Source organism: Achromobacter xylosoxidans (assembly GCF_014490035.1).
Lineage (GTDB): Bacteria > Pseudomonadota > Gammaproteobacteria > Burkholderiales > Burkholderiaceae_B > Achromobacter > Achromobacter bronchisepticus_A.
The window spans coordinates 168,831-282,146 of sequence record NZ_CP061008.1 but is presented as its reverse complement, the minus strand read 5'-3'; the positions used below and the strand labels follow the sequence as shown (position 1 = coordinate 282,146).

Sequence of the window (113,316 nt, the reverse complement as noted above, 5' to 3'; positions counted from 1 at the left end):
CGCGTTTTCGATATCGATGGTCAAGAGCTCGCCATTGCGCACCAGCTGTTCGCCGTCGACATAGACATCGCGTATGGCCCGGTCCCCGGCCGAGTAGATCAGGCTGCGCAGCGGCTCGCGGCACGGGCGCATGTATGGATGCGACAGGTCGACCAGGGAAAAGTCTGCCTTGGCGCCCACGGCCAGCCGGCCGATATCGTCGCGCCCCAGCATCCTGGCGCCATTGACCGTGGCGGCATTGAAGACTTCTTGCGTGGACGCTGCGCGGAAGTTTCCCGCCTGCAGCCGCGCCACATAGCAGGCCAGCCGCATTTCATCCAGCATGTTGTGCGGGAAGGTATCGGTGCCGATGCCCACGTTGATGCCGGCGCGCAGGTAGCGGCCCAGGAAACTCAGCGCAATGCCGCGTCGCACGAACACGGTCGGACAATGCGCCACGTGGGCGCCGGAACGCTGCAACAGGCCGAAGTCGTCGGCATGGGGCCAATAGAGCGTGCGGTGATCGTTCAGGAAAATGCCATGTCCGATGATCAGGTCGCTGTTCAGCAGGCCCTGGTCGTCCAGCCATTCGATGGGCGTGCGGCCATGCCGGCGCGTCATCTCTGAAAATTCCACCACGCTCTGCGCGGCGTGTATCTGCATCGGCACGCCCAGGCGGCGGGCGGCTTGCTGCGCCTGCTTCAGCAGGCCGGGCGAGCAGGTATCGACTTGCGAGGGGCACAGCATGGCGCTCAGGCGTCCGCTGGGATGATTGATGGCGCTGTCCGCCACGGCCAGCGCCGCCTCGAACGATTTTTCCGCCCCGTCCTCGTCCCAGGTGTATTCGACCGAATGGCCGTCCGTGGTGCGCCATGCGGCGGACCGGAACATGGGTCCCAGTACGCCGCGGATGCCGGTGGCCGCCACCACGTCGGCCCAGCCCGGACGCGGCAGGGACATGTCGACGAAGGTTGTCACTCCGCTCAGCAACATCTCCGACACCGCCACCTGATTGGCATATGGCGCAGTCTCTATGCCCATGCGGAACACAGGCATGTATTCGTACAGCGAGCTTTGGCCCAGCTTATCGCTGCCCAGTTCTTCCAGCAGGCCGCGGTTTCCAGGCTCGGAGGAGGGATGGGTGTGGACGTTGACCAGCCCCGGCATCGCCATCAGGCCGCTGCCGGACACCACCTCATCGGCCGGACCCGCGTAGCCGGAGCCTGCGTGGATGATGGTGTTGCCGCGCATCACCAGATCGGCGTTTTCGATATAGACGTGCGAGCCCAGTTCGGCGTCCCACGCCACCAGCGTGGACAGGTTCTTGAAATGAGTGATACGGGATTGATTGCTTGCGCTCACGGAAGGCTCTCAGCGACGTGATGAATGATGAAACGGCGGCGCGGACCGGCCGCGCCGCCATCGCGCTTACTTGAAGGCGATGTCCAGGCCCTTGTAGGCCGCCGCGCCGAAGATGCCGTGCGCCTGCATCGGCTTCATGCGCGGTCCGCCCACCAGGTAGAGCGAGTCGTGGTACAGCGGAATCCAGGCGACCCCGTCCGAAATCTTGGTCAACGCCTTGGACAGGATCGCGTCGCCCTCCTTCGGGTCCAGCGCCTGGCCGCCTTCCTCCAGCCACTTGTCGGTATCGGCATCCTTCCAGTTCATGCGGTTCGGCGTCGGGATGCTGGCCGACAGGAAATAGCTGTTGAGGGCCTCGCCCGTGCTCATGTAGCCAAAGCTCATGCTGAACTCGTCGAACTCCTGCGTGGCCAGCTTGCCCCAGGCCGAGGTCGAGTCGAACAGCTGCACGCGCAGGTCCACGCCGACTTTCTTCATGTCGCCCTGCACGGCTTCCATGATGTCCTTCCAGTAGCCCGTGATCCCGTAATGCAGCAGCGAGAGCTTCTGGCCGTCCTTGTAGCGGTAGCCGTCGGACTGCATTTTCCAGCCGGCCTCGTCCAGCAGCTTTTTGGCGGCGGCCGGGTCATAGCGGTAGGCCTCGTTCTTGCCCGCCGGTGTCTTGGTGGCCAGCATGCTGGTGGCGGGCGCCGCCTCGCCGAAGGTGATGGCCTCGGTCAAGGCCTGGCGGTTGACGGACAGGTTGATCGCGCGGCGCACGTTCACGTCCGCCAGCATGGGCTTGTCGATCTTGAAACCCAGGAAGAAGGTCCAGTAGAACGGGTCAGCCTTGCTCACGAAGAGACGCTTGTCGGCCTTGAGGTCCTTGATCGACCACTGCGGCAGGTAGCGCGACAGGTCCGCCTGGCCGCTTTGCAGCGCCGTCAGGCGGGTGCTTTCCTCCGGCACAATCTTCCAGACGATCCGGTCGACCTTGGGCGTGGGATCCTTGTAGATCGTTGGCCCCCAGTCGTATCCGGCATGCCTGGTCAGCACGACCTCGTTGCGCGGCGTCCAGCTCTGGAAGCAATAGGGGCCGGTGCCGTCGAAGGCCTTCACGCCATAGTCCTGGCCCAGGGCCTTGACCTGATCGATATTGATGACGGAATGCATGTAGTGCGCCATCTGCTGCAGCAGCTCGTTGTAGGGCTTCTTCAGCTTGTAGACCACGGTGTAGTCGTCGGGCGCCGTGATGCTGTCCACCGGACCCGCGCGCCAGCGCTCCAATCCCTTGGTTTCCGGATTCAGCCAGCGCTCGTAGCTCGCCACCACGTCCTTGGCCGTCATCTTCTTGCCGCTGCAGAACGTCACGTTGTCGCGCAGGCTGAAGGTGTAGGTCAGGCCGTCGGACGATACGGTCCAGCTCTTGGCCAACGCCGGCACCGGCGTCTTCATGTCGTAGTCCAGGCCCACCATCGTGTCGGCAGCCATGAACAGCACCTCGGCAGCGCCGCGCGCGGTGGTGCGGTGCGGGTCGTATTTGTCGGTATCCAGCTCGCGCAGGATCAGGACAGTCTTGTCGGACTGCGCCAGCGCGGGCGTCTGCACGGACAACAGAAAGGTCAACGCCAGCGGCGCGAGGGCCAGGCCCTTGGTGATCGTCATGGTTGTGGTTTCCCCGAAGTTGGTCTGATGTGTGGTCAAGCGCGCCGCGGTTCAGAACCGCAGCTTGGGATCGAGCGCATCGCGCAGGCTGTCGCCCAGCAGGTTGAAGGCCAGCACGATGAAGAAGATCGTCATCGTCGGAATGGTGGAGATATGCGGGAACACCTGCAGGAACTTGCGTCCGTCGGCGGCCATGCTGCCCAGTTCGGCGAAAGGCGGCTGCGGCCCCAGGCCCAGGAACGACAGCACCGATCCCAGCAGGATGGTGTGGCCTAGCTGCAAGGTGGCGTAGATCATCAGCATCGACGAACAATTCGGCAGCAGATAGCGCGTGATCAGGTAGAAGTTGCCGAAGCCCATCGCGTGGCCGGCTTCCATGTATTCCTGTTTCATCACCACCATGGCCGAACCGCGGGCGATTCGCGCCATGCCAGGGATGGCGGATATGCCCAGGGCAAGCACCATGCTCAGCGTTCCAGGCCCCATCAGCGCCGACAGGCTGAGCCCGAACAGGATCGCGGGAAACGACAGCAGCACGTCCACCACGCGCATGATCACGCCTTCCAGCGGACGGTAATAGGCCGCCAGGATGCCGAGCGCCGCGCCGATTCCCGACCCGCCGATGACCGCCAGTACGCTCAGCATCAACGTGGCGCGTATGCCGTAGATGATGCGCGACAGGATGTCCCGGCCCTGCACGTCGGTGCCCAGCAGATAGGCCACGCCCTCGGGCGAGGTCCAGCCCGGCGCCTTGCGGGCGATGGACATGTTGGTGGAATAGGGGTCGTGCGGCGCCAGCCAGGGCGCGAACACCGCCGTCAGCACAATCGCGATCACCGCCAGCAGCGACAGCAGCAGGATGGGGTCGCGTCGCAAGCGCGATGCGAGGCGCGCCAGCGGCGCGGCCATGGCCTGAGGCGGCACGCCGCCCAACGAAGAAGTCGCGCCTGCGCTCATGATTTTTGTCCTCGCGGATCCAGGTAGCCGTAGAGCAGATCCACGATCAGGTTGATGACGATGAAGCCCAGCGCCGTCACCAGGATCGCGCCCTGGGCCAACGGGAAATCGCCGGCAAAGATCGCGCCCACGGCCATGCGGCCGACGCCCGGCCAGGAATAGATCTGTTCGGTCACGACAGCGCCGCCCAGCAGGTTGCCGACTTGCAGGCCCACCAGCGTGACGATGGGCAGGAGCGCGTTGCGCAGCGCGTGGCGCAGCACCACGCGGCGCTCGCCGGCGCCTTTGGCCCGGGCCGTGCGCACGTAGTCGCCGCTGAGCGTTTCGATCACGGCGGTGCGAGTGATGCGCGCCACCGGTCCGATCAGCACCGAACCCAGGGTCAAGGCGGGCAGGGCGATGGACTGCAGCCCGGCCAGCGTCCACAAGGGGCCATTGCGGCCGATATAGGGCAACAGGCCCGCGCCCCCCACGTGCTGCACCAGCAGCAATCCGACCCAGAACACCGGCAGCGACACGCCGACGACCGACAGCGTCATCACGAACCGGTCGATGAGCTTGCCGCGCCGGTAGGCGGCCAGCGTGCCCAGCAGGATGGCCAGCGGGACCGACCAGACCACGCTGGCCAGCATCAGCTCCGCCGTCGCGCCTATCGTGGCGCCGATCTCGTCGATCACCGGCACGTTGGAAATCATCGACCGCCCCAGGTCCAGATGCAGCAGGCGCCACATGTACATGGACAATTGGTAGGCCATCGGCTTGTCCAGGCCCAGTTCCTGGCGTACCTGCGCCAGCTCTTCCGTGGTTGCCGTAGGCCCGGCGATGACGGCGGCGGGATCGGCCGGCGCCACTTGCAGGAGGACGAAGCACACCACCACCACGCCCAGCAGGACGGGCAGAGAGATGGTGAGGCGGTTGAGCAGTTGCCGGATCATGCGACGCGCGCTCCGGCGGCGGAAATTTGCCCGCGGACAGCCCGGGCCAGCACGGGCCGTCCTGTGGCGGGATGAACTGAACTCGACATGAAACGACCTCTCTTTGCGCGCCCAGGCGCTAACGGTGGTCGAAGCATGCCAGCGGGATTTGCCCCCGTGGACCCAGGGAAATCCACTATGCAGGGATTTTGCGGCGGCTCGGTAAGTTCCAATCAAATCATTGATTCAAAAGGAATTTATGGAACAGAAAAAGCAAGGGGCGCAGGCATGCGATAACGGGGTGTTATGACGCCTGCGCAAAGATTGATAGCCAGCGGCGAGGCCCGCCGCCGCCCTTGCGGCGCGCCACCGACGCGGCGCTGCTAGACTGCCCCTGCTCCCTACGACAGACCGCCCCGCCGCAGGCACCTAATCATGCGCTTCATCGACACCGAACAAACCCGCGACGCCCTGTCCTTCGACGCCGTCATTCCCGCCCTGCGGGAGGCCTTCCGCGGCAGCGCCACCGTGCCGCCGCGGCATGTCCACGCCATCCAGTCGGGCAATGCGCACGGCACCTCGCTGATCATGCCCGCCTGGAGCGACCGCGGCTATTTCGGCGTGAAGATCATCAACATCTTCCCCGAGAACACCCACCAGGGCCTGCCCGGCCTGCACGCCACCTACAACCTGTACAGCGCCACCACCGGCGTCCCGATAGCCCAGGTGGACGGCGACATCGTCACCGTGTACCGCACGGCGGGCGCGGCCGCGCTGGGCGCGGACTATCTGGCGCGCGCCGACGCCAGCACGCTGCTCATCGTGGGCTCCGGCCGCATCGCCGGCCTGGTGGCGCAGGCCATGCGCACGGTGCGCCCGATCCAGCGCGTGCTGGTGTGGAACGTGCGTGCGGCCGGCGCCGAGAAACTGGCCCGCGAGTTGCGCGCGCAGGGCTTCGATGCGGCAGCCGCCGCCGACCTGGAAAGCGCCGCGCGCCAGGCCGACATCATCAGCTGCGCCACCCTGTCCACCGTGCCGCTGATTCACGGCGCCTGGCTGCGCCCCGGCGTGCACCTGGACCTGATCGGCAGCTTCAAGCCCGAAATGCGCGAAACCGACGCGGCCTGCTTCGACGGCACCTCGGTCTACGTGGACACCAGCGAGGCGCCCACCAAGTCCGGCGACCTGCTGGCCGCCTTCGAAGCCGGCGCGCTCAAGCGCGAGGATATCCGCGGCGACCTGCACCAACTGGCCGCCGGTGAACTGCCGGGCCGCCGCGACGATCAGGAAATCACCGTGTTCAAGGCCGTGGGCAGCGCGCTGGAGGACCTGACGCTGGCGACGCTGGTGTACGAATCGGTCAGCGGCGAACGCGCCTGAGCCCGCAGCGCCCGCGCCGCTATTCGAAGCCGCGCGGGCCCAGCGCCTGGACCATGTAGTCGATGAAGGATTTGATGCGCGAAGAGATCGCGGTGTTGCGGTAGTACACCGCGTTGATCGGCTGGCGCACGTCCTGCGTCTGCTTCACCAGCAGCTGCTGCAAGGCGCCGCTGGCGCGGTCGCCACGCGTCATGAAATCGGACAGGCAGACGACGCCGCCGTCGTTCAGGGCCAGTTGCCGCAAGGTTTCGCCGCTGAACGCGCGCACGTGCGGCTTGATGTGCAGGGCCTGGCCGTCGGCCTCCAGCAAGGGCCATTCGTTCAGCGCTTCCAGCTGGCTGAAGCCCAGCAAAATGTGCGAAGCCAGATCGGCCACGCGCCTGGGCGTGCCATGCACGCCCAGATAACCGGGACTGGCCAGCACGCGCACGCGGCTGTGGCCCAGCGGCACCGCATGCAACGATGAATCCTTCAGGCGTCCGATGCGGATGGCCAGGTCGGTGCGGCGCTCCAGCAGGTCGATGTTGCCCTCGTTGCTGTTGAGCTCCAGTTCCACCTGCGGATAGCGCTTGCGATAGCCCGGCACCAGCGGCGCGATCACGTGCAGCATGAAGGGCGAGGCCGCATCCACCCGCAAGCGACCGGCCGGCTGGTTGCGGCGCAGGCTCATCAGCTCCTCGCTTTCCTCCACCGCGGCCACGATCTTGCGCGCCTGCTCCAGGTAGGCCCGGCCTTCCTCGGTCAGCTCCAGCCGCCGCGTGGTGCGGCGCATCAGCGTGGTCTGCAGCTTCTCTTCCAGCCGGCTCATGGTCCGGCTGGCGGCGGAAACGGTCTGTCCAAGCACGTCTGCGGCAGCGGTGATGGAACCGCTGTCCACAATGGCGATAAAGACCTGCATTTCATCGAGGGTCGTCTTCATTCTTGCATTTATATCAAAAGTCTTTCGTGAATACCGGACTTTTTCCGCAAGTATCCGCCAGGCACACTGCAGGCATTCCCGGGCATCTGCGCCCGGATCCGCGAACCCATCAGGAGTTACCCATGAGCATTCCCGCCTTCGGCGTCGGCACCTTCCGCCTGCAGGGCCAGGCCGTCATCGATTCCGTGCGCAACGCGCTGGATCTTGGCTACCGCGCCATCGACACCGCGCAAATCTACGAAAACGAAGCCGAAGTCGGCCAGGCCATCGCCGAATCCGGCGTGCCGCGCGAAGCGCTGTTCGTCACGACCAAGATCTGGGTTCCCAACTACGCCCGCGACAAGCTCATCCCCAGCCTGAAGGACAGCCTGGCCAAGCTGCGCAGCGACTACGCGGACCTGACCCTGATCCATTGGCCCGCGCCCGGCAACGGCGTCGCCATCGACGAATTCATGACCGCGCTGGCCGAGGCCAAGACGCAAGGCCTGACCCGCCAGATCGGCATCTCCAACTTCCCCATCGCCGAAACCCGTGCCGCCATCGCCGCGGTGGGCCGCGAGCAGATCGCCACCAACCAGATCGAACTCAGCCCCTACCTGCAGAACCGCAAGCTCGCCGCCTTCCTGCAGGAACAGGACATTCCGGTCACGTCGTACATGACGCTGGCCTATGGCAAGGTGCTGAAGGATCCGGTCATCGGCCTGATCGCCCAGCGGCATGACGCGACACCCGCGCAGGTCGCGCTGGCCTGGGCGCTGCAACTGGGCTATGCCGTCATTCCATCGTCGACCAAGCGCGAGAACCTGGCCAGCAACCTGCTCGCCCAGGACCTGCGGCTGACGGACGAGGACATGGCGCGGATCGCGGCGCTGGAGCGCAATGGGCGCGAAGTCAGTCCCGAGGGCCTGGCGGCGCAGTGGGATTAGGCCGTACATAGTGAAAACGCACCATTGCAAATTCACGGATTAGTACTTTCGGATACTAGCGAAGCAGAGTAGGCGCGCCTATATATCGCAGCTACGGGCGCAATCTTTGCTGTCGTCATATTGTCTTGCCTGAAACTGCCGCCCTCGCGCTGAAAGCCTGTCTCCACTGGAGTACGCCATGGCTGCAAAGAAGCAAGCGGGGCGCGCCGCCCCGGCACGCAAGACGGCGGCAAAGCGGCAGCCCGCCGCGGCCGGCACGGCAGCGACCAAGACGCCCCGATCCACCCCGAAACGCAAAAGCCGCGCACTGCCGCCCACGCTGCCGTTTCGCCGCACGGCCAAGCCTGACGCCTTCGACGTCCGCGATCTCCCATTTCGCCCAAACATCTCGGTCACGCCCAAGACCGAGATGATTCCCGCGATGGGATTGACCGTGAAGCACCAGGAAGACACCTCGGCCTGCACCGGCTTCGCCTTGTCCACGGTGGTCGAATACCTGCTGCGCAAGTCGGAGCGCGAACCGCGCCCGGCCATCTCGCCATTCATGCTGTACTCCATGGCCAGACGCTATGACGAGTTCCCGGGTTCCGTCGACGACACGGGATCGAGCCTGCGCGGCGCGCTCAAGGGCTGGTTCAAGCACGGCGCGTGCGCCCAGGAACTGTTTCCGGCCCTGGCCATGCCGGCGGCGGCCAACGAAACCGCCGACGACTGGTGGCTGGACGCCGTCAAGCGCCCGCTGGGCGCCTACTACCGCATCGACACGCGCAACATCGTCGAAATGCACGCGGCGCTCAACGAGGTCGGCATCCTGTACGCCAGCGCGGGCTGCCATGCCGGCTGGGACGACGGCCATGGCGTCACCCCGCAGAAGACGCCTTCCACGCCGGGCGCGCAGCCATTCTGGATCATCCCGCCCGACAAGCAGGACTCCGCCACCGACGGCCACGCCTTCGTCATCGTCGGCTATACCCAGGACGGCTTCCTGATCCAGAACTCCTGGGGCGAGGAATGGGGCACCCATGGCCTGGCGGTGCTGACCTACGACGACTGGATGCGCAACGCCATGGATTGCTGGGTGGTGCAGCTGGGCGTGGTCACGCATGAGCACACCAAGATCTCGAACAGCATCACCCTGCGCACCGAAGGCAAGCGTGTCACGCTGGCCGCAGGAACCGTGCTGCGCAACCGCGAACTCTCGCCCTTCATCGTCAACGTCGGCAACAACGGCAAGCTCAGCAACAGCGGCACGTTCCGCACCACGCCCGACGACCTGCGCGCCATCGTCGATGTGCACATGAACGCCGCGCGCGAGAAGTGGGGCTTGAAGGACAGGCCCATGGACGTCTGCGTGTACGCACATGGCGGCCTGGTGGGCGAAGAAGATGCGGCGGAAGCCGCCGCCGAATGGATCCCGCTGCTCTACGAGAAACAGATCTTCCCGGTCTTCCTGATGTGGGAAACGGACTTCATCACCACCGTGAAGAACATCATCCAGGACGCCGCCCACAGCGTGCCGCGCACCACGGGCGGCCTGGGCGAGCGGCTGGAGCGCTGGTGGAACCAGCGCCTGGAACGCTGGCTGGCCCGGCCTGGCACGGTGATCTGGGGCGAGATGAAGCAGAACGCCCAGGCCATGAGCGAACCGACGCCCAAAGGCATGGCGCAGGAAGAAGCCGCGATGATCATGCTCTACAAGCACTTCAAATCGCATGTCAGCCAGGGCCGCGTGCGCCTGCACATCGTCGGCCATTCGGCCGGCGCCATCGTCGCCAGCCACTTCGTGCACCGCTTGACGGCTGACGGCGGCGAACTGGAATCGCTCAACCTGATGGCCCCGGCAGTCACGCTGGACACCTTCCAGAAATTGGTCGTGCCGCACCTGAAGACGCGGGTAAAACGCTATCAGCAGTTCCACCTTTCCGACCGGGCCGAGGAAGACGACCCCACCTGCGGCCCGTATCGCCGCTCGCTGCTCTATCTGGTGAGCGAGTCCTTCGAAGGCGGCACCACCACGCCGCTGCTGGGCATGGAACGCTATTTCCGCGATGCCGGCATCGCTTGCGACGCCGTGCATGTCTCGCCCGAAGGCAGCCCTGCGCCCGGCTCCGCCAACCCGCCCGTGGCAGCCAGCACGCATGGCGGCTTCGACAACGACAAAGGCACCCAGCAGCAGATCATTGCGTTCATCAAACGTTGAGCCGGCAGCCGCGCCAGCAACCGCGGCAGGCAGGGAGGGCTTGGATATGTTTGAGATTCCTCAGGCACAGACGGATCTGGAGCATGACCAGTACGTGCGCGTACCGGCGTCCGCTTCGATACCGGGCGATCCCGCGGAAATGCTGCGGGTAATGTCGCGAGCGGGCGTGCCTTGCCTGCTGCTCGGCCAGAACGGCGCAATCCTGGACGCCAGCGATGCGCTCGACCCCAGCGTCCAGGAGTTCCGCGGCCGCGACGTCGCCGAAGCCTATGGCCTGGGCACGGCGCTGACGATGGGTAACGGCGCCGTCGACGGCATCTACCAAGCCAGGGACGGCGCGCCGGTGCCCGCGCAACTGGTGCCGCTGTGCAAACTGGAAAGCGGTGAACTCGTGGTGCTGGTCAACGACGGCACGCCCTTCAGGAAAGCCGAGTCGCGCCGCTTCGAACGCACGCCCTATGCCGTGTTCCGTCTGGACCTGGAGGGCGTGGTGCGCTTTGCCAACCGCGAGGCGGCCCGCGCGCTGGGCCAGAAGCTCGACGAGGTCTGCGGCGAGCCTCTGGCCCGCCATTTCCGCAAGAGCGACGCGCCCCGCATCGCCGATGCCATCCGCTGCTGCGCCCGCAATCAGGAAGGCGATTCCATGGTGGCCGTGATCGTCGCCATGCCCGGACGCGACGGCGAAGAGCGGTTGTTCCAACTGGTCATGACGCCCGACCCCGCGCCCAACGGCGAGCTGCTGGGCGTGATCGCCATCATCCAGTCGCGGGCGCTGGAGTCCGCCCGCGACGAGATTCGGCGCATCGCGCTGGACCCGGCCATCAGCGGTTGGCGCCTCAAGCTCGATGCCATCCTGGAACAGATCCGTCCACTGGTGCCATTCGAGCACGCCGTGTTCGGCATCTACGACGCGCAGGTGTCGCTGTTCCGCGCGATTGCGGTGCGGCCAGAAGGGGTGGAGCTTTGGCCGGCGCGCTGGATGGAGCTGCCGCCCGCGATCCGGCCCTTCCTGGATTCCGGCCAGACCTGGATCGAGGAGATGGAGCCGTTTGTCAGCGGCCACGACTTCGAGCCGGGCGACGAAATCGTGCGCCGCTATCGCGACATGGGCATGCAAGCCAGCGTCACGCTGCCCGTCACGCGCCAGGGTGGCTATAGCTCAGCGCTGAGCCTGTGTTCGCGCCAGCCGGCGCAGTATGGCCAACGCCACTTGGATATCCTGCGCGCCCTGGACCTGGAGCCGGTGCTGATGCGCTTCGAGAAAGAACGCGACGACGAACGCACCCTCTTCGCCGAGTCCTTGCGCCAGACCATCATGACGGCAGATTCCTTGCGCACGGCGGCGCGGGACATCGTGCCCAGGCTGGCCCAGTTCTTCTCCTGGGACTACGTGGCGCTGTTCCGCGTGAACCGCAAGGAAAGCCGCTACGAGATAGTGACCCAGCACAGCCTGGCGCCCGAATACGCGCTGCCCGACGGCTACCTGCAGCCCATCGAGCGCGGCATGCTGGGCCAGACGCTGCGGCAGCGCCAACTGCTATCCCTGGATGACGTGGGCGACGCCGACGATCCCAGGAACGACTACACGGGTCCGCCGCGTCCCCTGCGCTCGGCCATGACGGTGCCGATCCGCCTGAACGGCCGCATCCGCTGGCTGCTGGACGTGGAGTCCTCGGTATCGCATGCGTTCAAGGGACCCGACGCCGACGACCTGCTGGAGATCATTGCGTCGCTGGAAGAGGGGCTGGACCAGCACCTGCTCAGACAGACCAAACAAAGCCTGATGGCCGAAACCGAACAGGCCGTCGTGTTCGTCGGCCGCGAGGGTTCCATCATCGAGATGAACCGGGTCGCAGCCGACATGCTGGGCGCCGAACCCGGCCGCTGCCTCGAAGGCGAGACGCCGGTGTCGATCACGGCCTTCGCGCTGCCGGACGACCCCGCGGCGCAAGGACTGCTGAGTTCGGAGGCCGGCGTCAGGCGCGAACGCATCGAGCTGCGCGGCGCGGGCGGGCAGCCGCGCTCGGTGCTGGCGACCCGGACGGACCTGGATCCCAGCCTGGACATGTCGATCTGGTTCTTCACCGACATCGCCGACATGAAGTGGGCGCGCGACATGCGCTTTCTGCGCGAAACGGTGGCCGAAATCGCCGAACAGACCCGCAGCCCACTGGCGCTGGCCTGCAGCCTCGCCACGCAGACCGCCTTGCTGCACGAGGACGCGGCGCGCGGCGAGCAGTCCGAAGCCATCCTCGCCAAGGCTCAGAACCTCGGCCAACGCATCGTGGCGGAAATCGGCAAGGTGGACATCACCTTCGAACGGCTGGCCAGCGCCAACGAAGCGCGCCGGCAGGCTCCGCCCGAGCATGCCCGCGTGGCGCTGCACGAACTGCTGACGCGGGTCATCACCGCCTTTCCGCAGCGGGACCAAGGCCGCATCGCGCCTTTGACCCAGGCGGGCGCGGCGGGCGGACCCATGGTGCATGCCGACGCCGAAGCGTTATCCGCAGCCTTCCGGTCCATTCTGGCCTATCTGCTGCGCTGCCGCTCCGACGACGCCCGCGTGGAAGTCGACATCAGCGACGACCCGGATGGATGTTCGGTACGCCTGGGACTTAGCGCAGAACAAGCCTGGGACAGCGACCAGCGGACGCACGCCGTGCCCGACGATGCGCTCCTGAACGCGGAACGCGCGGCCCACGATGGCGCCGGCCTGGGCATCGCCCAGATCGTGCGTACCATGCAGGCCCACGGCGGCATGCTGACGACGGACCCGCCCATGGCCGAATCCGCGGCCCCGCCCTCGCAAGCGTATGAATCCGTTCTGCCGCCGTGGCGTTCGTTCACCCTGCGTTTCCCTTCCCGGTCGGGCTAAAGGAGACTGCGATGGAACAACCTGCACAGAACAGCAGCTGGATCCTGCTTGCCGGCGGCGACGATGGCGACGAGGAATGCTGGGCCGACCGCATCCAGCAACTGCCCAGGCACGAGCAAAAATACCCGCGAATCAAACCCTTCATCGGTGCGCCGTTCCAGCACGTCTTCGACCTGGGCAACACGCGGCAGGAGATCGAGCGTCATGGGTCGCTGCCGGGCCTGCTGATCATTGACGCCAAGCCCGCGCCCCAAGGCGGAAAAAAGAAGAAGAGCGGCGCGACGGTGGTCGAGGTGCTGGAGTGGCTGGCCGAGCAGGCGCCCGTACCCGTGTTGATCGTAACGGAGGATCCGTCCGAGGCCCTGCAGCGCTGCGCGCTTGAACGACCCGAAAGGCTTATGTGGAGCAACGAGCCCGGCAAGACGCGCGACGGCAGCACAGCGCTCGCCAGGGCGCTGGACAGCCTGGCGGCCACCACTCAACCCCGCCGGCTGATCATAGAAGTCGCCGAAAAAGCGGTCCGATACCGGCTCCAGTCCGGCCCGCACGAATTCAGGTCGCCGGAACTTCCCTATAAGCGGCAATCCGATATCGATTCGCTGCTGATGCGCGTCGATCAGTTCTCGCCCTATCTTGGCAGCCAAAGAGTGGCCAATTGGCTGGAGTCGCTCAGCGACATGGGAAGGCAGGCGTTTGACGTGATGGTGGCCGACACGGTGGGTCCGCCGATCGCCACGCTGATCCAGCTCGCCCGCGACCAGGAAGGCGTCGTGCCCGCCGACAAACTGGCCTGGGCCGACCTGCGATTCGATTTCAACGTGTCGGACCGCCAGAGCGCGGCCTTCTTCAGCTTGCCCTTCGAACTGAGCTGCAACGCCAGTATCAAGGCCAGTGAGCGGCGCTACCTGTGCCAGCGCATACCCATGGCCCGACGCCTGCACATGGAAGGCATGGACTCCGCCAGCGATCAGGAAGAGACCGTATCCCGGCCGGCCGGCCCCCTGCGCCTGCTTTTCATCGGCGCGAACTTCAGCGGCGTCATCTCGTTCCAACCGGAAGATGGCAGCAACGATATCCCGAGCGTCACGCTGAAACCGCTGACGGCCGTCGCCGAGGAGCTCGCAAACCTGCAAGCCCTGGCCAAGCGTCTGGACGGCCGCCTCGTGGTCGAGGACGTGCCGCCGCTCACCGGCTATGAGCTGCAGGATTACCTGGAAGAAAAGGTGACCGGCGGCGGCTACGACATCCTGCACTACTCGGGCCATTCCCATTCCGTGGGCGACAGCACCATGTTGGTATTGCCGGGCAGCCAGGCCGGCAGGGGCCTGCAATTGTCCATACGCCTGGTCGGCAGCTGGATGAAGGCCGGCAATTGCAAACTGCTGGTGCTGTCTTCATGCAGCGGCGCGTCGGTGCGTACCGCGCTGGAGGTCATGCGGGCCGGCGCCATGGGTGTCCTGGCGTTCCGCTGGCAGGTGGAGGATCAAACCTGCGCCCGCTTCATCAGGCGCTTCTACCTCGCTTATTTCGACCTTGCCAATACCCAAGGATTCGCGGAAGCCTACCGGCGCGCCTGCGCCGGCTCGCACGACGAGGCCAGGGGCTCACCCACCTGGGCCTCCGCGCTGGCGATCGTGCGCGACTGAGACCAGCCACCAGGAGTACACGCCATGACTTCCCTATTCGGCATGCTGCGCAAGATCGGCGACCTGGGTTCGTCCACGGACGGCATGGGCGGCTTGGTGCCAACCGTGCCCGCGGGCCGCAATTACTATGCGGAGATCGATCCGCCGCCCGGCGCCGCGTCCTTGGGCGAGCGTGGATTGAATGGGGAAGCCTTCGTCCCCGGGCAATGCTATTTCAGCGTACGCATGGTCGAGATGCGCTTGACCGACGCCGGCAACTACATCGCCGCTTTCCTGCCTCTGTGCGCCTTCTTCCTGCGCTACACCGAAGCGGGCGCGCAGCGCGAGATTCCCTACGTCGTCGGCTACGAGGCGATCCAGCAGGCGATGGGTGAGACGGCGCCAAAATCGGGCGGGGGCAGGGTGGTTTTCCGAAACGTCTACATCGCCCGCAACGTGCCGTACAACAGCGACGGCCTGGAGATGTTCGCCGCGCTGTGCCGCTTCAGCGACACCGGCCTCACCCGCGGCATACTCGACTTCGTCTCCACCACGGTCAGCATGTTCGGCGGCGTAGTGGGCGGCGCCGTCGTCAAGGCTGGAGAAGGCCTGCTCAAACCGCTGAGCAAGCTCTTCGGCACCGACGGCGCCAGCATCCGCTTCGGCATTTTCGACGGCATGGCGCTGCGCCGCAGCGGCTATCGCGTGTTGGCGGGCGCGGACTCGCAAGACAAGCTGCAGGACCTGCAACTGGTCGACGGCGTGCTGCACCGGCAAAATGGAAACGGCGGCCTGGAGCCCGTGAACGACGTGGACTACCTGGTGCTGGCTTTCGAGCAACGCGCCACGCTGGGGGAGGACATGTTCAGCGCCGCCACGGCCTTGCCGTTCCATCGCAAATGGACCGAAATGACCACCGCGCTGGTGAACAAGAACGCCGCGGCCGCCCGCGCCGCATTTCAATCGCTGGCGGTCGACATCGCCGCCTCGCCGCTGCTGATCGAACGGGACCGCTTCGCGCTGCTGGCGGCCTACGCGAGCGAAAGAGAAAAATGGAAGTCCAGCAGTATCCTGAGATCCGCCAGTGACGACAGCAACATCGCTTCCGTCGTTGCGGACAAGCAAAAGGCCGCAGCCGACAGAAGCAGCGTCATCGCGCAACCGCTGGAGGCAGCCATGGTCCTGCTGGCGACCTCCGCGGTCCGCGACTCCGCCTCGACGCAAGCCGCAGCCGAACAAGCCGATGCATCGCTGGCGCAGGCGCTCTCCACACTGCTCGCTACGCTGGAGCCCGACGTGGACGGAAAAGCCGGCACCGCACCCGACGCCCTGTCCGGCGCATCCCGGGAAATGTTGTCGGCGATCCTGGAAGAAAAGCCCTAGCGGCTGGGTCTGGCAGCCCTGAGCGCGGCCGCGGAACTGACCCTACTGCTCGCGCGTAAAGACTTTCTCCGCGACCTCGCGCAGCACCTCGACGTACTCTTCGCGCTTGCTCTGGAAACGATCCGACGGCCCCGAAATGGCCATGGCCACGCATTCTTCGCCCAGCCAGCCCGACACAGCCAACGCGTCCGCGCCGTCTCCGCCTTCGCCGTGCGTGTGATACCAGCCGCGTTCGCGGCTTTTGTCGATTTCAGCCAGGAGCGCGTCGGGTTCGGTGACGGTGGCGGGCGTGAGTTTACGCAGCGGCTTGGCGGCCAGCAGCTTGCGCGCGGCCTCGGGTGGCAGGCCGCCCAGCAATGCCTTGCCCATGGCGGAAGCATGCAACGCGATGCGCTCGCCCAGGCTCAGGATATAGCGCAGCGGATACTTGCCGTCGCGCACCGCCACCACCTTGACCGCGGCGCCATCGATACGCCCAATGTACGCGGTTTCCCCGGTGCGTTCGGACAACTGTTCAAGCGCTTCGCGCGTGGCATGGATGATGGGATCGACCGTGCTTATCTGCTGCACGGCAAGCAGCAGCTTGCCAGTCGGGTAGTAACGCCGCGATTGCGTGCGCAACAGGTACCCCAATTGATGCAAGGTATGCAGCAGGTCCAGGCAGCTGCTATCAGCCAGATCCAGCAAACGCGCCAGATCGGAGTTGGAGAGTTCTCGCTTCTCTCGCGCGAAGACTTCAAATACCGCCATGGCACGGGCGGCGGCGCTAACAAAGGTCGGCATATGACGCTCAATTACCTGGAGTTTGCCATCGGCCTGCGACACAAGCGCAGCAAGTTGAAAAGGCGTTGTTAAACGGCGTCGGAAGTGTAGTCCATGTCAACGAACAGGGGCAACATTGCGCTCGTCCTGAGCCAGCACCAGATCCCATATCTGCTGGCCTATCGGGTGCTCACGCTCTTCATACAAATGCGCCACCAGACCGCCCGCGCGTCCGACCAGCATCAGGCCGCGCGCGATCATTGGATCCAGGCCCATGTCGCAAATGATGGCGCCGATCGCACCGACCACGTTCATGGGCAGGTTCTTGTTCCGGTCCTGCAGCAGCACTCGATGAACCGCGTCCATCAGACGCCAGTGCTTGCCGTGAAAGCCCAGCTCCTGCGCCAACTGGCACAGCGTCGGTACGCGCGGATCGCCGTGCACGTGTATCGGATGGCCGATGCCGTAGACAGGCTGCTTCTTGGCCCGGCTTACGCTGAGCATCGCACGCGCAGCGGCATCGCACGCCGCCTGGTCCGGATCATCGGACAGGTCGGCGGCCCCGGCTGCCAACATCTCGGCGCAGTTCTGGGTGGTACCCAGAAAGACGCTGCCCGCGCCCAGCAGCCCCGCGGCCACCGCCGCCTGCATCGCTTCCGGCGCACCCAGGAAGGTCAGCCGGGCGCTCATGGCGCTGGGCGTCAGGCCGTGGTCGCATGCGGTGACCAGGATGTGGTTGATCATGGCCTTCTCGGCTGGGCTGGGCGTGCGGTTGAAGATCGTCAACAGCATCATGTCGACGAAGTCGACTTTCCCCAGCAATTCCGTGGCCAGGTTCTTGCCGCGCACCGTAATGGTTTCCGGGGTGGTGTACCCGATTTCGGTCTTGATCAATTCACGCCTCCGCGATGTGTTCATTGGATTGTTGGGCGCGGCACGCGACCAGCATCTTGACGCTGCAGACGCATACCGTTTCCCCGTTCTGATTGATGCCCTGCCGTTCGAACTCGACCACGCCGCGGCTTGCGTCGCTGGCCAGGCGCCGGCCAGTCACCAGGATCCTGACCTTGATCGTGTCGCCGACGAAGGTAGGTTTGGCAAAGCGATAGGACATTTCCAGCAGGCCCAGGATCGACGGTTCCAGACACTGGTTGAGCACGGTGCGCGTGTTCAGGCCGGACATGATGGAGCCGACCAGCATGCCGTGCGCGATGCGCTGGCCGAACTTGCTCTGCCCCGCATAGACCGCATCCGTATGCAGCCGGTTGTAGTCGCCACTCAGGCCGGCGAAGGCAACCACGTCAGCTTCGGTGATGGTGCGCGCGGCCGTTACGACTTCCAGGCCGAGCGGCAAGTCATCCCAGTAGTAGCGCATGTCTGCCAAGGCGCCGGGCGCCGGCGTATCGACTGCGACAGAAGCCGCCGTCACTTTGCCGTCTCCGCCGCGTTGATCGCGGACAAGCCCAGCACCTCGCGGCCCACGATCAGCGTCTGCACTTCCGCGGTGCCCTCGGGTATCGTGCCGCCGCTGGTATCGCGGAAGATGCGCTCCAGCGGATACTCGGTCGAATAGCCCAAGCCGCCATGGACGCTCAAGGCGATCTTGGCGACCTCATGCGCGGCTTCGGCGCCATAGAGTTTGGCGATGGAACATTCGACGCGCGCGGGCAGGCCTTTCTGCACGGCCACGGCGGCCTTGTAGCCCAGCGCACGCGCCGCTTCGGTGCGCACCATCATGTCGACGATGTGTTTTTGTACCAGCTGGAATTCACCGATGGGGCGGCCGAACTGGCGCCGGGTCTTTGCATACTCGATGGACAGGTCCAGCGCGGCCTGCGCCGCGCCCACCGCGCCCATCGCGATGTTCAGGCGGCCATAGTTCAGGCCCGTCAGCATGGTCTTGAGCGCGGTGCCCTCGACGCCCAGCAGGTTCTCCTTGGGTACGCGCACGCCGTCAAAACGCAATTCGGCGGTGCCGGAAGCCTTAAGAACCATCTTGTCGACCAGGCGCGCCTCGTAGGGCGACTGCTCGCGCTCCACCAGAAACAGCGATAGCTTGCCGTCGCAGCTGGCGCTGAAGGTACGCGCCAGGACGATGGCATAGTCCGCGTTCACACCATTGGTGATCCACAGCTTGCTGCCATTGAGCTCGTAGTGGTCGCCCTGGTCTTGCGCCCTGAGTTCGATGCCCGCCACGTTGGAACCGTGGTTGGGCTCGCTGATCGCCACACACACGTTCTTGGCGGACGACAGCACGGGCCGCAGGAATTTTTCCTTCTGAGCGGGCGTGCCATAGGCATTGACCAGGCGCAGGAAGATATTCGTGATGTTGAGTATGGTGCGCAGGGATCCCCAGCAGTAGCCGGCCTCTTCGACCATCATCGCCCACGTGACGAAGTCCAGTCCGAAGCCGCCATCGTCCTCGGGCAGCAGCCCGCCGATGTAGCCGAATTGCGCAAGTCCCTCCAGCACGTCCGCAGGGATGCGCCTGTCGGCTTCGCAGGCGGCGATGCGCGGGCCGATCTCGGCCTTCATATAGCGCCTGATGCTGTCGCGCAGGGCCAGTTGATCCGTATCGAAATCAAAATCCATGTTGTCCTCTAAGCGGCCATTGCAAGATTTGGGGTGTGCGTATCAAGACGAAAAGCGTCCGCCCGTCACGTACAGCGTGACGCCAGTGATGTAGCGGGCGCGCTCCGAAGCGATGAAGGCGACGGACGATGCGATGTCGTCCGGCTGCCCCAGGAAGCCGACCGGGTTCTTGGCGAGCGCCGCGTCCCGCAGTACCGGATAGGAGGGCAGGGACTGCATGAGTTCGGTTTCGACAAAGCCGGGCGCGATGGCGTTGACGGTGATGCCAAACTTGGCCTGTTCCAGCGACAGGGCGCGGGTGAAGCCCACCAGGCCCAGCTTGGCGGTGGTGTAGTTGGTCTGGCCGGGATTGCCGAACACGGAACGCGAGGCGATGTTGATAACGCGCCCCCACTTGCGTTCCATCATGCCCGGCAGCACGGCGCGGGTGCAATGGAAGGCGCCCTTCAAGATGGTGTCGACCACCGAGTCCCAATCGGACTCGGCCATCTTGCCCAGATACTTGTCGCGCGTGAAGCCCGCGTTGTTGACCAGGATGTCGACGCCGCCGTAAGCGGCCGTTGCCGCGTCCACCATGGCGGCCACCGCGTCACGCTCACAGACGTCGCATTGCACGCCGATGGCCTCGTGGCCCTCATCGCGCAACCGCTGCGCCGTGGCCGAGGCAGTCTGGCCGTCGATGTCCGTGATGACGACGCGCGCGCCTTCTTCGGCCAGCACGCGCGCCGTCTGGGCGCCGATGCCGCGACCCGATCCGGTCACCAGCGCCACCTTTCCCGCAATTTCTAAATCCATGGAGATGTCTTTCCTGTATGGAACGGCCAGCGGCCGTGCATGCCATCACGCGATTCCCCCCGGCGCGCCACCCGCATTTGGGGCGGTGACCGCCCCCTTGAGGACGCCGCTTAAATTCATAATATCGTACCGAATAACGAAATGTCGAATTTATTTTCGATTGACCAATGCAATATGTCGAATTAGTATCCGGCATATCGTATTAATTGCACCATTCACAACTGCCAGGCGAGCATGCGCGACATGCCCGGAGGACCTCGAATGTTTTCAGACCTTGCCCCCTTGTTCGACCCCAGTTCACTCGTCCTGATCGGCGCCTCGGACCGGCCCGCCAGCATCGGCCAGCGCGCCTTGACCAACATCGTCGAACACTCCAGCTATGGCGGCGAACTGTTCCTGGTCAACGCCACCAAGGACACGGTCATGGGCAGGCGCGCCTACCGCTCGGTGATGGATCTGCCCTATGCGCCGCAGACCGCGATCGTGGTCGTGCCGGCGCCCGCCGCGGTCAGCGTGCTGGCGGACTGCGGCCGCAAGGGCGTCAAGTTCGCCATCGTGCTGACCTCCGGCTTTGGCGAAACCGGCGAGGCAGGGCGCCAGCTCGAAGAACAGATGCGCGCCATCGTCCGCGAGACCGGCATCCGCATCTACGGGCCGAATTGCCCCGGCATGAACAACAACAACCGTGGACTGGGCTTCACGTTCTCGCCGGCCTTCCAGTACGACCGCATGCCCGGCCCGATCGGCCTCGTCACGCAGGGCGGCGGGCTGGGCCGCACCTTCCTGCAGGCCAGCGGCCGCGGCATCGGCATCGGCCTGTGGTGCTCCAGCGGCAACGAGGTCGACCTGACCGCCAGCGACTACATCAACCACATGGCCGCGATGCCCGAAATCAAGGTCATCGTCACGCTGCTGGAGGGCATCAACGACGCCCCCCGCTTCGCCGCCGCGGCCCTCAATGCCGCGCGCCAGGGCAAGCCCATCGTGGCCCTGAAGGTCGGCAAGTCCGCCTATGGGGTCCAGGCCACGCAATCCCATACCGCCGCGCTCTCGGGCAGCGCGGACATCAACAGCACGGCCTTCCGGCAGCTGGGTATCGTGGAAGTCGACGACATCGACGAACTGATCGATACCGCCGCGCTGCTGGCGCGCGGCGTACCCGCGCGCGCCATCCGCACCGCCGTGTATTCGTTCTCCGGCGGCACGGTCGCGCTGGCCGCCGACATGCTGGGCTGCGCGGACCTGACACTGGCGCAGTTCGCTCCCCGGACCCGCCAGGCCTTGGCCGATCTGCTTCCGGCCTTTGCCGCCATCGACAATCCCGTCGACACCACCGCCGAGATCCTGGTCCAAAGCGACATCAGCTACGGTTCGCTGCTATGCGTCGCCCAGGATCCGAACGTGGACGTGGTGCTCTATCCCATTCCCATGGAATACGGCGACACGACCCTGGCCGCCTGCCGCAACCTGGTCAAGGTGCAGGCCGAAGTCGATGTACCCATCGTGCCGGTCTGGATGAGTGACAAGCTGGGAAGTGGCTACCAATGCCTGGTCGATGCGGGCATCGCACCCATCCGGACGTTGGGCAAGGCCATCAAGGCATTGTCGAAGTGGAATCGCTATGGCGTATCCGCCCGCGCCTTCGATCCGCGATGGGAACCGTCGATCATGCTGGCCGCGTCCCCGCGCGGCACGCCTGCGCCGCAAGCCTACGCCGAGCGCGCCGCCAAGCAGCTGCTGAGCGAAGCCGGCGTCGCCGTGCCCTTCGGCCGCGTATGCCAATCGGCCGATGAAGCCGTGGCCGCGGCCGCGCAATGCGGCGGCGCGGTGGTGGCCAAGATCGTCAGCCCGCAGATTCTGCACAAGTCGGACATAGGCGGCGTCATCGTCGGCTTGCGTACGCCCGAGGAAGTCCGCAACGCCTGGGATCTGATCATGACGCGCTCGCGCGAGGCGTATCCGCAGGCGGACATCGAAGGCATCCTGATCGAACAAATGATGGCGCAACGCGGCGTGGAAACCCTGGTCGGCGTGCACCGCGACGACCTGTTCGGCCACGTCCTGACCTTCGGTCTGGGCGGCGTCTACGTCGAGGTCTTCAAGGACGTGAGCCGCCGTCTCCTGCCACTGACGCCTGCGGATGCCCGCGCCATGATCGAGGAGACCCGCTGCCATCAATTGCTTGCCGGGTGCCGCGGCCAGGCGCCTGCCGACATCGGCGCGCTCGAGAAACTGCTGCTGGCCGTGTCCGACTTCGTGATGCACGGCCCATATGAGGTGAAGGAGCTGGACCTGAATCCCGTGCTCGTCAGCCCGGACGGCGCGGTCGCGCTGGACGCCGTGCTCATCGCATCCGCGCGATAGCGCGTTTCCCCATCCGCCGCTCCAGACGGCGGACCTACACAACAGGAGACTTCCCATGTTCAACAAGCTCTTCGGTACCGCGGCGGCCGCACTCGCCGTCGCGATGGCGCTCGCGCCGCTCAATGCCTCGGCGGACGCTGCCTTTCCGGATCGGCCGATACGCTTCATCGTGCCGTTCACGGCTGGCGGCATCACGGACAACGTGGCGCGCACGGTCGGCGCCCGCGCCGCCGAGCTGCTGGGACAACCCATCATCATCGAAAACCGCGCCGGCGCAGGCGGCAACATCGGCGCGGAGTACGCGGCCAATAGCAAACCGGACGGCTACACGATCTTTCTCGGCACCCAAGGCACCCAAGTCACCAATCCCCTGATCTACAAGACCGCCAGCAAACCTGAAAAGGCGCTGGTCGCCGTGCAGGGACTCACCGCCATCCCCAACATCCTCGTCGTCAACGAATCCCGGCCCTACAACACGCTGGACAAGCTGGTGGCCTACGCCCGGGCCAATCCCAGCAAGCTGAACACGTCCAGCGCGGGCGCCGGCACCGGCACCCACCTTGCGGCCGAGCTCTTCCAATCCGTCGCGGGCGTCAAGTTCAGCCACATTCCGTTCAAGGGCAGCGCGCCTTCGATCACCGCCCTGATCGGCGGCCAGGTCGACATTTCCTTTGACTATCCCGTGTCGACCGAACCCTTCATCAAGGACGGAAAAATCCGCGCGCTCGCCGTCACGGGCGAAGCCCGGCTGCCGTCCTTCCCAGACGTGCCGACGCTCGCCGAACTCGGCTATCCAGGCGCAAGCTCCGTTTCCTGGATGGGCATCTTCGTGCCCGCCGACACGCCTGCTCCTGTGAATGCCAAGCTTGAAAAGGCATTCGCCCAGGCCATCGCAGACCCGCAGATCTCCTCGCGCCTGATCGCCTTCGGCGGCGTTCCATTGAAGAAATCCGGCGCCGATTTCGCTGCCTTCGTGAAGGAAGAGTCCGTCAAGTGGGGCAATGTGGTCAAGGAAGCCAACGTCCAGCTGGACTAGGCGACGTCATGTTCGAACGAGGCGCGCCGCCCTCGCGCCTTGCCCCTTCCCCGCACGGACCCTAGCCATGCCTCAGCCGCACTCCCTTCCCCTGTCCGGCATCGCCGTTGCCGATTTTTCCGAACTGCTGCCGGGCCCATTCCTGACCCAGAACCTCCTGGAACTCGGCGCGACCGTCACCAAGATCGAACGTCCTCCTCACGGCGACAATGCCCGGCTGCTCTATCCCGGCGTGTTCGATTCGGTCAACCGCGGCAAGCAATGCGTCATGCTGGATCTCAAGCAGCCTGCCGGCGCGCAGGCGGCGCGCGACATCATCGCCGCCTGTGACGTCCTGGTCGAAGGCTTCCGCCCCGGGGTCATGGCGCGGCTGGGGCTGGGCTATGACGCGGCGGCCGCCATCAACCCCAGGCTGGTCTACGTATCCCTGAGCGGCTATGGCCAGAACGGTCCCCATGCGCAGCGCCCGGGACATGACATCAACTATCTCGCCACGGCGGGCGCGCTGGCGCTGTCGGGCAGCGATCCCGGCATGCCCGCGCCGGGGGCAGGGCTGCCCGTCGCGGACCTCTGCGGCGCCATGTATGCCCTGTCCAGCACGCTGGCGGCGCTGATGCAGCGCCAGCATACGGGGCGCGGACAGCACCTGGACGTATCGCTGACGGATTGCGTCGCCCACTGGATGAATCCGCGCCTGGGACAGTTCTCCTCGGCCGGACTCGGCAGCCTGGCGGCGCAGCGCCTGGACGTTTTGAACAAGCCCGCCTATGGCGTGTTCCGCACGCGCGATGACGCCTGCGTCGCGATTGCCGCGCTCGAGGACCACTTCTGGCTGCGTTTGCTGCAGGTTTTGGCCTTGGACCTGGACCACGCGCAAACCGCTACCTACCATCAGCGGGTCATGCTGGCCGCCGCCATCAATCAGGCAATCGCAGGGCGCATGGCGGATCTGGACGCGCGAGATGCGATCGCCCGCCTGGAAGCGTCCGATGTGCCGGTCTCGCTGGTGGAAGAACCGCTGGCGCTGCGCGGCACGCCCCATGCGCAAGCCCGCTGGCTGTTCGAAAGCCATGCCGAGGCGCAGTATGTCCGCTATCCGGTACGGCTGACCCACATGAACGAGGCTTGAATCGCCCAGCGTACCGGCCCGGCGCAATCACTCTCATCTTCTGAATAGGCATCCCATGAGCCAGTATCACGCGCCCATGCATGACATCGACTTTCTCACGACAGCGGTGTTTCCCCTGGACCCGCATCTGCAAGGTTGCGGCTCCGCCCTGGACGCCGGACTCGCGCGCTCCGTCGTGCTCGAAGCCGAGAAGTTCGCGCAAGGCTTGCTGGATCCGCTCAATCGCATCGGCGACCAGCAAGGCTGCCGCCTGCATGACGGCACCGTTTCCACGCCCGCCGGCTGGCAGCAGGCCTACCTCGCCTTCTGCGAAGGCGGATGGAACGGCTTGCGCCAACCCGAGCAATACGGCGGCCAGGCGCTGTCCTGCGTGCTGGCCACCCTGACCGAGGAAATCTGGCACGCCAGCAACCCTAGCTTCGCGCTCTGCTCCATGCTGACCAGCGGCGCCATAGAAACCCTGCTGCACTCGGCGACTCCCGCATTGAAGGACCTGCTGCTGCCGCGGCTGATCAGCGGCGAATGGACCGGCACCATGAACCTGACCGAACCGGCGGCGGGCTCGGACCTGGCCGCCGTGCGCACCCGCGCGATGCCGTCGGATGATGGTTCCTATGCAATATCCGGCCAGAAGATCTTCATCACCTACGGCGACCACGAACTCGCGTCCAACATCATCCATCTGGTGCTGGCCCGCACGCCCGATGCGCCCGCCGGCGCGAGAGGCCTGTCGTTGTTCGCCGTGCCCAAGTTTCTGATTCAGGACGACGGTTCTCCTGGCGAGCGCAACGACGTGCATTGCTCGGCCCTGGAACACAAACTGGGCATCCACGCCAGCCCCACCGCGGTGATGCAGTTCGGCGCCGGGCCGGGCGCAACCGGGTATCTGGTCGGCGAGCTGAACGAAGGGCTGAAGAACATGTTCGTCATGATGAACGAGGCCCGCCACGCCGTCGGCAACCAGGGCCTGGCCATTGCCGAACGCGCGTTCCAGCATGCGGTCTGGTACGCACGCGAACGCGTCCAGGGCAAGATCGTCGGCGAAGAAGGCGCGCAGCTTCCCATCCTGCGCCACCCCGACGTACGCCGCCTGCTGCTGGGCATGAAGAGCCGGATCGAATCGATGCGTGCGCTGGGCGTGTACCTATCGATGCAGAAAGACCTGGCCCGCGCGGCCGCCAGCCCCGAGGCCCGCAGCCGCGCCCAGGCCCGCGTCGACCTGCTGATACCCGTGATGAAGGGCTGGTTCACCGAGGCCGCCCAGCGCATCACATACGACGCGGTCCAGGTCTTCGGCGGCATGGGCTATATCGAGGAATCGGGCGCGGCCCAGTACTACCGGGACGCGCGCATCCTGACCATCTACGAAGGCACCACCGCGATACAGGCGAATGACCTGCTGGGCCGCAAAACGGTCCGCGACGGCGGCGCGCAAGCCCAGCTGCTGCTGGACGAGATCTCTCAGCAGGCCGAGGCGATGCTGGCGGGTGCGGCCGGCGCCCGCGAGTTCGGACGCAGCCTGCAACAAGGCTGCGCGCATTTGCGCGCAACCATCGTCTGGCTGCTGGCATGCCATGAGGCCGATCCGCGCGCCACCCATGCGGGCGCCGTATCCTATCTTGAGCTCTGGGGGCTGGTGACGGGCGCCTGGATGCAGGGGCTGCGCCTGCGCGCCGCGCTGGACGGCGCGGCCGAGGGAGCAGCATTGCAAGCCATCCAGGCCAGCGCCCGATTCTATGCGGAGAATCTTCTGGTTCAGGCCAGCGCATTGCGGCAGTCCATTTGCGCGGGCGGCTGCGCCATCGACGCGTTTCCCGACGACTATTGGGCCCGCTAAGGCGCTATCTCAGCACCAGCGTCGCGCCGATCACCTTCATCGTCGGCATCAACTGGCGCCAGGCGTCCTTGGGCATGGACGCCGGCCGGCGCAGCTCGGCTGCGGCGGGATCGTCCAGCAGATCGCCCTTGCAGGCGAACACGATGCTGTTGGTCATGTCGTCATCCACCACCTCGAACATGGACGAACCGAACGAGGCGCGCACCCGGTCCATGTATTCGTGATGATCCGGGTGATTGACGTGGAAGTTGATCACCAGGATGCCGTTCTTACGCAGGGCGCGGAAACAATCGGCGTAGAACTCCGCCGAGCACAGCGGACCCGGAATCCCGCCGATGCCGAACCCGTCCAGCAGGATCACGTCCGCATGGTCCGACAGGCCCCGCATATGGTCGGCCGCGTCGGCCTGAAGCACGCGGAAGCGGTCGTCGTCGCGCGGCACCATGAAGGCTTCGCGCAGGGCAATGACTGCCGGATCGATTTCCACCACGTCGACAGCGCTGTCCGCCAGATAGCGATGGCAGAACTTGGGCAGCGAGCCGCCGCCCAGACCCACCATCAGGATGCGGGCGGGAGCCGGGTTGAAAAGCACGAAGCCCATCATCATCCGCGTGTACTCCAGCTCGAGCGCATCGGGGTTGAGGGTGGACATGCTGCTCTGGATTTCCTGCTGAGTGAAATGCAGGGTGCGGCGAGTGCCCGAGTTCTGGACAAAGGGCCGCGGAAGTGCCGCTTGCGGCTCAGCGGGCGAGAAATCTGAGGAGGTTTGGGCGTCGTCGGGCATGAAACGGGGTGGCGTGCAGGAAAATGGGAAAGATACCATTGCGCCGTGTACCCACCTGGCGATGTAGTCTCTTTGGCTGATACCGACGCCCATGATTGCAGCGTAAGCTCGCCGTGCAGGAAGCTGAGCGCCCGGCTTCGGAACGCGGACCCAAGGCAATGGCTGGCTTACATACCCATTACGACACGCTCCAAGTTTCGGAAAACGCCAGCGATGAAGTCATCCGCGGCGCATACCGTTATCTCTCGCAAAAGTGGCATCCGGACAAGAATCCTGACAAACCCGAGGAAGCAAAGCGCGTCATGGCGCGCCTGAACGAGGCCTACGCAGTGCTTTCCGATCCGAAACGGCGTCAAGAGCATGACGCGTGGATCGCCGAGCAACGCGCCGCTGGCGCGCCCGGCGGCAACGGCAGCGGGACGAACGGGAAAGCCCCGCCGGATTCCGGATCCACCGATACGCTGCGCGACTATTACGCCACCGAAATCGCCAAGGGACGCAATTTCTGGATATGGCCGCTGGCCTTTATCGGCTGCGCCATGGCGTTGGGCTTGGCCGCCAACCTCGTTCCATCGCTGGCCAGCCTGCTGATGAAATACCGCTACCTCACCCTGCTGCTGCTGCTGGCCGGGGCATCCGCGGTGACGACCTCGGCCAGGAAAAAACACCGCGATCAACTGCTGCAACAGCACGAGACGCGGATTCTGGAGCAGCGGTACACGGAACACATGCGGCAGAAGACCGTGCGGCAGGTGGTCATCGGCGTCTCGGCCGTATTGGCAATCGGCGGCCTGCTAGCCTATTACGGCATGGGCTGGAATGAACGGCAAGACCAGCTTCAGGCCGCCAAGCCGGACAGCAAGAAGCCTGCGCCGGCCAAGCCCGCATCCCTCCAGATCGAGAACGCCTGCGGCCGCGACTTGAGATTCGCGGTGCACTATCTACCCGACGGAGGCGAATGGCGCACCGAAGGCTGGTGGAACGTGGAAGCCAACAGTTCCACCGGCCTGCGCGGCGACCTGGGATTGATCGAATCCACCAATACCATCTTCTACTACTACGCCGAATCGCTGGACCGGAAGATAGTCTGGCAGGGCCGCGACGACGACGAGACCGACGCGACCTATGCGTTCAAGGGACGCAACTATCGCTTCGACCGGGTTCGCCTGGCCCGCGGCGCCGATGGCAGCTATCAGCTCAAGCTCACCTGCTAGCGCATCGGCCGCCGATGCTCAGACCAGCAGCACCGGACAAGGCGCGTGGGCAATGACCCGCGAGCACACCGACCCCAGCAATGCGTCCAGGAACGGCGCCCGATGGTGCGACCCCATCACGATGGCCGTGGCGCCCACCTTGATCGCATGCGCCACGATCTTGTCCGGCGTGTGGCCGGTAAGCTCGTGGCACTCGAAACCAACCTGGCCCGCGCGCAGGATTTCGACCACGGACTTCATTGCCTTGTCGCTCTCTTCGTGGTGCCAGGCGTCGATGTCGGCCTGGCCGATGAAGGCTTTGACATCGCCCGTCACGTCCGGCTCGCAATGCAATACGTGCACCGTGAAGTCCCGGTTCAGCAAAGGGCCCTCAACCAGGTAGCGCGCCGCGGCATCGCTATGGCTGGACCCATCGGTGGCAAGAATGATCGTGTTCATGACAGATCTCCGGTTCGTGGACTTCATCCCTTATGGCGCGCGGCCCTGGCCGCGGCCCGTCTGGGCAGGATCAGGCTGGCGCCCACGGATGCCAGCAGGATAAGGCCTACCGCCCCTAGCGACCACTGCACCGGCACATGGAACCATGGCGCGGCCAGCATCTTGCCGCCGATGATGATGAGCACCGCGGCAAGTCCGTGCTTGAGGTAGCGGAAACGCTCGCGCATGTCGGCCAGCAGGAAGTACAGCGCCCGCAGGCCCATGATGGCGAAGATATTGGAGGTGAAGACCAGGAACGGGTCGGTGGTGACGGCGAAGATGGCGGGAATGCTGTCCACCGCGAACACCACGTCGCTCGCCTCTATCATCAACAGCACGACGAACATGGGCGTGGCATGCCGCAGGCCGCCGATGCGCACGAAGAACGACTCGCCGTGATAGTCCTTGGTGATGCGCATGGACGAGCGCAACAGGCGCACCAGCGGATTGCGGGCAATGTCCGGCTGATGGTCCGCCCGGGCCAGCATCCTGGCGCCGGTCGCCACCAGCAGCACGCCGAACACATAGAACAGCCAGTCGAACTTCGACAGCAGCCAGACGCCCGCCAGGATCATGCCGACTCGCATCACGATGGCGCCCAGCACGCCGTACAGCAGCACCCGGCGCTGCAATTCCAGCGGCACCGCAAAGTAGCCGAAGATGAGCGAGAACACGAACATGTTGTCCACGGACAGGGACAGTTCGATCAGGTAGCCGGTGTAGAACTCCAGTGTCTTGCGGTGCGCAATGTCGCGCCCCAGGGTGGCATCCAGATACCACCACATCAGAGCGCCGAACAACGCCGCCAGCGCCATCCAGACGCCCACCCAGAACAAGGCTTCACGGGGCCGCACGCGGTGCGCATGCCGGCCGCCCAGCACATACAGATCCAGCGCCAGCACGACCAGCACAAAGGCTACGAACCCCGCCCACATCGGCATGGTGGCAAAGGTCTCGACCTGATTCATCAGGACCTCCCGCCGTCGCTGCAAAGCCGCTATGCGACGGCCATCGGTACACAGTGCATGTACGAATCCAGTCTAGAACTTCCAGATGCGCCGAACAATTCGCCTGGGTCGAACTGATGCTCAGGTTTTTTGGAACCGTCGCGGCGCGTGGAACACCGGCATCGGCATCGGCAACTCAGCCCAGGTACTCCACGTTGCCGCAAACGGAAATGCTCTGGCCGCTGATGATGGCGCCTTCGTCCGAGCACAGGTAGGCCACCTGATTGGCCACGTCCTGCGGGCTGGTCATGCGGCGCAACGACACCTTGTCCACAAGCTGCTCGCGCATCGCGTCGTTGCTCACGCCACCAGCCGCGGCGCGGGCGGCAATGACCCGTTCAACGCGGTCGCCCGACACCACGCCCGGCAGCACGGAATTGACGCGGATGTTCGAAGGCCCCAGCTCCATGGCCCAGGTCTGCGTCAGGCCGGCCAGGCCGAACTTGCTGGCGCTATAGGGCGTGCGCAGCGAAAAGCCCAGCCTGCCCGCGACGGACGAGATGTTGACGATGGACCCGCCGCCTGCCGCGCGCAGCAACGGCACGGCGCTGCGTGCGCACAGGAAGGTTCCTGTCAGATTGACATCCAGCGTGCGCTGCCAGGCGTCCAGCGTGGTTTCCTCCAGCCGGTTGGTCGGGCCGGCCACGCCGGCATTGTTGACCAGCGCGTCGAGCTTGCCCCATTTCTTCGCCAGTTCGCCGAACATGGCCTGGACTTGCGCCTCGCTGGATACGTCCGTCACGCTGACGCCCAGGCGCGGATGCGCGGCGGCAGCGGCCTTGCACGCCGCTTCGTCCACGTCGCAGACGTGCACCTCGGCGCCCGCCTCCAGAAACCTGCGCGCGATCGCCAGGCCTATTCCTTGCGCGCCCGCGGTGACGAGGACGCGTTTTCCTTGCAGTGAATTGCTCATGGCGGTTCCTGTTCAGAGCGCAAACTCGGGACGGATGCCGCTTTTGAGCGGCAGTCCCAGGATCTCGCGCGCCTCCGCGGGCGTGGCGGGCTCCATGTCCATTTCACGGATGATGCGAACGATGCGCTCGGTCAGCTGGACGTTGGTGGCCAGTTCGCCGTGGCGGTAGTACAGGTTGTCCTCCAGGCCGACCCGCGCATGGCCGCCCAGCAGCAGGGCGGCCATGTTGGCCTCCAGCTGCGCGGGGCCGATGCCGCTGACGCAGAAGATGCTGTTCCTGGGCAGCAGGTCCACCATCATCTGCAAATTCCGCACCGAGAATGGCATGGCGTTCTGGAAGTTGCGATGCACGTTCATGACCAGGTTGATGAAATGCGGCCCTTCGTCCAGTCCCTCTTCGATCAGCGTCGTGGCATCCTGCAGGATGTGCGTGGGGCTGAAGACCTCCCATTCGGGCTTGATGCCGCGCGCCTGCATGCCGGCGGCCAGTTCGCGGGCCTTGGTGAGCGGCGTGTTCATCAGGTATTCGCGGTCGCCGAACGCCAGGTTCAAGGTCGTGGCGTCCAGCGTGCACATCTCGGCGCCGGCGTCCATGCCCTTTAGCCGTTCTTCCCAAAGGATCTCCCACGTTCCCGGAGAGGTTTCCTTGACCATGTCGCCATGCACGCCGCCGCCGGTCGAATTGTTCAACACGATGTCGCAGCGGTCGCGGATGAGCCGGTTCATCTGCCGGTACACCGAAGCGTCGCAAGTCGCCTGGTCGTCGGGACGGCGCGCATGCAGCGCCACCACGCTGGCGCCCGCGTTATAGCAGCGGTACACGTCCTCCGCGATCTCCAGCGGCTGCGTGGGCAGGTGCGGATTCTGGCTCTTGAATGCCATACCCCCGGTCGGGGCGATGGTCACGATGACTTTGCGTTTGCTCATGAGGTTCACTTCCAGAGCGCGCAGCGGCTCTCTTCCTTGGTGGTGAAGGCCTGGTTGCCGTCGATGGTCTGCACGACGTTGAAGTAGTCCCAGGGTTCCTTGGACTGTTCCGGCGTCTTGACCTGCAGCAAGTACATGTCGTGCACGACGCGGCCGTCCGGCCGCACTACGCCGTTCTTGATGTAGACGTCGTTCAGCTTGTTCTCGCGCAGATAGGCCAGCACGCGGTCGGCGTCATCCGTACCCGTGGCCTTGACCGCGCGCAGGTATTGCAGCGCGGCGGAGTAATCGGCCGCCTGCAGCGAGGAGGGCATGGCCTTGCGCTTTTCAAAGAAGGCGCGGGCCCAGGCGCGGGTCTCGTCCGATGCGTTCCAGTACCAGCTGTCCGTCAGATACATGCCTTGCGAGGCGGGCAGCCCCATGGCGTGGATGTCGTTGATGAACATGATCAGGCCGGCCAGGCGCATGGTCTTGGTGATGCCGAACTCATTGGCGGCCTTGATCGAGTTGGTGGCGTCCGCGCCGGCGTTCGCCAGGGCCAGGATCTCCGCCTTGCTGCTTTGCGCCTGCAGCAGGAACGAAGAAAAGTCGCTGGCCGATAGCGGATGCTTGACCGATCCGACCACCGTGCCGCCGCCGGCCTGGACCACCTTGGTCGTGTCCGCCTGCAGCGCGTGGCCAAAGGCATAATCGGCCGTCAGGAAGTACCAGCTCTTGCCGCCCGCCTTGACCACGGCCGCGCCCGTTCCGCGCGCCTGTGCCACGGTATCGTAGGCGTAGTTCAGCGTGTAGGGCGTGCATTGTTCGTTGGTCAGCGCCGGGGCGCCCGCGCCCACCACGATGATGGGCCGCTTCTTGTCGGCCGCAACCTTGGACATGGCCAATGCCGTGCTGGAATTGGTGCCGCCGATCAGCATGTCCAGGCCCATCTGGTCGAACCATTCCCGTGCCTTGGCCGAGGCAATGTCCGCCTTGTTCTGATGGTCGGCCGTCAGCAGTTCGATCTTCTTGCCGTTGATCTCGCCGCCCATCTCCTGGATCGCCATCTTGATGGCCTCGGCGCCGCCCGGGCCGTCCGGCCCCGAGTACACGCCCGACATGTCGGTGATGAAGCCGATTCGAATAACATCGTCTGAAATCTGCGCCTGGGCCGCAGGGGCGTGCAGCAGCGTCACGGCCAGGCCGCAGGCCAGGGCGCTGCGGGACATCATGCCTTGCATGGGCAACATGCTTGTCTCCTCTTGTGGGTTTTGGCGTCTGGGACCTCGGCTATTCTGGTGCCGGCCCCAGACCGCGGACAGTCATCATGGTGACAAAGCACCCTAGGGTTTACCTGAGCGGCACCACAACGGCTACGAAGGAGGCACACATGGGCGAACGGCTTGCCGACGCCGGCGACGAACCCCTGAGCGCGCGGCGGCGGCGCACGCAAGGGGCGGTGGACAAGATGCTCGACGTCGTCCCTTGGTACAAGGGCTTGCCGGAACTCGAGCGCGACCTGATCCGCGCGGAATTGCGCGTCGTGACGCTGGCCGCGGGCCAGTTCCTGTTCCGCGCGGGCAGCCGCTCGCCGGGATGGTACGGCGTGGTGCAGGGGCTGGTGAAATGGTCCTCGCCGGGCGCGGACGGCAAGTCCCTGTCTCTGGCCGGCTTCAGCACCGGCAGCTGGTTCGGCGAAGCCACCATGATCCGCCGCGAGCGGTTCGAGTACGAGGTGGTCGCGCTGCGGCCCAGCCAGATCGTGATTCTGCCGCGCGAGACCTGTGAACGTCTCTGGAACAACAACATCGAGTTCACCAAGGCGCTGATGATGCATCTCGCGCAACGCGTGGACTGGCTGATGAGCAGCTTCACGTCCAACGTGCTGCTCGACGTCGACACCACGGTGGCGCGCGCCGTCGCCGCGCAGTTCAATGCGGAGAGGCATTCCGGCACCAACGGACGCCTGAAGGTTTCCCAGGAAGAAATCGCCGGCCTGTGCGGCATTTCGCGGCAACGCTGCAATGCAGCGCTTGCGAGGCTAGCTCGCGCGGGCGTGCTGGAAACCTACTATGGCGGGCTGGCTATCCTTGACGTGGACGAGTTGCACCGGCTTGCCAATATCAAGAAGAGCGCCTAGGAAGCCGGCGCTGACGGTACAAGAAAAGATGCCGGTCAGAACAGAAATTCTGTCTTTTCGCCCATAGGGGACAACTTTATAGTTGCCGCGGAAAAAACAGCAAACCGCATATCCGCACTTGAGGAGTCCCCCATGAAAGCCCCGTCCGCGCCCTCTGTTTCGCTCCTGGAACCCTATGTCGGCACAGAGGACCTGCCCCTGTACACGACCACCGTGTCCGTGACTGGCGGCGTCTCCGGACACGGCAGATCGTCGGGCCGCGCGATCTCCAACGACGGCGAACTGGAACTCGAACTCAGGTTGCCCAAGGAGCTTGGCGGCAACGGCGGCGGCACCAATCCCGAGCAATTATTCGCGGCCGGCTTTGCCGCTTGCTTTCATGGCGCCATGAAGCTGGTCGCCATGAAGAACGGTGTCCCGCTGCCGGCGGATTTCGCCATTCACTGCACCACTACTTTCGCGCGCGAAGCGTTTGACGGCCTGTTCTGCATCAAGGCCAGGCTGGAGATTTCCTTGCCCGGACTGCCGAAGGACCTCGCCTTGGCGCTGGTCCACGAGACGGAATCGATCTGCCCGTATTCGAAGATGGCGGACCAGGGGATCGCGTCGTCGGTGCATCTGACTTGATCATGGCCAGCGCCCGCCCCGCGCACTGATTGCCCGCCTCCGGAGCTGGAACCCCGCCTCAGCCACGAACTTTCTTGAGCAGGGCCTCGGCCTCTTGCCTGCGCCCCCGATCGGCGAGCTCGCGCCCAGGGCGCGCGGGCGCACGCAACGCCTTCTCCAGATATGGGGCCGCCTCCGCATTGCGGTTCCGGTAAACCAGATAATCCGCATAGAAATAGTTGGGATCTATGCCATCCGGATTGATCGCAAGCGCCTGCTGCAACAACGCCTCGGCCTTCTTGTTGTCCCCGAAGCCGACCGGCCAGCCAGGAACCTTGTAGTACAGCACACCGAGGCTGTTGAGCGCGGACCCGCTTAACGCGTTGCTGTCGATCTGGATCGCAGTCTCGTATTCGGCCTTGGCCTGCTTCGCGATGCCAAGCGCGCCCAGCCCGCCCTTGGCCCCAGCCCAGGAACTCAGGATGATGCCTTCCCAGATGTGAGGCTCGGCGCGGTTGTTGTACTTCGCGGTCACGGCATGCGCCTTCTGCGCCAGGGCTTCGAAGCCGGTCTCCCGCTTCGCTTCCGGCATCTGATACTGAATCTCCGCCCACTCCTTCTGCAAGGCGCCGATGGCGTTGTCCATGTCGGCCGGCTCCGCTTGGGCTGCGGGAAGAAAGGAATATGCGCTCATGGCAAGCATGGCCGATGAAGCGTAACGCAGGAAAGCTCTGCGGATCATGATGAGACTCCTGATTGCGGCGGCGGCGGCCTCAAGGCGCGCCGATGCTTGGTGAATGCGCCATCGAGCAGGCGCGGAAAGAGTGCGTTGAGCCGGACCGCCAGGGCTTCGAACAGGCCGGCGTAGCGCTGGGCCGTCTCCGCTTCCAGCATGCGCAGCACGGCACGGGCGACCGCCTCCGGGCTGTCCGTCGGCGATCCGGTCGCCTGGTTGAAGGCGATGACGTCAGCCGCATTGAAGGGTGTATCGATGGCGCGCGGGGCGTAGTACTGGACACGCACGGGAGAGTCCGCGAGTTCGCGTCTCAGGGATTCCGTATAGACACGCAGGGCTGCCTTGGACGCGCCGTACGCCGCAAAGCCGGGAACGCCCAGGCTGCCCAGCACGGAGCCTATGTTCAAGACCTGAGCGCGTGGCTGGCCAAGCAGCACGGGCAGCAGACTGGCGGTCAACAGCATGGGCGCGATGGCGTTTGTATCGAAGATCTGCTGGGTCTGCTCAGGGTTCATCGCGCCCGCCGCGCCAAACCCCGCGACCGCCGCGTTGTTGATGAGCACGTTGGCGCGACGCGCCGCGGCGGCGTCCGCAATCGCCGCCCGTCCTTCCTGCGTGGTGATATCCACCACGAGGGCGTCTACCGCGCTGCGGTCATGCGCGTCCAGGCTCAATGACTTGGCCAGTTCCAGCGTGGGACCGGCGCGCCTTCCGACCAGCAACACGCGCGCTCCTTCGGCGCGCAACATGCGTGCGATGGCGCTGCCCAACCCGCCGGCAGCTCCCGTAAGCACGACCGAGGCCTGATTGATCTTCATGCCGGCACGCTCCCGGCCGCGGCTCGCGGCAATCCGCGGAAGATCGCACCGTACAGGCGGTAGAACATATGCGCCGCATGGATGACGGCCGCCTGATCGTCGGGATGCTCCAGCCGATTCATCAATTCGGCGAAATGTGCGGTGTGCTCCTGATCGAGCGTGCCATGCGAGCGCAGATAGCTGAAGGCCGTTCCGGGCAGGCCCAACGCCTGCTGGATCCGGTCCGCAGCGTTCAGAGCCAGCGCGACGCTCGTTCCCTCCAATACGTGGACCATGCCGAAGAAGCCCACCGGGTTGTTCCGCATGATGGTGTCGTAGGCGTAGGCCACCATGATTTCCGTATCCGGGCCGGGGCCCGCGCGCTTGATCGCCTCGGCGTCCGCGCCCGCCGCGCGCAGGTCGTTCAGTATCCATTCGTCATGGCCGGTTTCCTCCTCGATGTATTCCTCCAGCGCCGCGTCCATCCATGCCAGGCGGCCTGGCATGCGGGTGCGGCACGCGTGCATCAAGGGCACCGTGTGCCGCACATGGTGATAGGCCTCGGCCAGGAAGCGGATGTATGAAGGCAGCGCGACCTCGCCGCGCAGACAGTCCTGGATGATGGGCGCCTGGACCAGCGCTTCCCGGCTGCCCCGCGTTGCGTCCACGAGAGAATCGAAAAATGGCATTTTGGTTTACACCGGAGAAAAGGGCCGGACGCTTTGGAACAGGTCCGGATGCTGTTGAAGAATCGCGCTTCGGCGGGGCCGTCCGTTGGCGGTAGCCATGCCCCCGTCCACCGAGAACTCGGCGCGCGCCTGAAGCCAGCGGCCAATGCGGGCGTAGTCGGGCAGCCGCTGGTTGGCCCGCGCTATGGCCGCGTCGATGGCCGCCGCCGAAGCCATGCCCTGGGGCCAGATCACGGCGCCCAGCTCGGCTTCGCCATCGCCGTACACGACTGCGTGGCGGATCTCGGGCTGATTGCCCAGTTCGATCTCGACCCACTCCGGCGAAACGTTGCGGCCGAAGCCCGTGATGAGAACGTTCTTTTTGCGGCCTTCTACATGCAGGTACCCTGCGGGATCCAGGCGACCAAGATCGCCAGTCGGCCACCAATCGCCGGCCGTCGCCGGAACGCCGAGGTAGCCAAGAAACGGCGTCCCGGCGATCTCGATCTCGCCGTCTTCGGCAATGCGGACTCGCGCATGCGGCAATGGCCGGCCCGCCGAGCCCGGCAAATCCGCGCCCGGCAGGTTCAGCGTCTGCACGGAAGCGGCTTCAGACAGGCCATATCCTTCGTAGGCGGGAAGACCAAGCCTGCGCGCCTGCTCCAGCAATGGCGCACCCACCGCGGCGCCGCCCACAGCCATCAGGCGCAGCTGCGGTGGCGCAGGCGCCCGGGTCGCTGCCAGCCAGGCGGCGTAGGCGCGCAGCATCTGCGGCAGCACGATCACGCTATTGGCCTCGGACGCAGTCAACGCCGCGTGAAATCGCCCGGGATCGAATTGGGAAGATCCCTGCAGCCCGACCTCCGCCAACGGCGATACGTGGATACACGCGCCTTCCAGCAGGGGCGCGTAGACGCCGGCGATGTTCTCCAGCAACACGGGCAAAGGCAAGGCAGTGAGATGGCTGCCGATGCCGATCCCGCGCGTGGCGTCGGCCAGGCCATGCGCGACATCCAGCATCTGGGCGCTGCCCAGACATACGCCCTTGGGCTGCCCGGTGGAGCCAGACGTGAACGTGATCTTGGATGTGCCAGCCGGCAAGGGAATCGCCGGAAAAGGCAGCAGCCTGACCGCCAGGCCGTCGAGCTGGGTGACTTCGGACACATCCATGTCGGAGCTTGCTTGCACATGCCGGCTGGCCGGCGTCAGCAGCAGGCTGGCGCCGGCCGCGCTCATCGCGGCCTGCCGCTGCTCCGGCGTGAAGAACAACGGCAATGGCAAGTGCACGGCGCCCATCGCCAGGCACGCCAGATCGGCAACGATCCAATCCGCGCCGTTGTCCAACAGCGTCGCGACTACCCGCGGGCCATATGCAGAGAGCGCGTCCGCGCAAACCCGCACCCGCTCCGACAGTTCTGCATAGGTCAATGCCACCGATGAACGCAAGGCAGGTTGCAAGCGACGGTCGCCGCGCGTCAACGACGCAAGAAACTCCTGACCGGTCATGATTGAGACTCGCCGAATCGATTCAGAATAAGGCTCAGGCGCCCGGCAAATACCTGAGGATCATGTTCGTAGTAGTTGCCCCAGTCGCGCCGTTCGCCAGGATCCAGCCGCGCGGGCGTGGCGGCGGCCAGGGGCTGATGAGCCAGGCCCATGCGCGAGAACAGGTGGTGCAGTTCGGAGGTCAGGGTGCTGACCGCCCATTCGAAGCCCTGCTGGTGCAGATGCAGTGCCAGATGGGGCACCAGCAGCCGTCCCGCGCCCGGCCGGACGGCGGCGAACTGGCCCGTCTCGACGATGTGGCGACGGGCCACGGACAAGTCGCGCTGACGCAGGTACTGCTCCACCGGCGCCGAAAGATAGCGCTCCAGATACAGGGTTTCAGCCGCGCCGCGAAATCCTGCCGCGGCGAGGATCTGGCCTTCGGCCTGCAGGCTGACCAAGGTCGGCATCCAGTGCTTCAGGCGAGCGCCAAAACGCTGCCGGTAGCGCAGGTAGATATAGGATTCGACACAGCCGCGCTGCGGGTCGTCGTAGGGATGCACGAACAATGCCGGGCGGGGCCGCGCGAGCGGAGCCGTGTAAGGCCAATCGGTCGACTGTGGCGAGGCCTTGCGCTGCGGCGTCATGATTTCTGGTCGGTCCATTTGAAGCGCTTGCTTTAACGATGGCCGCAGCGTACGGGCCGAACCTTAACTCCAAATTAACCGCGCCTCGGTGGTAATCTCATCCAAGCCATTAGTAGGAGTTCTTGAATGCGAATTCTTATCGTCGAAGATGACCCGCTGATAGGCGATGGCCTCAAGAACGGCCTGCGGCTGCTGGGGTACGCGGTGGATTGGTTCGTCAACGGTCAAGAGGGCGACCATGCCCTGCGCGCCGTGCACTACGATGCGGTGGTGCTGGATCTTGGTCTGCCATCCGAAGACGGGGTGACGTTGCTGACACGTTGGCGCCAAGCCGGAATCGACGTCCCCGTGGTCATACTGACAGCGCGCGACGCCGTCGAAAGCCGGATAGGCGGACTCGACGCTGGCGCGGACGACTACCTGATCAAACCCATCACGCTGGATGAACTGGCCGCCCGTCTGCGCGCCGTCACGCGCCGGCTGGCGGGCAAGCCCGAACCCGTATGGCGCCATGGGGACCTGGAGTATCAGCCGGCCTCGCATGAAGCGCGGTGGAAGGGACTGGCGGTGGATCTGACCGTACGCGAAGCACAGCTACTGGAGCTATTCCTGACGCATCCCAGCCGGGTGCTGACGCGCGATTTCATCCGCGACAAGCTCTACGACTGGGACTCCGACCTGGAAAGCAATGCCCTCGAGGTTCATGTGCATCATCTGCGCAAGAAGATCCATCCCAAGCTGATCCGCACACTGAGGGGCGCTGGCTACGCGCTGGGTCAGGTGGAGACCGAGGCATGACGCTGCAGCGCAGGCTGATCATTGCCGTGCTGCTGGCCGCTCCCCTGGCATGGCTGCTGACCATTGCAGGAACCTACTGGCGCGCCGCACACGAAATCAACGAGCTCTACGACACCGACATGCTGCGTCTGGCTGAGCAGACGCTTGCGGTCGCGGCCCTGCTTCCCCCCCGCGCCAGCATTCCCGGCCCGCTTCAAGCACCCCATCCGCCGAACTCTGGAGACGCCAGCGGCAAAGACCTGTCCGTGGCGATATGGCGCGACGCAGGCGCGCCGCTTGTACTGGATGCCGAAGCGCTCCAATTCCCGCGCGACCCGTCCCAGGAGGGCTTTGTCGACAGTACGGTCAACGGCGTGCCATGGCGGATTTATTACCTCGCCAGCGACGACAAGACAACGCGCGTCGCGGTGGGCCAGCGCATCGGTGAGCGCGAAGATCTCATGGTCGCCTACATCGCAAGCCAGATCGCTCCCTGGCTGATCGGACTACCTGTACTCATCGCCATGCTCATTCTTTCCGTGCGCCGCGCTCTGCGGCCCGTGCGCATGCTGTCCCAGGCCTTGGAGAATCGCCGTCCCGATGACGGCACGCCGCTGTCCGAGGCTGCCGCGCCGGCGGAACTCAAAATTCTCGTGCAAGCCATGAATGACTTGCTGGCACGAGTCGCCAGTCTTATCGAACAGGAACGCCGCCTGACCGCGGACGCCGCCCATGAATTGCGCACGCCGCTCGCCGCCTTGCGCGCGCAGTGGGAAGTGGCGCAGCGCGCGCAGGACGCAACGTTGCGAGCGGATGCCCAACGCAGCGTGGGTGCGGGGCTGGACCGCCTGGACCGGCTGGTAGCTCAGTTGTTGACGCTGGCGCGGCTCGACAGCAACGGCCCCTCGGGTTTTGACGACGCCGTCAACTGGAGCCTGGTGGCCGAGCAGGCGGTCGGTGACTGCCTCTGGATCGCAAACCGGCGCGACATCGAGATCGATATCGAATGGCCGGACGGAAAGGAAAACGCGCTTCCGACGGCCGGCAGCAACAATGCGCTGGCCATCATGCTGAAGAATCTGCTGGATAACGCCGTGCGCTATGGCCCGCGGCATACACGCGTGCGTCTGACGCTTGGCGCCCGCGCCATCCTCATCGATGATGCTGGCGCGGGCATCGCGCCCGAGGTCCTGCCACGGCTGGGCGACCGGTTCGTGCGCGCCGCCGGCAATGAAGAATCCGGCAGCGGCCTGGGCGTGTCGATCGCGCGCCGCATCGCACACAATCATGGTCTGATGGTGCGCTATGACATGCGCGGCGCGGCTGCCGACTTTCCCGCCGGCCTGCGTGTTTCGATCCTGCGCCGTGAGAGCACCCAATCGACTTGAGGCGCATGAGCCCCGCCTCAAGCGCCGGGGCGCCATTTCACGTGCACGGCGGCCGCCAACAGGGCACAGCAGCCCAACAATAGGTCCAGCCTTTGCCCCAGCCCCGCAAGAACCAACGAGGCCCCCAGCAGGTTGTAGTAGATCAGGCTCAAGATCGCGCCAGCCGTCCCCGCGGCGCAGGCATAGGCGCGCAAGGCATGGGCCAGGATGTTGGGTATCGCGATCGCGTAGGCCGCTGCAATCACGGCCATGCCGATGAGAAACGCCGGACTCCCGATAAACGCGGCAACCAGCGCCGCGCCTGGCGCCATCAGACCAATACCCAGCAGGACGAGGCGTTCGGACGCATACCCCCGCCGCAGCAGCGCCGTGTTCAGGAACGCGCCGCACAGCGACGCCGCGGCCAGCGCCAACCCGCTTTCGCCGAACCCCAACCACGCATCCTGCAAGCGGGCGAAAAGGAATGGACCCAGCTGGTAATAGCCGAAAATCGCCAGGTTGAAAATGGCGATCAGCGCCGCGCTGCGCCAGATCGCCCGGTCTTGCAGCATGGCGCGCAGCGTCGGCCAGAAGGGCGCCGCCGCATGGGACTGCGGCCGGGTTTCCGGCCACAGCAATGCGCTGGCCCCGAGCAGCGCGACGGCGAGCAGGACCAGCGCGAGAAAGACGCCCTGGAGCCCGCCGGCCGCCGCGATCTCCTGCCCGGCATACATGCCGACCGCAGGGCTCGCGGCCAACGCCATTCCCAGAATGGAGAAGACCCGGGCCAGCGTCGGACCCTGATAGCTATCCCGCAGCGCCGTCTGCGTTACGATTGAGCCCGCGGCCGCGCCGAAGGCGCAGATCAATCTGGCAGCGAGCAACTGCGTGAAATCGCCCGCTGCCATGACCCAGCCCGCGCCCAGTGCATATAGCGCCAGCCCTGCCAGCAGCGCCGGCCGGCGGCCCCGGGAATCACATAGACGACCCCAGACCACCACGCCGAAGGCAAAGGCCACGAACCAGAGCGAGAGCGTCTGCGCAGCTTCCTCTGGCGTGGCCCGATAGGCTGTTGCGATCAACGGCAAGGCGGGGCTGTACATCGTCTCGACGATCTGCGGAAAACTCAGCAGCGGAATGACGAGCAGAAGAGGCGGACGGCGGGACATGGCGGTATCGGTAAACGGAGAGTCCGTTTTTTAGCCGGCCGTCGCCTTCGCCGTTGTAGCCAGGAAGACAAAAAACATCGGAACTCGGACAAATGGCCAGGCTCGCACCCACCGACGCGTTCAACCCCGACACCATGGCCCAGCCGGTGACGGGCATCGCATCGCGCCTGATACGGCACGATTCCGGCCTGCATAGCCATGGCCGGGGCCAATTGCTCTTTGCTCACGCGGGTTCCATCCGCCTCGCAATGCCGGGGTTGATCGCGGTACTGCCTCCGATCCGCGCGGCATGGATACCGCCTGGAACCGAGCACCGCGTCATGATCCGCGGCGAAGTCGAGTACCGCTCGATCTATCTGGACACCGCGCGTATCGCGGCGCCCGCGGCCGCCGCGGCCATACTTTCGATGACCCCGCTATTGCGCGAGGTGTTCGAGCGCATCAGCCTGGAACCCTTTGACGCCGACTGGTCCCAGGGCGCGCCGTGCAACCTGCTGGCCGTGTGCATGGACGAATTGCGCGCGGCAAGACAGGAGCCCATGCTGCTGCCCGTGCCCACGGATCGCCGCCTGGCCGGCCTGAACCTGGAGGAACTGCCGCCCGAACTGGATGCGCTATCGCAACGTGTCGGCGCGAGCGCGCGCACCATCACCCGGATCTTCCAACGCGAAACCGGCATGAGCTATCAGGCCTGGCGGCAGCTCTGGCGCCTGCTGCGCGCCGTGGATCTGCTGGCTGCGGGCCAGAGCGTGACCGCGGTGGCGTTCGATCTGGGCTTTGCCAGCGACAGCGCGTTTATCGCGTACTTCCGGCAGATGACGGGGGAGACGCCGGGGCGGTATGTACTCAACGAGCGATGAATTGCAGTCGCCGCTACGCACGCGCCAAAGCTACGTGGCGAGCCTGTCCGCCGCCGCCTGCAAGCCGCCCAGTATGCCGTCCGCTACCGCCTGCGGAAATCCCGGCGGCAATCTGGCGCGGACCATGCGCACAGCCTCTGGCGTGCGCGCGATCAGATCGTCCACGACGAACTGGACTCCCTGGCCGTCCGGCGTCACGACGCCATGTCGCGCGCCCGCCGTCAGCCAGTGGCGGCGCTGGATGTCGCGCATGCGCCAGTGTGGGTTCTTCGAGCGCACGGCCATCGCCATCTTCGCGCGGACAGGCGACAGTTTGCCTGGCCCTTCGCCCAGGATCGGATAAGCGGACAGCACGTCGTATAGCGGGGTAAGTTCATATGCCCCGCCAGGCCGCAAGAACAGGCTGAAGTTCTTCGCGTGGCCGTCCGTTGCGCATAGCATCCAGAACAGGACCTGAGCCTGGAAAAATGTCCGCCGGTCATGCTCTGCATGGCGCGAGGTTTCGAGCAGACTCATAATGCGCTCGATGCCGGGTCCGCCATCCGCCTCGTACTTCAGGTGCGGCGGGGTGCCGGTGGCCTGACACATGTCTTCCTGCGGCAGGCGGATGAGACCACGGGCTCCGTCTCCGCCGTCCTGCCAGCGGCGGTCGAAACGTTCAACGGCGAGCACCTTCATGTCTTCGAAGCTCAGTACTTCCGTGCGCGCCACGGGCATGCCGTAGGCAGCCAGGATCTCCGAGCACAGCCATTCGTTTTCCACCGATTCGCTCAGATCGAACTTCATATTGCCGACCAGCCCCAATGGCAACTTGAGGATGTGAGTCGTCGGCGTGGCGCCTTGGGGCAAACACCATTGTCCGTCCATCCGCAGCAAGGCGGTCTTCTCTTGCGCACCTGCGATGGAAATGCGGAAATCATCCTCGGCGATGGCCTGGCCGCCGAGAAGCGCCGGCGCCGGCACGCTGCGCAACAGCTGCGCCACCTGGGCATCGTTCAAGGGCGAGGCTTGCACCGACGTCACGTCTGCAGGCGCTGTTCCCGCAGGCAGGATCTGCAAGGCGCCGGCGCAATCACGGCCGATCTCGGCAAGCAGGGCGAACGCGTCGGTCGATCCCGCCCGGAACCGGCGCGCAACCCGTTCGCGGATTTCCTTGCTGTCGGGCAGCAGGTTTTCGAAGTATGCGCGGACCACGTCGCCACGATGCGGGCCATTGCCCGGCGTGAAGGGCAGGGACAGCGACAATGGCCTGCCCGGCGCGGAGGCGACCCAGTCCTTGTCGTACTGCAGGACCTCGCCGGCGTGGGGTCGATTGCTCCACTCTCCGACATAGGTGCCATTCATCCATAGGCCCAGGATCTGCGCATGTGAACGTCGCCCCATGGCTTTACCAGCTGGGTTCGGATGTTGTTTCGGGTCCCGGCTGCGCCCCTTGCTGGCGCAGGACCATTTCGACCCCCAGGATGCTCAACAGCTGCAGCAGCCGGTCTGCGCTGACCTTGTCGGCATTGCGTTCCAGGGCGGACAAAGTCTGTTGTGTGACCCCAAGGCGCAAGGCCGTGGCCGCCTGAGTCAAGCCGGCCTCTTTGCGAAACCCCTGGAGCAAGGCCGGTAATTGTGTCGCGGTGCGTACGGTGAAATCCATAATACAAACCTCAAGCTGTATTTCAGATATACAAAGTCTAGGCTGTTAATCTGAAATACACAATGTGGTTTGTGGCTTTTCACAGCCTATGATTTGTATTCTCTAAAAACAAATCATAGGCTGTATTTCGCGAACAGCACCTAGCTTCAATCCGCATGGTCCGGCTCCGCTTCTGCGAACCGCGAGACTACTGGCCTGGAGATCCCCCGCAATCCGACCCGGTCCTGGACACCGGCAACGGCGTGTCCCCGCCCGTATTCCCCGCGAACTTGCGGATCTTCTCCGCCAGCTCCGCCGTGGGCTTTTCATAGCCATAGCAATACGGCGGCGTCGGCGCAGCCTCGGGCCGGTAGTCCTGCAACACCGGCTTCGCGTCGCCCAGATACAGATTGTCCTTCAGCCGCAGGAAGGCCTTGTAATCGCGCGTATAACCGTGTTCGTCCTTCCGCGTCTCATAGGCGCCGCGGTCGGATTCGCCATTCTCCAGCGCGCTGCGCTTGGCGGCGACCGGAATGTAGTGGCAATAGTTCACGTTGATGCCTTCCACCGTGGGGAAGAACTCCGGCTCCACGCATTTGCGCTGCGCGGAGTTCTTGAAGATATTGCCTTCGACCAGGGCCTTGGCCTCCAGGCTGAAACTCATGCCATAGAAATCCCAATCTTCCAGCAGATTGTTGAACAGGTGGAAGGTGCCGAACTGCCCGCGCGGATTGCGCTGCACGGTGTTGAGGAAGTAGTTGTGGTGCAGCGTCACGCGCGCTATCGAGTCGCGGTCGTAGTTGGCGTAAAGGTTCTTCGACGTAATGTTGTTGAGCAACATGACCTTGTTCGAATTGTGGAACTTGGTCCATGAGATCGTGACGTCGGTCGACCCGTTCTTCACGTTCAGCAGCCGGTCTGACATCCGCGACAGATCCATGTGATCGACCCACACATCACGGCTGTTGTTGGCCACGTTCACGGCCTGCGTAAGCCGCGACAGGCGTCCGTCTATCGTCAGGTGCGTGAGGATGACGTTCTTGCTGCCATACACGCCCAAGCCATCGTCGATCAGGGTGACGCGCCTGCCGCGCCCGTCTATCGTCGTGTTGGACGGCACGCGCAGCTGCGTATCCAGGACGATGGTCATGTCGGAGGCGAAGCGTATCCAGGTAGGTCCTTTCTTTGCCTGCGCCAACGCGGCGCGCAGCGTTCCGGGACCCGAATCCTGATCGGACGTGACGTCGATGAACTTGCCGCCCAGGCCGCCCGTGGCCCGGGCGCCGTAGCCCTCGCGCTGCTGCAGCAGCGCCGCGACGGACGGACAATGCTCGTCCGGGCTTTTGCACGTTTCAGCGGCGGTGGCCGTCCCGCCGTACGACATGGCCAGGGCAAGCAGCCAGCCCGCGGTTTTGATTGCAGCCTTCATCGGCACTCGCTCCTATTGCTGCGCGGACTTGTCCGCGGCCGTGACGTGGCGCCAGATGCCGCCGCTCAGGCGCAGGTTTTCCGGAGGACCGGCCAGATGCTCCCTGAGCCGTTCGAAATAGGCCTGCTGCCAGCGCAGGGAATACGCCTCGGCGTCCTCGCCAGGCTTGGCCGCGGGCAGCATCTCCAGCGTGTAGGCGACGCGGCCGTTCTCCCAGCGCGGCGCGTAGAACACCGAGGGCACGCCCATGCGATGCGCCAGGTGGGACGCGAAGCCGGAGTAAGTCACGTCCTGCCCTTCGAAGGTGGTGCGAGGCGCCGCCGGATTGGCCGCGCCGTCTATCGCCAGGCAGAGCACGTAGCCCGACGTCAACGCGCGCATGCAGGCCTTGGCGACCTGCGCCTCGGTCTGGTCGGCGGTGGAGATCAGCGCCGCGGAGTAGCTGCTCTGCGCGATGCTGGGCGCGGTCGCCAGCCAGCGCGACGGGATGCCCACCAGTTCCAGCGCCATCAGCCCGGCATACATGGGGCCGACGTGCGCGGTGGCGACCACCACGCCCTTGCCGCCCGCCAGCAGCGGCGCGAAGAAGCGCTCGCCGGTATCCAGCTCTCCCAACACCTGCATGGCCTCTTCGACGCTTTCCTCGCGGCATTCGAGCCAGTCGAACAGCAGGTGGTCCACCAGATGGCCCCAGCGCGCACGGCGCTCCCATTGCGCGCGATCGATACTGGTGTCGCCGCGCATCGACCAGGCCCAGTCCAGGCGCGCCTGCGGGATCGGTGCGGTGTGCAGCCGTTCCTCCAGCTGCGTCATGGCCTCCTGGAAGGTCGCCGGCAGCCGCTGGCCGCGTTGCGCCACGTACTGCCCGAAGAGCGTCTCGGCCTCCTGCTTGCGGCCCGCCTGCGACAGCGCGCTGATGGCCGCACGCTGCCAGAGCTGCTTTTCGGGCGACTTCTCCAGCAAATGCATCATCTGGTCGGCCGCCGCGTCGTACTGCAGCGTGTAGCGCAGCGCGCGCGCATAGAAGGCCCGCGTCTGCTCCAGATCCGGCGCCAGGTCGATGGCCTGCTTCAACGGCGTCAGGGCTTCCTTGTAGCGCCCGGCGCGCAGCAGGGTCTCGCCATGCAGCGTCAACAGCCTGACATCCGCAGGCGCCGCGCTCAGACCGGCCTCGAAGTGCGCCAGCGCATGTACCTTGCGGTCGTCTTCGGTGCCGCGCCGCAGATGCGCCAGACCCAGGGACGAACGCAGGACCGCGCAGTCGTGGCCCGCGCCCAGGGCCGCGTCGCCGAAGGCGATGGCGGCCGCCACCCTGCCGTCATCCAGCAGGGCGCGCACGGCCATCGTCGCCACGCGCTCGTTGGGCAGCTCTCGCGGGTCCAAGGCGGCGGCCATGCCTGCCGCCTCGGCCGCATCGCCATTGCGCACGAAGGCCATCAGCCAGGGGTAGGCTTCGCCAGGCTCGTTTTCCGCCAGGTTCCTGGTCGCGCGCGCGACCTCGGCAGCCTCGGCCACGCGGCCGGCCTGCACGCGCAACTGGATGCGCGCCGCATGCAGCGCCGCCGCGCCGGGCTCGATGCCTGCGGCGGCGTCCGCCTCGGCGATGGCGCGGTCCCATTGCTCCGTGCGCCCGAACAGGCTGGCGAGCAGGCGGCGCTCGTCGGCGCGCGCAGGATAGACCGCCACCATGATCTCCAGCGCGGCGATCGCGGCAACCAGTTTGCCTTCCCGCACCAAGGGCGAAACCAGCAGGCGGCGGGCATCGCGCCAGCCCTGCGCAGCCTCGCGCAGCGCCGGTTTCAGCATGGACATGTCGTTCAGCGGCTCGGGCGAGGCATGAATCTGCCTGATCACGTCACGCAAGCGTGCCGCAGCCTCAGTACCAGCGGGACGATCCGCAATTGCCGTATCAACCATGACGCAATCCTCTCAACAACGCCCACGCCACGCGAGCGATGAACATCAGCACAAAACCCAGCGCCAGCGCCTGCAGCAGCAGGATCCCCGTGCGCGGACTGCTCGGGCGGTCCGTGGGCACCGGCTGCGCAATGATGGACAGGTAACGCTGCAGTCGCAGCGTATCCGTCATGGCCTGCTGGTAGGTCTGCTGCGCCAGGGTCAGGTTCGAGTCCGCGAAAGCCTGGGCGTTGCGCAGCGCCTCGTAGGACTTGAGCTGTTTCGCTTCCGTGTTGCCCGCGCCGCTCAGGCGCTGACGAACGGCCGCGATCCGCTTCTTCAGGGAAGTCACCTGCATCTCGGCGGGCCGCAGCATGAAATGGTCCTTGTTGCCCAACGCGCGGATCTTGTCGAGATTGATCTGCGCAGTGTTGAGCTCGCCTTCGAGCTGGCTGGAGAGGTTCAGCAGCATCGTCACCGTGGCCGTGGGATCGATGTTGCCGTGCGTGGTTCGCCATGCGGTCAGCGTTTCCCGGGCGGCCAGGGCCTTCTGCTCCGCGAGCTTGACCGCTTCCTCGCTCACTTTCAGCTTGTCGGCGACGCCTTTCTCGTTCATCGAGCTGACGAAGCTCTCGGCCAGCTCGATCAGCGCCCTGGACAGCAGCGCGGCGTCCTCCGAGGAAAATGCGCTCACGCGCAGCACGTCGATCTGCTCCAGCGCATTGAACGAAACCTTGACGGAAGCCCGGTAGGCGCGGAAGAGATCGTCCTCGCTGGAGTCTTCGGCCAGGTGATTCACCGGATCCAGGCCCGCACGGATCAGGTACTGGCGCAGGCCGACCTTCTTGTCCAGCTGCTGCATGGCGTCGCGCGACTTGAGGAAGTCGGCGACCGCCCAACCATCCACGAAGCCGCCCAGCATGCCGCCCGCGTTGCCCGTGGTCAGCAGGCTGGCCGCGGCCCCTCCGCCGCCTTGCTGGCCCGAGGCCGACTGCACGAAGAAGCGCGACTCCGCCTCGTAGCGCGGCGTGGCGAAGAGCAGCAGGTAGACCAGGGCGCACGCGACCGGCGCCAGCACGATGAGCGTGTTGATCCAGCGGTGGCGGCGCCGCTCGCGCAGCGCCGATTGCCGCTCGCCGCGGCGGCGTTCGATTTCGGACCTACCTTCAGAGGCCGATTCCGCCCTCATCGAAGCCGCCTCCGAGGACGTCGTCGCCTGTGCCGGATTCGCTCCTTGATCGTCGCGGGGGAAACCTGCGGATGCACTGGTCGAGGTCGTCTTCGATGCTGAGTGCGCTTCGTTCATAAATCAAACCCTTGAAGCAATAGTCCGCCAACTGATTCTGGCGGTAACTGGAAAGAATGAGTGTCCGGCCGACCAGGCGCTCTTCGAACAGAGCCAGCCACAGGCGGGTGAAACGGCAAGGCTCGAAAGGGATGGCCCCTTCGATCACGTAGACATCGAACGCCGGCGCCAGCGCCAGCGCGAAGGAAAACTCCTGCCGCGCGTAGAGCGGCCAATGCTCCATGGGCTTGGCCAGGGTTCTGGGATCGCTGACCAGGTCGGCGACCAGTTCGTGCGTGGCATCCGCGTCGATCTCGTACATCTCGCTGACGAAGTCGATCATGCTCAGGCCGTTGGCCTTGCCGCGGATGAAGCCCTGGCGGCCTATCGCCCAGGACACGCTGCCATCGTGCTTGACGAAACCCTGGCGCGGCGGCCGCAAGCCGCACAGCACATCGACGATCTGGCGATGCAGTTCCGGCGCGGGCGACAGCAGCGCATAGCGCCCGACCGGAATGTCGAGATCCACGTTGGAAAGCAGCGCCTGCCTGCTGCCGAATGCATAGGGCTCGTCAGTGACGCCATTGAGATGGATCATCTTCTTCCCTCACATCGGCTGGACATTGGGACGGGCCAGACGCTCCGCCGCCAACGCAAGCACCATCATGAAAACCAAAGAGGTCAGGAAGTACCCGAGACTCGCATCATGCGAGGTGTAGGCCTCGAAGTACGCGGAACGCAGCAGCTGCATGCCATGCGCCAATGGCAGCCACAGCATCCACGGCCGCAGGTTCTCCGGCAACTGCTCCGACACGAAGAACACCGCCGCGAAGATCTGCAGAAAGCGTTCAATGATCGGCGCGAGCCTGAGAAAGAAATGCCAGTAGGTCGCGATCGATCCGAACAGCACGCCCAACGCGGCCCCGAAGCATCCCATCAGCACGACAAAAAGCAGGAAACCGGACCAGCTTTTCGGCAAGGTCACGAGTTCCAGCGCATGACCGGCGCTGATCAGCACCAGGAACACCACCAGATACACCGACACATAGATGAACGCCTGCACCAGCGCGCACATCAAGGGCGTGACGCCCTGGAAGTTCAGCAGACCGCGGGCTGACACGTAGGCCGTGCTGCTCCTGAAAGCGATCTGCCGGAACATGATCCAGGTCGTCGCGCCCAACAGCGAGAACGTCTGCACGTCCATGCCCATGATGTAGTGCGTGCCCATCAGGATGTACAGCGACGAAATCAGCGTCAGCAGCACGACCGGGCCCACCAGCGCCCATACCAGGGCGATCCGGCTCTCGCCATGCATCACGCGCAGCTGGTAGATGAACATCGCCAGCAGCGTGCGCCCGACCGGCCGGACCTTCACGGAATGGCTCGGATCGTGCCCCTCATGCAGGCCTTGCAAGCGGGCTCGCAATATCGCGAGATCGCCCGCCTCGTCCTGCGGCACTTCGACCTCCAGCGCAATGTCATTGCGCGAGGCGTGGCGGCGCGCTTCGCGCGCCTCGTCCTGCTTCCGGCGCTCCACGCGCCGCGCGTGCGCCGCGGCCAGGCGCTCGTCTTCGGCCACCAGTTTGGCTGGCATGTAGCCGGGCGCGAACACCTCGACGCCGTCGCGGATATCCATTTCCAGCAGGCGCACGATGACGCGCAGGCGCCGGCGCGAAAAATCCGCCAGCGTCTCGTCGACGTCGCTGCGCGCGATCTCCGCGTCCAGTTCCGCCTGCACCGCCTCGTACACCGCCCGCCGGGCAGCCACGGAATCGTGCGGCTCGCCCTGCAGGCGCGCGACCAGAGGCTTGAGCAGGACGGCCGGCGTGGCCCTTGCTTCAAACAATGCCGCCGGATCCAGGCGCCAGGCCGCGACGCCGGATCCTACTGCGTAGCTACTTTCCTTACGGCGCGAACGCCAGCCCTTGATCCTGTCCTCGTTACTCATCGACACGCTATTGGCTTATGCCGGACGAGCCGCCCGAATCGCTGTCAATGGCGCGCGTGGCGCTGAAGCCGGCGCTCATCGTGACGCGGAACGCGGACAACACCTTCTGCACCTGCGTGAACGGCGCATCCGAAATATAGATGGCCTGGCCTTCCTGCACGGTGAATTCTCGAGCCAGCGCCACTTGCTCCGGACGCGTCAGATCGAACTGGTAGACCACCGGCAACAGATCCGGCTTGCCCTCGGCGCCAGCCTTGGCGGGCGTGAACAGGAACACGGAACGCGGATCCGCCAGCTTGTCGTCCAGGCCGCGGGAATCCGCCAGCGCATCCAGCACGCTGTAGTTGCGCTTGCTGATGGCCACGCGCCCCTGGGTGCCGGCGGCGCCCAGCACGGTCAGGTACTCTTTCGAGTCATAGGCGGTGATGACATCGCCCGCGCGCAGCAGGATGTCGTTGTTCTGGTTGCGATAGATATCCGACAGCCGCACCGACGCCACCTGGTTGTCACGGCGCAGGCTGATGACGAGCTGCTCGGGGTTCGTCTGCACCGGCGCGGCCTGGGCCAGCGCGCTGCTCAGGCGCTGCGAGGTCTGGGTGATGGGATACATGCCGGGCTTGGTCAGGTTGCCCTGCACCGTCACCATCTGGCCGCGCGCATCCGCGGCGCGCGTCACGCTGACGTCGGCGCCCACGACGAGCCTGGCCAGGCGCGCGACAACGGCGTCATGCAACTGCGCCAGGGTCATGTTGGCGGCATGGAACTTGCCCAGAATTGGGAAGCTCACATTCCCCGCCGGGTCTATCTCCTGGTTTCCCAGGTCGCTCACGCCGGACGGATCCGCCGCGAACACGCCCAGCCCGCCGCGCTCCCATACCTTCACGTTGATGCCGTCACCGGGAACCAGGCGGTCGAATCCGGCCTGCGTGAGATCGCGGTAGCGCACGGGAAAGTCGGCCACGTCGGGCACCCGGCTGGCCTGCACCAGTTCGCGCGACACGGGCATCACGATGACGTCCTTGTCATCGTGCGCGCCCGTCATTTCGCTCAGCATCGGGCCGGAACGGGGCAGCTGGCACCCCGCGAGAGTCAGCGTGGCAAGAACCACCATGGTCAGGGCTGCTTTGCGCCGCAGCCCTGAACCCGGGACGTACATATGCATAAGATCCTTTCGTTTGCGCAGCTTGATCGGTTGGACGTCAATCAGGCTTGCATCAGGCGCATGGGCTCGATATCCATGCGTTCGTCGTTCTCGGACACCACGGGCATGCACAGGCCCATGAACTTGGTCAGCATGGCATCGAGCGAGAACAATTTCTGCGCCCGGTGACGGCTGTGGTCCCTCAGCTGCTCGTTGCTGCGCACCTGGTCCACCATGGACGCGACTTTCTCGCATGCCTCGTGCAGGTCCGGGTGATCGACGCAGCTGAGCAGGTGGCCGGTCTCGTTCTCCACAAAGCACTCGCCGGCGCCGCCCGCGGGAGTCGAGATCACCGGCACACCCACCAACTGGGCTTCGATCAGCACGTTGGGCAAGCCTTCGTAGCGCGACAGCAGGACGCTGGCATCCATTTGCGAATACCAATAGCCCACGTGGTTGGAAAGACCGACCAGCAACAATCTGTCCGTCACGCTCAGCTCTTCAGCCAAGGCCTCGATGTTCTCGCGCAGGCGTCCGTCGCCGACGATGACGAAGCGCGCCTGCGGCCTGTCCTTCAGGTACATCGCCGCCAGCTTGATCCATAGCTGTGGCCGCTTGTCCGGCTCCAGGCGGAACACGCCGCCTATCGTCTCGGTGGCATCGTTCGTGCTTTCCTGGAAGGCTTTCCACTTTTCCTCATCCACGGCCGAGGCGTCCGTCGACAGATCGGGCACGCCGTTGTACAGGATGTGAAAGCGCGTGATCGGGATGCCCAGCCATTCCGAATAGGCTTCCGCGGCCTTGCAGCTGTTGCTGACGAAAACCACCCCCGGCACCTGGGCCAGCGCCTGGTAGAGCTCGGGATATTCCTCGCGGAAGCGGTCCTTGCGGATGTTCGGCGGCAGTCCGCGGAAGACCAGATGTATGGTCGGAGCGCCGGCCAGCAGCGCGGCCAGCGCGCCGAACAGGCAGGTCCCGTCCTGCCACAGGCTCACCACGTCGAACGGGTTCTCCCGCAGCACAGGCGTAAGCCGGGTCACGCCGTAGTGCACCGGAGGCGGCAACTGCTCCAGCAGACGGCTCAGGCTGCCTTCGGGCACGGATTGATGAGACACCGAAACGGCTGGCAGCTTGTTGATTTCCGTGACCGGGATCTGTGCCTTCACCAGCACCGGCAGGAAGAAATCCAGCCCCTGCTTCTTGGTGGAGCCCGCTGGCTCGGTGTGCTGCTTGACCATGACTTCGACTTTCTTCGGCATCATGATCACGTCGGCCGGCCGGCGCTCGGGGCACTCGGCCAGGCGTGTCAGTTCGCCCGCAAGCCGCGTCAGCTGGCGCTCGGCGCCGCCGGGCCCGAGGCTGCCCGTCACCAGCGCGACCGACACCGGCTTCTCCGCCGACTGATCCACGATCTTGCGGTCGCGGAAGTGCAGGATCGCATGCTTCATCGACACGATCCTGACATCCTTGCCCACCAGCCCTTCTTCCGATTCGAAGCGTTGGTAGAAGGCGTAGTCGCTGGCCAGGTCGTTGGCCAGCTCCGCCGCCTTGCTGCCGGGCGTCAGGTGCTTCATGACGGGCGCGATCGCATCGAACGCGTCGGCCAGCAACCCGCGCTTGCGCAGGCGCTTGGCGAACTCGACGCGCATGTTGCGGTCGGTGTTCTCGGAAATCAGCCGGCGAAAGAGTTCGTCGGACTGCTCGTGCGCACGGATGTCGCTCAGCAGCTTGGCCCGCGCGAACAAGCGATTGGGATTCTGCGTCGAGGGCGGAAGATGATGATCGACCAAGGCCAAGGCCTCATCGATCTTGCGTTCCTTCACCAACCGAGTCGCGCAGTAGCGCACGATCAGGAAATCGTCCGGGCACTCCTGCAACAGCGTGGCCCACTGCTCGGCCATGCCTTCGTTCAGGCCCGCCGCCTCCTTCAGCCTGAGCAGCAGGAAGCGGACCTTGGAATCGGCCATGTGGTCGCGCGCCAATTCCTGGGCGCGGGGCAGGTTTTCCTGGGCGACTTGAACCCGCACCGACGCCGTGACGATCTCTTCCAACCGGGCTTGCACCGCTTGCAGATCGGATGCAGCCTCCGCTCGCTCGGTAGTCAATGGGGGATTCATGCTGCCTTCCTCCGGTTGATCTTCTCGATCCACACGAGGCAGCGTTCGATGTAGTGATCGAACTGCGCCGGATTCTCGGAACGTTCCTGCAGCTTGCGCCAGTACGGCAGGGCCTGTTCGAAGCGATGCAGGCGCATGGCGCCCACGGCGGCCAGGCGCAAGCCGATGGGATCTTCCGGAACCAGCTTCAGGATGCGCTCGCCCAACGCCAGGCGTTCGGTCGTGCTGGCCGAATCCAGCGCACGCGCTTCGGCGTACAGCACGGCGATGATGCGCCGCTTTTCATGGTCGACTTCCGACATGCCGGGCCAGGACTGCGCGACGCGCTCCAGCAGATTCCAGGCCGCCTGGTGATCGCCGGAGGAAAGAATCTCCCGCGCGCCGCGGATGGCGCGGGGTCCAAGCCTGCCCAGCTGGCGCTGCGCTTCGTCCTTGGCGCCCTGGTCCGCGCCGGCATGGTCGAGCACGGTCTTGTAGGCGTCGATGGCCTCGCCATACCAGCCGCCGTGGAAGGCCACCCGCGCAAAATGCAGCTGGGTGCTGAACGAGGCGGACTCGCCGGCGGCAGCCTGCTCGAGGTGCCGCATGGCGGTCTTCTTGTCGCCCAGCGCATCGGCCGCGCGGCCGCGCATGGCATGCAGCTCCGGGAAATCGATCTGGCTGTCCAGCGCGATGTCGGTAAGGTCGATGACTTCCTTGTGATTGCCCGCCACCAGTGCGGCCCGCACGCCCAGGCGCATCGCGCGCTCGAAGGCGCGCTGGGCGCGCACGCCGGCTAGCGCATCGGGAGTCAGCAGGCGGTGCGCGCAGATGCGCTCCGCGGCATCGCGCAGGCGTCCTTCTTCCAGCGCGCGGTTGCCTTCCTCGGCCCAGGCTTGCGACTGCGAATTCAGCCAGGCGACGATATCTTCCTGCTCGCTGCTTGCCAGCTTGCACGAAACCGCCAGCGTGGCGGCGGCCATGATGCCGCCGCGCCACGAAGCTTCCTTGACCAGCTCCAGCGCGTCGACATCATTGAGCGCGGGCGATTCGGACGCCAGGTTGCGCAGTCCGGCGCGATCGCCGGCCAGCAGCCGGTCGCGCCACAGCATGGCGAAGCCGCGCCCGTACGCAGGCATGGCCGCGCGGACCTCGTGGATCCAGCGTATGGCGGATTCCATGTCACCGCTGGCCTGCAGCAGCGCGAGCACGGTGTCGGCGGCTTCCACCGCGACCGCGTCTTCCGGGGAAGAGATGCGGAACAGCTGCTTCCAGTTGCCCAGGGTCTCGTCCACATAACCCAATTGGCCCGCGGAAATCGCCGCAATGCGCACGATTTCGGGGGTTTCGATCTCATCGCCCAGCAAGCCGGCAGCCAGCGAGTACGCCACGTCATGGCGTCCCAGCTTGAACTGGTTGCGCATCAGGATCTGCTCTGCCTTGCTGCCGGACGCCACCGCGCCGTCGGCGCTGCCCAAGAGCGCCAACGATCCTTCGTAGTCGCCCAGTTCTTCCTGGATGCGCGCAAACAGCAGCGTGTGGTCGGGCAGGCCGGGATGGCGGCGCAGCACCTCGCGCACGCGGCGCGAGGCTTCGCGCAGTTCGCCCGAATCCCAGAGTTTCTCGATGCGATCGGCGCTTTCGTCGGCGGAAAGCTTGGGCGCGGAGGGCTGCGTCGTCGACGCATCCAGGCGCGGACGCATGTAGGTCTTGAACCACTCTGCGCACAGGCGCTCGGCGAAAGCCGGCGTGTAGTGGGTCAGGTCCAATCCGCCATTTTCCATGGCCTCGGACTGGCCGATCTTGTTCATCAGCGGCGTCGGGTCGTAGCAAGGCACGCCGATGCGCTGCGCGCTGACGAGCACCGCGGCGATCAGTTGCTGGCGTTGCTCGATGGGCGCGTTGTCCGGCGTCATGGCATTGACGTGCGTGACAAACACCACTTTGTCGCGGCCCAGCAGATCGACCAACTGGTTCATTTCCTGCTCGATCTCCTCATCCGTCTGGTCGCGCTTGACGATACGGGCGAGCAGATTGCGGTCGTCCGGCGTGAGCGCCTTGAAGACCGGCTCCTGGTCCAGCAGCGCACGGCGCTCGGCCAGACGGTCGGCGTGGGCCATGGACCAGAACATCCGGGTGCGCGTGCGGTCGGCGAAGAACTCGCTGAAGTAGCGCACCAGGTAGTTGGACTGTATCGGGTAGCCGTCTATGGTCAGCAGCTTGCGCGAAGACAGTTCGACCACGTAGAGGTCAGCCGGCTTGTGGGCGCCTTTGCGCGCCTGCTCGCCATTCGAAGGCCGGAAGATCACGCGCTGGACGTCGGCAGGGATGTCGCCCTGGCCAAACATGAATCGCGCCTGCTGCAGCGCCTCGGCGCTGGTGTGCACGAAACCGTAGTTGCGCCCGAGTTGCAGCTTGATCGGGTAGCGGCCCACGGCATCGCGCAGCGGCGTATGGATGCGGCAGGTTCCAATCGGAGCGGTGGTAAAAGCAGCCATTCGGAGGCTCTCCTCTAGTGATCGATAGTGAGCCTGAACTTAAAGAGTCCAGTACAGGAGGTCGGACTGAAGCCGTTTGCTGTCCAGCACGGACTTCAGGTCGCACACCATGCCGCCGCTCTTGACCAGCGTGGGCAGGTCGTCCCAGATGGAGTCCATGGTTTCGCGGTGCGGCACCGCCAGGATCAGCACGTCCATGTCGCGGAACTGGTCGCGTTCCACGAGCTTGATGCCGTACTCGTGCTCCATCTGTTCCGGGTCGACCATCGGGTCGCAGGCGACAGGAGTGATGCCGTATTCGCCCAGGGCGTTGTAAAGGTCAACCACCTTGGAGTTGCGGATGTCGGGCACGTTTTCCTTGAACGTCATGCCCAGGATGCCGACGCGGGTCGTGGCATTGAGACGGCCGTTGCGGGCCAGGGTCTGGACCACGCGCGAGGCCACATGGCTGGCCATGCCGTCATTGATGCGGCGGCCCGACAGGATGACTTCGGGGTGATAGCCGAGCTCCTGCGCCTTGGACGTCAGGTAGTACGGATCGACGCCGATGCAGTGTCCGCCCACCAGGCCGGGCGAGAACTTGAGGAAGTTCCACTTGGTGCCGGCGGCTGCCAGCACTTCCGAGGTGCGGATGCCGACCAGATCGCAGATCTTCGACATTTCGTTCATCAGCGCGATGTTGATGTCGCGCTGGGTGTTCTCCAGCACCTTCGCCGCCTCGGCGACCTTGATGGAGGAAGCGCGGTGCACGCCGGCGTCGATGATCTTCTCGTATACGCCGGCAATGACCTCCAGCGATTCCTCGTCCTGGCCGGACACGATCTTGACGATCTTCTCCAGCGGATGCTCGCGGTCGCCCGGATTGATCCGCTCGGGGCTGTAGCCCAGCTTGAAATCGACGCCGCAGCGCAGGCCGGACACTTTCTCCAGCTCCGGTCCGCAGATTTCCTCGGTAGCGCCGGGATGGACGGTGGATTCAAAAACCACGATGCAGCCGGGGCGCAGCACGGGGCCGATCGAGCGGCAGGCGCGCACCAGCAGCGAAAAATCCGGGTTGTTCTTTTCGTCGACGGGGGTCGGAACGGCCACGACGAAGAAATCGCAGCCTTCCAGTTCCGAAATCTGGTCGGTGAACTGCATCGGGGAGGCCAGCAACACGTCGCGTTCGATCTCGCCGGTCCAGTCATCACCCTCTTTCAGCCGTGCGATTCTCCGCTTGTCCACATCAAAGCCGATGACATCAAAGCGCTTGGAAAATGCGACGGCTACGGGCAGGCCGACATATCCAAGGCCACACACTGCGATTCTCTTTACCACGGGGGACCTCACTGTTTTCGTCGTGTCGGAGACACTAGAAATTGACACCCGGGGGCACGAGATCGATGCAGAATCGAATATGTTTGCCCCGGTTCGGGCGGGCGTATTGCTTAAGAATATTTACAGCTCGATACTTGATCAGACGTGCCAAGCGGCGAGCCAACGAATCGTATAGGTAGCAAACAGCGAAATTCTTTCTAAATATTTTTATTGCTGTGCAAGTAAGTCGGATTCGTCGCAATAAACCCCGGGAAATCCCTCAAATAATTACATTCATTACATAAACCGCAACATGACCCGCCATTGAGTTTGTTAGCAAATATATAAAAGGGTTTTTCTTGGTCCGGTTTAACCAAAATGAAAAAACATAATGCCGGCGCGGGGTTATTTATTAATGGCCGGCGCAATGTCATATTCAAAAACAGCCTGGCTACAGTCATTATTCAGAAATAACAAAGACTGACGCCCGTCCGCAGCACAAGTAAGTATTCGCACACGAGCCGCCCGAAAAGCAAAAAGCCCACCGAGCGGGTGGGCTTTTGCTCTATACGGCTGCGACTGTCCGGCCTTACTCCACCGTCACGCTCTTGGCCAGGTTACGCGGCTTGTCCACGTCCGTGCCTCGCGCGCACGCCGTGTGGTACGACAGCAGCTGCAGCGGGATGGTGTGCAGGATGGGCGAGAGCTTGCCGTAGTGCTCCGGCATGCGGATCACGTGCATGCCTTCGGCGCTCTGGATCTTGCTGTCGGCGTCGGCGAAGACATACAGCTCGCCGCCGCGGGCGCGCACTTCCTGCATGTTGGACTTCAGCTTTTCCAGCAGCTCGTCCTTGGGCGCGATGGTAACCACGGGCATGTGCTCGGTCACCAGGGCCAGCGGGCCGTGCTTGAGTTCGCCGGCCGGGTAGGCCTCGGCGTGGATGTAGCTGATTTCCTTGAGCTTGAGCGCGCCTTCCAGGGCGATCGGGTAGTGCATGCCGCGGCCCAGGAACAGGGCATTTTCCTTGGACGCGAAGCGGTCGGCCCAGGCCATGATCTGCGGCTCCAGGGCCAGCACCGAGCCGATGGCCACGGGCAGGTGGCGCAGCGCCTTCAGGTGTTCGGCTTCCTGCTCTTCGCTCAGATGGCCGCGCACCTGCGCCAGCGCCAGGGTCAGCAGGAACAGGGCGGTGAGCTGGGTGGTGAAGGCCTTGGTGGACGCCACGCCGATCTCGACGCCGGCGCGCGTGATGTACGACAGCTTGCACTCGCGCACCATGGCGCTGGTGGACACGTTGCAGATGGTCAGCGTGTTTTCCATGCCCAGCGAGCGGGCGTGCTTGAGGGCGGCCAGGGTGTCGGCGGTTTCGCCGGACTGCGAGATGGTGACCACCAGCGAGCGCGGGTTGGGCACGCTGTCGCGGTAGCGGTACTCGCTGGCGATTTCCACCGCCACGGGGATCTTGGCGATGGACTCGATCCAGTACTTGGCGGTCAGGCCGGCGTAGTAGCTGGTGCCGCAGGCCAGGATCAGCAGGGAATCGACGTCCTTGAAGATCTTGTAGGCCTGGTCGCCGAACAATTCGGGCGTGATGGCTTCGATGTCCTGCAGCGTGTCGCCGACGGCGCGCGGCTGTTCGAAGATTTCCTTCTGCATGTAGTGGCGGTAGGGGCCGAGTTCGGCCGCGCCGGTATGCACGTGCACGGTGTGGACTTCGCGGTCCACGTTCTTGCCGTTGGCGTCCACGATCCAGACGCGCGAGAGCTGCAGGTCGACGACGTCGCCGTCTTCCAGGTAGATGATCTGGTCGGTGGTGCCGGCCAGGGCCAGCGCGTCGGAAGCCAGGAAGTTCTCGTTCTGGCCCACGCCCACGACCAGCGGCGAGCCTTGGCGCGCGCCGACCACGCGGTGCGGCTCGTCGCGGCAGAACACGGCGATGGCGTAGGCGCCATGCAGGCGGCGCACGGCGTTCTGCACGGCTTCGAACAGGTCGCCGGCATACAGGTGGTTGACCAGGTGCGCGATCACTTCGGTGTCGGTCTGGCTTTCGAAGACGTAGCCCACGGCCTGCAGCTCGGCGCGCAGTTCGTCGTGGTTCTCGATGATGCCGTTGTGGACCAGCGCGATGCGCGGCTCGTCGTTGCCCAGGCGCGAGAAGTGCGGGTGGGCGTTGTGGGTGGCCGGCACGCCGTGCGTGGCCCAGCGGGTGTGGGCGATACCGGTGAAGCCGCTGACCTTGTCCTGCGCAACCTGTTCGGCCAGTTCGGCCACGCGTTGCGTGCTGCGCGTGCGGCGCAGATGGCCGTCGGCGTAGACGGCGACGCCGCAGGAGTCGTAACCGCGGTATTCAAGGCGCTTGAGGCCTTCGACGAGGATCGGGGTGATGTCGCGCTGGGCGACGGCGCCAACAATGCCGCACATAGGAGAGTGCTCCGGTAAGTTCGTGTACCGACGCATTGTGCTCGTCCCCGCAAGAAATTTGATTTCTTTATACTGATAAAAATGGAAGTTAATTCCCTTACATGATTGTGATTAAATAATATTTCTTCAAGATCATTTTTTTGAAATTAATCATGCAAAACGCACAGATTTCCCTGCCAGAGCTGGACGATCTGGACCGGCGCATTCTTGAACAGTTACAAGAAGACAGTTCGCTGACCAACCAGGAGCTGGCGCAACGCGTGCATGCCTCGCCCCCGACCTGCCTGCGGCGGGTCCGCCGGTTGGTGGACGAAGGGGTGATAGACAGGCAGGTGGCGATCCTGTCGGCGGAAAAACTGGGCAGCACGCTGACGGCGATCGTGGAGATCACCCTGGACGTGCAGGCGGCTGAAAGCCTGGACGCGTTCGAGCAGAGCATGCTGACCGAACCCGCGGTGCTGCAGTGCTACCGGGTGTCGCCGGGGCCGGATTTCGTGGTCATCGCCCAGGTGAAGGACATGCCGGCTTATCACGCGCTGGTGCACCGGGCCTTTACCGCGCAGGCCAATGTGCGCAACGTGCGCACCTTCTTCTCGGTGCATCGCGCCAAGTTCGAGACCCGGATAGATCTGCGGACCTGACGCGCGGCGGATCAGCGGCGGGCGATCAGGCGCTCGAACTGCGCCAGGTAGCGGTTGCCCATTTTCTGCACGTCGTGCTCGTCGCGCACGTAGGCGTAGGCGCGTTCGGTGACTTCCTGGCGGAAGGCCGCGTCGTCCAGGCAACGCGCCATGCCCTGCGCCATGGCCTGGAAATCGCCCACGGCGCACAGCACGCCGCGTCCGTCGGCCAGGCTTTCCTTCAGGCCGCCGGCATCGGTGGACACCACTGGCACGCGTTGCAGGAAGGCGTCCAGCACGCTGCTGCCCAGGGCCTCTTCCTCGGAGCTCATGACGAACACGTCGAGGATGCTGTAGAAATCTTCCACGCCCTTGCGAAAGCCTGCAAAGCGATAGACGTCCTCGATGCCGAGCTTGCGCGCCTCGTCCTTGGCCTGCTGCTCGCGGTCGCCGCCGGCGCCGAAGTGCAGGAACACGAAGTCGCGGCGCGTCTTGGCCAATTCGGCCACGGCGCGCACCAGCGTGACCGGATCCTTGTCGCGGATCAGCGCGGCCGACGTGGCCATGACTTTCTTGCCGGTCAGGTCGAATTCGCGCACCAGCCGGGCGACATTCTCGGCGTCGATCTGGTGCGGCTCGACGGCGCTGCGGATGATGACGGGCTCGATCCCCAGGCGGCGCGGTTCGCCCGCGGCCATCTCGCTGATCGCCACGAACAGGTCGGCGTGGCGCCATTTGAAGCCGGTCTTCCATTCATCGCCGGGCTTGACCACGAAGGACGTGCGGCGGGAAAAAGCCACTGGCCGGCGGTGCAGCCATTTGGTCAGGACCGCCCAGGTGATGGTGTTGGCGGTCTGCGCGTGGACGATGTCGTAGCGGCCTGCGCCAGCCAGGAAGGCCAGCTGTCCGGGCACGTTGCGGCAGGTATGGGCCACGAAACCCTCCTGGCGCGCGCGCTCGGCCAGCGGCGCGCCTTCGCGGCACATCACTTCGACGTCGTGGCCAGCCTTGCGGAATGCGCGCATGCAGTACAGCGTCTGCCGTTCGCCGCCGCGCCAGCCCTTCTCGAAGTTCAGCTGCAGGATCCTCATGCGCGGCCGATGCCCGAGTACTCGAAGCCCAGGCCGCGCACGTCCGCGGGCGTATAGAGGTTACGTCCGTCGATGATGAGCGGGGTCTTGAGCAGGGCTTTGACGCGGTCGAAATCGGGCGCGCGGAAGACCTTCCATTCGGTCGCGATCAGGAGCGCGTCAGCGCCGTCCAGCGCGTCGTACATGTCGGTGGCGAAGCTGATGCCGGGCTTGCCGGCCAGCGCGCGCGCGGCCTCGTGCATGGCGACGGGGTCATAGGCGCGCACCTCGGCGCCGCGGCGCGTCAGTTCGGCGATGACGGTCAGGCTGGGCGCTTCGCGCATGTCATCGGTATTGGGCTTGAAGGACAGGCCCCATAGCGCGATCTTGCGGCCCTTGAGGTCTTCGCCGAAACGCGCCACCAGTTTTTCGGACAGGCGGAATTTCTGCGCGTGGTTGGCAGCCTCGGCGGCCTCGATGACGCGCATGGGCAAGGCGTTCTCGGCAGCGGTGTTGACCAGCGCCTGCACGTCCTTGGGGAAGCAGGAGCCGCCGTAGCCCGCGCCGGGGTACAGGAAGTGATAGCCGATGCGCGGGTCGGCGCCGATGCCGCGGCGGACTTGCTCGATATCCGCGCCCAGGGCTTCAGCCAGGTTCGCCATTTCGTTCATGAAGGAAATGCGCGTGGCCAGCATGGCGTTGGCGGCGTACTTGGTCAGCTCGGCCGAGCGCACGTCCATGACCATCAGGCGGTCGTGGGTGCGCTGGAAGGGCTCGTAGATGCGGCGCATGACGCCGATGGTGTAGTCGTCGTCCGCGCCGACCACGACCCGGTCCGGGCTCATGAAGTCGTTGATGGCCGCGCCTTCCTTCAGGAATTCGGGGTTGGACGCCACGCTGAAGGGGATCTCCACGCCACGCGCGGCCAGTTCACGTGCCACCACGTCACGCACCTTGTCGGCGGTACCCACCGGCACGGTGGACTTGTCCACGATCAGCTTGCGCGACGTCATGTGGCGCGCGATGTTCTGGGCGGCGGCCAGCACGTACTTCAGGTCGGCCGAACCGTCCTCGCCGGGCGGGGTGCCGACGGCGATGAACTGCACGTCGCCAAAGGCCACGCTCTGCGCGACGTCGTCGGTGAAATGCAGGCGGCCCGCCTGCACATTGCGGCGCACCAGGTCTTCGAGGCCCGGCTCGTAGATGGGAATGCCGCCCTGGCGCAGGAGGGCGATCTTCGCCGCGTCCACGTCCAGACACATGACGTCGTTGCCCATGTCGGCCAGGCACGCCCCCGACACCAACCCCACGTAACCGGTACCCACGACCGTGATCTTCATGCCTGAACGCCTTCAAAATAGGTAATCGTTGCGCCGGGTGACTGAAACCCGGCGCCGGCCGTCATTATAGAAGCGGCCGAGGCCCGGGCCCGCCGGCGCCGTAAAGACGGTCCCTCGGGACCGCCCTAGGTCCGCAGCTTGCTGAAGCGGACCGTATTGACCACCACCGCCAGCCCGGCGCAAATGGTGCCCAGCACCAGCGCCAGGCCCGGGCCATGGGCCAGGCTGATGCTGAACGCGATCGCGACCAGCGCCGTGCCGAAGCTCTGGCCGAAGACCCGGGTGGTGGCCTGCAGGCCGCCCGCCGCGCCGCTGCGCGAACGGGGCGCGGCCGACAGCATGGCGCGGTTGTTGGGCGTCTGGAAAAAGCCGAAACCCATCCCCGCCACGAACATGCCCGCGACGATGGGCCAGTTCGACACCGTGGCCGGCAGCGCCGCCAGCCACAGCATGCCGACCACCATCGCGGCCGCGCCTATGCCGCTGAGCGTGGCGGCCGAGTAACGGTCGGACAGCCGGCCCGCCAGCGGAGCGATGAGGGCGGTACCCACGGGCCAGGCGCCCATCAGCATGCCCACTTCCAGATAGGGCCGGCCCAGCACCTGCTGGAAATAGAACGGCAGCGACACATAGGACGCCATCTGCGCGGCGAAGGTGCAGGCCGAGGCGCCCACCGCAAAGGCCAGCGGACGGATGCGCAGCAGGTCCACCGGCACCAGCGGCGCCGGCTGCTTGCCGACGCGGCGCACCAGCACGAAGCCGATAACCGTGGCGATCGCCACCAGGCCGATGCCGCGCAGCAGGTCCATGCCCATCATGTCCACGCCCGAAATGAAGACGCCCAGGGTCAGCATGCACAGCAGGGCGCTGATCCAGTCCAGCTTCACGTCGTTGCGCGGCACTTCCGGCAGATGGCGCAGGCCCAGCATCGTCAGCGCGCAGATCGGCAGGTTGACGGCAAAGATCCAGGGCCAGGGCGCCACCGACAGGATGGCCGAGCCGATGGTCGGCCCCAGCACCGACATGATGGCCACGGTGGTGGCGTTGATGCTGATCCCGCGTCCCAGCAGCTTCAGCGGATAGATGTTGCGCACCAGCCCGCCGAACATGCACATGAGCGACGCCGCGCCTATGCCCTGGAACACGCGCGCCGCCGTCAGCTGCCACAGCGTGCCGGCCAGGGCGCAGCCCAGCGAGGCCAGGGTGAACAGCATCAGGCCGAAGGTGAACATGCGGCGAAAGCCGATGCGCTCGGCCAGCGCCGACAAGGGCAGCAGCATCATCACCACCGCCAGGTTGTAGGCGTTCACGATCCAGACCGCCTGGGCCGGCGACGCATTGAGGTCGACGGCGATCGTGGGCAGGGCCACGTTGGCGATGGTGGTGTCCAGAACCGACAGGCTGATGCCTGTCATCACGGTGGCCGCCGCCCAGTACCGGCGCGGCGTCGGCAGGCCGTCGGGCGGCGCGGGCTTGGCGCCGTTGGCCGGCGCCTCTCCGCTCTGCCCCGTCACGATTTCTTGACCGGGCGCTGCCATCCGTCGACGGTGACCTGCTTGGCGCGCGACACCGTCAGTTTCTCGGCCGGCGCGTCGCGGGTCAGGGTGGTGCCGGCGCCCAGCGTGGCGCCGCGGCCGACGCGCACCGGGGCCACCAGCTGCGTGTCCGAACCGATGAAGGCGTCATCCTCGATGACGGTGCGGTGCTTGTTCACGCCGTCATAGTTGCAGGTAATGGTGCCCGCCCCCACGTTCACGCGCGCGCCGATGTCGGCGTCACCGATGTAGGCCAGGTGGTTGGCCTTGCTGTCCTCGCCCAGCACGCTCTTCTTGATCTCGACGAAGTTGCCGACATGGCTGCGATCGCCAAGTTCGGCGCCGGGACGCAGACGGGCGTACGGGCCGACGCGCGCATCGCGGCCGACCTGGGCCTGCTGCAGATGGCTGTAGGCTTCGATGTGCGTGCCCGGGCCGACGCTGACGTCGCGCAGCACGCAATGCGGGCCCACGCGCACGCCGTCGGCCAGCGACACCTGGCCTTCGAACACGCAGCCCACGTCGATGAACACGTCGCGTCCGCAGGTGAGCGAGCCGCGCACATCAAAGCGCGCCGGGTCAGCCAGGGTGACGCCCGCTTCCAGCTGGCGGCGGGCCTGTTCGGCCTGCCAGCGGCGTTCCAGTTCGGCCTGCTGCACGCGGCTGTTCACGCCCAGCGTTTCCCAGGACGCACCCGGTTGGGCCGCGCCCACCGGCACGCTGTCGACCACCGCCAGGCCGACCACGTCGGTCAGGTAGTACTCGCCCTGGGCGTTGTTGTTGTCGATGCGGGACAACCAGTCCTTCAGCTTCGCGGTCGGCGCGGTGAGGATGCCGGTATTCACTTCCTTGATCTCGCGCTCGGCGTCCGAGGCGTCCTTGTGCTCGACAATGCGGCACACGTTGCCGCTGGCGTCGCGCACGATGCGGCCATAGCCGGTGGAATCATCCAACACTTCGGTCAGCACAGCGGCGCCGGCGCCGCGCGCTGCCAGCAGGCGCTGCAGGGTTTCGGGCTGTACCAACGGCACGTCGCCGTAGAGCACCAGGGTCACGTCGTCCTTGCCATCGCCCTCAAGCAGCAGCGGCACGGCCTGCTGTACGGCGTGGCCGGTGCCTTGCTGCGGCTGCTGCAACACGAAGTGCAGGTCCGCCTGGCCTTCGTAGGCCTGCTTGACACGGTCCGCGCCGTGGCCGACCACGACGATGATGCGCGCCGGCTTCAGTTGGCGCGCGCTGTCCAGCACGTGGCCCAGCATCGGTTTGCCAGCCAGCGTGTGCAGCACTTTGGGGAGATCGGACTGCATGCGTTTACCCAGTCCGGCGGCAAGAATTACTACGTTAAGCATAGGTTCCAGTATGTTGAATGGCGACCGAGAGGCCGTGCGGCCATCTCGCCCGACGATTGAAAGAGAGGACCGACGCTAGTTGGCGTCCGGTCCGGTTTTCTTGGCGGCCTTGCGGGGCGCGGCGGACTTGCGGGCCGCCGGCTTGGACGCCTTGGCGGCGGGCGCGGCTGCAGCCTTGGAATCGCCCGGTTTGGGATTGGATTTGGCCGCCGCATCCGCGCCGGGAGCGGCAGGCGCCGCCGGCATGGAAGCCGCGGTAGCGGCGGCGATCTGGTTGAACTGCTGCTGCAGCAGATCCCACCAGGCCTTGGAAGCCGATTGCGCCGCGGCGCCCATCTGCTCGCTCATGCCTGGCGCGGCGGATTGCTGCTGCCCCGCAGCGCCGGTGGCTTCCTCGTCCTTGTTCTTGCCGCCCTCGGCGGCAGAACCAGAGGCCGCCGCCTTGGTTGCGGACTTGGGCGCAGGTTTCAGACCCAGCACCACTTCCAGCGGCGAGGCCGCGCCGCTGTCCTGGAAGGCGCTCATGTCCATGCTGGCCGCGCTGTCCACGAAGGCTCGCAAGGTGCTGATGGTAGAGCGTTGGACTTCCATGCCCTGAATCGTCCCGGACAACATGGACAGGTTCATGCGCAGCCAGTTTTCCACCGAACGTAATTCGGCGATACGGCGGTCCAGGTCTTCCAGGTTCATCGGGGGAGCCATGGGCAGGCTGCTGGCCAGACCGCCAGGTCCGGTCAGGCCCGCCCAGGCCTGGCGCATCATTTCCATGCTGGCCAGGAGCGGGTTGCCCGACAGGTCGGAATGCTGGCCCATGCCGGGCAGAACGAACGGGTTCGTGTGTTGGTCGCTCATTCCTGGTCTCCCCTAAGACAGATATCGCCGGCAGGCGGGATCATCCGCGCAGCAGCTGATTGTTCTCCACGCGCACATGATCGCCGGACGCAAAAGCGAACGGCTGCGCGCTGCGGAACTGCCGCGTGCTGCCGTCATTCATGCGCACCGTGAGTTCATAGTGCGTCACCGTTTGTTGCTGTCTGATATTACGCTCAACTTCACGGCCTGCCAAAGCGCCGCCCACCGCGCCCAGCACGGTCAGGGCCGTCTTGCCGCTGCCGCCGCCGAACTGGTTGCCCACGACACCGCCGACCACGCCGCCGCCGATGGTGCCGATGAGGTGGTCGCTATTGTCCTTGACGGGGACCTGCACTTGTCGGACCGATTCCACCACGCCGCAGGTCGCGCAGGCTTGCGGCGCGGGCGATTGGGGCGCGGGACGCTGGGCGGGAGCTGGCGCCTGCGCCTGAGCCTGCGGACGCGGCGCGGCGGACGCCTGGGCCCCTTGTTGCGCGGGCGCGGGCGGCACGGCGGCCTGCGGCGCAGGCGCCAGGTTGGCGCCTTCCGGCCCGGCCTCGGCCACCGGCTCGTCGGCATGCGGGTTGGCCGAAGGCGAGGGCAGCCAGCCCATCACGGCGGCCACGCCCACCGTGCACATGACGATGACGGCGATTGCGGCCGCGGCGACCAGGGGATGGATGGCGCGGCGCGCAGATTCAATTTTGGCGGATGTATTCATGACGATGCTCCATCGTTACTAACCGGCAGTGGTATAGCACCCAGGCACGGTTTCGGCGTGTTGCGATGGTGACGCTTCTTTGCAGGACTTGCGCGGGTGGACAGCATTGCCCATTCGTGGACAATAGCCGGATGGATCCCATTACCCTGCCCCAGCTCGAACAGGCCATCAACTACTGGCGCAATGTTTCGCCGTCGGTGGGCGACGAGTCCCGCCTGTGCCCCGAGGCTGCCGCGCTGGCCACCCCTTACGCGCTGATGATCATGGCGCATCGGCGCGAGATCCCCGCCGCCGAACTGAGCGAGCCGGCCCGCGCCGCGCTGGCCGGTTGGGCCGCCGCCGGCAAGTAGGCCAGAGGCGGGCGCGCCTGCTCAATCCTTGAGCAAGGCTTTGATGTCCTGCGTCAGGGCTTCCACCCCGATGTTGTTGTTGGCCAGCACGCGCGATTCGCCCTTGCCGTCCAGCAGGTAGAACGCGGCCGTGTGGTCCATGGTGTAGCTGCCGTCCTTGGTGGGCGCCTTGGCGTAATAGGCCTTGAAGGACGCGGCGGCCTTCTTCACCTGGTCCGGCGTGCCGGTCAGCCCCAGGAAGCGCGGATCGAAGGCGGTGACATACTGCTTGAGGACTTCAGGCGTGTCGCGCTCGGGATCCACCGAAATCAGCAACACCTGGACGCGGTCGGCGTCCGGACCCAACTTCTTCATGACCTCGGTCAGCTCGGCCAGCGAGGTCGGGCACACGTCCGGACACTGCGTGAAGCCGAAGAACACGACCACCACCTTGCCGGCGAAATCGGACAACTGGCGCGTCTTGCCGTTGTAATCGACCAGCTCCATGCCACGACCCAATTGGGTGCCGCTGATGTCGCTGCCCTTGAAGACGGGCTTGCTGTCGCCGCAGGCGGCCAGAGCGGCGGTGAAAGCGGCGGCTGCGCCCAGGCGCAGGACCAGCCGGCGGCTGGTGGAAAACACGGACATCGACAACCTCCAGGGGATCAGCGCAGCAGGCCGACCCAGTGGTCCACCAGCAGGGCGCCGAACAGCAGCGCCAGGTAGAGTATGGAAAAACGGAACATGCTGCGCGCCAGCTCGTCGCTGTAGGCGCGATACAGCCGCCACGCATAGGAAACGAACATGCCGCCCAGCACCAGCGCGGACGCCAGATAGAGTTCGCCGCTCATGCGGATGGCATAGGGCAGCAGCGTGGTGGCGACCAGCGCCACGCTGTACAAGAGGATGTGCAGGCGCGTGAACTGGTTGCCATGCGTGACCGGCAACATGGGCAGGCCGGCCTTTTTGTAATCGTGGTTGCGGTAAAGCGCCAGCGCCCAGAAGTGCGGCGGCGTCCAGATGAAGATGATCAGCACCAGGATCCAGGCCTCGGCCGGCACCGAGTCCGCCACGGTGGCCCAACCGAGCGCGGGCGGCATGGCGCCCGACAGGCCGCCGATGACGATGTTCTGCGGCGTGCGCGGCTTCAGGATGACGGTATAGATGACGGCATAACCCACGAAGGTGGCGAAGGTCAGCCACATGGTCAGCGGATTGACCAGGTGATACAGCACGAACATGCCGGCGCCGCCCAGCAGGCCGGACATGCTCAGCACCTGGAACGCCGAAATCGTGCCGCGCGCCGTGCCGCGGCGCGCGGTGCGCAGCATGCGGGCGTCGATTTCCTGTTCGATCAGGCAATTGATGGCGAAAGCGGCCGCGGCCAGCAGCCAGATGCCCAGCGTGCCGAACAGCACGCGGCGCATGTCGGGAATGCCGGGCGCCGCCAGGAACATGCCGATCACGGCGCAAAACACCGCCAACTGCGTCACACGCGGCTTGGTGAGGACGAAATACTGGCGGAACAATCCGGGCTGGGGAGCAGCAATACTGGTCATAGTGGGCCCTATTTTAAACGCGCACCGAATTGGGGCCGTAGCCCCCGGCGGGCGCACGTCCAGCTGTGGACAAACGCACCATCAACACCACCGCGGCCAGGGTCAGGCCGGCGGCGCCTCCATTGTGCAGCACCGCGATCAACAGCGGCCACTGGAAAAAGATCGTGGTCAGGCCGGTCAGCAGCTGCGCGCCCAGCAGCGCCAGCATCAGCGTGGCCGGGCCGCGCAGGCCGGGCTCGGCGCGCAGGCGCCAGGCCAGTATGCCCAGGTACAGGAACACCACGAAGGCAAAGTTGCGGTGGACCCAGTGGATCGCGGTCAGCGCCGGCTGGGAGATCATCTCGCCCGAGGGCAATTCGCCCAGCGCCCGGATGACCGAATAGCCGCCATGGAAATCCATTTCCGGCACCCAGGCTCCGTGGCACATGGGGAAGTCCATGCAGGCCAGCGCGGCGTAGTTGGTGCTGACCCAACCGCCCAGGGTCACCTGCACCAGCAGCAGGGCAAAGCCCCCGGCCACCCAGGGCTTCCAGCGCGCGGCCGCCGCGGCCACGGCCAGATGCGGACGCTCGCGCGCCGACAACCAGGTCATCAACGCCAGCACCGACAGGCCGAACACCAGGTGTGCGGTCACGACGACGGGCATCAGCTTGTGGGTCACGGTCCAGGCGCCGAACGCGCCCTGCACGCAAACCGCGATCAGGGTCACGACGGCCAGCTTGGGCGAACGGCCCAGCTGGCTACGGTAGCGCCAGGCCATGTAGACGATGGCGATGATCAGCATGCCCAGGATGGTGCCGACATAGCGGTGGATCATTTCGATCCAGGCCTTGGACAAGGTGACCGGGCCGAAAGGCATGGCCTGCGACGCTTCGTGGATGTCGCCCATCGCGCCCAGCGGCGTCACGCTGCCGTAGCAGCCGGGCCAATCGGGGCAGCCCAGGCCGGAGTCCGTCAACCGCACGAAAGCGCCGAACATGATGAGGTCCAGCGTCAGGAACCAGGTAAAGAAAACAAGCTTGCGATAACGCGCTTTGATGCGTTCGATTTCCATAAACATCCAATCTGCGGCGCCGCGCGCGACGCATTAAAACCATCCTGCCCCAATCCGGGCCGCCATGGAGCCGGCTGTGCCGGTCCATGCACGGCGCCCGCTCGGCGCCCCCCTTGAGGGGGAAGCGCCGCAGGCGCTCCGGGGGTGGTTACCCAATTCTCGAGCTGTACACCAGCTTGCTGATGTCCTTGCGCACCTTCACGCCATCGGCCTCGGCAGGGTACTGCATCATCAGGTTGCCCAGCGGGTCGATCACCCAGATCGGCGCCTCCAGCCCGGGCTGGCCCGCCGCAGTATCGCGCGCCAGCAGGAACCGCGCCAATTGGTCCGGATTCGCGCGCACCATGACCGTGCCCTTGTAGGCTTCCAGCACCTTGTCCGGCACGGGCGCATCGTCCGTGATGAACCAGACACGCGCCAGCCGGTCGACGTTCTTGCCCTGGCTGGCATGGCTGTTGCGCGCAATGAAGAGCTTGCGGGCGCAGCTTTCCGGGCAAGCGCCGCCGTCGGCGGCCACCAGCAGCCACTTGCCCTTCAGGCTCTGCAGGTCGAAAGGCTGGCCATCCAGCGTGGTCAGGCGCAATTCCGCGGCCGCGGGCATGGGCCGCTGCGGATTCAGGAGCGCGCCGTAATTGCTGGACTCATCGGGCCACCACTGCGGATTCATGTAGACCACGACCGCCGCGACGATGGGCGCCAGCGAGCACAGGAACACCAGCAGCATCGGCATCAGGGAGCGCTTGCGTGCGGGCTTGGTAGAGGAAAGGTCGCGAGCCACTTTGTATCCTGTCGTCTTGCGGGTTAAGAATCGGCGTCCCGGTCAGGCGCCGGGCGCGTTCTGCGCGCGCCGCATGCGCCGGATGGCGCCCCCCAGCACCACCAGCCATGCGACGGCGGCAATCGAGGCAAAGGCAAACCACTGTACGGCATAGGACGTGTTCTGCTGGAAGTCCACGGACGGCTGCGGCCAATCGCGCACCAGGCCGTCTTCCGCGCCGCTTGCGGATTGCGACAGCACCGTGGGCAGCAGCGCCAGACCGGTGGACTTGGCGTATGCGTCCAGCGGCAGGTTCTGCACCTGCGGCAAGACGCCGCCAGCCGCGGGCAGCGATGCCGGCAAGGCGGATTGCTCCGTCCCGCCCAGCGACCAGATCTCGAACAGGCGCGGCACGCGCGGCGACAGTTCGCCCGTCACTGTCTGCTGCCCTTCGGGCGTGGCGGGCAGCGGAGGCTGCGCAGGACCCTGGCCCTGGATGCCCATGACGCGCGGAATCCAGCCGCGCAGCACCAGCACGGCGCGGCGCGCATCGGCGTCCAGCAGCAAGGGCGTGGCCAGCCAATAGCCGGGCTTGCCGTCGTGGTTGCGATTGTCCAGCAGTACACTGAATTGCGGCAGCCAGACCCCGCTGGCCTGGGCCGAACGCCAGGCGGTCATCTCGGCGGGATCGGTGGCCGGGGTCAAGGGCAGCGGCGCTTGCTTGCGGCCCGCTTCGATAGCGGCCAGAATGGCGCGTCGCTCATCGCCGCGGCGCAATTGCCATTGCCCCAGCGAAGCCAGGATGACCACGGCGGCACCCAGCAACAGCAAGGCGGCTACCGTGTATCGGGTTGAATGCGGTCGGGCCATATTTCTACAATAACTACTCTGATTCGTCCGGAGACCACCATGCGCGTTTTCGTCGTCCTGGCCTTTATCGGGATTCTGGCCAGCCTGGCATCGGCTCTGGTCTACCTGATGCGGGACAAGGGAACCACCAGCCGCACGGTCAACGCGCTGACGGTGCGCATCGGATTGTCGGTGGCTCTGTTCCTGTTTGTGCTGTTCGCCCATTACATGGGCTGGATCGAAAGCACAGGCCTTAGATAGGCATCCGGGCCGCGGGTTCCCGCAAGTGCATCACGATCGCAGATGAGTAAAACGCGCCAGTTCTCACACAAGAACTGGCGCGCTTCATAGTTTCCACGTAACGCTCAGAACCAGTACACGAACAGGTACAGGCCCAGCCACACCACGTCCACGAAGTGCCAGTACCAGGCGGCGCCTTCGAAACCGAAGTGATGGTCGGCCGTGAAATGCCCGCGGATCAGGCGGATCAGGATGACCGTCAACATGGTGGCGCCCAGCAGCACGTGGAAGCCGTGGAAGCCCGTCAGCATGTAGAACAGCGAACCGTAGGCGCCCGAATTGAACTTCAGGTTCAGCTCGGTATAGGCGTGGTGGTATTCGTAAGCCTGACAGGCCACGAAGACGAAGCCCAGGACCACGGTGGCCAGCAGCCAGAAGATGGTCTTGCCGCGATGGTTTTCGCGCAGCGCATGGTGGGCGATGGTCAACGTGACGCCGGAGCTCAGCAGCAGCGCCGTGTTGATGGTGGGCAGCCAGAAAGGTCCGACGGTCTGGAAGTGCTCGACCACGCCGGCGGGACCGAAGTTCGGCCACACGGCCTGGAAGTCGGGCCACAGCATCAGGCGGTGGTCCATGTCGCCCAGCCACGGCGTGGTGATGGTGCGCGTGTACCAGAGGGCGCCGAAGAACGCCGCGAAGAACATGACTTCCGAGAAGATGAACCAGCTCATGCCCCAACGGTAGGAACCGTCGATGCGCTTGCTGTTCAGGCCGATCTCGGATTCGTGGATGGCGTCACCGAACCAGTAGTACAGCACCACGATCAAACCGATGAAGCCCGCCAGCAGGGTCCACTTGGCCCAGCTGACGCCGTTGATCCAGGCCGCGGCGCTCAGGCCCATGAACAGCAGCGCCACAGCCGTACGCACGGGATGACCCGAGTCGGCGGGCACGAAGTAGTACGGTGCCTCTTTACCTTGAACCGAGTGGCTTGCACTCATGGCTTTCTCCCTGGTACAGATTTATAGAATTAAGTGATTCAAGTCAGGCTGGAAACGGCCCAACGCACAATTAATACCAGCACAGTAACGAAGATAGCCGCTGCCAGCAGCCCCGCCACGATCACATGGACCGGGTTGAGCTTGGCGACGTCTTCCCGATGGCCCGCCCCCTTGCGCACGCCGAAGAACCCCCACGCCACCGCCTTCATGGTCTGAAGGAAACTCAGCTTGCGCTGGGAGGTTTCGCGCAGGTCGTCGCTCATGGCCCGCGCCTAACTGACCGCGACGCCAGACAGCAGGGCCGAGCCGCGCAGCACGGTCCAGGCAAACACGGCAATGACGAAAGCCAGCAGGACCAGACCTGCGATCTTGTTGCGGCGGCGCTGCTCGGGTGTCATTGCTGTGCTACCTGAAACATGAAAGGCTGCCTTACTTCACTTCGGGCGGGGTTTCGAACGTATGGAAGGGAGCAGGCGACGGCACGGTCCATTCCAGGCCTTCGGCGCCTTCCCACGGCTTGGCCGCGGCGGGTTCGCCCTTGCCCATGTAGCAACGCACCATCGCCCACAGGAAGATCAGCTGCGACAGGCCGAACCAGAACGCGCCGATGGTGGCCATCTGGTGGAACGTCGTGAACTGGCCCGCATAGTCGGCGTAGCGGCGCGGCATGCCTGCCAGGCCCAGGAAGTGCATCGGGAAGAAGGTGACGTTGAACGAGATCAGCGTCGACCAGAAGTGCAGCTTGCCCAGCTTTTCGCTGTACATGCGGCCGGTCCACTTGGGCACCCAGTAGTAGGCGCCGGCGAACAGGGCGAACAGCGAGCCCGCCACCAGCACGTAGTGGAAGTGCGCAACCACGTAGTAGGTATCGTGGACCTGGATATCGATCGGCGCCACCGACAGGATCAAGCCGGTGAAGCCGCCCATGGTGAACACGAAGATGAAGCCGATCGAGAACAACATCGGGGTCTCGAACGTCATGGAGCCGCGCCACATGGTGGCGACCCAGTTGAACACCTTCACCCCGGTGGGGATGGAGATGAGCATGGTGGCATACATGAAGTAGAGCTGGCCCGTCACCGGCATGCCGGTGGTGAACATGTGGTGCGCCCACACGATGAAGGACAGCACGGCGATGGAAGCCGTCGCGTAAACCATGGAGGCGTAGCCGAACAGCTTCTTGCGGGCGAACGCGGGCACGATGGCCGACACGATGCCGAACGCCGGCAAGATCATGATGTAGACCTCGGGATGCCCGAAGAACCAGAACACGTGCTGATACAGGACCGGGTCGCCGCCTGCGGCGGCGTTGAAGAAGCCCGTGCCGAAATGGCGGTCGGTCAGCACCATGGTGATGGCGGCGGCCAGCACCGGCATCACGGCCAGCAGCAGGAAGGCGGTGATCAGCCAGGTCCAGCAGAACAGCGGCATCTTCATCAGCGTCAGGCCGGGCGCGCGCATGTTCAGGATGGTGACGATGATGTTGATCGCGCCCATGATGGACGAGGCGCCCATGATGTGCAGCGCGAAGATCGCCAGGTCCATGCCCGGGCCCATCTGCAGCGACAGCGGCGCGTACAGCGTCCAGCCGGCCGCGGTGGCGCCGCCGGGCACGAAGAACGACGCGGTCAGCATGATCGCGGCCACCGGCAGCAGCCAGAAGCTGAAGTTGTTCATGCGGGCGAACGCCATGTCGGAGGCGCCGATCTGCATCGGGATCATCCAGTTGGCGAAACCCACGAAGGCCGGCATGACCGCGCCGAACACCATGACGAGGCCGTGCATGGTGGTGAACTGGTTGAAGAGTTCGGGGCGGAAGAACTGCAGGCCCGGCTCGAAGAGCTCGGTGCGCAGCAATAGCGCCAGCGTGCCGCCTTCCAGCAGCATGACGAACGAGAAGATGAGGTACATCGTCCCGATGTCTTTGTGGTTCGTGGCGAAAAGCCAGCGGCGCCAGCCGGTGGGGATGGCGTGGTGGTGGTCATCGTGACCGTGGCCGTGGCCCGGCGACACGTGGTCTACAGTGACGCTGCTCATGATGGACTCCTTCCTGCTGAGTGCCGGGCCCGATCGACGGGGCCGGCAGGGTATCTCTAACTAAACGGAACCGGTTCTGCGAGGGTGTGGCGAGGCGCGCGCAATCAGCGCGCAGCCTGCACGTCCTTCGGTAGAACCGTCGGGTCCTGCCCCTTGCCTGCATTGCTCCAGGCATGGCGCGTATAGCTGATGACCGCTGCGATTTCGACATCGTTGAGCTGCCCGCCGAATGCCGCCATCGCGGTGCCGGGCTTGCCCTTCAGCACGGTGTTGATCTGTTCGGCCTTCGGGCCCAGAACAACCTTGTCTCCGTCGAGCGGGGGGAAACTGCCCGGGATGCCCTTGCCGTTGGCCTGGTGACAGGCAACGCAATTCGCCGCGAAAACTTTTTCGCCGCGGGCAACCAGTTCGGCTTCCGTCCACTCTTTATTGGGATCGTCGGCGTTTGCCGCCATCTTCTTCTTTTGGTCTTCAACCCACTTATCGTAGTCGGCTTGCGCCATGACTTCCACGACGATGGGCATGAATGCGTGATCCTTGCCGCACAGTTCCGCGCACTGACCACGGTAGATACCAGGCTTGTCGGCGTTGAACCAGGTGTCGCGCAGGAAGCCGGGTATGGCGTCCTGCTTGACGCCGAAGTCCGGAATCATCCACGAGTGGATGACGTCGGCCGCGGTCAGCACGATGCGGATCTTCTTGTTCACCGGGACGACCAGATGGTTGTCCACTTCCATCAGGTAGAACTCGCCCTTGGGTTCGCGGTTCTCGATCTGAGCGCGCGGGGTCGAGAGCGTGGAAAGGAACTTGATGCCGGTGGCCGAGCCGTCGAGGTACTCGTAGCCCCACTTCCATTGATAGCCGGTGACCTTCACGGTGAGGTCGGCGCTGGAAGTGTCTTTCATCGCAACCACCGTCTTGGTGGCGGGCAGCGCCATGGCGATGACGATGATGAACGGAATGACGGTCCAGGCGACTTCCACGCCCAGATGCTCATGGAAGGTCGCGGCTTTATGACCACGGGATTTTCGATGCGCCCAGATGGAGTAGAACATCACTCCGAAGACGCCGATGAAGATCACGATACAGATCGTGAGCAGCATCCAATGCAACCACATGATATCGCGCGAGATTGCCGTCACGCCTTCATGCAGATTGAGCTGATTGACCTTCGGGCCGCCGGGCATATCTTGCACCTGAGCACCTGCCACGCTGCCAATCAGCATCGCACAAGCCCCCAGTATCCCTCTCCACTTCTTCATGCTTACCTCGAAACACGGCGCGAAGGTCCGTTCGCTAGTGGCGGAAGTCACCGGAACCGGGCAACGCGCAATTATTAGATGGTAGGGCGTGACGGGGAGATAGAGCGGCCCCTGTCGTTCCCACTCGAAATCACAAAGAAACTGGCGGATTATAGCGGACGCGCAAATAGATGTAAGTTAGTGCCCTTGAATTCGTCAGGCCCGCCCCCATCTCCGCGCGCCCCTTGACCGCGCGCGATAAACAGGGTGGCATAAAATCGTCGGCAACATCATCACCACGGTTCCACGATGCCCAAGCAGTTGTCCGACTTGTACGCCGACCTGCGCGCCCGCGCGCAAGAGCCCGCCCCGGAAGGCGCGCGCGCTTTATATATAGCGGGGCGTCGCTGCGGCTGGGCCACGCATGCGGCGTGCGACGCATTGCGCGATGCGCCCGGCATCGCAACGGACGGCGCAAGCCTGCGCATCGGCGCGGACCTGCAGCCCGGCGCAGACCTGAACGGCGTGCTCGAACAGGCTGCGCAACTGTTGCGCCAAGCCAACTGCCTACGTGGCTGGCGCGACGAATTGCTGGATGTTCTGGACGGCGACGAGCCGCTGGGCGTGATCGAACGCGCGGCGGTGCGGCCGCTGGGCCTGCTCACCAAGGCCGTGCATCTGAATGCATGGACGCCGGATGGCCGCCTGTGGGTCGCGCGGCGCGCGCTCAGCAAATCGACCGATCCCGGTATGTGGGACACCTTGGTCGGCGGCCTGGCCGGCAGCCGCGAAGACCTGGAACTGGCGCTGGTGCGCGAATGCGGCGAAGAGGCGGGCCTGGACGCGCCCGACCTGACGCGGCGCTCGCCCCTGCGCACCATCCTGCGCATCCACCGCCGACTGCCCGAGGGCTATCAGGTCGAGGATGTCCTGACCAGCACCTGCGTGCTGGCAGCCGATGCCCGTCCTGCCAACCGGGACGGCGAGGTGATGGAGATCGCCACCATCGACGCGACCACGGCCGTGCGCCAGGTTGCGGAAGGCGAATTCACGCTGGAAGCGGCGTTGGTGATCATCGAAGACATCATGCAACGCCGCGCGGCCGGCGAAATCCCGGCCTGAGCCTCGCGGCCCGCGGCTGCGCGGGCAGCCACGACTCCTGAATCAACGCGGAACGATGCCTGGCTCGCCCAGCGCCGGGGTATCGGTGACGTTGCCGGCGAGATTCCCTGGCAGGCCGCTTGCAGGCGGCGTATCCGCCCCCGCGGCTTCGCGCGCCGCTTGGGTATCGGTGCCCGACGCAGCGCCCGCCGCTTCCGCGGCCTCGGCGGCCTGGGCCGGGCTCGGCGCCGAGGCCGGCGCGGGGACCGGGGCGGGCGCGGCATTGGCCTGCGAAAACTGCTTCCACACTTCGATTGCGCGCAGGCGTTGCTTGGCCACGACCTGGATACGTTCACGCAGATGCTCGTCGCGCGCCAGCAGGGCGTGGAAATCGCGCGAGGACAGCATCAGCAGCTTGCTGTAACCCAGCGACGTCACCTCCGGCATCAGCTGCTGTTCGCCCAGCAGGCCGAGTTCGCCGAAGAATTCACCGCTGCCCAGCTCGATCATGGTGTTGTCCGGCAGATGCACGGCCACGGCGCCCGAGGCCACGAAACACATTTCTTCGCCATGGCGGCCCTTGTTCAGCACGCGCTGATCCGGCAGCGCCAGGCGCGGCTTGAGCAGCTTGCTGATGGCCCGCAGGGAATCGGCGGACAGGCCTTCGAACAGCGGCACGCGCTTGATCAGGTCCGCCGCGCTCATTTCGATGTCCAGCGGCGGGTGCTTGTCGATGTGGGCCCAGCGGCTCTTCAACTGCGCCATCAGGTCGGCGTAGACCTCGCCGCTGATCAGGAACTGCTCAAGCATGTCGCGGTAGCGGATGCGCTCCATTTCGCGGGCCACGCGGCCCAGGTAGCTTTCCTGCAGCCACTGGGCATAAGACGGATATTGCAGGTTGAGGGCCTGCATGGCGTTTTCGATCAGGTCCAGGCGGCGCTGATGCAGGGACACGATGCGCTGCGTGGCGTCCTCGCCCAGCAGGGGCGTGATCTGTTCGCGCGCGAAGGCGATCAGGCGCTGCGCGACCGACCGCTTGCTCATCAGGTTGGCGAAGCGCTGGCCCAGTTCACGCGCCAGCCAGCCCTGGAAGCCGAACAGGTAATGCAGCCGCAAGGCCAGCCGGAAACCGGTGGAATAGCGCACGTCGGCAACGATGGCGCGCTCAAAACCCGGAACGCCGCCCAGCCGGATCGCGTCCTCCAGCCGTTCGGCCCGCGCCAGCAGCGTTTCGGCCATGCGCCAGTCCACGATCTGCGCCTTCAGGATGTCGAAGAACATTTCCTCTTCGCGCTGGGCCACGATGGCCAGCCCCACCGCCACGCGCTGGTCGTCCGTCATCTGGCTGACCTGGCCGTCATGCACGCTGGTCAGGCTGGCGTCGAACACGGCGCGAATGCGGTCGCGGACCTCGGTGCCGATATGCTCGGTCTTGGCGACCTCTTCGGTCTTGCCCTGCAGGTCTTCCAGCGCCACGGCCAGCGCCTGGTTGCGGATGGTGCGCTCCACCGGCGACAGCTGGTTCAGGCCCAGCATGCGAATCAGCGGCCGCAGGCTGATGCCGTTGATGAACAAGGTCAGCAGCACATAGCTGGTGGTGGCCACCGCGATGAACTGGCGCGCCTCTTCGGCCACCCCGGTCTGCTCCGTCACGGCCAGCGCCAGCGCCAGCGACACCGCGCCGCGCAGGCCGCCCCACAGCATGACAACCTTGTAGGGCCTGCTGACCTTGGTCCCCAGCCGAGTCAGGCCCAGCAGCGGCAACAGGCCGAAGACGACGATGGCGCGCGCGACCAGCGTCGCCACGAACACCACGGCCACCAGCGCCAGTTCCTGCCAGTCGGCGGCCGCCATCAGCTTGGGGATCAGCATGGCCGCGAACAGGAAGATCAGCGAGTTGGCCCAGAAGCCGAACTGCTCCCAGGCGCTGGACAGGTATTCGAAGGTGGTCGGCGACATGCGCGTGCGGCCGGTGGATCCCACCACCAGGCCCGCGATCACGGTGGCGACCACGCCCGACACGTTCAGGTAGTGCTCGGAAATGAAGAAGGACAGATAGGCCAGCGTCAGGGTCAGCGTGATTTCCGCGGTGGGAAAGCCGCGCAGCCAGGCGAACAGGAAGCAGGCCAGCCGGCCCATGGCGAAACCCGCCAGGCCGCCGCCGATGAAGTGCACGATGAAGTCGTTGAAGATGCCGCTGGCGGTGAGCTCGCCATGGCCGCCCAGCACGGCCAACAGCACGGAGTACAGGGCAATGGAGGCCGCGTCGTTGAACAGGCTTTCGCCTTCGACCAGGGTGGTCAGGCGCTTGGGCGCGCCCACTTCGCGGAAGATGCCCACCACCGCCACGGGGTCGGTGGTGGCGACGATGGCGCCCAGCAGCAGGCAGACCACCAAGCCGTAGGGCGAAATGGCGTCCAGCGTGACGCCGACCACCACGGTACAGACCACCACGGCCACGATGGCCATCATGAGGATGGGTCCGATATCGTCCATCAAGCGCCGCACGTTCATGGACAGCGCGGTCTCGAACAAGAGCACCGGCAGGAACACCATCAGGAAGGTTTCGGACGAAATCTCGAAGCGTTCCAGTGAATCCAGGAAGTCGCCGATCCAGCTGGGCGCCCAGCCGTGGACGTGCACGATGATGCCCAGCAGACAGCCGACGATGGCCAGCAGCACCGAATAGGGTAGCTTGAGGCGGCCGGCCAGGGGCGGCATGAAGCAGACCAGCGTCAACAGACCCGCCAGGCCGAATACGAGAAAACCTACATCCATGTTCTGTGGGGGGAGCTTGTGTGAAGTTCCACAAGAATAGCGGCTTTTTCCTCCCGGACCGGAGCAGGAACTACCAGGAATCGTGGAGAATGCACGTTTCGTTACCCCAATGCGGACAAGCGATACGCGTCGCGCCGTGTTTTTTGGGTAATGTGGAATCGCACAAACTTTGCAGGAGCGGCACTTGGCCCGGATTCATTCCCTGACCCGGCGCGACGACGCGCCCGCCATGCTGGTCCAGCTGACCGACAGCCATCTGTTCGGCGAACCTGAAACCTCGATGCTGGGCGTCAACACGGACGCCAGCCTGCGCGCGGTGCTGCGCCAGATCGAGGCGGACGGCAAGCATCCCGATCTGCTGCTGGCGACCGGCGACATGTCCCAGGACGGCGAGGCCGCAGCCTATCGCCGGCTGGCGCGCGTCCTGTCCGAGGCGCCGGCGCTGGCGCAGGCCTGCATCCGCTGTCTGCCCGGCAACCATGATCTGCCGGCCGTGATGCGCCAGGAACTGCCGCAATGGTCGGTCCCGGTGACGGACGTGGGCGCCTGGCGCGTGGTCACGCTGGACACCACCGTGCCCGGTTCCAACGCCGGCCATCTGCCCGCGAGCCAGCTCGACCTGCTGGAGGCCGCGCTGGCCGAGGCTCCGGGCCGCCACACGCTGGTCGCCATGCATCACAACCCCATGCAGATCGACAGCCACTGGCACGATTCGATGATGATCGACAACCCGCAGGCCCTGTTCAAGCTGCTGGCGCGCTGGCCGCAGGTCCGCGTGCTGCTGTGGGGCCATGTGCACCATGAGTTCGACCGCCGCCGCCACAACCTGCGCCTGCTGGCCACGCCGTCGACCTGCTTCCAGTTCAGCATCCGCGACGGCAAGCACGTGGTGGACAACATGGCGCCCGGCTACCGCTGGATCAAGCTGTACCAGGACGGTTCAATGGCGACCGGCGTACGGCGCGTGCAGGACGCGCTGTGGCATGGCGCCATGACGGCCTCCGACAACGCCCAGGCGGCCTAGACAAGCCGCGCTTCTTGCTCCGGCTGCGCACGGCGTTGGCCGCTTGAGTCCGGTGCAAGCGCGAACCGGACGCGCATAAAAAACGGGGCACCAGGTATGCATGGTGCCCCGCAAGCATCCGTCTCATAGGGGAGGGGAAAGAGGAGAAGCCGAGACGGATGACAAGACTGCTAACCGAAGTTCGCGGTCTACATGAAGTTAGGCGGTGCGATCCTCATTAAGTTTCTCGCGCCGCGCAAAATTTCCGCCCGAATTTGTATCAATATATTCATGCGCGGCCGCGGCGCGCCGGAAAAGCAAAAGGGCCGCTGATCGCGGCCCTTCGCATGGTTCGACAAGCGCCTCAAGAGGCCAGGTTGCCGCGCATCTTCTTCAGGGCGGCCGCTTCGATCTGGCGGATGCGCTCGGCCGACACGCCGAACTCCTGCGCCAGTTCGTGCAGCGTGGCGCCGCCGTCGTCCTGCAGCCAGCGGGCCTCGACGATGCGGCGCGAACGCGGATCCAGCGCTTGCAGCGCGTCGGTCAGGCCGGCGCTTTGCAGCTGGTCGCGGGCGGCGCGTTCCAGCACCCGGGTGGGTTCCTGGCGGCCCTCGTCGGACAGGTAGGCGATGGGCGCGTAGCTGTCATCGTCATCGTCCTGGTTTTCCAGCGACATGTCGCGGCCGGACAGGCGCACTTCCATTTCGCTCACGTCTTCGCGGCGCACGTTCAGTTCGCGCGCGATGTGGTCGACCTGTTCCGGATCCAGCGTCTGGCCGTCGGGGCGCATGCTGCGCAGGTTGAAGAACAGCTTGCGCTGGGCCTTGGTCGTCGCGACCTTCACCAGCCGCCAGTTGCGGATGATGTACTCGTGGATTTCGGCCTTGATCCAGTGCACGGCGAACGACACCAGGCGCACACCGCGCTCGGGGTCGAAGCGCTTGACGGCCTTCATCAGGCCCACGTTGCCTTCCTGGATGAGGTCGGCATGCGGCAATCCATAGCCCAGGTACTGACGCGCCACCGACACCACCAGGCGCAGGTGCGACAGAATCAGTTCGCGCGCGGCGCCCAGGTCTTCCTGGTCGCGCAGGCGGCGGCCTAGCTCGGTTTCACGTTCCGCGGACAAGACCGGCAGGCGGTTGACCGAGGAGATATAAGCGTCGATCGTGCCAAGTGCGCCCGGATTGGCAATGGCCAACGCCAGGGCGTTGCCGGAAGCGGCCAACGAGGTACTGGGTTGCTTCATAGCGGGGGTCTCCGGATGGCGAAGGGATAACGACATGGATTCGATGTTAGCACTCTAGTATTGGGAGTGCTAATTCGACTATTGCGGCGCGTCAAAGTTTCATTCGTCGCATTGCGTCCCCGTTTATTTTTTCGGGGTGGTTTGCCGCCATGGGACAACCGAGCGCTGCCGGCGGATGGCCAGCCCCTGAATCCGGACGCGGTTGCGGCTTGCCCTACCAGCCCAGCCGCTTCAAGCCCTCGGCCGTAGCTTCGCCGTCGGGCCGCACGAACAGCGCCCCGCGCGGATCCATCAACACCTGGTAGCGGGCGCCATCGAACAGCGGCATATACGCAGCGCTGCCAAATTGGACATCGACGAACGGGAACCAGTTCGGGAAATTCTTCTTCAGCGATGCCAGATCCGGCGCCGGCCAGTCGTCCAGCGCGTGGACCGAGCGCGTGGCCGAGGCTTCCCGCGCCGCATCGCTATAGCGGCCGGACAGGCGCTCCAGCCGGTACAGCGGCGGCACGCCGGCCATCAGCGCCGGCAGGCGCCAGCGCACGACCCGCGCATCGATCTGCCACTGATCCCCGTAGAGGACGTACTGCTTGGTGCCGGTGCCAGGCGCGCTGGCGTTGAGCTGGAACTGGCCGTCGGCCACCTGCCGAACTTCAATATGCGCCACCGGCTCATCGGTCGTCAGGCGGAAGAATTGCACCAGCGAAAGGGCCAGCAGGCCCGACACGCATCCCAGCAGCACCAGCATCAGGCCGAAAAGGCGGCGCACCGGCCGGAACTGGAACATCCTGCGGCCGCGCTCGTCTCGCGGGCCGCCGCGGCCCAGCAGCATGACGATGCCCGGCAGCAGGACGACGACGGCGCCCAGCAGTATCCAGACGAAGGGAGCGATTCCGTTGATCAAATCAGGCGTTCCTATTGAGCACAGACCGCAGGCGGCGCGCCGGGGCACGCAAGCAGCCTGCCGCGGCAGGCCCGCCAGTATAGAAGCGCGCCCTCAGGGCGCCGGTTTTCCAAGCCGCTCGACGTGAAACCGGATGTGATCCTCGATGAACGTCGAGATGAAGTAGTAGCCATGGTCGTAGCCCGGATGGCGCCGCAGGTCCAGCGGCTGGCCAGCGGCGGCGCAGGCTGCCTCGAATACCTCGGGATACAACTGTTCGGCCAGGAATTGATCCGACTCGCCTTGATCGATCAGGATGCCAGCGGGAAACGGGTTGGTGGCGCCGCGCATCAGCGCGGATGCGTCGTACGCGGCCCAATCCTCGGTCCTGTCGCCCAGGTAGGCGCCGAACGCCTTCTTGCCCCAGGGGCACTGGCTGGGCGCGGCGATGGGCGCAAACGCCGACACCGAGCGGAACTTGCCGGGGTTGCGCAGCGCCAGCACCAGCGCGCCGTGGCCGCCCATGGAATGGCCGAAGATGCCGGTGCGCGACGCGTCGCCGGGCAGGGCCTCGCCCGTGACGATGCCGTGCAGTTCCTGCGTCACGTAGCTGTACATGCGGTAGCGGTCGCGCCAGGCGGGGGTGGTGGCGTCCACGTAGAAGCCCGCGCCGGTGCCCAGGTCCCAGCTTTCGTCCTCGCCGGCCACGTTGGCGCCGCGCGGGCTGGTGTCCGGGGCGACCAGCATGACGCCAAGCTCGGCGGCCAGGCGCTGGGCGCCCGCCTTGATCATGAAGGTCTCTTCCGTGCAGGTCAGGCCCGCCAGGTAGAAGAGCACCGGAACCGGGCCTTGCTCGGCCTGCGGCGGCAGGTAGACGGAGAAGCGCATGGGCAGGCCGATCTCCGCGGACTCGTGGCGGTAATAGCGCTGCCAGCCGCCGAAGCAGCGATGCTGCGAAATGAGTTCCAGGGCGACTGCCATTGCTTTCCTCCGGTCGGAATGATGGGAAAGAACGTCTCGCGGATTAGGGGATATCCACGGTACGACGTTCCGTCGCCGAATGTTAACCTGGGCTTTATAGGGTACGAACGACAGAAAAAAAGCGATTTCCTGCCCTGACCATGATCACGGGACTTGACCAGCGCCCACCGTGGCACTATTTATATACCGTGAGCGAAGACAACCCGTTCTTCCAAATACGCAAGTCCTGACACTATGGCCCGTCTGCCCCGTCTGTACGCCCCTGGGCTGCCCCAACTGGTGCAGGCCAACTTCATCCAGCCGCTGGCGGCGCCGTCGCAGCCCGCGCCGGCCGACATATTGAACCAACTGGCCACGTGGCTGGGCGAATCCGCCCAACGCCACCGAGTCTCGGTTCACGGCTGGCTGCTTGCCAACGACCGCATCCTGCTGCTGGCCACGCCCGCGGACGAGGAAGGCCTGCCGCGCCTGATGCAGACGCTGGGCCGCAACCTTGCGGCGCGCCTGCGCGGCGGCCGGGTCTTCGCCGGCCGCTACCGCTCTGCCTTGCTGGAACCGGGTGCCTGGGTGCTGCCGTCGCTGGTCTGGCTCGAAACCTACCCGGTGCGCAGCGGCGCCTCGCAGGATCCCGATTCCTGGCCCTGGTCGTCCGCTTCCAGCCACACCGGCAACACCACCGCTGCGCCCGCGCAATGGCAGTCGGACCACGCGGACTACTGGGCCTGTGGCAATACCCCGTTCGACCGCCAGGCCAATTACCGCAAGCGCTTGCAGGACGGCCTGTCGCGCGAGGAAACGCAGCGCATCGACCAGGCTGTCTCCGGACAATGGGCGCTGGGCGGTCCCGCCTTCATCGCCAGCCTGGCCCATACCGCCAGCCGCCGGGTCGCACCTGGCCAGCGCGGACGTCCGCGCAAGAAGCCGGCGGCGGCGTCTACCGACGCGGAACCGAGTTCCTCGCCGCCCACCACGACGCCCACGTCGACATCCTCCTGATTACGGACCCGCCTGAACGGCGGGTTCTTTCATTGTGGCGTACCACTACGGCGCAGACCGCCGTGCGCATTGGCGTTTCCGCAACGCCGACGCCAGCCGCAGCTATCAAAATCCCTCAAATAATTGGGGACATATGATAGAAAAAAAGGCGATTTGTCGCATGAGCGAGCACCTTACTGGTGCATACCCTCCTGGCGAGGCCCATTTGGCGTGGCTCTTGATGCGTCACCGAATTAACTATCAATGACAGTCCATATTAAAAATAGGGGACATACCCTATTTATTCCTATTGCACCCTACTCATGTCGGGGGTATTGTCCGTCTCCTGCACTGCAACATTACGACGCAGGCCCACTGCGGAGCGCGCCATGCCCCAAATTACCCCGATCGACTCCTGTCCCCCGCCCAAGGCGACCCCCATCGATGCCAGCCGCATCGGGCTGCCTTCCGCCCAGGGCCTGTACAACCCCAAGAACGAGCATGACGCCTGCGGCGTCGGTTTCGTCGCCCACATCAAGGGCAAGAAAAGCCACGCCATCATCCAGCAGGGCCTGAAGATCCTGGAAAACCTGGACCACCGCGGCGCGGTCGGCGCGGACAAGCTGATGGGCGACGGCGCCGGCATCCTGATCCAGATCCCCGACGCGCTCTATCGCGACGAGCTCGGCCATCAAGGCATCACGCTGCCGCCTCCCGGCGAGTACGGCGTGGCCATGGTGTTCCTGCCCAAGGAAACGGCCTCGCGCCTGGCCTGCGAACAGGAGCTGGAACGCTCCGTGCGCGCCGAAGGCCAGGTCGTCCTGGGCTGGCGCGACGTGCCGGTGGACGTGGACATGCCCATGTCGCCCGCCGTGCGCGCCTGCGAACCCGTGATCCGCCAGCTGTTCATCGGCCGCGGCGCCGACGTGATGGTGCCGGACGCGCTGGAACGCAAGCTGTACGTGATCCGCAAGACCGCCAGCCACGCCATCCAGAACATGCATCTGGCGCACGGCAAGGAATACTTCGTGCCCTCGGCCTCGGTGCGCACCGTGGTCTACAAGGGCCTGCTGCTGGCCGACCAGGTCGGCCGCTACTACCGCGACCTGGCCGACCCGCGCACGGTGTCGGCCCTGGCGCTGGTGCACCAGCGCTTCTCGACCAACACGTTCCCCGCCTGGCCGCTGGCCCACCCGTACCGCATGATTGCCCACAACGGCGAAATCAACACGGTCAAGGGCAACTTCAACTGGCTGCGCGCGCGCGAAGGCATGATGCAGTCGGCCGTGCTGGGCGACGACCTGAAGAAGCTGTACCCCATCGTCTACGAAGGCCAGTCGGACACCGCCACGTTCGACAACTGCCTGGAACTGCTGGTGAATTCGGGCTACTCGCTGGCCCACGCCATGATGATGATGATCCCGGAAGCCTGGGAGCAGCACACGCAGATGGATGAAAGCCGCCGCGCTTTCTACGAGTACCACGCCGCCATGATGGAACCGTGGGACGGCCCCGCCGCGGTTGCGTTCACCGATGGCCGCCAGATCGGCGCCACGCTGGATCGCAACGGCCTGCGCCCGGCCCGCTACCTGGTCACCGATGACGACATGGTCATCCTGGCTTCCGAAGCCGGCACCCTGTCCATCCCCGAGAACCGCATCGTCAAGAAGTGGCGCCTGCAACCGGGCAAGATGTTCCTGATCGACCTGGAACAGGGCCGCATCATCGACGACGCCGAGATCAAGCTGCAGCTGGCCAACAGCCGGCCGTACCGCCAGTGGATCGAACGTCTGCAGATCAAGCTGGAATCGCTGCCGGCCCCGCGCCAGGCCGCCGTCGCCACGCAGTCGCAGGTGTCGCTGCTGGACCGCCAGCAGGCCTTCGGCTGGACCCAGGAAGACTACAAGTTCATCCTGGAACCGATGGCCACGACGGGCGAGGAAGTCATCGGCTCGATGGGCAACGACGCGCCGCTGGCCGTGCTGTCCGATCGCGCCAAGCCGTTCTACAACTACTTCCGCCAATTGTTCGCGCAAGTCACGAACCCGCCGATCGACCCCATCCGCGAACAGCTGGTGATGTCGCTGGTGTCCTTCATCGGCCCCAAGCCGAACCTGCTGGACATCAACAACGTCAACCCGCCGCTGCGCCTGGAAGTGTCGCAGCCGGTGCTGGACTTCGCCGCCATGGCGCAGATCCGCGACATCGAACAGGTCACGGGCAAGAAGTTCCGCAGCTTCGAGCTGGACATCACCTATCCCGCCGCCTGGGGCCCGGAGGGCATCGAAGCCCGCGTGGCCGCGCTGTGCGCGCGCGCCGTGGACGCGGTGCGCAGCGGCTACAACATCCTGATCGTGTCCGACCGCCTGGTCGACAGCGAGCGCGTGGCCATCCCCGCGCTGCTGGCGACGTCCGCGGTCCACCAGCACCTGATCCGCGCCGGCCTGCGCACCAATACCGGCCTGGTCGTGGAAACCGGCTCGGCGCGCGAAGTGCACCATTTCGCGCTGCTGGGCGGCTACGGTGCGGAAGCCATCCACCCCTACCTGGCGCTGGAATCGCTGGGCAAGATGAACGACCCCGAAAAGGCGGTCAAGAACTTCATCAAGGCCATCGGCAAGGGCCTGAACAAGGTCATGTCCAAGATGGGCATTTCCACCTACATGTCCTATACCGGCGCGCAGATCTTCGAAGCCGTGGGCCTGCAGACCGCGCTGGTGAACAAGTACTTCACCGGCACCGCCTCCAACATCGAAGGCATCGGCATTTTCCAGGTGGCCGAGGAAGCGCTGCGCCAGCACCGCGCCGCCTTCAGCACCGATCCGGTACTGGCCAACGACCTGGACGCGGGCGGCGAATACGCCTATCGCGTACGCGGCGAAGAGCACATGTGGACGCCGGATTCCATCGCCAAGCTGCAGCACGCTTCGCGCGCCAACAACTACCGCACGTACAAGGAGTACGCGCAGATCATCAACGACCAGAGCCGCCGCCACATGACGCTGCGCGGCCTGTTCGAGTTCCGCTTCGATCCGTCGCGCGCGATTCCGCTGGACGACGTCGAATCCGCCAAGGACATCGTCAAGCGTTTCGCCACCGGCGCCATGTCGCTGGGCTCGATCTCCACCGAAGCGCACTCGGTGCTGGCCGTGGCCATGAACCGCATCGGCGGCAAGTCCAACACCGGCGAAGGCGGCGAGGACGAACTGCGCTACCGCGCCGAAATGCGCGAAGGCAAGAGCACCATCAAGGACGGCGACACGCTGGCCTCGGTGCTGGGCTCGGACCGCATCGAAGCGGACGTCGAACTGAAGAAGGGCGATTCGCTGCGTTCGAAGATCAAGCAGGTGGCCTCGGGCCGTTTCGGCGTGACCGCCGAATACCTGTCGTCGGCCGACCAGATCCAGATCAAGATGGCGCAAGGCGCCAAGCCCGGCGAAGGCGGCCAGCTGCCTGGCCACAAGGTGTCGGAATACATCGCCAAGCTGCGCTACTCGGTGCCGGGCGTGGGCCTGATCTCGCCCCCTCCGCACCATGACATCTATTCCATCGAAGACCTGGCCCAGCTGATCCACGACCTGAAGAACGTGAATTCCAAGGCCTCGGTATCGGTCAAGCTGGTATCGGAAGTAGGCGTGGGCACGGTGGCCGCGGGCGTGGCCAAGGCCAAGGCCGACCATGTCGTGATCGCCGGCCATGACGGCGGCACGGGCGCCTCCCCGGTGTCGTCCATCAAGCACGTGGGCACGCCCTGGGAACTGGGCCTGGCCGAGACGCAACAGACGCTGGTGCTCAACCGCCTGCGCAGCCGCATCCGCGTGCAGGCCGACGGCCAGATGAAGACCGGCCGCGACGTCGTCATCGGCGCGCTCCTGGGCGCCGACGAGTTCGGCTTCGCGACCGCGCCGCTGGTCGTGGAAGGCTGCATCATGATGCGCAAGTGCCACCTGAACACCTGCCCGGTGGGTGTGGCCACGCAAGACCCGGTCCTGCGCAAGAAATTCCAGGGCAAGCCCGAGCACGTCGTGAACTTCTTCTTCTTCATCGCCGAGGAAGTCCGCGAAATCATGGCCCAGCTGGGCATCCGCAAGTTCGACGACCTGATCGGCCGCGCCGACCTGCTGGACATGCGTTCGGGCGTGGAGCACTGGAAGGCCCAGGGCCTGGACTTCGCCCGCGTGTTCCATCAAACGCAATCCGACGCCGACGTGCGCCAGACCGAAGAGCAGGACCACGGCCTGGCCGGCGCGCTGGACCACCAGTTGATCGAGCGCAGCAAGCCCGCGCTGGAACGCGGCGAGAAGGTTTCGTTCATCGTCCCCGTGCGCAACCGCAACCGCACCATCGGCGCCATGCTGTCGGGCGCGGTGGCCGCGCGCTATGGCCATGACGGCCTGCCGGACGACACCATCCACATCCAGTGCAACGGCACGGCCGGCCAAAGCTTCGGCGCGTTCCTGGCCCACGGCATCACGATGGACCTGGTGGGCGAAGGCAACGACTACGTCGGCAAGGGCCTGTCCGGCGGCCGCATCATCGTGCGCTCGCCCAACGACTTCCGCGGCTTCGGCCCCGACCACATCATCGCCGGCAACACCGTGCTGTACGGCGCGCTGGCGGGCGAGGCGTTCTTCAACGGCGTGGCCGGCGAGCGTTTCGCGGTGCGCAACTCGGGCGCGGCCACCGTCGTGGAAGGCACCGGCGACCACGGCTGCGAATACATGACCGGCGGCACCGTCGTCGTACTGGGTGCCACGGGCCGCAACTTCGCGGCAGGCATGTCGGGCGGCGTGGCCTACGTGTGGGATCCGGAACGCACGCTCAAGCAGCGCGCCAACCTGTCCATGGTCGAACTGGAAAGCATCGTGCCGCACGCGGAACAGCTCGCCCAGAACAACATCGACGTCTGGCACAGCGCGCAGCGCGGCGGTGAACGCGAAACGGACGAAACCATCCTGCGCCGCCTGGTGGAAGACCACTTCCGCTACACCGGCAGCTTCCGCGCCCGCGAAATCCTGGGCGACTGGGAAGCCTCGCGCGGCAAATTCGTGAAAATCATGCCGACGGACTACCGCCGCGCATTGGGTGAAATGTGGCGTGCAGCCAACCCGCAACAACTGGCTGCGTGAGGGATACCATGGGAAAGATTACCGGCTTTATGGAATTTCAGCGTCTGCAGGAGGCCTCCGAGGCCCCGCAGAAGCGGCTGAAGAACTGGCGCGAATTCGTGCTGCACCTGAGCGACGACCAGGCCAAGCAGCAGGCGGCGCGCTGCATGGACTGCGGCATCCCGTTCTGCAACAACGGCTGCCCCGTCAACAACATCATCCCGGACTGGAATGACCTGGTGTACCGGCAGGACTGGAAGCGCGCGCTGGACGTCCTGCACTCCACCAACAACTTCCCCGAGTTCACCGGCCGCATCTGCCCGGCGCCGTGCGAAGCTGCCTGTACCTTGAACATCAACAGCGACGCTGTCGGCATCAAGTCCATCGAGCACGCCATCATCGACAAGGGCTGGGCCGAGGGCTGGGTGTCGCCGCAGGTGCCGGCGCGCAAGACCGGCAAGAAGGTTGCCGTGGTGGGCTCCGGCCCCGCCGGCATGGCGTGCGCGCAGCAGCTGGCCCGCGCCGGCCATTCGGTGACGCTGTTCGAAAAGAGCGACCGCATCGGCGGCCTGCTGCGCTACGGCATCCCCGACTTCAAGCTTGAAAAGCACCAGATCGACCGCCGCATCTCGCAGATGGAAGCCGAGGGCGTGGAGTTCGCGCCGTCGACCTACATCGGCAATCCCAGCGACCCCGTGGCCGACGGCCTGACGGTGCGCACGCCGGAATCGCTGCTGGCCGAGTTCGACGCGGTAGTGATGAGCGGCGGTTCGGAAACGCCGCGTGACCTGCCGGTTCCCGGCCGCGAGCTGTCGGGCGTGTACTTCGCCATGGACTTCCTGCGCCAGCAGAACAAGGCGGTGGCGGGCGACCGGCTCACCAACCAGACGCTGGCCAAGGGCAAGCACGTGGTGGTGATCGGCGGCGGCGACACGGGTTCCGACTGCGTCGGCACCAGCAACCGCCACGGCGCAGCCTCGGTCACGCAATTCGAGCTGATGCCCCAGCCGCCGGAAAGCGAAAACAAGAGCATGACCTGGCCGTATTGGCCGCTGAAGATGCGCACCTCGTCCTCGCACGAGGAAGGCTGCGAGCGCGACTGGTCCGTGACCACCAAGCTGCTCCAGGGCAGCAATGGCAAGGTCGAAAAGCTGATCGGCGCGCGCGTCGAATGGTTCAAGGACGAAGCCACCGGCCAAATGAAGATGCGCGAAGTCGAAGGCTCTGAATTCGAGATCAAGGCCGACCTGGTGCTGCTGGCCATGGGCTTCGTGTCGCCCGTGCAGACGGTGCTGGACGCCTTCGGCGTGGACCGCGATGCGCGCGGCAACGTGCGCGCCAATACCGACGACTACCGCACCAACGTCGAGAAGGTCTTCACCGCCGGCGACATGCGCCGCGGCCAGTCCCTGGTGGTCTGGGCCATCCGCGAAGGCCGCCAGTGCGCGCGCTCGGTGGACGCCTACCTCATGGGCAGCAGCGAACTGCCGCGCTGATCGCCACGATCAGGCTCAACCGGATCGCCGCCGAGCGCATTGCGCCGGCGGCGATTTTTTTGCCTGCCCTCCGGCCTGTTGCAACATAACCACTTTCCGATTGCGGTCTTTTCACGATTTGACACACATCAAGCGGGTCGGACGCCAGGTTTGAGAACCTGTCGTCTCACCCAATGGAAAGATCGGAGAAGAGAATGTTTTCGCTGAACGGCCGTATCCGCGCCACCGCCATCGCCGGCCTGCTCGCCGCTGGCACGCTCGCCGCCCCCGCGCACGCCCACGAAGCGGGCGACGTGCTGTTCAAGGTCGGCGTGACGCAGGTCCGCCCCTCGTCCAACAACGGCACCGTGCTCAATGGCAGCGTCGGACTCGACGTGAGCAACAACGTGCGCCCGAGCTTCACGCTGACCTACATGGCCACGCGCAACATCGGTATCGAACTGCTGGGCGCCTGGCCCTTCCAGCATGACGTCAGCGGCAGCGGCCTGGGCAAGATCGGCTCGACCAAGCAATTGCCGCCGACGCTGAGCCTGCAATGGCACATCCTGCCCGACAGCATGATCCAGCCCTACATCGGCGTGGGCATCAACTACACCCACTTCTTCGACACCCAGGCCGAAGGCGCGCTGAAGGGCTCGGACCTGAAGCTGGGCGACTCCTGGGGCGTGGCCGCGCAGCTGGGCGCGGACTTCAAGATCAACGAGCGCTGGTTCATGAACGCGGACATCCGCTACATCGACATCCGCTCCAAGGTGAAGCTGGACGGCCAGCACATCGGCACCGCGCGCATCGATCCGTGGGTCGCGACGCTGGGCGTCGGCTACCGCTTCTAAGCGCAAAAGGGCCGCGCATCACGCGCGGCATGCCTCAGCCTTGCGGCGAATCGAGCTTGTGCCGCAGGGCCTGCAAGGCCGGCGTGTCGTCATCGGCGCGCCAGACCAGCTGAGTCAGGGCCCTGCCATGCGAGCCGGACAGGGCGCCGATGCGCACCGTGTGCTCCGCCCCCAGCACCGCCAGTACCGAACGCGGCACGATGGCCACGCCCGAACCCGCCGCCACACAGGCGACGATGGCGTGGTACGAGGCGAACTCCATCACCTTGCCCGGCGCGACGCCTTCCTGGTTCAGCCAGGACTCCAGGATGCGCCGATATGAGCATCCCGCCGCGAAGGCGATCACGCTGCGCTCTCCCAGATCCTTGGGGCTGTCGATCGGGTCCCAGGCCAAGGGCGAAATCAGCGCCAGTTCTTCCTTGAACGCATCCATCGCCGCCAAGCCCTCGGCCGGAAAGGGCTGCGCCACGAACGCGGCCTCGATCTCGTAGTTGCGCACCTTGGCTGCCAGCGCCCCCGACGTGCCGGTCACCAGTTCGATCCGCACTTGCGGCCAGGCCGCGTGATAGGCCGCCAGAATGGGCGGCAGGCGCGCGGCGGCCGTACTTTCCATGGTGCCGATGCGCAGCACGCCCTGCGGGGAACCGTCGCGTACCGCGGCCTGGGCTTCGTCAGCCAGGCGCAGCAGGCGGTCGGCATAGGACAACAACACCCGCCCCTGGTCCGACAGCACCAGCCGGCGATTCTGGCGCCGGAACAGCGGCGCCTCCAGCGAGGCCTCCAGCTGCTTCAGGCGCGTCGACACATTGGACTGCACGCGGTTCAGGTGGGCAGCGGCGCGCGCCACGCCGCCCTGATCGGCAACCGCCTTGAAGATCTGCAGCGCATCGAGGTCCAAGTTTCTCATTTTGAGAACTCGCTATCTTAATAATTCACTATTAATGATATTAGTACAGCCGTAGAGTAAGGGCCATGTCAACGCCCATTTACCCTTCCGCCTCGCGCGGCGCCGCCGCCCTGGCATGGCCCGCAGCGCTGGCCCTGGCCGCCGCCATGGGCATAGGCCGGTTCGCCTTCACGCCGGTCTGGCCCCTGATGGCGCAGGAGGCCGGGCTGTCGCTGGCGCAGGGCGGCTGGCTGGCCTCCGCCAATTACGTGGGCTATCTGCTGGGTGCGCTGGCGGCGGTCGCCTGGCCCATCCGCCGGCTGCGCGGCACGCTGGCGGCCAGCCTGCTTGCGGTAGCGCTGCTGACGCTGGCCATGCCGCTCTGGCACGGCATGGCAATGTGGTGCGCGCTGCGGCTGGCCGCAGGCTACGCCAGCGCCAGCGCCTTCATCTGCGTGGCGGCATGGCGGGCGGTGCCTGCGGGCGATCCGCGCGAGGCGGACGCGTCCGCCGTGACCTACGCCGGCGTGGGCGCGGGCATTGCGCTGACGGGGCTGGCCTGCCTGGCGCTGGCGGCGTGGGGCGCGCGCGCCGACACGGTCTGGATCGCGCTGGGGGGGCTGGCGCTGGCGCTGTCCGCAATCGCCTGGTCAGGGCTGCGCCGCCAAGCCACGCCAATGCCGGCGCGATCGGCCAGCGCGGCTCGCGCCGCCCGGCTGCCGCGCGACATCCCTGCGCTGGCGCTGCACTACGGCGCGTTCGGCGTGGGCTACATCGTCCCAGCCACCTTCCTGCCGGCGATGGCCAAGGAAATCATTCCCGACCCGGCCATCTTCGGCTGGGCCTGGCCCCTGTTCGGCCTGGCCGCGGCGGTGTCCTGCCTGCTAGTGCCTCGCCTGGCGCGGGGCCGCGACAGCGTGCAAATCTGGCGCGCCGCCCAGGCTCTCATGGCGCTGGGCATGCTGGCCGTGGCCGTCTGGCACCACATCGCCGCCGTGATCGTGGCCGCTGTGCTGGTGGGCGGCACCTTCATGGTGATCACGCAGGCGGGCATGCTGGCCGCCAGGCGCTCGGCGGGTGCCTCCGCGCCGCGCGCGGCAGCCCTCATGACCGCGGCGTTCGCCGCCGGGCAGATCCTGGGACCGTTGCTGGCGTCCTGGGCCGCGCAGTGGAGCGTCGGCCTGCCGCAGGTGCTGGCGGCCAGCGCCACGCTGCTGATGCTATCCGCGTGGCGCTTGGGAAAGATCACGACAGATGACAATGCCGCTGGGCATAATGCGAACGGCCCGCGGGCCCGTTCACACTAAAAACAAAACCAGGAGTCATCTGCATGAAATCGTTGCGTCCCCTTATTGTCGCCCTGGCAGCCGCCACCGCCTTCAGCGGCGCCGCCCAGGCCCAGATCACCGACTGGCCGGCCAAGCCCATCACCATGATCGTGCCCTACGCGCCGGGCGGCTTTGCCGACACCCGCGTGCGCCTCCTGGCGCGCAAGCTGGGCGACTCGCTGGGCCAGCCTATCGTGGTCGAGAACAAGGCGGGCGCGGGCGGCGTGGTCGGCACCAACCTGATCGCGCGCGCCGCGCCCGACGGCTACACCATCGGCACGGGCAATCTGGCGCCCATGGCGGTCAACCCGACGCTGATGAAGGACATGCCCTACGATCCGCAGAAGGATCTGGCCCCGATCATCCTGATCGAGAACAGCCCGCTGGTGCTGAGCGTGAACAACGAGCTGCCCGTGAAGACGCTGGCGGACCTGATCGCGCTGGCCAAGAAGCAGCCCGGCAAGCTGTCGTTCGGCTCGTCCGGCGTGGGCGGCGCGCACCACCTGTCCGGCGAAATGTTCCGCGAGCAGGCCAAGATCGACATCGTCCACGTCCCGTACAAGGGCGGCAGCCTGGCGGCGACCGACCTCATGGGCGGGCATATCTCGATGATGTTCGAAATGGGCTATTCCGCGCTGCCCGCGATCCAGGGCGCCAAGATCCACCCCATCGCGGTCACCTCCGCCAAGCGCCTGGCCGTGCTGCCCGACGTGCCGACCATGGCCGAATCCGGTCTGCCGGGCTTCGAGTCCTATAACTGGCAGGGCATCGTCGCCCCCGCCGGCACGCCCGCGCCCATCATCGCCAAGCTCAATGCCGAGTTCAACCGCATCCTGAAGGAACCGGACGTGCAAAAGGCCATCGCCGACACCGGCAGCCAGGCCGGCGGCGGCACGCCCGAGGAATTCGGCGCCTTCATCAAGAGCGAAACCGAGAAGTGGGCACACGTCATCAAGGCTGGGAACATCCAGCTTCAGTAACTTTCCAGGAGTAATTCCATGGCTACCCGTCTGATTGATCTGCTCAAGCTGCACCATCCCATCGTCCAGGCTCCCATGGCCGGCGGCGCCACGACGGTGGAGCTGGTTTCCGAAGCATCGAAGGCGGGAGTCCTGGGTTCGCTCGGGGCGGCCTATATGAGTCCCGAGCAGATCGAGGCGGCGGCGCGCGACATCCGCGCGCGCACGCCGCTGCCGTTCGCCATCAACCTGTTCGCATCGGTGCCGGAAGAACCCATGCGCGGCGACGCCAACCGCATGCTGGCGCTGATGGCGCGCTATCACCAGCAGCTGGGCCTGCCGGCGCCCGCCGCGCCCGGCCCGCAGGCCGACCCGCTGCCGCAACAGATCGAGGCCATCCTGCGGGTACGGCCGGCCGTCTTCAGCTTCACCTTCGGCCGCATGCCGGCCGCGGCCATCGCGCGCTGCCGCGAGCTGGGCATCCTGACCGTGGGTACCGCCACCACCGTGCGCGAGGCGGTCGCGCTGGAACAGGACGGCGTGGACGCCATCGTGGCGCAGGGCGCCGAGGCCGGCGGCCACCGCGGCACCTTCCTGGGCGGCTTCGAGGAATCGTTGATCGGCACCATGGCGCTGGTGCCACAGGTCGCCGACGCAGTATCCGTCCCTGTTATTGCGTCCGGCGGCATCATGGACGGCCGCGGCATCGCCGCGGCGCTGGCCCTGGGCGCCGATCTGGCACAAATGGGGACGGCCTTTCTGACCACCGCGGAATCCGGCATCAATGAAGCCTACAAGGCGCTGCTGCCTGCCTCCCGCGCGGAGCAATCGCGCGTGACCCGGGCGTTCTCGGGACGGCCCGCCCGCGGCATCGAAAACGCCTTCATGCGCGAGGCCGACGCCATCGCGGCCGACATCCTGCCGTACCCCCTGCAGAACGCGCTGACGCGCCCCATGCGCACGGCGGGCGGCAAGGCCAGCAACACCGACGTGCTGTCCCTGTGGGCCGGCCAGGGCGCGCCGCTCGCGCGGCGCGAGAGCACCGCCGACCTGGTCGCGCGGCTGGTCCGGGAGACTGCGGCGGCACAGGCGCGGCGCTAAGCATATTGTTCCCTGAACCGAAAACACTGTTCCACGCGCGGGCTATCGCGTTGTGATTACAAAGCGTCGGGCTACAATGGCGCCTCGCCGCCGGGAGCCCAGGCCTAGTCTCGCCCCCGGCATATGAGTAACAGGGCGCTTCCCGACGCCGCCTGTCTTCGCCGCGCCGGCTATGAATTTTGCCGGTTGCATCGACCGGACAGCAGGGCAAGCTCCGCCGCCGAAACACCCTTTCGTTGCCCATGCCCGCTCAAACCAGCAAGACCCCGGACTTCGCCCTGCGCCTGGAAGGTGTGGCGCTAGGCTATGGTGATTTCACCGTCTTGCGCGACATTTCCATGGACGTGCGCGCCGGCCAGGTCGTCGCCATCATGGGCGGCTCCGGTTCGGGCAAGACCACGCTGTTGCGCGCGGCCACCGGCCAGCTCACCGCGCAGCGGGGCCGGGTGCTGGCCTTCGGCCAGGACATGGCCCATGTCAGCCGCACCGAACTGCAATCGCTGCGCAAGCGCATGGGCGTCCTATTTCAACAGGGCGCGCTTTTCACCGACCTGAACGTGTTCGAGAACGTGGCCTTCCCGCTGCGCGAACACACCACACTGGCGGAACCCGAAGTCACCGAGCGCGTGCTGGATAAGCTCGACGCCGTCGGCCTGCGCGCAGCCGCGCACCTGAAAGTGGCGGAAATCTCCGGCGGCATGGCCCGGCGCGTGGCGCTGGCCCGCGCCGTGGTGCTGGAGCCCGAACTCATTCTGTACGACGAACCGTTTGCGGGGCTGGACCCGATCTCGCTGGGCATCACCGCCCGCCTGATCCGCAACCTGGCCGACCGGCTCGGCTGCGCCTCGGTGCTGATCACGCACGACGTGCATGAATCGTTCGCCATCGCGGACCAGGTGTACCTGGTCGGGCAGGGCAAGCTTGCCGCCGCCGGCACGCCGGAAATGCTGTCGGCCTCGCAAGACCCCTACGTGCAGCAGTTCCTCAAAGGGGAGCCCGACGGCCCCGTCGCGTTCCAGTATCCCGAAACGCCCGCTTTCAAGAAGTGGCTTTCGCAACAGGAGGGCCGCCGCGCATGAGCGGATCCAACAACGCCATCGGCGCGCTGGGCGGCTGGGTACGCACCCGCGTTTCCGGCATCGGCTACTTCACCCGGTTCTTCGGCTCCATGCTGGCGCGCAGCGGCATTGCGCTGTCGCGTCCGCGGCTGGTGTCGCAGCAGGTCCATTTCATCGGCAACTACTCGCTGCTCATCATTGCCGTCTCCGGCATGTTCGTGGGCTTCGTGCTGGGGCTGCAGGGTTATTACACGCTGAACCGCTACGGTTCGGAAGAAGCGCTGGGCCTGCTGGTGGCCCTGTCGCTGGTGCGGGAACTGGGGCCCGTGGTCACGGCGCTGCTGTTCGCCGGCCGCGCGGGCACCTCGCTCACCGCGGAAATCGGCCTGATGAAAGCCGGCGAGCAACTCGCGGCCATGGAAGTCATGGCCGTCGACCCCATACGCCGCGTGCTGGTGCCGCGCCTGTGGGGCGGCATCATCGCCATGCCCATCCTGGCGGCGGTGTTCTCCATGGTGGGCATCCTGGGCGGCTGGGTCGTGGGCGTGCTGCTGATCGGCGTGGACGCCGGCGCGTTCTGGTCGCAGATGCAAAACGGCGTCGACGTCTGGAAAGACGTGGCCAACGGCGTCATCAAGAGCCTGGTCTTCGGCGTCACGGTGACGCTGGTCGCGCTCTACGAGGGTTGGCAGGCCAAGCCCACCCCGGAAGGCGTTGCCCGCGCGACCACTCGCACCGTGGTGGTGGGCTCCCTGGCGGTACTTGGGCTGGACTTCCTGCTCACCGCCTTGATGTTTGGAAATTGATACGGATCGATCATGTCTCGCGAAAAAACCGACTTCTGGGTAGGCCTGTTTGTATTGCTGGGCGCGGTCGCGCTGGCGTTCCTGGCGTTGCGCGCCGGCAACTTGAGCACCTTTTCTTTCGCCCCGACCTATACGCTGACGGCCAACTTCGATAACGTAGGCGGCCTCAAGGTGCGCGCGCCCGTCAAGAGCGCGGGGGTCGTCGTGGGCCGGGTTGCCGGCATCTCGTTCGATGACAAGACCTTCCAGGCGATCGTCTCGGTCAACCTGGAAACGGCCTATCAGTTCCCCAAGGACACTTCGGCGTCCATCCTGACGTCGGGCCTGCTGGGTGAACAGTACCTGGGCCTGACCGCGGGCAGCGAAGAGGAAAACTTTGTCGACGGCGGCAAGATCCGCTACACGCAAAGCGCCGTGGTGCTTGAACAACTGATCAGCCAGTTCCTGTACGGGTCGGCCGAGAAGCAAGGCTCGAGCGCGTCGGAACCCGCCGCGAAAACGCCAAATTAAAGACAATGCGACAGACGCGGTAACAGCAGCGCGTCCAAGGTACGCAATATCATAAGAATCGTTGATAGGGATGCCCTGATCATGAACAAGAAAGCTATTTGCAGGATTGCCACCGTCGCCGCCGCGGGCGCGCTGATGGCAGGCTGCGCCGCGCCGCAGAACCCGGATCCCCGCGACCCCTGGGAAGGCTTCAACCGGGGCGTGTACAAATTCAACGACACCGTCGACCGCGCCGTCTTCAAGCCGGTGGCGCAGGCCTATACCTTCGTCACGCCGCAGCCGGTGCGCAGCTGCGTGCACAACATCTTCAGCAACGTCGGCGACCTTTGGTCCGGCGCCAACAGCTTCCTGCAGGGCCGCGGCCACGACTTCGTCAACACGCTGGGCCGCTTCCTGTTCAACACCACCATGGGCGTGGGCGGCTGCTTCGACGTCGCCTCGGCCAATGGCGCGCGCCGCATCCCGAACGACTTCGGCACCACGCTGGGCGTGTGGGGCTTCAGCCAGGGTCCGTACCTGGTGCTGCCGTTCTTCGGCTCGTCGTCGGTACGCGACGGCGCTGGCCTGATCGGCGATTACGCCGGCACCACCTACGGCTACATGGGCGTCGATTCCATCGACAACGTCCGCCTGCGCAACTCGCTGTGGGGCCTGCGCGTGGTCGACACGCGCGCCAGCCTGCTGAGCGCCACCGACACCATCGACCGCGTCGCGCTCGATCCCTACAGCTTCGTGCGCGATGCCTATCTGCAGCGCCGCGCCGCCATGGTGCTGGGCCAGAAGGTGGACGACGAGTCCTCGCTGCCCAACTACGAAGACGACGAGGACGCCGCCGCCCCCGCCGCGCAGCCGGCGGCTCAACCCGCGGCGCAACCTGCAGCCAAGTAAGCCGCGGGGTTGCGCCCCAGTACAAGTAAGGAGTTTTGATGCGAGTTTCTTTTGTTTCCCTGCAGCGTCTGGTTTTCACGGGCCTGCTGGCCCTGGGCCTGACCGCCGGCGCGCAGGCCAAACCCGACCCCAACGGTTCTCCCGACCAGTTCGTGCTCGCCACGGCCAATGAGGCCCTGGACGTGCTGAAGGCCGACGGCTCCGTCAAGGCCGGCAACCCCGCCCGCATCAACCAGGTCGTCAACGAGCACATCCTGCCCTACGTCAACTTCCAGAAGACCACGCGCCTGGCCGCTGGCCGCTACTGGCGCCAGGCCAACGACGTGCAGAAAAAGGAACTGGCCGACGCCTTCCGCGGCACGCTGGTACGCACCTACAGCGGCGCGCTGACCCGCGTCACGTCCAGCACCACGGTGCGCGCGCTGCCGTTCCGCGGCGATCCCAAAGCCGACGACGTGGTCGTACGCACCCTGATCTCCCAGGGCAACGACCAGCCGGTGGGCGTCGACTACCGCCTGGAAAAGACGGCCCAGGGCTGGAAGATCTACGACATGAACGTCGAAGGCATCTGGCTCATCGAAAACTACCGCAACCAGTTCGCCCAGCAGATCAACCGCGACGGCATCGACGGCCTCATCAAGGCGTTGAACCAACGCAACCAATGACCGGCCTTGCGGCTGTCGCGGCCCGGCGCGCCCTAGTGGCCCGCCGGGCCGATTATTTTAGGGACAGACCGACCGGATACCCAGGGGAATGCCAGGGCTACCGGCCGGGGCAGCGGCGGCGCGCTTATATAATGATCAATTCGCTCTTTCCGGGCCATTTCCCGCCGTCATGTCCGCCGTCAGTCTAGAAAACGTCTCCAAGGTCTATACCCCGCGCCAGCGCGGCTGGCAGAAGCTGCTCGGGCGCGCGCCCGCCGCCGGCTTCCAGGCGCTGGACAATGTCAGCCTGAACATCGAGCACGGCGAGTTCTTCGGCCTGCTCGGGCCCAATGGCGCCGGCAAGACCACGCTGATCTCGATCCTCGCCGGTCTGGCGCACGCCAGTTCGGGCCGCGCCACGGTCTGTGGATACGACGTCGTGGCCGACTACAAGTCGGCGCGGCGGGCGTTGGGCGTGGTGCCGCAAGAACTGGTTTACGACCCGTTCTTCACGGTGCGCGAGACCCTGCGCATCCAATCCGGCTATTTCGGCCTGCGCAAGAACGACGACTGGATCGACGAAATCCTGTTCAACCTGGGGCTGGCCGACAAGGCCAACTCCAATATGCGGGCGCTGTCCGGCGGCATGAAGCGCCGCGTGCTGGTGGCCCAGGCGCTGGTGCACCGTCCGCCCGTGATCGTGCTGGACGAACCCACCGCCGGCGTGGACGTGGACCTGCGGCGCACGCTGTGGGAATTCATTTCGCGCCTGAACAGGGCCGGCCACACCATCATGCTGACCACCCACTACCTGGAAGAAGCGGAAGCCCTGTGCGGCCGCATCGCCATGCTCAAGCGCGGCCGCATCGTGGCGCTGGACACCACCCAGGCCCTGATGGCCCGCGTCGGCGGGGTCGACCTGGAAGACGCTTTCGTGCGCATCATGCACGAAGGCGACGAGCAACCCGCGACCGCCCTGCAACCCGAAGAGATCTCGTCATGACCCAGCCCGCCGCGACCGCCAGCCAGCCGCTGGTGCAGCCCCGCCTGGATGCGGGCTCCGGCTTCCCGACCTTGCTGCGCAAGGAATTGCTGCGCTTCTGGAAGGTCAGCTTCCAGACCATCGCCGCGCCCGTCATCACCGCGCTGCTATACCTGCTGGTGTTCGCCCACGTGCTGGAAGGGCGCGTCATGGTGTACGGCAGCGTGCCCTACACGGCGTTCCTGATCCCCGGGCTCATGATGATGAGCATGCTGCAGAACGCCTTCGCCAATCCCTCGTCATCGCTGATCCAGAGCCGCATCACCGGCAACCTGGTCTTCATGCTGCTGCCGCCGCTGTCGCACCGCGACATCTTCGCCGCCTACGTGCTGGCGGCCATCGTGCGCGGCCTCGCGGTCGGGCTGTGCGTGTGGGTGGTGGCGCTGTTCTTTGTCTCGCTGGTCCCCGCCCACCCTCTGTGGCTGGCCGTCTTCGCCGTGCTGGCCTGCGGCATCATGGGCGTGCTGGGCCTGATCGCGGGCCTCTGGTCCGAGAAATTCGACCAGCTCGCGGCCTTCCAGAACTTCCTCATCATGCCGGCCACATTCCTGTCCGGCGTGTTCTATTCCATCCACACGCTCCCCGCCTTCTGGCAGGGCGTGTCCCACTGGAACCCCATCTTCTACACCATCGACGGCTTCCGCTACGGATTCTTCTCGGTGTCGGACGTCTCCCCCTGGCGCAGCCTGGCGGTGGTGACGGGGGTGTTCCTCGCGCTATCGCTCTATGCGCTGCGGCTACTGGCCAGCGGCTACAAACTCAGGAACTGACGTCCATGCTTCCCACTCCCGCGCAAGTCCGCCAATACATCGCGGACGGCCTGCCCTGTGAACATCTCGACGTGCAAGGCGACGGCTCGCATTTCGACGCGGTCATCGTCAGCGCCGCCTTCGAAGGCAAGCGCCTGATCCAGCGCCATCAGCTGGTCTATGCCGCGCTCGGCGACCGCATGAAGGCCGAGATCCATGCGCTGTCCATGCGCACCCTGACTCCCGCCGAATACCAGCAAGCAGGCAAGTAATGGACAAGCTACGCATCACCGGGGGTTCGCGCCTGCAAGGCGAAATCTCCATCTCCGGCGCCAAGAACTCGGCCTTGCCCATCCTGTGCGCGGGCCTGCTGACCGCCGACGCGCTGACCCTCAGCAACGTGCCGCACCTCAACGACACGGCCACCATGCTGCGCCTGCTGGGCCGCATGGGCGTGCGCGCCGAGCGTGACGCGGACGGCACGGTCACGCTGCAGGCCAACCAGGTCGACAAGCTGGAAGCTCCCTACGACCTGGTCAAGACCATGCGGGCCTCCATCCTGGTGCTGGGCCCGCTGTTGGCGCGCTTCGGCGAAGCCCGCGTCAGCCTGCCCGGCGGCTGCAGCATCGGCCAGCGTCCGGTGGACCAGCACATCAAGGGCCTGGCCGCGCTGGGCGCCGAAATCAGCATCGAACACGGCTTCGTGGTGGCGCGCGCCAAACGCCTGAAGGGCGCCTCGGTGCGCACCGACATGGTCACCGTCACCGGCACCGAAAACCTGCTGATGGCCGCCGTGCTGGCCGAAGGCCGGACCGTGCTGGAAAACGCCGCCTGCGAACCCGAAGTGGTGGACCTGGCGGAACTGCTCATCAAGATGGGCGCGCGCATCCAGGGCCACGGCACCAGCCGCATCGTGATCGACGGCGTGGAGCGCCTGCACGGCGCCGAACACCGCGTCATCTCCGACCGCATCGAGGCCGGCACCTTCCTGTGCGCGGTGGGCGCTGCGGGCGGCGACATCGTCCTGCGCAATACCGACGCGGACATCCTCGGCGCCACTCTGGGCAAGCTGACCGAGGCCGGCCTCACCATCGAGACCGGCCCCGACTGGATCCGCTGCGCCATGTCCTCGCGCCCCCGCGCCGTGGGCTTTCGCACGCTGGAATATCCCGGCTTCGCCACCGACATGCAGGCTCAGGTCATGGCGTTGAACGCCGTGGCCGAAGGCACCTCGGTCGTCGTCGAAACCATCTTCGAAAATCGCTACATGCACGTGCAGGAACTGCGCCGCATGGGCGCGGACATCGACATCGACGGCCACACCGCCGTCGTGCGCGGCGTGCCGCGCCTGTCTGGCGCCACCGTCATGGCCACCGACCTGCGCGCCTCGGCCAGCCTGGTCATCGCCGGCCTTGCGGCCGAAGGCGAAACCCTGGTCGACCGCATCTACCACCTGGATCGCGGCTACGACCAGATGGAAGTCAAACTGCGCGCGCTCGGCGCGAACATCCAACGCGTTACCGGCAAGGAACAGGCATGAACGATGCCCCCACCACCGTCGCCCCCCTGACCCTGGCACTGTCCAAAGGGCGCATCTTCGAAGAGACCATGCCGCTGCTGGCCGAGGCCGGCATCGAAGTCCCCGAGAATCCCGAAAGTTCGCGCAAGCTGATCCTGCCCACCAGCGATCCCGGCCTGCGCCTGATCATCGTGCGCGCCTCGGACGTGCCCACCTACGTGCAGTACGGCGCGGCCGACCTCGGCATCGCGGGCAAGGACGTGCTCATCGAGCACGCCAAGGAACAGCCCGGCGGCCTGTACCAGCCGATCGACCTGAACATCGCCAAGTGCCGCCTGGCCGTGGCCGTGCGCAAGGGCTTCGACTACGAAGGCGCGGTCCACCAGGGCGCGCGCCTGCGCGTGGCCACCAAGTACGTGCAGTCAGCCCGTGAACACTTCGCGGCCAAGGGTGTGTACGTGGACATCATCAAGCTGTATGGTTCGATGGAACTGGCGCCGCTGGTGGGCCTGGCCGACTGCATCGTGGACCTGGTGTCCACCGGCGGCACCCTGCGCGCCAACGACCTGGTCGCGGTGGAAGACATCATGCCGATTTCCTCGCGCCTGATCGTCAACCAGGCCGCGCTGAAGACCCGCGGCGCCCGCCTGCAACCGCTGCTGGATGCCTTCGAAAGAGCCGCTGCCCGCAACGCCTGACCCTCGCCCGCCGCGACGCCGCGGCGGCCGTTACCTGCTTGCTCCATGACGCCATGGCCCTGATCAATCGTCTCGACTCCCGCGATCCCGGATTCAAATCCGCCCTGTCCACGCTGCTGGCCTTCGAAGCCACCGAGGACGAATCCATCGACCGCGCCGCGGCCGGCATCCTGGCCGACGTGCGCGTCCGCGGCGACGCCGCGCTGGTGGAATACACGCAGCGCTTTGACCGCATGCCCGGCGCATCGGCCCAGACGCTGGAGATCCCCAAGGCGGACTGGCATGCGGCCCTGGCCGCGCTGCCCGCGGCCCAGCGCAACGCGCTGGAAGCCGCCGCCGACCGCGTGCGCAGCTACCACGAACGCCAGCGCGCCGAGACCTGGACCTATACCGACGCCGACGGCACCATGCTGGGCCAGCAGGTGACCCCCCTGGACCGCGTGGGCCTGTATGTGCCCGGCGGCAAGGCCGCCTATCCGTCCTCGGTGCTGATGAACGCCATCCCGGCCAAGGTCGCGGGCGTGCAGGAACTGGTCATGGTCACGCCCACGCCGGACGGCGTGCGCAATCCCATCGTGCTGGCCGCCGCGGCCATCGCCGGCGTGGACCGCGTCTTCGCCATCGGCGGCGCGCAGGCCGTGGGCGCGCTGGCCTATGGCACCGCCACCGTGCCGGCCGTGGACAAGATCGTCGGCCCGGGCAACGCCTACGTCGCCGCCGCCAAGCGCCGCGTGTTCGGCGTGGTCGGCATCGACATGATCGCCGGCCCCAGCGAAATCCTGGTCATCTGCGACGGCAAGACGCCCGCCGACTGGATCGCCATGGACCTGTTCTCGCAGGCCGAGCACGACGAGCTCGCGCAGTCCATCCTGCTGTGCCCCGACGCCGCCTTCATCGAAGAAGTGCAGGCCTCGATCGAGCGCCTGCTGCCCACCATGCCGCGCGCCGACATCCTGCGCGTCAGCCTGGCCAACCGCGGCGCGCTGATCCTGGTCCAGGATCTCGAAGAAGCCTGCCGGATCGCCAACGACATCGCGCCCGAGCATCTAGAGATCTCCACCGAGCAGCCCGAAAAATGGACCGCGCAGATCCGCCATGCCGGCGCCATCTTCATGGGCCGCTTCAGCTCCGAATCGCTGGGCGACTACTGCGCCGGCCCCAACCACGTGCTGCCGACCTCGCGCACGGCGCGCTTTTCCTCGCCGCTGGGCGTCTATGACTTCCAGAAGCGCTCCAGCCTGATCCAGGTTTCGCACCAGGGCGCCCAGAAACTGGGCCGCATCGCCGCCGAACTGGCGCTGGGCGAGGGCCTGCAGGCGCATGCCGCCAGCGCCCAATACCGGATCGACCAGCCATGAGCGTGCCGGGCCGCATCGCCGGCACCGTCCGGGCGGACATCCGCGAACTGGCCGCCTATCCCGTGGCCCACGCCGAGGGCTGCATCAAGCTCGACGCCATGGAATGTCCCTACGAACTGCCCGAGGCGGTGCGCGACGACATCGCCCGCGCCGTGCGCGACACGCCGCTCAACCGTTACCCGGCGGCCGACCTGACGGCGCTGCAAGCGGCCGTGAAAACGGCCTTCGGCGTGCCGGATGCGGCGGACGTGCTGTTCGGCAACGGCTCGGACGAACTCATCCACATTGTGGTGCAGGCCTGCTGCAACCCGGGCGACGCGGTGCTGTCGCCCTGGCCGTCGTTTGTCTATTTCGACATGGCCGCGCGCTTCGACCACGCCCGCTTCGTCGGCGTGCCGCTGACCGCCGACCTGACCCTGGACTTGCCGGCCATGCTGGCCGCCATTCAGGAACACCAGCCCAAGGTGGTGTTCCTGGCCGTGCCCAACAACCCCACCGGCGGCCTCTGGTCCGATGAGGACGTAGCGGCCATCATCGCCGCCGCGCCCGGCCTGGTGGTGCTGGACGAGGCCTACCAGCCCTTCGCCGACCGTACCTGGATGCCGCAGGTGCTGGACGCGCCCAATGTGGTCGTCATGCGCACGGTGTCCAAGATCGGCCTGGCCGGCCTGCGCTTCGGCTACCTGGCCGGCCATCCGGCCTGGATCGCGGAACTGAACAAGGTCCGCCCGCCCTACAACCTGGACGTGCTGACCCAGGCCACGCTGTCGGCCGTGCTGCGCCACAAGCCGGTGCTGGACGAACAGGCCGCCCGCCTGCGCGCGGACCGCGAACCGCTGGCCGCCGCCCTGGCCCAGTTGCCCGGGGTGCGGGTATTCCCTTCCGCCGGCAACTTCGTTCTTGCCCGCTTTTCCGGCAAGCTGGACGGCAACGCCGTGCATCTTGCCCTGAAAACGCGCAAAATATTGATTCGCAACTTCTCCAACGCCCATCCGCTGCTGGCCGACTGCCTGCGCATCTCGGTGGGCGCCCCGGCCGAAAACGCCGCCTTGCTATCCGCCCTGCAAGAGATTTTGAGTGCTTAACATGCGTACCGCTGAGATCACCCGCAACACCAACGAAACCCGCATCCGCGTGGCCGTCAATATCGACGGCACCGGCAAGCAGACGATCGACACCGGCGTGCCGTTCCTGGACCACATGCTGGACCAGATCGCGCGCCACGGCCTGATCGACCTCGACATCAAGGCGGAAGGCGACCTGCACATCGACGCGCACCATACGGTTGAAGACGTGGGCATCACGCTGGGCATGGCCATTGCCAAGGCGGTCGGCACCAAGGCCGGCCTGCGCCGCTACGGCCACGCCTACGTGCCGCTGGACGAAGCGCTGTCGCGCGTGGTGGTGGACTTCTCCGGCCGCCCGGGCCTGGAATACCACATCCCCTTCACGCGCGCCCGCATCGGCGACTTCGACGTGGACCTGACGCGCGAATTCTTCCAGGGCCTGGTCAACCACGCCCTGATCACGCTGCACATCGACAACCTGCGTGGCGTCAATGCCCACCACCAGGCGGAAACGGTCTTCAAGGCCTGTGGCCGCGCCCTGCGCATGGCCATGGAAGTCGATCCCCGCATGGGCGACGTCGTGCCCTCCACCAAGGGCGTGCTGTAACACCTCCGCCATCCACCCGCAGCAGGCAGAAAGAAGTGACCACTATCGCCATCGTCGACTACGGAATGGGCAATTTCCATTCCGTCGCCCGCGCCCTGAAATACGCCGCCCCCGATGCCGACATCCGCATCTGCAGCCAACCCCAGGAAATCGCCGCGGCCGACCGCGTCGTGTTTCCCGGCCAGGGCGCCATGGCGGACTGCATGCGCACCCTGAACGAATCCGGCCTGCGCGAGGCCGTCGTGCGCGCCGCGCGCGAGAAGCCCCTGCTGGGCGTCTGCGTGGGCGAACAGATGCTGTTCGATTCCAGCGAGGAAGGCGGCACCTCCTGCCTGGGGCTGTTCCCCGGCGTGGTGCGCCGCTTCTCGGGCCCCAGCTTTGCCGACCCCGTCAGCGATGACGCGGCCTGCCTGACCGACACCGGCGCCGCCGGACTGGCCGACACCCGCCCCGAGCGCCTCAAGGTCCCACACATGGGATGGAACAAAGTGCGCCAGACGCGCTCTCATCCTATCTGGGCCGGCATTCCGGACGAAACGCACTTCTATTTCGTCCATAGTTACTACGCCGACCCGGAAGATCCGGACCTGACTGTTGGTGAAACCGAGTATGGCCTTGCCTTTACCTGCGCGGTGGCGGCAGCTAACATTTTCGCGGTGCAGTTTCACCCCGAAAAGAGCGCCGAGCACGGTTTGCGCCTGTATCGCAATTTTGTAGACTGGCAGCCGTAGGCTCCGAGCCCACGCCCGCCAGCCCTTTCAACCCATATATTTTTTCGCTGCCCACCATGCTGCTGATCCCCGCCATCGATCTCAAAGACGGGCGCTGCGTGCGCCTGCGCCAGGGAGACCTGGACGATGCAACGGTGTTCTCTGAAGACCCCGCCGCCATGGCCACACGTTGGCTCGACCAAGGCGCGCGCCGCCTGCATCTGGTCGACCTGAACGGCGCCGTCGCCGGCAAACCCAAGAACGAAGCCCCCATCAAGGCGATCCTGGACGCTGTCGGCGACGACATCCCCGTGCAGATCGGCGGCGGCATCCGCGACCTCGACACCATCGAACGCTACCTCGACGCCGGCATTTCCTACGTGATCATCGGCACGGCCGCGGTCAAGAACCCCGGCTTCCTGCAGGACGCCTGCGGCGCCTTCCCGGGCCAGATCATCGTCGGCCTGGATGCCCGCGACGGCAAGATCGCCACCGACGGCTGGAGCAAGCTGACCCGCCACGACGTGCTCGACCTGGCCAAGAAGTTCGAGGACTACGGCTGCGAAGCCATCATCTACACCGACATCGGCCGCGACGGCATGCTGTCCGGCGTCAACGTCGAAGCCACGGTCCGCCTGGCCCAGCACGTGCGCATCCCGGTCTACGCATCGGGCGGCATCGCCGGCATCCAGGACATCGAAGCCCTCTGCGCCGTCGAGGAAGACGGCGTCGAAGGCGCCATCCTGGGCCGCAGCATCTACGAAGGCACGCTCGACTTCCAAGCGGCGCAGGCACGCGCCGACGAACTGGCAAAATGACCACCTCCAGCAGCACCCCCGCGGCCGGCGCGCCCGTGCAAAGCGCGCTGACCCGCCGCATCATTCCCTGCCTTGACGTCACCGCGGGCCGCGTCGTCAAGGGCGTGAACTTCGTCAACCTGCTCGACGCGGGCGACCCCGTCGAGATCGCCCGCCGCTACAACGAGCAGGGCGCCGACGAACTCACCTTCCTCGACATCACCGCCACCAGCGACGGCCGCGACCTGATCCTGCCCATCATCGAGCAGGTGGCCTCGCAGGTCTTCATTCCGCTGACGGTGGGCGGCGGCGTGCGCCAGGTGTCCGACATCCAGCGCCTGCTGAATGCCGGCGCCGACAAGATCAGCATCAACAGCGCCGCCGTGGCCAATCCGGAACTGGTCCGCGCCGCTTCGGACTACCACGGCTCGCAATGCGTGGTGGTGGCGATCGATGCGCGCCGCGTCTCGGCCCAGGGCGAACCCGCCCGCTGGGAAGTCTTCACCCATGGCGGCCGCAAGGCCACCGGGCTGGACGCCGTGGCCTGGGCGCGCCGCATGGCTGCCTACGGCGCGGGTGAAATCCTGCTGACCAGCATGGACCGCGACGGCACCAAGTCCGGATTCGACCTGGAACTCACGCGCGCCGTATCAGACGCCGTGCCCGTGCCCGTCATCGCCTCCGGCGGCGTGGGCAATCTGCAGCATCTGGCAGATGGCGTCACCACCGGCCGCGCCAGCGCGGTCCTGGCCGCCAGCATCTTCCACTTCGGCCAGCACACCGTGGGCGAGTGCAAGCGCTTCATGGCTGGCCTCGGCATCCCAGTACGGATGTAGTCCCCCCCGAAGCGCCTGCGGCGCTTCCCCCCAGGGGGCGCCGCAGCGGACCGGCGGAGCCCGGCTCCGCGCGGCCTCGCTTGAGTGGCGCCTCGAGTTGGATAGGCCGGATGCTTGGCACGCATTGAAAAACCCAGCTCGCCTGGCCTGAATTGGGGATAGTCTGGATCAGTTTGGGAAGCCCCTCTCAGGCGTGCAACAAGGTATTGCCGTAAGATGATGAGTCCCCACGCGCCAGTGGCGGCCTGCAAGGCGCCGCGCGAGGACAACGGATGAATGAGATGAGCAACGAACCCGCCTGGATGGCCGACGTCGTCTTCGACGAAAACGGCCTGATACCCGCCATCGCGCAGGACGCCGAAAACGGCCAGATCCTGATGGTGGCCTGGATGAACCGCGAATCGCTCGCCGAAACGGCCGCCACCGGGCGCGCCGTTTACTGGTCGCGTTCCCGCCAGCGCCTGTGGCGCAAGGGCGAAGAGTCCGGCCATGCCCAGGAAGTGCACGAACTGCGCCTGGACTGCGACGGCGACGTGATCCTGCTCAAGATCCACCAGCAAGGCGGCATCGCCTGCCATACCGGGCGCGCCAGCTGCTTCTACCGCCGCCTGGAAGGCCAGACCGACCAGGCTTCCTGGATCACGGTGGACCCCGTGCTGAAAGACCCAGAACTGATCTACAAATGACCGCTCAAGCCGCAAGCGCCGCCGAAATCCTCGCGCGCATCGCCGATACCCTGGAAACCCGCCGTCCCGAAAACGGCGGCGATCCCCAAGCCTCCTATTCCGCCAAGCTGCTGGCCAAAGGCCCCGACGCCTTCCTCAAGAAGATCGGCGAAGAAGCCACCGAACTGGTCATGGCCGCCAAGGACGGCGTGCCCGACCGCATCGTCAGCGAAACCGCCGACCTGTGGTTCCATTGCCTGGTGGCCTTGACACATTTCAAGCTTCGGCCCGAAGACGTACTGGCCGAACTGGCTCGCCGCGAGGGCCTGTCCGGCCTGGCGGAAAAGGCGAGCCGCCCGCAAGACTGAACACGGAACCCGGAAAAATGAGCGACAACTGTATTTTCTGCAAGATCGCCGCTGGCGACATCCCGTCCAAGAAAATCTACGAGGACGAGGACTTTGTTGCGTTCCACGACATTAATCCGGCCGCGCCGGTACATTTATTGCTGATCCCTCGACGTCATGTCACATCCATGCAGGATATTAAGGGGGAGGACGCAGAATGGTTGGGTAGAATGATGTCGTTAGCGCCGCGGTTAGCCGCTGAAAACGGTTGCAATCCGGGCCCTGATGGCGGATTTCGCATCATGATCAATTCTGGCGTCGAAGGCGGCCAGGAAGTCCCGCATCTGCATTTCCACATCATCGGCGGCTCGCGACCCTGGAAAGGGCGCGTGGCCCCCAACGCGTAATTCGGAGAAACATCATGGGTAGTTTCAGCATCTGGCATTGGTTGGTTGTCCTGGTCATCGTGGCGCTGATTTTCGGCACCAAGAAGCTGCGCAACATCGGCTCGGACCTGGGCGGCGCGGTCAAGGGCTTCAAGGAAGGCATGAAGGACGCCAACGGCGGCGACAAGCCGGCCGAGCCGATCGCGCAGCAACGCGTCTCCGGCGACACCATCGACGTGCAGGCCAAGGAAAAATCCAACTCCTGAGCGCCTGCTCGGCTCCCGGGCCGTCCTGAACAGGCCGGCCCTTATTGCATCCACTCCCGAGCGGCCGTCGAATGTTTGATGTCAGCTTCACTGAACTGATGGTGATCGGCGTCATCGCCCTGATCGTCATCGGCCCCGAACGCCTGCCCAAGGTTGCCCGCACCGTCGGCCACCTGCTCGGGCGCGCGCAGCGTTACGTCAATGACGTGAAATCCGATATCCAGCGCGAAATCGAGCTCGACGAACTGCGCAAGTTCAAGA

Annotated in this window: 104 protein-coding genes (2 of these 104 running past the window's edge); 49 read left to right on the top strand and 55 right to left on the bottom strand. The window is 65.6% G+C overall.

Going from position 1 to position 113,316, the window contains the following annotated elements; translation table 11 throughout:
* From IAG39_RS01325 to IAG39_RS01310, 4 genes are all read right to left on the bottom strand, one after another.
* A protein-coding gene (locus IAG39_RS01325; RefSeq protein ID WP_118932307.1) for an amidohydrolase family protein crosses the window boundary here: on the bottom strand, positions 1–1,341 show its 5' portion. The gene continues 114 nt to the left of window position 1, outside the view; 1,341 of the gene's 1,455 nt are visible here — the first part of the coding sequence; it begins with the start codon at positions 1,339–1,341; its stop codon lies off the left edge, out of view.
* Positions 1,342–1,407: 66 nt separating this feature from the next.
* A complete protein-coding gene (locus IAG39_RS01320; RefSeq protein WP_118932306.1) occupies positions 1,408–2,985 on the bottom strand; it encodes an ABC transporter substrate-binding protein in 1,578 nt (525 codons plus the stop codon).
* 51 nt (positions 2,986–3,036) lie between these two features.
* Positions 3,037–3,942, bottom strand: coding sequence for an ABC transporter permease (locus IAG39_RS01315; RefSeq protein WP_059376989.1), 906 nt, complete (start codon positions 3,940–3,942; stop codon positions 3,037–3,039).
* Complete coding sequence (locus IAG39_RS01310) at positions 3,939–4,877, bottom strand: ABC transporter permease (RefSeq protein ID WP_059376986.1); 939 nt, start codon at positions 4,875–4,877, stop codon at positions 3,939–3,941. Before IAG39_RS01310 ends, IAG39_RS01315 begins: the two co-directional genes overlap by 4 nt.
* A gap of 414 nt (positions 4,878–5,291) precedes the next feature.
* Between IAG39_RS01310 and IAG39_RS01305 the strand changes: the two genes are divergently transcribed.
* Positions 5,292–6,236 carry an ornithine cyclodeaminase family protein gene (locus tag IAG39_RS01305; protein ID WP_118932304.1) on the top strand — a complete coding sequence of 315 codons (945 nt, stop codon included), beginning with the start codon at positions 5,292–5,294 and terminating at the stop codon, positions 6,234–6,236.
* Positions 6,237–6,255: 19 nt separating this feature from the next.
* On the opposite strand, the gene IAG39_RS01300 is transcribed toward IAG39_RS01305, so the two are convergent.
* Positions 6,256–7,155, bottom strand: a complete 900-nt coding sequence (locus IAG39_RS01300; protein WP_059376982.1) for a LysR substrate-binding domain-containing protein — start codon at positions 7,153–7,155, stop codon at positions 6,256–6,258.
* Positions 7,156–7,277: 122 nt separating this feature from the next.
* Here IAG39_RS01300 and dkgB point away from each other — a divergent pair, with 122 nt between their 5' ends.
* The 5 genes from dkgB (at position 7,278) to IAG39_RS01275 (ending at position 16,164) form a co-directional block, all read left to right on the top strand.
* Entirely contained in the window at positions 7,278–8,081 is an 804-nt protein-coding gene (dkgB, locus tag IAG39_RS01295; protein ID WP_118932303.1) for a 2,5-didehydrogluconate reductase DkgB, read from the top strand.
* Positions 8,082–8,259: 178 nt separating this feature from the next.
* Positions 8,260–10,281 (top strand): hypothetical protein, encoded by a 2,022-nt coding sequence (locus tag IAG39_RS01290; RefSeq protein WP_118932302.1) that lies wholly within the window; start codon positions 8,260–8,262, stop codon positions 10,279–10,281.
* A gap of 46 nt (positions 10,282–10,327) precedes the next feature.
* On the top strand, positions 10,328–13,156 hold the full coding sequence (locus tag IAG39_RS01285; RefSeq protein ID WP_118932301.1) for a PAS domain-containing protein: 2,829 nt from the start codon (positions 10,328–10,330) through the stop codon (positions 13,154–13,156).
* The gene (locus IAG39_RS01280; RefSeq protein WP_124260359.1) at positions 13,114–14,802 is read left to right on the top strand and encodes a CHAT domain-containing protein; all 1,689 of its coding nucleotides are present in this window, start codon (positions 13,114–13,116) and stop codon (positions 14,800–14,802) included. Before IAG39_RS01285 ends, IAG39_RS01280 begins: the two co-directional genes overlap by 43 nt.
* 24 nt (positions 14,803–14,826) lie before the next feature.
* On the top strand, positions 14,827–16,164 hold the full coding sequence (locus tag IAG39_RS01275; protein ID WP_118932299.1) for a hypothetical protein: 1,338 nt from the start codon (positions 14,827–14,829) through the stop codon (positions 16,162–16,164).
* Between the two features lie 42 nt (positions 16,165–16,206).
* Here the strand turns inward: IAG39_RS01275 and IAG39_RS01270 are convergent, their stop codons facing one another.
* The 5 genes from IAG39_RS01270 to IAG39_RS01250 all read right to left on the bottom strand — a co-directional run bounded on the left by IAG39_RS01270 (position 16,207) and on the right by IAG39_RS01250 (position 20,313).
* Complete coding sequence (locus IAG39_RS01270) at positions 16,207–16,947, bottom strand: IclR family transcriptional regulator (protein ID WP_118932298.1); 741 nt, start codon at positions 16,945–16,947, stop codon at positions 16,207–16,209.
* Positions 16,948–17,043: 96 nt separating this feature from the next.
* On the bottom strand, positions 17,044–17,820 hold the full coding sequence (locus IAG39_RS01265; RefSeq protein ID WP_118932297.1) for a citryl-CoA lyase: 777 nt from the start codon (positions 17,818–17,820) through the stop codon (positions 17,044–17,046).
* A gap of 1 nt (position 17,821) precedes the next feature.
* The gene (locus tag IAG39_RS01260) at positions 17,822–18,301 is read right to left on the bottom strand and encodes a MaoC family dehydratase (RefSeq protein WP_118932296.1); all 480 of its coding nucleotides are present in this window, start codon (positions 18,299–18,301) and stop codon (positions 17,822–17,824) included.
* Positions 18,302–18,351: 50 nt separating this feature from the next.
* Positions 18,352–19,518 (bottom strand): acyl-CoA dehydrogenase family protein, encoded by a 1,167-nt coding sequence (locus IAG39_RS01255; RefSeq protein ID WP_118932295.1) that lies wholly within the window; start codon positions 19,516–19,518, stop codon positions 18,352–18,354.
* 42 nt (positions 19,519–19,560) lie between these two features.
* Positions 19,561–20,313, bottom strand: coding sequence for an SDR family NAD(P)-dependent oxidoreductase (locus tag IAG39_RS01250; protein ID WP_118932294.1), 753 nt, complete (start codon positions 20,311–20,313; stop codon positions 19,561–19,563).
* Positions 20,314–20,574: 261 nt separating this feature from the next.
* Between IAG39_RS01250 and IAG39_RS01245 the strand changes: the two genes are divergently transcribed.
* The 4 genes from IAG39_RS01245 to IAG39_RS01230 all read left to right on the top strand — a co-directional run bounded on the left by IAG39_RS01245 (position 20,575) and on the right by IAG39_RS01230 (position 26,679).
* Complete coding sequence (locus tag IAG39_RS01245; protein WP_118932293.1) at positions 20,575–22,677, top strand: acetate--CoA ligase family protein; 2,103 nt, start codon at positions 20,575–20,577, stop codon at positions 22,675–22,677.
* Between the two features lie 55 nt (positions 22,678–22,732).
* A complete protein-coding gene (locus IAG39_RS01240; protein ID WP_118932292.1) occupies positions 22,733–23,713 on the top strand; it encodes a Bug family tripartite tricarboxylate transporter substrate binding protein in 981 nt (326 codons plus the stop codon).
* Positions 23,714–23,780: 67 nt separating this feature from the next.
* Entirely contained in the window at positions 23,781–24,842 is a 1,062-nt protein-coding gene (locus tag IAG39_RS01235; RefSeq protein ID WP_118932291.1) for a CaiB/BaiF CoA transferase family protein, read from the top strand.
* Positions 24,843–24,897: 55 nt separating this feature from the next.
* Complete coding sequence (locus IAG39_RS01230) at positions 24,898–26,679, top strand: acyl-CoA dehydrogenase (protein ID WP_118932290.1); 1,782 nt, start codon at positions 24,898–24,900, stop codon at positions 26,677–26,679.
* Between the two features lie 4 nt (positions 26,680–26,683).
* Here the strand turns inward: IAG39_RS01230 and IAG39_RS01225 are convergent, their stop codons facing one another.
* Positions 26,684–27,463: a fused MFS/spermidine synthase gene (locus tag IAG39_RS01225; RefSeq protein WP_118932289.1), complete on the bottom strand. Its 780-nt coding sequence runs from the start codon at positions 27,461–27,463 to the stop codon at positions 26,684–26,686.
* Between the two features lie 95 nt (positions 27,464–27,558).
* Here IAG39_RS01225 and IAG39_RS01220 point away from each other — a divergent pair, with 95 nt between their 5' ends.
* Complete coding sequence (locus IAG39_RS01220) at positions 27,559–28,677, top strand: DnaJ domain-containing protein (protein WP_124260358.1); 1,119 nt, start codon at positions 27,559–27,561, stop codon at positions 28,675–28,677.
* A gap of 18 nt (positions 28,678–28,695) precedes the next feature.
* On the opposite strand, the gene IAG39_RS01215 is transcribed toward IAG39_RS01220, so the two are convergent.
* The 5 genes from IAG39_RS01215 to IAG39_RS01195 all read right to left on the bottom strand — a co-directional run bounded on the left by IAG39_RS01215 (position 28,696) and on the right by IAG39_RS01195 (position 33,230).
* Positions 28,696–29,115 (bottom strand): universal stress protein, encoded by a 420-nt coding sequence (locus IAG39_RS01215; protein ID WP_118932288.1) that lies wholly within the window; start codon positions 29,113–29,115, stop codon positions 28,696–28,698.
* 23 nt (positions 29,116–29,138) lie between these two features.
* Positions 29,139–30,122 carry a TerC family protein gene (locus tag IAG39_RS01210; protein ID WP_118932287.1) on the bottom strand — a complete coding sequence of 328 codons (984 nt, stop codon included), beginning with the start codon at positions 30,120–30,122 and terminating at the stop codon, positions 29,139–29,141.
* Positions 30,123–30,297: 175 nt separating this feature from the next.
* Positions 30,298–31,074, bottom strand: coding sequence for an SDR family oxidoreductase (locus tag IAG39_RS01205; RefSeq protein WP_059376956.1), 777 nt, complete (start codon positions 31,072–31,074; stop codon positions 30,298–30,300).
* Positions 31,075–31,086: 12 nt separating this feature from the next.
* Positions 31,087–32,001, bottom strand: coding sequence for a 3-keto-5-aminohexanoate cleavage protein (locus IAG39_RS01200; RefSeq protein ID WP_118932286.1), 915 nt, complete (start codon positions 31,999–32,001; stop codon positions 31,087–31,089).
* A gap of 5 nt (positions 32,002–32,006) precedes the next feature.
* Complete coding sequence (locus IAG39_RS01195; protein WP_373429040.1) at positions 32,007–33,230, bottom strand: ABC transporter substrate-binding protein; 1,224 nt, start codon at positions 33,228–33,230, stop codon at positions 32,007–32,009.
* A 140-nt stretch (positions 33,231–33,370) separates the two neighbouring features.
* On the opposite strand from IAG39_RS01195, the gene IAG39_RS01190 reads away from it, so the two are divergent.
* Both IAG39_RS01190 and IAG39_RS01185 read left to right on the top strand, forming a co-directional pair.
* A complete protein-coding gene (locus IAG39_RS01190; RefSeq protein ID WP_223283354.1) occupies positions 33,371–34,120 on the top strand; it encodes a Crp/Fnr family transcriptional regulator in 750 nt (249 codons plus the stop codon).
* A gap of 132 nt (positions 34,121–34,252) precedes the next feature.
* Complete coding sequence (locus IAG39_RS01185) at positions 34,253–34,747, top strand: Ohr family peroxiredoxin (protein ID WP_059376950.1); 495 nt, start codon at positions 34,253–34,255, stop codon at positions 34,745–34,747.
* A 58-nt stretch (positions 34,748–34,805) separates the two neighbouring features.
* Here the strand turns inward: IAG39_RS01185 and IAG39_RS01180 are convergent, their stop codons facing one another.
* From IAG39_RS01180 to IAG39_RS01160, 5 genes are read right to left on the bottom strand one after another with little or no spacing between them, the layout of a single operon-like run.
* Complete coding sequence (locus IAG39_RS01180) at positions 34,806–35,468, bottom strand: hypothetical protein (protein WP_059376948.1); 663 nt, start codon at positions 35,466–35,468, stop codon at positions 34,806–34,808.
* Entirely contained in the window at positions 35,465–36,280 is an 816-nt protein-coding gene (locus IAG39_RS01175; RefSeq protein WP_118932285.1) for an SDR family oxidoreductase, read from the bottom strand. The genes IAG39_RS01180 and IAG39_RS01175 overlap by 4 nt, the downstream gene beginning before the upstream one ends.
* Positions 36,277–36,948 (bottom strand): TenA family transcriptional regulator, encoded by a 672-nt coding sequence (locus IAG39_RS01170; protein ID WP_118932284.1) that lies wholly within the window; start codon positions 36,946–36,948, stop codon positions 36,277–36,279. Before IAG39_RS01170 ends, IAG39_RS01175 begins: the two co-directional genes overlap by 4 nt.
* Positions 36,949–36,954: 6 nt before the next feature.
* Entirely contained in the window at positions 36,955–38,433 is a 1,479-nt protein-coding gene (locus IAG39_RS01165; protein WP_118932283.1) for an AMP-binding protein, read from the bottom strand.
* The gene (locus tag IAG39_RS01160) at positions 38,430–39,077 is read right to left on the bottom strand and encodes a thermostable hemolysin (protein WP_223283353.1); all 648 of its coding nucleotides are present in this window, start codon (positions 39,075–39,077) and stop codon (positions 38,430–38,432) included. Before IAG39_RS01160 ends, IAG39_RS01165 begins: the two co-directional genes overlap by 4 nt.
* Positions 39,078–39,185: 108 nt before the next feature.
* Here IAG39_RS01160 and IAG39_RS01155 point away from each other — a divergent pair, with 108 nt between their 5' ends.
* Positions 39,186–39,857, top strand: a complete 672-nt coding sequence (locus tag IAG39_RS01155; RefSeq protein WP_118932282.1) for a response regulator — start codon at positions 39,186–39,188, stop codon at positions 39,855–39,857.
* On the top strand, positions 39,854–41,224 hold the full coding sequence (locus IAG39_RS01150) for an ATP-binding protein (protein WP_118932281.1): 1,371 nt from the start codon (positions 39,854–39,856) through the stop codon (positions 41,222–41,224). The genes IAG39_RS01155 and IAG39_RS01150 overlap by 4 nt, the downstream gene beginning before the upstream one ends.
* 17 nt (positions 41,225–41,241) lie before the next feature.
* Here the strand turns inward: IAG39_RS01150 and IAG39_RS01145 are convergent, their stop codons facing one another.
* Entirely contained in the window at positions 41,242–42,372 is a 1,131-nt protein-coding gene (locus tag IAG39_RS01145; RefSeq protein ID WP_118932280.1) for an MFS transporter, read from the bottom strand.
* Between the two features lie 92 nt (positions 42,373–42,464).
* Between IAG39_RS01145 and IAG39_RS01140 the strand changes: the two genes are divergently transcribed.
* Positions 42,465–43,232, top strand: coding sequence for an AraC family transcriptional regulator (locus IAG39_RS01140; protein WP_059376929.1), 768 nt, complete (start codon positions 42,465–42,467; stop codon positions 43,230–43,232).
* Positions 43,233–43,262: 30 nt separating this feature from the next.
* Here IAG39_RS01140 and IAG39_RS01135 read toward each other — a convergent pair whose 3' ends face one another.
* The 12 genes from IAG39_RS01135 to glmS all read right to left on the bottom strand — a co-directional run bounded on the left by IAG39_RS01135 (position 43,263) and on the right by glmS (position 60,867).
* Entirely contained in the window at positions 43,263–44,615 is a 1,353-nt protein-coding gene (locus IAG39_RS01135; RefSeq protein ID WP_118932279.1) for a type II toxin-antitoxin system HipA family toxin, read from the bottom strand.
* 4 nt (positions 44,616–44,619) lie between these two features.
* A complete protein-coding gene (locus IAG39_RS01130; RefSeq protein WP_054455917.1) occupies positions 44,620–44,880 on the bottom strand; it encodes a helix-turn-helix domain-containing protein in 261 nt (86 codons plus the stop codon).
* A 184-nt stretch (positions 44,881–45,064) separates the two neighbouring features.
* Positions 45,065–46,285: a polysaccharide lyase family 1 protein gene (locus tag IAG39_RS01125; protein ID WP_118932278.1), complete on the bottom strand. Its 1,221-nt coding sequence runs from the start codon at positions 46,283–46,285 to the stop codon at positions 45,065–45,067.
* Positions 46,286–46,297: 12 nt separating this feature from the next.
* Entirely contained in the window at positions 46,298–48,202 is a 1,905-nt protein-coding gene (locus IAG39_RS01120) for a Vi polysaccharide transport protein VexE (RefSeq protein WP_118932277.1), read from the bottom strand.
* Positions 48,195–49,370, bottom strand: a complete 1,176-nt coding sequence (locus IAG39_RS01115) for a sugar ABC transporter (RefSeq protein ID WP_118932276.1) — start codon at positions 49,368–49,370, stop codon at positions 48,195–48,197. The genes IAG39_RS01120 and IAG39_RS01115 overlap by 8 nt, the downstream gene beginning before the upstream one ends.
* Positions 49,348–50,064 carry an ATPase gene (locus IAG39_RS01110; RefSeq protein ID WP_118932275.1) on the bottom strand — a complete coding sequence of 239 codons (717 nt, stop codon included), beginning with the start codon at positions 50,062–50,064 and terminating at the stop codon, positions 49,348–49,350. Before IAG39_RS01110 ends, IAG39_RS01115 begins: the two co-directional genes overlap by 23 nt.
* A gap of 9 nt (positions 50,065–50,073) precedes the next feature.
* Positions 50,074–51,414, bottom strand: a complete 1,341-nt coding sequence (locus tag IAG39_RS01105) for an ABC transporter permease (protein WP_118932274.1) — start codon at positions 51,412–51,414, stop codon at positions 50,074–50,076.
* 7 nt (positions 51,415–51,421) lie between these two features.
* The gene (locus IAG39_RS01100) at positions 51,422–52,576 is read right to left on the bottom strand and encodes a polysaccharide biosynthesis/export family protein (RefSeq protein ID WP_059376915.1); all 1,155 of its coding nucleotides are present in this window, start codon (positions 52,574–52,576) and stop codon (positions 51,422–51,424) included.
* A gap of 41 nt (positions 52,577–52,617) precedes the next feature.
* Entirely contained in the window at positions 52,618–54,672 is a 2,055-nt protein-coding gene (locus IAG39_RS01095) for a glycosyltransferase (protein WP_059376913.1), read from the bottom strand.
* Positions 54,669–57,149, bottom strand: a complete 2,481-nt coding sequence (locus IAG39_RS01090) for a hypothetical protein (protein WP_118932273.1) — start codon at positions 57,147–57,149, stop codon at positions 54,669–54,671. The genes IAG39_RS01095 and IAG39_RS01090 overlap by 4 nt, the downstream gene beginning before the upstream one ends.
* A 39-nt stretch (positions 57,150–57,188) precedes the next feature.
* Positions 57,189–58,448, bottom strand: a complete 1,260-nt coding sequence (locus IAG39_RS01085; RefSeq protein ID WP_118932272.1) for a nucleotide sugar dehydrogenase — start codon at positions 58,446–58,448, stop codon at positions 57,189–57,191.
* Between the two features lie 586 nt (positions 58,449–59,034).
* The gene (gene glmS, locus IAG39_RS01080) at positions 59,035–60,867 is read right to left on the bottom strand and encodes a glutamine--fructose-6-phosphate transaminase (isomerizing) (RefSeq protein ID WP_118932271.1); all 1,833 of its coding nucleotides are present in this window, start codon (positions 60,865–60,867) and stop codon (positions 59,035–59,037) included.
* Between the two features lie 152 nt (positions 60,868–61,019).
* Between glmS and IAG39_RS01075 the strand changes: the two genes are divergently transcribed.
* Entirely contained in the window at positions 61,020–61,508 is a 489-nt protein-coding gene (locus tag IAG39_RS01075) for an Lrp/AsnC family transcriptional regulator (protein WP_118932270.1), read from the top strand.
* 11 nt (positions 61,509–61,519) lie between these two features.
* On the opposite strand, the gene IAG39_RS01070 is transcribed toward IAG39_RS01075, so the two are convergent.
* The 6 genes from IAG39_RS01070 to IAG39_RS01045 form a co-directional block, all read right to left on the bottom strand.
* Complete coding sequence (locus IAG39_RS01070; RefSeq protein WP_118932269.1) at positions 61,520–62,578, bottom strand: glycosyltransferase family 4 protein; 1,059 nt, start codon at positions 62,576–62,578, stop codon at positions 61,520–61,522.
* Positions 62,575–63,897 (bottom strand): UDP-glucose dehydrogenase family protein, encoded by a 1,323-nt coding sequence (locus tag IAG39_RS01065; protein ID WP_118932268.1) that lies wholly within the window; start codon positions 63,895–63,897, stop codon positions 62,575–62,577. The genes IAG39_RS01070 and IAG39_RS01065 overlap by 4 nt, the downstream gene beginning before the upstream one ends.
* A gap of 125 nt (positions 63,898–64,022) precedes the next feature.
* A complete protein-coding gene (locus tag IAG39_RS01060; RefSeq protein WP_059376892.1) occupies positions 64,023–65,435 on the bottom strand; it encodes an MFS transporter in 1,413 nt (470 codons plus the stop codon).
* Complete coding sequence (gene glmU / locus IAG39_RS01055) at positions 65,408–66,781, bottom strand: bifunctional UDP-N-acetylglucosamine diphosphorylase/glucosamine-1-phosphate N-acetyltransferase GlmU (RefSeq protein WP_118932267.1); 1,374 nt, start codon at positions 66,779–66,781, stop codon at positions 65,408–65,410. Before glmU ends, IAG39_RS01060 begins: the two co-directional genes overlap by 28 nt.
* 75 nt (positions 66,782–66,856) lie before the next feature.
* Positions 66,857–67,633, bottom strand: coding sequence for a PhaM family polyhydroxyalkanoate granule multifunctional regulatory protein (locus IAG39_RS01050; RefSeq protein ID WP_118932266.1), 777 nt, complete (start codon positions 67,631–67,633; stop codon positions 66,857–66,859).
* A gap of 40 nt (positions 67,634–67,673) precedes the next feature.
* Positions 67,674–68,354 (bottom strand): glycine zipper 2TM domain-containing protein, encoded by a 681-nt coding sequence (locus IAG39_RS01045; RefSeq protein WP_059376884.1) that lies wholly within the window; start codon positions 68,352–68,354, stop codon positions 67,674–67,676.
* A 131-nt stretch (positions 68,355–68,485) separates the two neighbouring features.
* On the opposite strand from IAG39_RS01045, the gene IAG39_RS01040 reads away from it, so the two are divergent.
* Entirely contained in the window at positions 68,486–68,704 is a 219-nt protein-coding gene (locus IAG39_RS01040; protein WP_059376882.1) for a DUF3717 domain-containing protein, read from the top strand.
* A gap of 21 nt (positions 68,705–68,725) precedes the next feature.
* On the opposite strand, the gene IAG39_RS01035 is transcribed toward IAG39_RS01040, so the two are convergent.
* The 5 genes from IAG39_RS01035 to IAG39_RS01015 all read right to left on the bottom strand — a co-directional run bounded on the left by IAG39_RS01035 (position 68,726) and on the right by IAG39_RS01015 (position 72,923).
* The gene (locus IAG39_RS01035; RefSeq protein ID WP_118935101.1) at positions 68,726–69,331 is read right to left on the bottom strand and encodes an SCO family protein; all 606 of its coding nucleotides are present in this window, start codon (positions 69,329–69,331) and stop codon (positions 68,726–68,728) included.
* A 17-nt stretch (positions 69,332–69,348) separates the two neighbouring features.
* Positions 69,349–70,242 (bottom strand): heme o synthase, encoded by an 894-nt coding sequence (cyoE, locus tag IAG39_RS01030; protein ID WP_059376878.1) that lies wholly within the window; start codon positions 70,240–70,242, stop codon positions 69,349–69,351.
* Positions 70,243–70,255: 13 nt separating this feature from the next.
* On the bottom strand, positions 70,256–71,290 hold the full coding sequence (locus IAG39_RS01025) for a COX15/CtaA family protein (protein ID WP_059377620.1): 1,035 nt from the start codon (positions 71,288–71,290) through the stop codon (positions 70,256–70,258).
* Between the two features lie 154 nt (positions 71,291–71,444).
* Complete coding sequence (locus tag IAG39_RS01020; RefSeq protein ID WP_054455444.1) at positions 71,445–72,026, bottom strand: SCO family protein; 582 nt, start codon at positions 72,024–72,026, stop codon at positions 71,445–71,447.
* A 90-nt stretch (positions 72,027–72,116) separates the two neighbouring features.
* A complete protein-coding gene (locus IAG39_RS01015; protein ID WP_118935103.1) occupies positions 72,117–72,923 on the bottom strand; it encodes an SURF1 family protein in 807 nt (268 codons plus the stop codon).
* 39 nt (positions 72,924–72,962) lie between these two features.
* On the opposite strand from IAG39_RS01015, the gene IAG39_RS01010 reads away from it, so the two are divergent.
* Entirely contained in the window at positions 72,963–73,163 is a 201-nt protein-coding gene (locus IAG39_RS01010) for a twin transmembrane helix small protein (RefSeq protein ID WP_059376874.1), read from the top strand.
* 104 nt (positions 73,164–73,267) lie between these two features.
* On the opposite strand, the gene IAG39_RS01005 is transcribed toward IAG39_RS01010, so the two are convergent.
* The 5 genes from IAG39_RS01005 to coxB all read right to left on the bottom strand — a co-directional run bounded on the left by IAG39_RS01005 (position 73,268) and on the right by coxB (position 77,442).
* A complete protein-coding gene (locus IAG39_RS01005) occupies positions 73,268–74,143 on the bottom strand; it encodes a cytochrome c oxidase subunit 3 (RefSeq protein ID WP_042795688.1) in 876 nt (291 codons plus the stop codon).
* Positions 74,144–74,181: 38 nt separating this feature from the next.
* Positions 74,182–74,406 carry a DUF2970 domain-containing protein gene (locus IAG39_RS01000; RefSeq protein WP_013390978.1) on the bottom strand — a complete coding sequence of 75 codons (225 nt, stop codon included), beginning with the start codon at positions 74,404–74,406 and terminating at the stop codon, positions 74,182–74,184.
* A 9-nt stretch (positions 74,407–74,415) separates the two neighbouring features.
* On the bottom strand, positions 74,416–74,541 hold the full coding sequence (locus tag IAG39_RS31460) for a cytochrome oxidase small assembly protein (RefSeq protein ID WP_013390977.1): 126 nt from the start codon (positions 74,539–74,541) through the stop codon (positions 74,416–74,418).
* Between the two features lie 31 nt (positions 74,542–74,572).
* The gene (gene ctaD, locus IAG39_RS00995) at positions 74,573–76,180 is read right to left on the bottom strand and encodes a cytochrome c oxidase subunit I (protein ID WP_054455447.1); all 1,608 of its coding nucleotides are present in this window, start codon (positions 76,178–76,180) and stop codon (positions 74,573–74,575) included.
* Between the two features lie 104 nt (positions 76,181–76,284).
* A complete protein-coding gene (gene coxB, locus IAG39_RS00990; protein ID WP_059376871.1) occupies positions 76,285–77,442 on the bottom strand; it encodes a cytochrome c oxidase subunit II in 1,158 nt (385 codons plus the stop codon).
* 288 nt (positions 77,443–77,730) lie between these two features.
* On the opposite strand from coxB, the gene IAG39_RS00985 reads away from it, so the two are divergent.
* Positions 77,731–78,543: an NUDIX hydrolase gene (locus IAG39_RS00985; RefSeq protein ID WP_118935105.1), complete on the top strand. Its 813-nt coding sequence runs from the start codon at positions 77,731–77,733 to the stop codon at positions 78,541–78,543.
* 42 nt (positions 78,544–78,585) lie between these two features.
* On the opposite strand, the gene IAG39_RS00980 is transcribed toward IAG39_RS00985, so the two are convergent.
* On the bottom strand, positions 78,586–81,300 hold the full coding sequence (locus IAG39_RS00980) for a cation:proton antiporter (protein ID WP_187523994.1): 2,715 nt from the start codon (positions 81,298–81,300) through the stop codon (positions 78,586–78,588).
* 184 nt (positions 81,301–81,484) lie between these two features.
* Between IAG39_RS00980 and cpdA the strand changes: the two genes are divergently transcribed.
* Positions 81,485–82,324 (top strand): 3',5'-cyclic-AMP phosphodiesterase, encoded by an 840-nt coding sequence (gene cpdA / locus IAG39_RS00975; RefSeq protein WP_059376857.1) that lies wholly within the window; start codon positions 81,485–81,487, stop codon positions 82,322–82,324.
* A gap of 343 nt (positions 82,325–82,667) precedes the next feature.
* Here the strand turns inward: cpdA and rpoH are convergent, their stop codons facing one another.
* From rpoH to fghA, 3 genes are all read right to left on the bottom strand, one after another.
* A complete protein-coding gene (rpoH, locus tag IAG39_RS00970) occupies positions 82,668–83,552 on the bottom strand; it encodes an RNA polymerase sigma factor RpoH (RefSeq protein ID WP_054455457.1) in 885 nt (294 codons plus the stop codon).
* A gap of 214 nt (positions 83,553–83,766) precedes the next feature.
* A complete protein-coding gene (locus IAG39_RS00965) occupies positions 83,767–84,456 on the bottom strand; it encodes a hypothetical protein (RefSeq protein WP_059376854.1) in 690 nt (229 codons plus the stop codon).
* Positions 84,457–84,549: 93 nt separating this feature from the next.
* Positions 84,550–85,416, bottom strand: coding sequence for an S-formylglutathione hydrolase (gene fghA, locus IAG39_RS00960; protein ID WP_059376850.1), 867 nt, complete (start codon positions 85,414–85,416; stop codon positions 84,550–84,552).
* A 234-nt stretch (positions 85,417–85,650) separates the two neighbouring features.
* Here fghA and IAG39_RS00955 point away from each other — a divergent pair, with 234 nt between their 5' ends.
* The 4 genes from IAG39_RS00955 (at position 85,651) to IAG39_RS00940 (ending at position 93,828) form a co-directional block, all read left to right on the top strand.
* On the top strand, positions 85,651–86,412 hold the full coding sequence (locus IAG39_RS00955; protein WP_059376848.1) for a hypothetical protein: 762 nt from the start codon (positions 85,651–85,653) through the stop codon (positions 86,410–86,412).
* Positions 86,413–86,780: 368 nt separating this feature from the next.
* A complete protein-coding gene (locus IAG39_RS00950; RefSeq protein ID WP_059376846.1) occupies positions 86,781–91,520 on the top strand; it encodes a glutamate synthase-related protein in 4,740 nt (1,579 codons plus the stop codon).
* Positions 91,521–91,528: 8 nt separating this feature from the next.
* Complete coding sequence (locus IAG39_RS00945) at positions 91,529–92,995, top strand: glutamate synthase subunit beta (RefSeq protein ID WP_059376843.1); 1,467 nt, start codon at positions 91,529–91,531, stop codon at positions 92,993–92,995.
* Positions 92,996–93,189: 194 nt separating this feature from the next.
* Positions 93,190–93,828 (top strand): OmpW/AlkL family protein, encoded by a 639-nt coding sequence (locus IAG39_RS00940; RefSeq protein WP_059376841.1) that lies wholly within the window; start codon positions 93,190–93,192, stop codon positions 93,826–93,828.
* Between the two features lie 34 nt (positions 93,829–93,862).
* Here IAG39_RS00940 and IAG39_RS00935 read toward each other — a convergent pair whose 3' ends face one another.
* On the bottom strand, positions 93,863–94,735 hold the full coding sequence (locus tag IAG39_RS00935) for a LysR family transcriptional regulator (RefSeq protein ID WP_118933491.1): 873 nt from the start codon (positions 94,733–94,735) through the stop codon (positions 93,863–93,865).
* 65 nt (positions 94,736–94,800) lie between these two features.
* On the opposite strand from IAG39_RS00935, the gene IAG39_RS00930 reads away from it, so the two are divergent.
* The 24 genes from IAG39_RS00930 to tatB all read left to right on the top strand — a co-directional run.
* Positions 94,801–96,021: a YbfB/YjiJ family MFS transporter gene (locus IAG39_RS00930; protein ID WP_118933490.1), complete on the top strand. Its 1,221-nt coding sequence runs from the start codon at positions 94,801–94,803 to the stop codon at positions 96,019–96,021.
* A 23-nt stretch (positions 96,022–96,044) separates the two neighbouring features.
* Positions 96,045–97,022 (top strand): Bug family tripartite tricarboxylate transporter substrate binding protein, encoded by a 978-nt coding sequence (locus IAG39_RS00925; protein WP_118933489.1) that lies wholly within the window; start codon positions 96,045–96,047, stop codon positions 97,020–97,022.
* 18 nt (positions 97,023–97,040) lie between these two features.
* Positions 97,041–98,102, top strand: a complete 1,062-nt coding sequence (locus tag IAG39_RS00920; protein WP_118933488.1) for an NAD(P)H-dependent flavin oxidoreductase — start codon at positions 97,041–97,043, stop codon at positions 98,100–98,102.
* A gap of 242 nt (positions 98,103–98,344) precedes the next feature.
* Positions 98,345–99,181 carry an ABC transporter ATP-binding protein gene (locus IAG39_RS00915; protein ID WP_118933493.1) on the top strand — a complete coding sequence of 279 codons (837 nt, stop codon included), beginning with the start codon at positions 98,345–98,347 and terminating at the stop codon, positions 99,179–99,181.
* Positions 99,178–99,966 (top strand): lipid asymmetry maintenance ABC transporter permease subunit MlaE, encoded by a 789-nt coding sequence (gene mlaE / locus IAG39_RS00910; protein ID WP_118933487.1) that lies wholly within the window; start codon positions 99,178–99,180, stop codon positions 99,964–99,966. Before IAG39_RS00915 ends, mlaE begins: the two co-directional genes overlap by 4 nt.
* 12 nt (positions 99,967–99,978) lie before the next feature.
* Entirely contained in the window at positions 99,979–100,476 is a 498-nt protein-coding gene (gene mlaD, locus IAG39_RS00905; RefSeq protein WP_059376825.1) for an outer membrane lipid asymmetry maintenance protein MlaD, read from the top strand.
* A gap of 81 nt (positions 100,477–100,557) precedes the next feature.
* On the top strand, positions 100,558–101,364 hold the full coding sequence (locus IAG39_RS00900) for a VacJ family lipoprotein (RefSeq protein ID WP_059376823.1): 807 nt from the start codon (positions 100,558–100,560) through the stop codon (positions 101,362–101,364).
* Positions 101,365–101,402: 38 nt separating this feature from the next.
* Positions 101,403–102,029, top strand: coding sequence for a phospholipid-binding protein MlaC (locus IAG39_RS00895; RefSeq protein WP_059376820.1), 627 nt, complete (start codon positions 101,403–101,405; stop codon positions 102,027–102,029).
* 169 nt (positions 102,030–102,198) lie between these two features.
* Positions 102,199–103,011: an ABC transporter ATP-binding protein gene (locus IAG39_RS00890; protein ID WP_059376817.1), complete on the top strand. Its 813-nt coding sequence runs from the start codon at positions 102,199–102,201 to the stop codon at positions 103,009–103,011.
* Complete coding sequence (locus IAG39_RS00885; protein WP_118933486.1) at positions 103,008–103,820, top strand: ABC transporter permease; 813 nt, start codon at positions 103,008–103,010, stop codon at positions 103,818–103,820. The genes IAG39_RS00890 and IAG39_RS00885 overlap by 4 nt, the downstream gene beginning before the upstream one ends.
* Before the next feature lie 5 nt (positions 103,821–103,825).
* Complete coding sequence (locus tag IAG39_RS00880) at positions 103,826–104,071, top strand: BolA family protein (protein WP_059376809.1); 246 nt, start codon at positions 103,826–103,828, stop codon at positions 104,069–104,071.
* Positions 104,071–105,339: a UDP-N-acetylglucosamine 1-carboxyvinyltransferase gene (gene murA, locus IAG39_RS00875; RefSeq protein ID WP_118933485.1), complete on the top strand. Its 1,269-nt coding sequence runs from the start codon at positions 104,071–104,073 to the stop codon at positions 105,337–105,339. The genes IAG39_RS00880 and murA overlap by 1 nt, the downstream gene beginning before the upstream one ends.
* Positions 105,336–106,016: an ATP phosphoribosyltransferase gene (gene hisG, locus IAG39_RS00870; RefSeq protein ID WP_059376797.1), complete on the top strand. Its 681-nt coding sequence runs from the start codon at positions 105,336–105,338 to the stop codon at positions 106,014–106,016. The genes murA and hisG overlap by 4 nt, the downstream gene beginning before the upstream one ends.
* Before the next feature lie 53 nt (positions 106,017–106,069).
* Complete coding sequence (gene hisD / locus IAG39_RS00865) at positions 106,070–107,374, top strand: histidinol dehydrogenase (RefSeq protein ID WP_118933484.1); 1,305 nt, start codon at positions 106,070–106,072, stop codon at positions 107,372–107,374.
* Positions 107,371–108,459 carry a histidinol-phosphate transaminase gene (gene hisC / locus IAG39_RS00860; protein WP_118933483.1) on the top strand — a complete coding sequence of 363 codons (1,089 nt, stop codon included), beginning with the start codon at positions 107,371–107,373 and terminating at the stop codon, positions 108,457–108,459. Before hisD ends, hisC begins: the two co-directional genes overlap by 4 nt.
* Position 108,460: 1 nt before the next feature.
* Positions 108,461–109,048: an imidazoleglycerol-phosphate dehydratase HisB gene (hisB, locus tag IAG39_RS00855; RefSeq protein ID WP_013390948.1), complete on the top strand. Its 588-nt coding sequence runs from the start codon at positions 108,461–108,463 to the stop codon at positions 109,046–109,048.
* A gap of 35 nt (positions 109,049–109,083) precedes the next feature.
* On the top strand, positions 109,084–109,779 hold the full coding sequence (gene hisH, locus IAG39_RS00850; RefSeq protein ID WP_118933482.1) for an imidazole glycerol phosphate synthase subunit HisH: 696 nt from the start codon (positions 109,084–109,086) through the stop codon (positions 109,777–109,779).
* A gap of 56 nt (positions 109,780–109,835) precedes the next feature.
* On the top strand, positions 109,836–110,576 hold the full coding sequence (hisA, locus tag IAG39_RS00845) for a 1-(5-phosphoribosyl)-5-[(5-phosphoribosylamino)methylideneamino]imidazole-4-carboxamide isomerase (protein ID WP_054455505.1): 741 nt from the start codon (positions 109,836–109,838) through the stop codon (positions 110,574–110,576).
* Positions 110,573–111,391: an imidazole glycerol phosphate synthase subunit HisF gene (gene hisF, locus IAG39_RS00840; RefSeq protein WP_059376785.1), complete on the top strand. Its 819-nt coding sequence runs from the start codon at positions 110,573–110,575 to the stop codon at positions 111,389–111,391. The genes hisA and hisF overlap by 4 nt, the downstream gene beginning before the upstream one ends.
* A gap of 281 nt (positions 111,392–111,672) precedes the next feature.
* On the top strand, positions 111,673–112,077 hold the full coding sequence (gene hisI, locus IAG39_RS00835) for a phosphoribosyl-AMP cyclohydrolase (protein WP_054455509.1): 405 nt from the start codon (positions 111,673–111,675) through the stop codon (positions 112,075–112,077).
* Entirely contained in the window at positions 112,074–112,424 is a 351-nt protein-coding gene (locus tag IAG39_RS00830) for a phosphoribosyl-ATP diphosphatase (protein WP_013390944.1), read from the top strand. Before hisI ends, IAG39_RS00830 begins: the two co-directional genes overlap by 4 nt.
* A 17-nt stretch (positions 112,425–112,441) precedes the next feature.
* Entirely contained in the window at positions 112,442–112,810 is a 369-nt protein-coding gene (locus IAG39_RS00825) for a histidine triad nucleotide-binding protein (protein WP_054455512.1), read from the top strand.
* A 14-nt stretch (positions 112,811–112,824) separates the two neighbouring features.
* The gene (tatA, locus tag IAG39_RS00820) at positions 112,825–113,055 is read left to right on the top strand and encodes a Sec-independent protein translocase subunit TatA (RefSeq protein WP_054455514.1); all 231 of its coding nucleotides are present in this window, start codon (positions 112,825–112,827) and stop codon (positions 113,053–113,055) included.
* Positions 113,056–113,126: 71 nt separating this feature from the next.
* On the top strand, positions 113,127–113,316 hold the 5' end (the start) of the coding sequence (tatB, locus tag IAG39_RS00815) for a Sec-independent protein translocase protein TatB (protein WP_059376782.1). Its footprint extends 341 nt past the window's final position; the window shows 190 of its 531 coding nt (coding positions 1–190); its start codon is at positions 113,127–113,129; the stop codon falls past the right edge of the window.

Excerpts from the sequence above, each read along its gene's own strand:
- hisB (WP_013390948.1), top strand. The coding sequence starts at position 108,461 with ATGCGTACCGCTGAGATCACCCGCAACACCAACGAAACCCGCATCCGC.
- IAG39_RS01205 (WP_059376956.1), bottom strand. The coding sequence starts at position 31,074 with ATGAGCAATTCACTGCAAGGAAAACGCGTCCTCGTCACCGCGGGCGCG.
- IAG39_RS01180 (WP_059376948.1), bottom strand. The coding sequence starts at position 35,468 with ATGATCCGCAGAGCTTTCCTGCGTTACGCTTCATCGGCCATGCTTGCC.
- murA (WP_118933485.1), top strand. The coding sequence starts at position 104,071 with ATGGACAAGCTACGCATCACCGGGGGTTCGCGCCTGCAAGGCGAAATC.
- IAG39_RS01105 (WP_118932274.1), bottom strand. The coding sequence starts at position 51,414 with ATGAGTAACGAGGACAGGATCAAGGGCTGGCGTTCGCGCCGTAAGGAA.
- IAG39_RS00825 (WP_054455512.1), top strand. The coding sequence starts at position 112,442 with ATGAGCGACAACTGTATTTTCTGCAAGATCGCCGCTGGCGACATCCCG.
- IAG39_RS01035 (WP_118935101.1), bottom strand. The coding sequence starts at position 69,331 with ATGTCCGTGTTTTCCACCAGCCGCCGGCTGGTCCTGCGCCTGGGCGCA.
- IAG39_RS00985 (WP_118935105.1), top strand. The coding sequence starts at position 77,731 with ATGCCCAAGCAGTTGTCCGACTTGTACGCCGACCTGCGCGCCCGCGCG.
- IAG39_RS01255 (WP_118932295.1), bottom strand. The coding sequence starts at position 19,518 with ATGGATTTTGATTTCGATACGGATCAACTGGCCCTGCGCGACAGCATC.
- IAG39_RS01150 (WP_118932281.1), top strand. The coding sequence starts at position 39,854 with ATGACGCTGCAGCGCAGGCTGATCATTGCCGTGCTGCTGGCCGCTCCC.
- hisD (WP_118933484.1), top strand. The coding sequence starts at position 106,070 with ATGGCCCTGATCAATCGTCTCGACTCCCGCGATCCCGGATTCAAATCC.
- IAG39_RS01060 (WP_059376892.1), bottom strand. The coding sequence starts at position 65,435 with ATGGCAGCGCCCGGTCAAGAAATCGTGACGGGGCAGAGCGGAGAGGCG.
- IAG39_RS01160 (WP_223283353.1), bottom strand. The coding sequence starts at position 39,077 with ATGGACCGACCAGAAATCATGACGCCGCAGCGCAAGGCCTCGCCACAG.
- IAG39_RS01315 (WP_059376989.1), bottom strand. The coding sequence starts at position 3,942 with ATGAGCGCAGGCGCGACTTCTTCGTTGGGCGGCGTGCCGCCTCAGGCC.
- IAG39_RS00915 (WP_118933493.1), top strand. The coding sequence starts at position 98,345 with ATGCCCGCTCAAACCAGCAAGACCCCGGACTTCGCCCTGCGCCTGGAA.
- IAG39_RS01260 (WP_118932296.1), bottom strand. The coding sequence starts at position 18,301 with ATGCGCTACTACTGGGATGACTTGCCGCTCGGCCTGGAAGTCGTAACG.
- IAG39_RS01235 (WP_118932291.1), top strand. The coding sequence starts at position 23,781 with ATGCCTCAGCCGCACTCCCTTCCCCTGTCCGGCATCGCCGTTGCCGAT.
- IAG39_RS01110 (WP_118932275.1), bottom strand. The coding sequence starts at position 50,064 with ATGATCCATCTCAATGGCGTCACTGACGAGCCCTATGCATTCGGCAGC.
- IAG39_RS01020 (WP_054455444.1), bottom strand. The coding sequence starts at position 72,026 with ATGCCGATGCTGCTGGTGTTCCTGTGCTCGCTGGCGCCCATCGTCGCG.
- IAG39_RS00945 (WP_059376843.1), top strand. The coding sequence starts at position 91,529 with ATGGGAAAGATTACCGGCTTTATGGAATTTCAGCGTCTGCAGGAGGCC.
- IAG39_RS01095 (WP_059376913.1), bottom strand. The coding sequence starts at position 54,672 with ATGAATCCCCCATTGACTACCGAGCGAGCGGAGGCTGCATCCGATCTG.
- IAG39_RS01070 (WP_118932269.1), bottom strand. The coding sequence starts at position 62,578 with ATGAGGATCCTGCAGCTGAACTTCGAGAAGGGCTGGCGCGGCGGCGAA.
- IAG39_RS01125 (WP_118932278.1), bottom strand. The coding sequence starts at position 46,285 with ATGAAGGCTGCAATCAAAACCGCGGGCTGGCTGCTTGCCCTGGCCATG.
- IAG39_RS31460 (WP_013390977.1), bottom strand. The coding sequence starts at position 74,541 with ATGACACCCGAGCAGCGCCGCCGCAACAAGATCGCAGGTCTGGTCCTG.
- IAG39_RS00930 (WP_118933490.1), top strand. The coding sequence starts at position 94,801 with ATGTCAACGCCCATTTACCCTTCCGCCTCGCGCGGCGCCGCCGCCCTG.
- hisA (WP_054455505.1), top strand. The coding sequence starts at position 109,836 with ATGCTGCTGATCCCCGCCATCGATCTCAAAGACGGGCGCTGCGTGCGC.
- IAG39_RS01250 (WP_118932294.1), bottom strand. The coding sequence starts at position 20,313 with ATGGATTTAGAAATTGCGGGAAAGGTGGCGCTGGTGACCGGATCGGGT.
- IAG39_RS01015 (WP_118935103.1), bottom strand. The coding sequence starts at position 72,923 with ATGGCCCGACCGCATTCAACCCGATACACGGTAGCCGCCTTGCTGTTG.
- IAG39_RS00935 (WP_118933491.1), bottom strand. The coding sequence starts at position 94,735 with ATGAGAAACTTGGACCTCGATGCGCTGCAGATCTTCAAGGCGGTTGCC.
- IAG39_RS00920 (WP_118933488.1), top strand. The coding sequence starts at position 97,041 with ATGGCTACCCGTCTGATTGATCTGCTCAAGCTGCACCATCCCATCGTC.
- IAG39_RS01040 (WP_059376882.1), top strand. The coding sequence starts at position 68,486 with ATGGATCCCATTACCCTGCCCCAGCTCGAACAGGCCATCAACTACTGG.
- tatA (WP_054455514.1), top strand. The coding sequence starts at position 112,825 with ATGGGTAGTTTCAGCATCTGGCATTGGTTGGTTGTCCTGGTCATCGTG.
- IAG39_RS00955 (WP_059376848.1), top strand. The coding sequence starts at position 85,651 with ATGGCCCGTCTGCCCCGTCTGTACGCCCCTGGGCTGCCCCAACTGGTG.
- IAG39_RS01005 (WP_042795688.1), bottom strand. The coding sequence starts at position 74,143 with ATGAGTGCAAGCCACTCGGTTCAAGGTAAAGAGGCACCGTACTACTTC.
- IAG39_RS01050 (WP_118932266.1), bottom strand. The coding sequence starts at position 67,633 with ATGAGCGACCAACACACGAACCCGTTCGTTCTGCCCGGCATGGGCCAG.
- IAG39_RS01320 (WP_118932306.1), bottom strand. The coding sequence starts at position 2,985 with ATGACGATCACCAAGGGCCTGGCCCTCGCGCCGCTGGCGTTGACCTTT.
- IAG39_RS01285 (WP_118932301.1), top strand. The coding sequence starts at position 10,328 with ATGTTTGAGATTCCTCAGGCACAGACGGATCTGGAGCATGACCAGTAC.
- IAG39_RS01120 (WP_118932277.1), bottom strand. The coding sequence starts at position 48,202 with ATGGTTGATACGGCAATTGCGGATCGTCCCGCTGGTACTGAGGCTGCG.
- IAG39_RS01135 (WP_118932279.1), bottom strand. The coding sequence starts at position 44,615 with ATGGGGCGACGTTCACATGCGCAGATCCTGGGCCTATGGATGAATGGC.
- IAG39_RS01210 (WP_118932287.1), bottom strand. The coding sequence starts at position 30,122 with ATGAATCAGGTCGAGACCTTTGCCACCATGCCGATGTGGGCGGGGTTC.
- IAG39_RS00940 (WP_059376841.1), top strand. The coding sequence starts at position 93,190 with ATGTTTTCGCTGAACGGCCGTATCCGCGCCACCGCCATCGCCGGCCTG.
- IAG39_RS00880 (WP_059376809.1), top strand. The coding sequence starts at position 103,826 with ATGCTTCCCACTCCCGCGCAAGTCCGCCAATACATCGCGGACGGCCTG.
- IAG39_RS01305 (WP_118932304.1), top strand. The coding sequence starts at position 5,292 with ATGCGCTTCATCGACACCGAACAAACCCGCGACGCCCTGTCCTTCGAC.
- hisI (WP_054455509.1), top strand. The coding sequence starts at position 111,673 with ATGAGCAACGAACCCGCCTGGATGGCCGACGTCGTCTTCGACGAAAAC.
- IAG39_RS00925 (WP_118933489.1), top strand. The coding sequence starts at position 96,045 with ATGAAATCGTTGCGTCCCCTTATTGTCGCCCTGGCAGCCGCCACCGCC.
- IAG39_RS01270 (WP_118932298.1), bottom strand. The coding sequence starts at position 16,947 with ATGCCGACCTTTGTTAGCGCCGCCGCCCGTGCCATGGCGGTATTTGAA.
- glmS (WP_118932271.1), bottom strand. The coding sequence starts at position 60,867 with ATGTGCGGCATTGTTGGCGCCGTCGCCCAGCGCGACATCACCCCGATC.
- IAG39_RS01090 (WP_118932273.1), bottom strand. The coding sequence starts at position 57,149 with ATGGCTGCTTTTACCACCGCTCCGATTGGAACCTGCCGCATCCATACG.
- IAG39_RS00885 (WP_118933486.1), top strand. The coding sequence starts at position 103,008 with ATGACCCAGCCCGCCGCGACCGCCAGCCAGCCGCTGGTGCAGCCCCGC.
- IAG39_RS01010 (WP_059376874.1), top strand. The coding sequence starts at position 72,963 with ATGCGCGTTTTCGTCGTCCTGGCCTTTATCGGGATTCTGGCCAGCCTG.
- ctaD (WP_054455447.1), bottom strand. The coding sequence starts at position 76,180 with ATGAGCAGCGTCACTGTAGACCACGTGTCGCCGGGCCACGGCCACGGT.
- IAG39_RS01300 (WP_059376982.1), bottom strand. The coding sequence starts at position 7,155 with ATGAAGACGACCCTCGATGAAATGCAGGTCTTTATCGCCATTGTGGAC.
- mlaE (WP_118933487.1), top strand. The coding sequence starts at position 99,178 with ATGAGCGGATCCAACAACGCCATCGGCGCGCTGGGCGGCTGGGTACGC.
- rpoH (WP_054455457.1), bottom strand. The coding sequence starts at position 83,552 with ATGAAGCAACCCAGTACCTCGTTGGCCGCTTCCGGCAACGCCCTGGCG.
- IAG39_RS01045 (WP_059376884.1), bottom strand. The coding sequence starts at position 68,354 with ATGAATACATCCGCCAAAATTGAATCTGCGCGCCGCGCCATCCATCCC.
- IAG39_RS01000 (WP_013390978.1), bottom strand. The coding sequence starts at position 74,406 with ATGAGCGACGACCTGCGCGAAACCTCCCAGCGCAAGCTGAGTTTCCTT.
- IAG39_RS01100 (WP_059376915.1), bottom strand. The coding sequence starts at position 52,576 with ATGCATATGTACGTCCCGGGTTCAGGGCTGCGGCGCAAAGCAGCCCTG.
- IAG39_RS01115 (WP_118932276.1), bottom strand. The coding sequence starts at position 49,370 with ATGAGGGCGGAATCGGCCTCTGAAGGTAGGTCCGAAATCGAACGCCGC.
- IAG39_RS01200 (WP_118932286.1), bottom strand. The coding sequence starts at position 32,001 with ATGAGCAAACGCAAAGTCATCGTGACCATCGCCCCGACCGGGGGTATG.
- IAG39_RS00980 (WP_187523994.1), bottom strand. The coding sequence starts at position 81,300 with ATGGATGTAGGTTTTCTCGTATTCGGCCTGGCGGGTCTGTTGACGCTG.
- IAG39_RS01065 (WP_118932268.1), bottom strand. The coding sequence starts at position 63,897 with ATGAAGATCACGGTCGTGGGTACCGGTTACGTGGGGTTGGTGTCGGGG.
- IAG39_RS00890 (WP_059376817.1), top strand. The coding sequence starts at position 102,199 with ATGTCCGCCGTCAGTCTAGAAAACGTCTCCAAGGTCTATACCCCGCGC.
- hisG (WP_059376797.1), top strand. The coding sequence starts at position 105,336 with ATGAACGATGCCCCCACCACCGTCGCCCCCCTGACCCTGGCACTGTCC.
- IAG39_RS00830 (WP_013390944.1), top strand. The coding sequence starts at position 112,074 with ATGACCGCTCAAGCCGCAAGCGCCGCCGAAATCCTCGCGCGCATCGCC.
- IAG39_RS01145 (WP_118932280.1), bottom strand. The coding sequence starts at position 42,372 with ATGTCCCGCCGTCCGCCTCTTCTGCTCGTCATTCCGCTGCTGAGTTTT.
- IAG39_RS01195 (WP_373429040.1), bottom strand. The coding sequence starts at position 33,230 with ATGTTGCCCATGCAAGGCATGATGTCCCGCAGCGCCCTGGCCTGCGGC.
- IAG39_RS01275 (WP_118932299.1), top strand. The coding sequence starts at position 14,827 with ATGACTTCCCTATTCGGCATGCTGCGCAAGATCGGCGACCTGGGTTCG.
- hisC (WP_118933483.1), top strand. The coding sequence starts at position 107,371 with ATGAGCGTGCCGGGCCGCATCGCCGGCACCGTCCGGGCGGACATCCGC.
- IAG39_RS01170 (WP_118932284.1), bottom strand. The coding sequence starts at position 36,948 with ATGCCATTTTTCGATTCTCTCGTGGACGCAACGCGGGGCAGCCGGGAA.
- IAG39_RS01175 (WP_118932285.1), bottom strand. The coding sequence starts at position 36,280 with ATGAAGATCAATCAGGCCTCGGTCGTGCTTACGGGAGCTGCCGGCGGG.
- IAG39_RS01225 (WP_118932289.1), bottom strand. The coding sequence starts at position 27,463 with ATGCCCGACGACGCCCAAACCTCCTCAGATTTCTCGCCCGCTGAGCCG.
- IAG39_RS01165 (WP_118932283.1), bottom strand. The coding sequence starts at position 38,433 with ATGACCGGTCAGGAGTTTCTTGCGTCGTTGACGCGCGGCGACCGTCGC.
- IAG39_RS01230 (WP_118932290.1), top strand. The coding sequence starts at position 24,898 with ATGAGCCAGTATCACGCGCCCATGCATGACATCGACTTTCTCACGACA.
- IAG39_RS01215 (WP_118932288.1), bottom strand. The coding sequence starts at position 29,115 with ATGAACACGATCATTCTTGCCACCGATGGGTCCAGCCATAGCGATGCC.
- fghA (WP_059376850.1), bottom strand. The coding sequence starts at position 85,416 with ATGGCAGTCGCCCTGGAACTCATTTCGCAGCATCGCTGCTTCGGCGGC.
- IAG39_RS01140 (WP_059376929.1), top strand. The coding sequence starts at position 42,465 with ATGGCCAGGCTCGCACCCACCGACGCGTTCAACCCCGACACCATGGCC.
- IAG39_RS01155 (WP_118932282.1), top strand. The coding sequence starts at position 39,186 with ATGCGAATTCTTATCGTCGAAGATGACCCGCTGATAGGCGATGGCCTC.
- cyoE (WP_059376878.1), bottom strand. The coding sequence starts at position 70,242 with ATGACCAGTATTGCTGCTCCCCAGCCCGGATTGTTCCGCCAGTATTTC.
- dkgB (WP_118932303.1), top strand. The coding sequence starts at position 7,278 with ATGAGCATTCCCGCCTTCGGCGTCGGCACCTTCCGCCTGCAGGGCCAG.
- IAG39_RS01190 (WP_223283354.1), top strand. The coding sequence starts at position 33,371 with ATGGGCGAACGGCTTGCCGACGCCGGCGACGAACCCCTGAGCGCGCGG.
- hisF (WP_059376785.1), top strand. The coding sequence starts at position 110,573 with ATGACCACCTCCAGCAGCACCCCCGCGGCCGGCGCGCCCGTGCAAAGC.
- IAG39_RS01240 (WP_118932292.1), top strand. The coding sequence starts at position 22,733 with ATGTTCAACAAGCTCTTCGGTACCGCGGCGGCCGCACTCGCCGTCGCG.
- IAG39_RS00900 (WP_059376823.1), top strand. The coding sequence starts at position 100,558 with ATGAACAAGAAAGCTATTTGCAGGATTGCCACCGTCGCCGCCGCGGGC.
- mlaD (WP_059376825.1), top strand. The coding sequence starts at position 99,979 with ATGTCTCGCGAAAAAACCGACTTCTGGGTAGGCCTGTTTGTATTGCTG.
- coxB (WP_059376871.1), bottom strand. The coding sequence starts at position 77,442 with ATGAAGAAGTGGAGAGGGATACTGGGGGCTTGTGCGATGCTGATTGGC.
- IAG39_RS01245 (WP_118932293.1), top strand. The coding sequence starts at position 20,575 with ATGTTTTCAGACCTTGCCCCCTTGTTCGACCCCAGTTCACTCGTCCTG.
- glmU (WP_118932267.1), bottom strand. The coding sequence starts at position 66,781 with ATGCTTAACGTAGTAATTCTTGCCGCCGGACTGGGTAAACGCATGCAG.
- IAG39_RS01185 (WP_059376950.1), top strand. The coding sequence starts at position 34,253 with ATGAAAGCCCCGTCCGCGCCCTCTGTTTCGCTCCTGGAACCCTATGTC.
- IAG39_RS01290 (WP_118932302.1), top strand. The coding sequence starts at position 8,260 with ATGGCTGCAAAGAAGCAAGCGGGGCGCGCCGCCCCGGCACGCAAGACG.
- IAG39_RS00950 (WP_059376846.1), top strand. The coding sequence starts at position 86,781 with ATGCCCCAAATTACCCCGATCGACTCCTGTCCCCCGCCCAAGGCGACC.
- IAG39_RS01075 (WP_118932270.1), top strand. The coding sequence starts at position 61,020 with ATGCAAAACGCACAGATTTCCCTGCCAGAGCTGGACGATCTGGACCGG.
- IAG39_RS00895 (WP_059376820.1), top strand. The coding sequence starts at position 101,403 with ATGCGAGTTTCTTTTGTTTCCCTGCAGCGTCTGGTTTTCACGGGCCTG.
- IAG39_RS01310 (WP_059376986.1), bottom strand. The coding sequence starts at position 4,877 with ATGATCCGGCAACTGCTCAACCGCCTCACCATCTCTCTGCCCGTCCTG.